This is a genomic window from Janthinobacterium sp. RA13, assembly GCF_000745325.1.
In the GTDB taxonomy this organism is placed as follows: domain Bacteria; phylum Pseudomonadota; class Gammaproteobacteria; order Burkholderiales; family Burkholderiaceae_D; genus Janthinobacterium; species Janthinobacterium rivuli.
Genome location: NZ_JQNP01000001.1, coordinates 5263310 through 5378652, shown reverse-complemented (window position 1 = coordinate 5378652; position 115343 = coordinate 5263310). Strand labels below are relative to the sequence as shown.

Annotated in this window: 91 protein-coding genes, 4 tRNA genes, 6 rRNA genes, 1 other RNA gene and 1 riboswitch (2 of these 103 running past the window's edge); of the genes, 37 read left to right on the top strand and 65 right to left on the bottom strand. The window is 60.8% G+C overall.

Annotated elements, in window-relative coordinates; genetic code table 11:
- From FG13_RS23855 to puuE, 8 genes are all read right to left on the bottom strand, one after another.
- Nucleotides 1–952, bottom strand: the 5' portion of a protein-coding gene (locus FG13_RS23855) for a bifunctional metallophosphatase/5'-nucleotidase (protein WP_035824962.1). The gene continues 734 nt to the left of window position 1, outside the view; only the first 952 of its 1686 coding nucleotides appear in the window; the start codon lies at nt 950–952; its stop codon lies beyond the left edge, outside the window.
- 158 nt (nt 953–1110) lie between these two features.
- Nucleotides 1111–3474: a TonB-dependent receptor gene (locus tag FG13_RS23850; RefSeq protein WP_035824959.1), complete on the bottom strand. Its 2364-nt coding sequence runs from the start codon at nt 3472–3474 to the stop codon at nt 1111–1113.
- 531 nt (nt 3475–4005) lie between these two features.
- Nucleotides 4006–5493, bottom strand: a complete 1488-nt coding sequence (locus FG13_RS23845) for an adenosine deaminase family protein (protein ID WP_035824957.1) — start codon at nt 5491–5493, stop codon at nt 4006–4008.
- Nucleotides 5494–5536: 43 nt separating this feature from the next.
- Nucleotides 5537–6853 carry a guanine deaminase gene (guaD, locus tag FG13_RS23840; RefSeq protein ID WP_035824955.1) on the bottom strand — a complete coding sequence of 439 codons (1317 nt, stop codon included), beginning with the start codon at nt 6851–6853 and terminating at the stop codon, nt 5537–5539.
- Between the two features lie 9 nt (nt 6854–6862).
- Nucleotides 6863–7930, bottom strand: coding sequence for a xanthine dehydrogenase accessory protein XdhC (gene xdhC / locus FG13_RS23835; protein WP_035824952.1), 1068 nt, complete (start codon nt 7928–7930; stop codon nt 6863–6865).
- A gap of 9 nt (nt 7931–7939) precedes the next feature.
- On the bottom strand, nt 7940–10285 hold the full coding sequence (xdhB, locus tag FG13_RS23830) for a xanthine dehydrogenase molybdopterin binding subunit (protein WP_035824949.1): 2346 nt from the start codon (nt 10283–10285) through the stop codon (nt 7940–7942).
- Nucleotides 10286–10295: 10 nt separating this feature from the next.
- Nucleotides 10296–11762, bottom strand: a complete 1467-nt coding sequence (gene xdhA / locus FG13_RS23825) for a xanthine dehydrogenase small subunit (protein WP_035824946.1) — start codon at nt 11760–11762, stop codon at nt 10296–10298.
- Nucleotides 11763–11861: 99 nt separating this feature from the next.
- Complete coding sequence (gene puuE, locus FG13_RS23820) at nt 11862–12815, bottom strand: allantoinase PuuE (RefSeq protein ID WP_035824944.1); 954 nt, start codon at nt 12813–12815, stop codon at nt 11862–11864.
- Nucleotides 12816–12936: 121 nt separating this feature from the next.
- Here puuE and uraH point away from each other — a divergent pair, with 121 nt between their 5' ends.
- Nucleotides 12937–13290 (top strand): hydroxyisourate hydrolase, encoded by a 354-nt coding sequence (uraH, locus tag FG13_RS23815; RefSeq protein ID WP_035824942.1) that lies wholly within the window; start codon nt 12937–12939, stop codon nt 13288–13290.
- 183 nt (nt 13291–13473) lie between these two features.
- On the opposite strand, the gene rrf (FG13_RS23810) is transcribed toward uraH, so the two are convergent.
- From rrf (FG13_RS23810) to FG13_RS23790, 5 genes are all read right to left on the bottom strand, one after another.
- Nucleotides 13474–13586, bottom strand: a 5S ribosomal RNA gene (rrf, locus tag FG13_RS23810).
- Between the two features lie 137 nt (nt 13587–13723).
- Nucleotides 13724–16613: ribosomal RNA gene (locus FG13_RS23805) — 23S ribosomal RNA — on the bottom strand.
- Between the two features lie 243 nt (nt 16614–16856).
- Nucleotides 16857–16932: transfer RNA gene (locus FG13_RS23800), tRNA-Ala, on the bottom strand.
- Between the two features lie 26 nt (nt 16933–16958).
- A tRNA-Ile gene (locus FG13_RS23795) sits at nt 16959–17035 on the bottom strand.
- 79 nt (nt 17036–17114) lie between these two features.
- Nucleotides 17115–18645 (bottom strand): 16S ribosomal RNA (locus FG13_RS23790).
- The 16S, 23S and 5S rRNA genes sit together here with 2 tRNA genes alongside, the layout of an rRNA operon.
- 603 nt (nt 18646–19248) lie before the next feature.
- On the opposite strand from FG13_RS23790, the gene FG13_RS23785 reads away from it, so the two are divergent.
- The gene (locus FG13_RS23785; protein WP_225243952.1) at nt 19249–21237 is read left to right on the top strand and encodes a sigma-54-dependent Fis family transcriptional regulator; all 1989 of its coding nucleotides are present in this window, start codon (nt 19249–19251) and stop codon (nt 21235–21237) included.
- 1 nt (nt 21238) lies between these two features.
- Here FG13_RS23785 and FG13_RS23780 read toward each other — a convergent pair whose 3' ends face one another.
- The 7 genes from FG13_RS23780 to FG13_RS23750 all read right to left on the bottom strand — a co-directional run bounded on the left by FG13_RS23780 (nt 21239) and on the right by FG13_RS23750 (nt 30837).
- The gene (locus FG13_RS23780; RefSeq protein ID WP_035824940.1) at nt 21239–22249 is read right to left on the bottom strand and encodes an FAD:protein FMN transferase; all 1011 of its coding nucleotides are present in this window, start codon (nt 22247–22249) and stop codon (nt 21239–21241) included.
- Nucleotides 22239–24281: a 4Fe-4S binding protein gene (locus FG13_RS23775; protein ID WP_235211795.1), complete on the bottom strand. Its 2043-nt coding sequence runs from the start codon at nt 24279–24281 to the stop codon at nt 22239–22241. Before FG13_RS23775 ends, FG13_RS23780 begins: the two co-directional genes overlap by 11 nt.
- Before the next feature lie 117 nt (nt 24282–24398).
- On the bottom strand, nt 24399–25559 hold the full coding sequence (locus FG13_RS23770; protein WP_051959389.1) for a porin: 1161 nt from the start codon (nt 25557–25559) through the stop codon (nt 24399–24401).
- A 308-nt stretch (nt 25560–25867) separates the two neighbouring features.
- Nucleotides 25868–27613 carry a PQQ-dependent methanol/ethanol family dehydrogenase gene (locus tag FG13_RS23765; RefSeq protein ID WP_268747031.1) on the bottom strand — a complete coding sequence of 582 codons (1746 nt, stop codon included), beginning with the start codon at nt 27611–27613 and terminating at the stop codon, nt 25868–25870.
- 51 nt (nt 27614–27664) lie between these two features.
- Nucleotides 27665–28054 (bottom strand): DUF779 domain-containing protein, encoded by a 390-nt coding sequence (locus FG13_RS23760; RefSeq protein ID WP_034756816.1) that lies wholly within the window; start codon nt 28052–28054, stop codon nt 27665–27667.
- 54 nt (nt 28055–28108) lie between these two features.
- On the bottom strand, nt 28109–29629 hold the full coding sequence (gene adh / locus FG13_RS23755; protein ID WP_035824933.1) for an aldehyde dehydrogenase: 1521 nt from the start codon (nt 29627–29629) through the stop codon (nt 28109–28111).
- Between the two features lie 251 nt (nt 29630–29880).
- Complete coding sequence (locus FG13_RS23750; RefSeq protein WP_081922691.1) at nt 29881–30837, bottom strand: beta-propeller fold lactonase family protein; 957 nt, start codon at nt 30835–30837, stop codon at nt 29881–29883.
- A 204-nt stretch (nt 30838–31041) separates the two neighbouring features.
- Here FG13_RS23750 and FG13_RS23745 point away from each other — a divergent pair, with 204 nt between their 5' ends.
- Entirely contained in the window at nt 31042–33180 is a 2139-nt protein-coding gene (locus FG13_RS23745; RefSeq protein WP_035824930.1) for a TonB-dependent receptor family protein, read from the top strand.
- 54 nt (nt 33181–33234) lie between these two features.
- Here FG13_RS23745 and FG13_RS23740 read toward each other — a convergent pair whose 3' ends face one another.
- From FG13_RS23740 to FG13_RS23710, 7 genes are all read right to left on the bottom strand, one after another.
- Nucleotides 33235–34068 carry a substrate-binding periplasmic protein gene (locus FG13_RS23740; protein WP_035824928.1) on the bottom strand — a complete coding sequence of 278 codons (834 nt, stop codon included), beginning with the start codon at nt 34066–34068 and terminating at the stop codon, nt 33235–33237.
- 15 nt (nt 34069–34083) lie between these two features.
- Nucleotides 34084–34569, bottom strand: a complete 486-nt coding sequence (gene pedF / locus FG13_RS23735; RefSeq protein WP_035824926.1) for a cytochrome c-550 PedF — start codon at nt 34567–34569, stop codon at nt 34084–34086.
- Between the two features lie 211 nt (nt 34570–34780).
- Nucleotides 34781–34893 (bottom strand): 5S ribosomal RNA (gene rrf, locus FG13_RS23730).
- A gap of 137 nt (nt 34894–35030) precedes the next feature.
- Nucleotides 35031–37906, bottom strand: a 23S ribosomal RNA gene (locus FG13_RS23725).
- Nucleotides 37907–38155: 249 nt separating this feature from the next.
- Nucleotides 38156–38231 (bottom strand) — tRNA-Ala (locus FG13_RS23720).
- A 19-nt stretch (nt 38232–38250) separates the two neighbouring features.
- Nucleotides 38251–38327, bottom strand: a tRNA-Ile gene (locus tag FG13_RS23715).
- A 98-nt stretch (nt 38328–38425) separates the two neighbouring features.
- Nucleotides 38426–39956: ribosomal RNA gene (locus tag FG13_RS23710) — 16S ribosomal RNA — on the bottom strand.
- A gap of 491 nt (nt 39957–40447) precedes the next feature.
- Here FG13_RS23710 and cobT point away from each other — a divergent pair.
- The 13 genes from cobT to FG13_RS23645 all read left to right on the top strand — a co-directional run bounded on the left by cobT (nt 40448) and on the right by FG13_RS23645 (nt 53307).
- Nucleotides 40448–41488, top strand: coding sequence for a nicotinate-nucleotide--dimethylbenzimidazole phosphoribosyltransferase (gene cobT / locus FG13_RS23705; RefSeq protein WP_035824924.1), 1041 nt, complete (start codon nt 40448–40450; stop codon nt 41486–41488).
- A 4-nt stretch (nt 41489–41492) separates the two neighbouring features.
- A complete protein-coding gene (locus FG13_RS23700; protein WP_035824917.1) occupies nt 41493–42299 on the top strand; it encodes an adenosylcobinamide-GDP ribazoletransferase in 807 nt (268 codons plus the stop codon).
- A 6-nt stretch (nt 42300–42305) separates the two neighbouring features.
- Nucleotides 42306–42860: a histidine phosphatase family protein gene (locus tag FG13_RS23695; RefSeq protein WP_035824915.1), complete on the top strand. Its 555-nt coding sequence runs from the start codon at nt 42306–42308 to the stop codon at nt 42858–42860.
- Between the two features lie 44 nt (nt 42861–42904).
- Nucleotides 42905–43146: riboswitch (cobalamin riboswitch) on the top strand.
- Between the two features lie 10 nt (nt 43147–43156).
- Entirely contained in the window at nt 43157–45139 is a 1983-nt protein-coding gene (locus FG13_RS23690) for a TonB-dependent receptor domain-containing protein (protein ID WP_327062509.1), read from the top strand.
- 88 nt (nt 45140–45227) lie between these two features.
- Nucleotides 45228–46253 (top strand): FecCD family ABC transporter permease, encoded by a 1026-nt coding sequence (locus tag FG13_RS23685; RefSeq protein ID WP_035824910.1) that lies wholly within the window; start codon nt 45228–45230, stop codon nt 46251–46253.
- 7 nt (nt 46254–46260) lie between these two features.
- Complete coding sequence (locus FG13_RS23680) at nt 46261–47034, top strand: ABC transporter ATP-binding protein (protein ID WP_035824908.1); 774 nt, start codon at nt 46261–46263, stop codon at nt 47032–47034.
- A complete protein-coding gene (gene cobO / locus FG13_RS23675) occupies nt 47031–47663 on the top strand; it encodes a cob(I)yrinic acid a,c-diamide adenosyltransferase (protein ID WP_035824906.1) in 633 nt (210 codons plus the stop codon). The genes FG13_RS23680 and cobO overlap by 4 nt, the downstream gene beginning before the upstream one ends.
- A gap of 7 nt (nt 47664–47670) precedes the next feature.
- Nucleotides 47671–48237 (top strand): bifunctional adenosylcobinamide kinase/adenosylcobinamide-phosphate guanylyltransferase, encoded by a 567-nt coding sequence (gene cobU / locus FG13_RS23670; RefSeq protein ID WP_035824904.1) that lies wholly within the window; start codon nt 47671–47673, stop codon nt 48235–48237.
- A complete protein-coding gene (gene cbiB, locus FG13_RS23665; protein WP_035824901.1) occupies nt 48231–49184 on the top strand; it encodes an adenosylcobinamide-phosphate synthase CbiB in 954 nt (317 codons plus the stop codon). Before cobU ends, cbiB begins: the two co-directional genes overlap by 7 nt.
- Nucleotides 49177–50163 (top strand): threonine-phosphate decarboxylase CobD, encoded by a 987-nt coding sequence (cobD, locus tag FG13_RS23660; RefSeq protein WP_035824898.1) that lies wholly within the window; start codon nt 49177–49179, stop codon nt 50161–50163. Before cbiB ends, cobD begins: the two co-directional genes overlap by 8 nt.
- The gene (locus FG13_RS23655; RefSeq protein ID WP_035824896.1) at nt 50160–51062 is read left to right on the top strand and encodes a cobalamin-binding protein; all 903 of its coding nucleotides are present in this window, start codon (nt 50160–50162) and stop codon (nt 51060–51062) included. The genes cobD and FG13_RS23655 overlap by 4 nt, the downstream gene beginning before the upstream one ends.
- On the top strand, nt 51059–51856 hold the full coding sequence (locus tag FG13_RS23650; protein ID WP_035824893.1) for an ABC transporter substrate-binding protein: 798 nt from the start codon (nt 51059–51061) through the stop codon (nt 51854–51856). The genes FG13_RS23655 and FG13_RS23650 overlap by 4 nt, the downstream gene beginning before the upstream one ends.
- Complete coding sequence (locus FG13_RS23645) at nt 51853–53307, top strand: cobyric acid synthase (protein WP_035824889.1); 1455 nt, start codon at nt 51853–51855, stop codon at nt 53305–53307. Before FG13_RS23650 ends, FG13_RS23645 begins: the two co-directional genes overlap by 4 nt.
- Nucleotides 53308–53373: 66 nt before the next feature.
- On the opposite strand, the gene FG13_RS29160 is transcribed toward FG13_RS23645, so the two are convergent.
- Both FG13_RS29160 and FG13_RS23635 read right to left on the bottom strand, forming a co-directional pair.
- A complete protein-coding gene (locus FG13_RS29160) occupies nt 53374–54528 on the bottom strand; it encodes a hypothetical protein (protein WP_051959387.1) in 1155 nt (384 codons plus the stop codon).
- A gap of 116 nt (nt 54529–54644) precedes the next feature.
- Nucleotides 54645–55616, bottom strand: a complete 972-nt coding sequence (locus FG13_RS23635) for a helix-turn-helix domain-containing protein (protein WP_161784208.1) — start codon at nt 55614–55616, stop codon at nt 54645–54647.
- Between the two features lie 168 nt (nt 55617–55784).
- On the opposite strand from FG13_RS23635, the gene FG13_RS23630 reads away from it, so the two are divergent.
- The 6 genes from FG13_RS23630 to yacG all read left to right on the top strand — a co-directional run bounded on the left by FG13_RS23630 (nt 55785) and on the right by yacG (nt 61200).
- Nucleotides 55785–57257, top strand: coding sequence for a DHA2 family efflux MFS transporter permease subunit (locus FG13_RS23630; RefSeq protein WP_225243832.1), 1473 nt, complete (start codon nt 55785–55787; stop codon nt 57255–57257).
- Between the two features lie 73 nt (nt 57258–57330).
- A complete protein-coding gene (locus tag FG13_RS23625; protein WP_035824883.1) occupies nt 57331–58527 on the top strand; it encodes a type II secretion system F family protein in 1197 nt (398 codons plus the stop codon).
- 106 nt (nt 58528–58633) lie between these two features.
- Entirely contained in the window at nt 58634–59503 is an 870-nt protein-coding gene (locus tag FG13_RS23620) for a prepilin peptidase (protein WP_035824882.1), read from the top strand.
- Nucleotides 59504–59525: 22 nt separating this feature from the next.
- Nucleotides 59526–60173 carry a dephospho-CoA kinase gene (coaE, locus tag FG13_RS23615; RefSeq protein ID WP_035824880.1) on the top strand — a complete coding sequence of 216 codons (648 nt, stop codon included), beginning with the start codon at nt 59526–59528 and terminating at the stop codon, nt 60171–60173.
- Between the two features lie 62 nt (nt 60174–60235).
- On the top strand, nt 60236–60991 hold the full coding sequence (zapD, locus tag FG13_RS23610; protein WP_035824877.1) for a cell division protein ZapD: 756 nt from the start codon (nt 60236–60238) through the stop codon (nt 60989–60991).
- A gap of 17 nt (nt 60992–61008) precedes the next feature.
- Nucleotides 61009–61200: a DNA gyrase inhibitor YacG gene (yacG, locus tag FG13_RS23605; protein WP_034748814.1), complete on the top strand. Its 192-nt coding sequence runs from the start codon at nt 61009–61011 to the stop codon at nt 61198–61200.
- 23 nt (nt 61201–61223) lie between these two features.
- Here yacG and FG13_RS23600 read toward each other — a convergent pair whose 3' ends face one another.
- The 6 genes from FG13_RS23600 to secA form a co-directional block, all read right to left on the bottom strand.
- Nucleotides 61224–61640, bottom strand: coding sequence for a hypothetical protein (locus FG13_RS23600; protein WP_035824875.1), 417 nt, complete (start codon nt 61638–61640; stop codon nt 61224–61226).
- Nucleotides 61641–61652: 12 nt separating this feature from the next.
- Nucleotides 61653–61862, bottom strand: coding sequence for a FitA-like ribbon-helix-helix domain-containing protein (locus FG13_RS23595; RefSeq protein ID WP_035824872.1), 210 nt, complete (start codon nt 61860–61862; stop codon nt 61653–61655).
- 122 nt (nt 61863–61984) lie between these two features.
- Nucleotides 61985–62407, bottom strand: a complete 423-nt coding sequence (locus FG13_RS23590; RefSeq protein WP_035824870.1) for an NUDIX domain-containing protein — start codon at nt 62405–62407, stop codon at nt 61985–61987.
- Complete coding sequence (locus FG13_RS23585) at nt 62404–63285, bottom strand: ATP-binding protein (protein ID WP_035824868.1); 882 nt, start codon at nt 63283–63285, stop codon at nt 62404–62406. Before FG13_RS23585 ends, FG13_RS23590 begins: the two co-directional genes overlap by 4 nt.
- Nucleotides 63282–64520 carry a bifunctional glutamate N-acetyltransferase/amino-acid acetyltransferase ArgJ gene (argJ, locus tag FG13_RS23580; RefSeq protein ID WP_034748831.1) on the bottom strand — a complete coding sequence of 413 codons (1239 nt, stop codon included), beginning with the start codon at nt 64518–64520 and terminating at the stop codon, nt 63282–63284. The genes FG13_RS23585 and argJ overlap by 4 nt, the downstream gene beginning before the upstream one ends.
- A gap of 155 nt (nt 64521–64675) precedes the next feature.
- Entirely contained in the window at nt 64676–67444 is a 2769-nt protein-coding gene (gene secA, locus FG13_RS23575) for a preprotein translocase subunit SecA (RefSeq protein ID WP_035824866.1), read from the bottom strand.
- 279 nt (nt 67445–67723) lie between these two features.
- On the opposite strand from secA, the gene FG13_RS23570 reads away from it, so the two are divergent.
- Nucleotides 67724–68233 carry a DciA family protein gene (locus FG13_RS23570; protein ID WP_034748833.1) on the top strand — a complete coding sequence of 170 codons (510 nt, stop codon included), beginning with the start codon at nt 67724–67726 and terminating at the stop codon, nt 68231–68233.
- 129 nt (nt 68234–68362) lie between these two features.
- Here FG13_RS23570 and lpxC read toward each other — a convergent pair whose 3' ends face one another.
- Nucleotides 68363–69298 carry a UDP-3-O-acyl-N-acetylglucosamine deacetylase gene (gene lpxC / locus FG13_RS23565; protein WP_035824864.1) on the bottom strand — a complete coding sequence of 312 codons (936 nt, stop codon included), beginning with the start codon at nt 69296–69298 and terminating at the stop codon, nt 68363–68365.
- Nucleotides 69299–69348: 50 nt separating this feature from the next.
- Nucleotides 69349–70191: a DMT family transporter gene (locus FG13_RS23560; protein ID WP_035824862.1), complete on the bottom strand. Its 843-nt coding sequence runs from the start codon at nt 70189–70191 to the stop codon at nt 69349–69351.
- Nucleotides 70192–70493: 302 nt separating this feature from the next.
- On the opposite strand from FG13_RS23560, the gene nosZ reads away from it, so the two are divergent.
- From nosZ to FG13_RS23520, 8 genes are all read left to right on the top strand, one after another.
- The gene (nosZ, locus tag FG13_RS23555) at nt 70494–72407 is read left to right on the top strand and encodes a TAT-dependent nitrous-oxide reductase (RefSeq protein WP_051959385.1); all 1914 of its coding nucleotides are present in this window, start codon (nt 70494–70496) and stop codon (nt 72405–72407) included.
- A gap of 53 nt (nt 72408–72460) precedes the next feature.
- Nucleotides 72461–74638: a NosR/NirI family protein gene (locus tag FG13_RS23550; RefSeq protein ID WP_035824860.1), complete on the top strand. Its 2178-nt coding sequence runs from the start codon at nt 72461–72463 to the stop codon at nt 74636–74638.
- A 29-nt stretch (nt 74639–74667) separates the two neighbouring features.
- A complete protein-coding gene (locus FG13_RS23545) occupies nt 74668–75936 on the top strand; it encodes a nitrous oxide reductase family maturation protein NosD (protein ID WP_035828649.1) in 1269 nt (422 codons plus the stop codon).
- Nucleotides 75905–76858 (top strand): ABC transporter ATP-binding protein, encoded by a 954-nt coding sequence (locus FG13_RS23540; protein WP_035824858.1) that lies wholly within the window; start codon nt 75905–75907, stop codon nt 76856–76858. Before FG13_RS23545 ends, FG13_RS23540 begins: the two co-directional genes overlap by 32 nt.
- Entirely contained in the window at nt 76842–77666 is an 825-nt protein-coding gene (locus tag FG13_RS23535) for an ABC transporter permease (protein WP_200880309.1), read from the top strand. The genes FG13_RS23540 and FG13_RS23535 overlap by 17 nt, the downstream gene beginning before the upstream one ends.
- Complete coding sequence (locus tag FG13_RS23530) at nt 77663–78184, top strand: nitrous oxide reductase accessory protein NosL (protein ID WP_035824855.1); 522 nt, start codon at nt 77663–77665, stop codon at nt 78182–78184. The genes FG13_RS23535 and FG13_RS23530 overlap by 4 nt, the downstream gene beginning before the upstream one ends.
- A 96-nt stretch (nt 78185–78280) precedes the next feature.
- Complete coding sequence (locus FG13_RS23525) at nt 78281–78598, top strand: c-type cytochrome (protein WP_035824853.1); 318 nt, start codon at nt 78281–78283, stop codon at nt 78596–78598.
- Between the two features lie 48 nt (nt 78599–78646).
- Nucleotides 78647–79687, top strand: a complete 1041-nt coding sequence (locus tag FG13_RS23520; protein WP_051959384.1) for an FAD:protein FMN transferase — start codon at nt 78647–78649, stop codon at nt 79685–79687.
- A 3-nt stretch (nt 79688–79690) separates the two neighbouring features.
- On the opposite strand, the gene FG13_RS23515 is transcribed toward FG13_RS23520, so the two are convergent.
- Nucleotides 79691–80464 carry a helix-turn-helix transcriptional regulator gene (locus tag FG13_RS23515; RefSeq protein WP_035824850.1) on the bottom strand — a complete coding sequence of 258 codons (774 nt, stop codon included), beginning with the start codon at nt 80462–80464 and terminating at the stop codon, nt 79691–79693.
- A gap of 104 nt (nt 80465–80568) precedes the next feature.
- On the opposite strand from FG13_RS23515, the gene FG13_RS23510 reads away from it, so the two are divergent.
- Nucleotides 80569–81336 (top strand): class I SAM-dependent methyltransferase, encoded by a 768-nt coding sequence (locus tag FG13_RS23510; RefSeq protein WP_035824848.1) that lies wholly within the window; start codon nt 80569–80571, stop codon nt 81334–81336.
- A gap of 187 nt (nt 81337–81523) precedes the next feature.
- Here FG13_RS23510 and FG13_RS23505 read toward each other — a convergent pair whose 3' ends face one another.
- The 17 genes from FG13_RS23505 to rnpB form a co-directional block, all read right to left on the bottom strand.
- A complete protein-coding gene (locus tag FG13_RS23505) occupies nt 81524–82030 on the bottom strand; it encodes a peroxiredoxin (RefSeq protein WP_035824845.1) in 507 nt (168 codons plus the stop codon).
- Nucleotides 82031–82212: 182 nt separating this feature from the next.
- Complete coding sequence (ftsZ, locus tag FG13_RS23500; RefSeq protein ID WP_034784974.1) at nt 82213–83421, bottom strand: cell division protein FtsZ; 1209 nt, start codon at nt 83419–83421, stop codon at nt 82213–82215.
- A gap of 154 nt (nt 83422–83575) precedes the next feature.
- On the bottom strand, nt 83576–84808 hold the full coding sequence (gene ftsA, locus FG13_RS23495) for a cell division protein FtsA (protein WP_010394955.1): 1233 nt from the start codon (nt 84806–84808) through the stop codon (nt 83576–83578).
- A gap of 42 nt (nt 84809–84850) precedes the next feature.
- On the bottom strand, nt 84851–85663 hold the full coding sequence (locus FG13_RS23490; protein WP_035824841.1) for a cell division protein FtsQ/DivIB: 813 nt from the start codon (nt 85661–85663) through the stop codon (nt 84851–84853).
- 1 nt (nt 85664) lies between these two features.
- Nucleotides 85665–86633, bottom strand: a complete 969-nt coding sequence (locus FG13_RS23485) for a D-alanine--D-alanine ligase (RefSeq protein WP_051959381.1) — start codon at nt 86631–86633, stop codon at nt 85665–85667.
- Between the two features lies 1 nt (nt 86634).
- A complete protein-coding gene (murC, locus tag FG13_RS23480) occupies nt 86635–88038 on the bottom strand; it encodes a UDP-N-acetylmuramate--L-alanine ligase (protein ID WP_035824839.1) in 1404 nt (467 codons plus the stop codon).
- 10 nt (nt 88039–88048) lie between these two features.
- A complete protein-coding gene (gene murG / locus FG13_RS23475; RefSeq protein WP_081922689.1) occupies nt 88049–89143 on the bottom strand; it encodes an undecaprenyldiphospho-muramoylpentapeptide beta-N-acetylglucosaminyltransferase in 1095 nt (364 codons plus the stop codon).
- Complete coding sequence (ftsW, locus tag FG13_RS23470; RefSeq protein WP_035824835.1) at nt 89140–90351, bottom strand: putative lipid II flippase FtsW; 1212 nt, start codon at nt 90349–90351, stop codon at nt 89140–89142. The genes murG and ftsW overlap by 4 nt, the downstream gene beginning before the upstream one ends.
- Entirely contained in the window at nt 90351–91907 is a 1557-nt protein-coding gene (gene murD, locus FG13_RS23465; protein WP_035824833.1) for a UDP-N-acetylmuramoyl-L-alanine--D-glutamate ligase, read from the bottom strand. The genes ftsW and murD overlap by 1 nt, the downstream gene beginning before the upstream one ends.
- Nucleotides 91907–93082 carry a phospho-N-acetylmuramoyl-pentapeptide-transferase gene (mraY, locus tag FG13_RS23460; RefSeq protein WP_035824830.1) on the bottom strand — a complete coding sequence of 392 codons (1176 nt, stop codon included), beginning with the start codon at nt 93080–93082 and terminating at the stop codon, nt 91907–91909. Before mraY ends, murD begins: the two co-directional genes overlap by 1 nt.
- A gap of 2 nt (nt 93083–93084) precedes the next feature.
- A complete protein-coding gene (locus tag FG13_RS23455) occupies nt 93085–94515 on the bottom strand; it encodes a UDP-N-acetylmuramoyl-tripeptide--D-alanyl-D-alanine ligase (protein WP_035824828.1) in 1431 nt (476 codons plus the stop codon).
- Nucleotides 94515–96023, bottom strand: coding sequence for a UDP-N-acetylmuramoyl-L-alanyl-D-glutamate--2,6-diaminopimelate ligase (locus FG13_RS23450; RefSeq protein ID WP_035824825.1), 1509 nt, complete (start codon nt 96021–96023; stop codon nt 94515–94517). Before FG13_RS23450 ends, FG13_RS23455 begins: the two co-directional genes overlap by 1 nt.
- A gap of 8 nt (nt 96024–96031) precedes the next feature.
- A complete protein-coding gene (locus FG13_RS23445) occupies nt 96032–97810 on the bottom strand; it encodes a peptidoglycan D,D-transpeptidase FtsI family protein (protein WP_034748891.1) in 1779 nt (592 codons plus the stop codon).
- Complete coding sequence (ftsL, locus tag FG13_RS23440; RefSeq protein ID WP_034748894.1) at nt 97810–98079, bottom strand: cell division protein FtsL; 270 nt, start codon at nt 98077–98079, stop codon at nt 97810–97812. Before ftsL ends, FG13_RS23445 begins: the two co-directional genes overlap by 1 nt.
- The gene (rsmH, locus tag FG13_RS23435) at nt 98076–99047 is read right to left on the bottom strand and encodes a 16S rRNA (cytosine(1402)-N(4))-methyltransferase RsmH (protein ID WP_035824823.1); all 972 of its coding nucleotides are present in this window, start codon (nt 99045–99047) and stop codon (nt 98076–98078) included. The genes ftsL and rsmH overlap by 4 nt, the downstream gene beginning before the upstream one ends.
- 9 nt (nt 99048–99056) lie before the next feature.
- Nucleotides 99057–99485 carry a division/cell wall cluster transcriptional repressor MraZ gene (mraZ, locus tag FG13_RS23430; RefSeq protein WP_035824821.1) on the bottom strand — a complete coding sequence of 143 codons (429 nt, stop codon included), beginning with the start codon at nt 99483–99485 and terminating at the stop codon, nt 99057–99059.
- Between the two features lie 662 nt (nt 99486–100147).
- Nucleotides 100148–100509, bottom strand: an RNA gene (gene rnpB / locus FG13_RS29230) — RNase P RNA component class A.
- Nucleotides 100510–100717: 208 nt separating this feature from the next.
- Between rnpB and FG13_RS23425 the strand changes: the two genes are divergently transcribed.
- Nucleotides 100718–102421 (top strand): thiamine pyrophosphate-binding protein, encoded by a 1704-nt coding sequence (locus FG13_RS23425; protein WP_035824819.1) that lies wholly within the window; start codon nt 100718–100720, stop codon nt 102419–102421.
- 73 nt (nt 102422–102494) lie between these two features.
- Here the strand turns inward: FG13_RS23425 and FG13_RS23420 are convergent, their stop codons facing one another.
- From FG13_RS23420 to FG13_RS23375, 10 genes are all read right to left on the bottom strand, one after another.
- Nucleotides 102495–103037, bottom strand: a complete 543-nt coding sequence (locus tag FG13_RS23420) for a hypothetical protein (protein WP_035824816.1) — start codon at nt 103035–103037, stop codon at nt 102495–102497.
- 151 nt (nt 103038–103188) lie between these two features.
- Nucleotides 103189–104268: a porin gene (locus tag FG13_RS23415; protein ID WP_035824813.1), complete on the bottom strand. Its 1080-nt coding sequence runs from the start codon at nt 104266–104268 to the stop codon at nt 103189–103191.
- A gap of 975 nt (nt 104269–105243) precedes the next feature.
- Nucleotides 105244–105681 carry a nuclear transport factor 2 family protein gene (locus tag FG13_RS23410; protein ID WP_035824811.1) on the bottom strand — a complete coding sequence of 146 codons (438 nt, stop codon included), beginning with the start codon at nt 105679–105681 and terminating at the stop codon, nt 105244–105246.
- Complete coding sequence (locus FG13_RS23405) at nt 105678–106445, bottom strand: SDR family NAD(P)-dependent oxidoreductase (protein WP_035824809.1); 768 nt, start codon at nt 106443–106445, stop codon at nt 105678–105680. The genes FG13_RS23410 and FG13_RS23405 overlap by 4 nt, the downstream gene beginning before the upstream one ends.
- Entirely contained in the window at nt 106442–106990 is a 549-nt protein-coding gene (locus FG13_RS23400) for a DUF3833 family protein (RefSeq protein ID WP_035828645.1), read from the bottom strand. The genes FG13_RS23405 and FG13_RS23400 overlap by 4 nt, the downstream gene beginning before the upstream one ends.
- Nucleotides 106987–108267 carry an MFS transporter gene (locus FG13_RS23395; protein ID WP_035824807.1) on the bottom strand — a complete coding sequence of 427 codons (1281 nt, stop codon included), beginning with the start codon at nt 108265–108267 and terminating at the stop codon, nt 106987–106989. Before FG13_RS23395 ends, FG13_RS23400 begins: the two co-directional genes overlap by 4 nt.
- Complete coding sequence (locus tag FG13_RS23390) at nt 108264–108812, bottom strand: chalcone isomerase family protein (protein WP_035824805.1); 549 nt, start codon at nt 108810–108812, stop codon at nt 108264–108266. Before FG13_RS23390 ends, FG13_RS23395 begins: the two co-directional genes overlap by 4 nt.
- Nucleotides 108813–108814: 2 nt before the next feature.
- Complete coding sequence (locus FG13_RS23385) at nt 108815–110062, bottom strand: SAM-dependent methyltransferase (RefSeq protein WP_035824803.1); 1248 nt, start codon at nt 110060–110062, stop codon at nt 108815–108817.
- On the bottom strand, nt 110059–110856 hold the full coding sequence (locus FG13_RS23380; protein ID WP_035828644.1) for a DUF1365 domain-containing protein: 798 nt from the start codon (nt 110854–110856) through the stop codon (nt 110059–110061). The genes FG13_RS23385 and FG13_RS23380 overlap by 4 nt, the downstream gene beginning before the upstream one ends.
- Nucleotides 110846–112159, bottom strand: coding sequence for an NAD(P)/FAD-dependent oxidoreductase (locus FG13_RS23375; RefSeq protein ID WP_035824801.1), 1314 nt, complete (start codon nt 112157–112159; stop codon nt 110846–110848). The genes FG13_RS23380 and FG13_RS23375 overlap by 11 nt, the downstream gene beginning before the upstream one ends.
- 165 nt (nt 112160–112324) lie before the next feature.
- Between FG13_RS23375 and FG13_RS23370 the strand changes: the two genes are divergently transcribed.
- The 4 genes from FG13_RS23370 to ftsX all read left to right on the top strand — a co-directional run.
- Nucleotides 112325–113305, top strand: a complete 981-nt coding sequence (locus tag FG13_RS23370) for a MerR family transcriptional regulator (RefSeq protein ID WP_235211794.1) — start codon at nt 112325–112327, stop codon at nt 113303–113305.
- A 164-nt stretch (nt 113306–113469) separates the two neighbouring features.
- Nucleotides 113470–114528, top strand: coding sequence for a signal recognition particle-docking protein FtsY (ftsY, locus tag FG13_RS23365; RefSeq protein WP_035824796.1), 1059 nt, complete (start codon nt 113470–113472; stop codon nt 114526–114528).
- 8 nt (nt 114529–114536) lie between these two features.
- A complete protein-coding gene (locus tag FG13_RS23360; RefSeq protein ID WP_035824790.1) occupies nt 114537–115274 on the top strand; it encodes a cell division ATP-binding protein FtsE in 738 nt (245 codons plus the stop codon).
- Nucleotides 115271–115343: the beginning of a permease-like cell division protein FtsX gene (gene ftsX, locus FG13_RS23355; RefSeq protein ID WP_035824786.1), read on the top strand. Its footprint extends 848 nt past the window's final position; the window shows 73 of its 921 coding nt (coding positions 1–73); its start codon is at nt 115271–115273; the stop codon falls past the right edge of the window. Before FG13_RS23360 ends, ftsX begins: the two co-directional genes overlap by 4 nt.

The following is a 115343-nucleotide window of genomic DNA, read 5'->3' as shown; positions in this document are numbered from 1 at the left end:
CGGCATTCTTGACGGGATCAACCTTGAGCTTGATGCGCGTCAACATATGTCCACCCATCTGCGCTTGCGTCACGAGGCGGCCATCGACACGGCACAGATAACCCTGGTGCGAATGGCCGCTGATGACCAGCTGGATGGCCGGGTCGAGGCGTTTCACCACGTCGACCACTTCGCCTTTCAACTGGTTGCAGTCGGGCTGGTCGACGGCTTCCTTCGTCTCGCCGCCCTGGTGCAGCAGCACGACAAACACGCCCACACCCTGCGCGCGCAGTTGCGGCAGGGTGGCGTTGATGGCGTCCGCCTCATCGCCGAACTGCAGGCCGGCAATACCGGCGGCCGTCACGACGGACGGCGTATCTTTCAGCACGGCGCCGATCAGGCCCACCTTGACGCCATGCGCCTCTTCGATGCGGTAGGCCGGCAGCAGGGGCTTGCCCGTTTGTGTATCGATGACATTGGCCGCCATATAGGTGTAGCTGGCGCCCTTGAAGTCCGGCGTAAACTTGCACGCCTTGTCGGCGCGCGACGATTCGCAGCCACCGTGCTGCTGGCGCAGCAATTCCGCCTTGCCCTGGTCGAATTCGTGGTTGCCGACAGAACTGGCCTTCATGCCCAGCATGTTCATGGCCACGATGCTCGGCTCGTCCGCCCACAGCGCCGACATGGCGGGACTGGCACCGACCAGGTCGCCATTGCCGACAAAAATCAGCTGCGCATCTTCGCGCCGCCATGCGGTGAGGGCGCCGGACAAGGTATCGATGCCGCCAGCCTGCACCGTCTTGCGCTCGGCATCGGCAACGCTCGTGTAGCTAAATTTGCTGCGGTCGAGATTGCCATGAAAATCGTTCAGGGCAACCAGGTTGATGTCGACGGGCGCCACGGGATGGGTGGCGCAACCGGACATGGCGGCGGCGATGGCCACCGCGATCAGGGATAAGGGCAGTGTTTTCATAGGCTTCGCAGCATAGCGCAAGGGCCGGGATACGGCATTGCGCAAACGGGTTAAACAAGGTCCGGCTGCACAACGCCGGCAGAAAAGAAAAACGGGCCCTGAGGCCCGTTGCAACACATCGCGCGCAGCCTGGCCTGCAGGCTGCGCGTCAACGCCGATTAGATATCGATCGACAGGGTGACCGATACGAAGCGTGGTGCGCCCAGGTAGTAACGCTGGGTATCTGGCGTTAATGTTATGCCTGGGATTGCCTTGGTAAACCTTGCCGAGCTTGAGGACGGATTGCGGTACTGCTTGTCCGTGATGTTGCTCAGGTTAAACGTCAGCTTCGGACGCTTCAAGTAACCGAAGTTGGCAAAGGTGTAGCCGCCGTCGATACCGAAGGTGGTGTAGCCTGGTGCCGTTTCATCATTGACCATCGATGCTTGCTGCTGGCCGGTGGCGCGCGCTTTCACGCGGGTCCAGAACGACCCATTCTGGTACTCGATCGACAGGCCGGCTTTCTTTCGTGGCGTATTGATCATTTCCTTGCCAGCGGTAGGCAGGAATTGGTTCACGCCAACCTGCATGTTGTCCTTGATCTCGCTATCATTGAAACCCAGCGAACCGTACATCGCCCAGCCATTGATCGGCGTATTGCCGATTTCAAATTCCAGGCCCTTGTTGCTGACGCGGCCCACGTTGCTGTAGCTATTCGTTTGTGTAATGGAATCAAAGCTGGTTGCCTGGCGATCCTTGAAGTCGACGAAGAACGCCGTCACCGAAGCGATGAACTTGTCATCTTGGTGGCGATAGCCGATATCGGTGTTCCACGACGATTCTTGTTTCACGTCACCAATAAAGCTGGCGACGCCATTGACCACTTTCACGTTGCTGCCGATGTTGCCGAACACGAAGTTAGGTGGTGCTTTGACGTTCTTAGCGACCGAAATGAACAGTTGATCGTCGTTGGTGATGCGGTAACGGGCACCCAGTTGCGGCAGCAGGGTGCTGTACTTCTTGACCATGTTGTATGGCTTGACGTTGTTGTTTTCGTCACCGTAGTTGGTGAAGTCACGCTTCACGTTGGGGCTGCGCACGCCGATATTGATCTTCAGCTTGTCATCATTCAGGCTGATCGTGTCTTGCAGGAAGAACTGATAGGCGGTCGAAACCGACATCCAATTACGGCTTTGCGCTGGCGTGCCATCCGGACGCAGTATCTGGCCGTTTTGCAGGTAAGGATCCTGCGAGATACCATCATTGCTCAATGCCAGCATCGGACCCGTTTGCTGATGGCGTGCACGCTCGTACCATAAGCCACCGAGCACCTCGTGGTTACCCGACGACCAGTTCAGCGACGCGGTCACACCTGGACGGAAGGTCTTGGTGACGCTGGCGTTGGCGACCACGACGGTGTCGATCGTATCGCCGTCGCCGTTCAGGTCCACGCCGCTATTGCGCAGGCCAGTGGTCGCGTCATAAAAACCTTTTTCCGACTGCGCACGCTGTTGCACGCCGCCGTTACCGTAGCCGTACCAGATGTATGGCAATACTTTCAGGTCCAGGTTCTCGTTCAGGCGGAACTTGGCCGTTGCCGAGGCGATGGCATTCTTGAATGGATTGATGCCCAGCTTGTAGAAGGCTGGGGACTGGTTTTTTTCAACTTGCGGCAAACCACCTTTTACCGGTGTCAGATGGCCTTGGAAAGTATCGGCATAGTCAAAGTTATAACCGTTCTTGTTGATTTCAGCCAAGGTCAGGTTATTGATGTTGTTGTTCATCGCCTCGTTGTACAGCAAGGTGGCGTGAATATAGTTGAAGCGATCCCAGTCGTAGTTGATGCCGGCATCGATATGGTCGCGCTTGGCGCCGCCCTTGCCTTTCCATTTGTCGGCTTCGGCATGCGAAGCGGACACGAACATCTTGGTGCGCTTGTCCGAGAACAGGCCAGTGTCGACGCGCACGAAGGTTTTCTTCATGTTCAATTGACCGAAGGTCTGCATCATGCGCAGGCGGTGCTTATCTTCAGGATTGCAGGTATTGATACCAAAGTTGCCGCCGGTAGCGCCCACTTGTGGCGAATCGGCATCGGTCGAACCCTGGGTCACGGTTTGCGAGCAGGTATTTTCCTGGTCGACATATTCTTGTGGGTAGATGGCAAAACTACCGGAGTCATTCACCGGCACGCCATTGATCGTGGCGCCGATCTGGTCGGAGTTAAACCCGCGCAGTGTCAGGCCGCCGCCGAACAGGCCGGTTGCATCGTAGTTGTAACTATTCACAGCTGGCAACATCTCCAGGGCTTCGTACGCATTGCCCGTTGGACGCTGCTTTTCCAGTTCTTCTGCCGTAATCGTGCTGCGTGCTTTTGGCGCATCTTCCGTCACCATCAGGCCCATACCGGTTTTTTTCGCGGTAATGACCACTTTTGTGGCTTCGTCAGCACTTTGCGCATGCGCAGTAGAGATGCCGAAGCAAGCCAGTTGGCATGCCACTGCGATCATACTTAGTCGCAATTTTGGTTGTTGAATGAACTGCATTTGAACCCCCTAGAGTGTGTTGTAACTTACAAGATTTTGACTTGCTTATATTGTGGTGAAACACGGAAACTATCCAACTAGACACGGCAGTATAAAGATCGAATATTTCAAATCCGTTACACGGATATGACCGCAATGTGACAGGAGCCGCTAGACATCCTGAATTGTCACAAAAGCGATAGCAAAAATGACTTATTCAACTCTTCGCCGTCCAACTATGCATTAAGGTCTGTAGGCTGACAAATACGTTTTTTTTTAATAATTTATATATAAAAAATATAAATCACCGCTGGAAGCCGCATTTTTTGTATCAACCGAGCAAGCTCACCTCATCGGGGCGAAATTATAGATGAGCGGCAACACTTGGAAATTGTTTCAGAAAATAATTGCAAGAAAGCACTACCAGCGCATCATTTTTTGTCGTAAAGACACAACAAAATGGATAAAAGGAGGGTTTTGTAACTATGAAGATCAGAAGCTTACGCGACCGCTAGTTGCGGTCGCGTGGCAGGCAGGAGGGGTGAAATACTTTTACGGTTTTACAACAATTGCTTTGCGATCACTATTTGCGATCAAGGCTTCAAAACGGGTGAAACGGGCATCGAGTGCTTTCAGCAAGCGTTGCTTGTCCGCTTCCGCCAAAAACGAATAACGCAGGCTGTTGTAGGACAGCTTTTTGATTTCCGCATAATCGGTCTTGTACTGGCTGGCAAACAGCACGTATTCATTCGACAAGGTATTGCGCGAAACGCCCGCGTCATCGGTGGAAATGACGAAGGGCACGCCATACTTGCGGTACAGGGTGATCGGATGTGCCTGCCCCTTGATACCAAGAATGTAATCGTTGCTGGTCAGGTTCACTTCCACGGGAATGTTACGCTCGCGCATTTTCTGCATGGTCGCCAGCGCATTGTTTTCGTACGCGATATCCATGCCGTGGCCGATACGGTCGGCACCGGCCACATCGACGGCTTCGGCGATATGGAACGTCATGCCTTCCGGCGGCACCATGCCCAGCGCCAGTTCGCCGGCGTGCAGGGCGATCTTGACGTTCGGATACTTAGCCTTGAGGAATTTGAACATTTCCATGTGCAGGCTGTAGTCGCGCATGGACACGTTCACGCTTTCCTGGCCCACGATGTTTACGCCCACCAGCAGCGGATTCAGGCTCGCTGCCTTGAACGCAGCCACCATGGACGAGAACACTTGCGAGGGCGACAGGAAACGCAGCACGTACGCCTGGTAACGCATGGTGAAGTTCGCATCGTCGATGCCGGCGCTGCTGGCGTTGACGTTGTCGTTGTAGGCGGTGATGCTTTTCTGGAAGCTGGCGTCTTGCTCCAGGTTTTGAGTCCAGTTGGCCAGCACGGCTTGTAACGCCGCTGGCTGCAAGCCCGGCGCCAGCACTTGCTGGTCGAACTGCGTGCTTTGCACGAATGGCGACAGTTCGAAAATCGTCTCGATGTAGCTGAGGTTTTCCGCGATGGCGCGCTGCTTCAGGGTTTTGAGGCCATCGGCCGTGTTGCTCGACGCGACGGGGCCGAAGTAGCCGAAGGTGTCAAAAAAAGTGCGGTCCGGCGGCGTCTGGATGGCGCCGTGGTTATAGAAATCCTTGGTCGACCAGCGCTGCAGTAATTCCGCATACAGGCCCGCATCGGCAAACACTTCCGTAGACGACAGGCAGCCGCGCTGCAAGGCCGGCTTGGCGCGCTCAGCCGCCACGACGTCCTTGTTGCTTTCGATGCGATAGGTCGTCTTGTTGACGCAATAGTTTTCCTTGTCGACCCAGTCAAGGAATTGCTCGGCGTAAATGGCGCCCGAGTAATGATGATGCAGATCACCGCCCTTGGGCATCATGGAAAAGAACAGGCTCAACTCGGCTGTCTTCGGCTGGGTGCCCGAGACCAGGGCGGCAAAATGGCGCGCGGTGGCCGCTTCGTTGGAAGACGGGGCGGCCTGCGCCGTTCCGGTCAATGCCAGCGCGGCGCCAAGCGCCAGGCCAGTGAGTTTCTTGTGCATTCGCGTTCTCGCTCAGGATAAATCGTATGGAACAACGGGTAGGTCAGCCCTGCCCCCGCACATGCACGCATTGCCCGCCTGAATAGGTGGCGGCCACGGCGCGGTCATCGCCCAGCAGCGCAAAGGCAAACAGCAATTCCTCCAGGCTTTGACAGCCAGCCGTGCGGCGCTCGAGCAGCGGCGTCGATTGCTTGTCGAGCACAATAAAATCCGCTTCCGTGCCTGCCGTGAAATTGCCCAGCGTGCCTTCCAGTTGCATGGCGCGCGCGGCGCCCAGCGTCGCCAGGTAAAACATGCGCAAAGCGGGCAGATAGCTGCCTTTCAAGCGTGCTACTTTATAGGCTTCGTTCATGGTTTGCAACATCGAGAACGAGGTGCCGCCCCCCACATCCGTCGCCAGCGACAGCAGCACTTTCGCCGCATCGGCCCGCTCGAAATCGAACAGGCCGCTGCCGAGAAACAGGTTTGACGTAGGACAAATAGCGGCCGCCGACGATGTTTCGGCCATGCGCGCGCGGTCGCGCTCGTCGAGCCAGATGCAGTGGCCAAACATGGCGCGCGGGCGCAGCATGCCGTACTGGTCATACACATCGAGGTAGCTGCGCGCCTGCGGATGCAGTTCGCGCACCCAGCGGCATTCATCCTCGTTTTCCGATACATGCGTCTGCAAATAGGTATCCGGGTAGGCGCGCGCCAGCTCGCCTGCCAGATGCATCTGTTCATTCGTCGACGTCGGCACGAAACGCGGCGTGATCGCATACAGCGAGCGGCCGTGCTTGTGCCAGCGCTGGATCAGCTCCTCGCTGTCGCGCGCGCCGGACTCGGCCGTGTCGCGCAGGAACTCGGGACAGTTGCGATCCATCATGACCTTGCCCGCCACCATGCGCAAGCCACGCGCCTCGCTGGCGCCAAAGAAGGCATCGACCGATTGCGGATGCACGCTGCCATACACCATGGCCGTCGTGGTGCCGCAGCGCAGCAGTTCATCGAGGAAAAACTCGGCGACGTTGCGCGCATGGGCAGGGTCTTCAAACGCGCGCTCGGTAGGGAAGGTATAGGTTTCCAGCCACGGCAGCAAACCGGGCGCGGGCGAGGCGATCATTTCCGTCTGCGGGAAGTGTAAATGGGTATCGATGAAACCTGGCACGATCAGCTTGCCCCGGTAATCGACGATCTGCGTGCCGGGCGGCAAAGTCGGCTGCAGCTGCGCATAATCGCCGGCGGCCACGACCTTGCCATCGGCCACGATCAGCAAGCCGTCCGCATGCCAGGCGTGCGCCTCCTCGCTAAAGGCGGGATCGGCGTGGAAGTGCAGCAAGCTGGCACGGTAAGCTTGCAATGTGGCAGGAACAATCGGCATGACTTCTTTCTATAACGGGTGAATGGCGGCGCGTAGTTGGCGCCGCGGTGGCGCGCCGGCAGAGGCCAGCCGCAGCGGTGCGGCCAGGGCGGCCGCAGCCGTTTCCTCCCACACCATCAGTAATTGACAGGCAACGGAGGCGGCGATTACGGCCGGCGCCTTGTTGCGGATGCCGGGCATGCCGATCGGGCACACCATGGCGGCGATGCGCTCATCCGGCACGCCGCGCGCCTGCAGGCGGTGCTCGAACTGCTTGCGTTTCGTGTGCGAACCGATCAAGCCGAACCAGCCCGCATCCTCGCGCTCCATGATGGCTTGCGTCAAGCGTTGATCGAGCGCATGGCTATGCGTCATGACAAGAAAACTGCCGCCCGGCGGCGCCATGGCGACAAACTCCTCGGGCGTATCGGTGGCGGCGATGCGCACATTATCGGGTAGTTGCGCGGGAAACATGTCTTCGCGTTCATCGACCCAGGTGATAGTGCAGGGCAAGTGGGCCAGCGCGCGCACGATGGCGGCGCCCACGTGGCCAGCGCCAAACAAGGTCAGGTGCGCGCGCGGCGCCAGGCACGGGTCGACCAGCCAGCGCCGCCCTTCACTGCCCTGCGCCACGTGGGTTGCGCGTTCGCGGGAAAACGTGTCGGGTGCCTGGCCTGGCATGCCGGCGATCAAGCTGCCGGCGGCATCGAACAGAACGGACGCGCTCTCGCCGTCGAGCGCCGTCAAACGCCAGCTGTCTTGCTGACGGCGTTCGCGCAAGGCGGCCAGCAATGCATGCAGGCTGGCATCGACATATTCAAAAGCCAGGTGAACGACGCCACCGCAGCATTGCCCCAGACTGGGGCCAAGCGCGAAACGTTCGAGCCGCGCATGGGTATCTGCCGTCGCCAGCATGGTCTTGGCGATTTCCACGGCGCGCAATTCCAGGTGGCCGCCACCGATAGTGTCCATTTGACCATCGAGCGTGACGCGCATCTTCGCACCCGCCTCGCGCGGTCCGGAACCTTCCACCAGGGCGACCGTCACCAGCACGGATGCCCGCGTGTCATTCTCCATCGCTGTCAGCCAGTCGCTCATCCGCGTCTCCTAGGCGCCGGCATGCGCCGCTTGCACGGCCATGACCGCCTTGAGGATTTCCTCGCTGGTGGCAGGCGCATTCAACGGTGGCTGCACGGCATGATGGCCCACGCTGGAAATGGCGTCGCGGATGGCAAAGAACACGGAAAACGGCAGCAACAGCGGTGGCTCGCCCACGGCTTTGGAACGGTGGATGCTGTCTTCCACATTGCGGTTCTGGAACAGGTTCACACGGAAGTCTTCCGGGCAATCGGAAATGCCGGGAATTTTATACGTCGATGGCGCGTGCGTCATCAGCTTGCCCGCCGCATTCCACCACAGCTGCTCCGTCGTCAGCCAGCCCATGCCTTGGATAAATGCGCCTTCTACTTGACCCAGATCAATCGCGGGATTGAGCGACTGGCCCGCATCGTACAAGGCGTCCGCGCGCAGCAACTTCCATTCACCGGTCAGGGTATCGACCACCACTTCGGCCACGGCCGCGCCATACGCATAATACGAAAACGGATGCCCCGTCATCGTCTTTGCATCCCACGACAAGCCCGGTGTGGCATAAAAACCGTCCGACCACAGTTGCACACGAGCCAGATAGGCCTTCTGCACCAACTCGGCAAATGGCACGGCATGGCCATTCACGTGGATATGGTTGTCGAAGAAACGCACGGACACCGCTTCACCGCCGTACAGTTTGACCGCGTAATCGGCCAGGCGTTCACGGATCTGGCGCGCCGCATCCTGCGCCGCCTTGCCGTTCAGGTCGGCGCCAGTGGACGCCGCCGTAGCCGACGTGTTCGCCACCTTGCTGGTGTCGGTGGCCGTGGCCCGTACTTTGTCCAGGTTCAGCCCCAGCTCGTGCGCCACGACTTGCATGACCTTGGTATTGATGCCCTGCCCCATTTCCGTGCCGCCATGGTTGACCAGCACGGAGCCATCCACGTACACGTGCACGAGCGCACCGGCCTGGTTCAGATGCGTGACGTTGAAGGCGATGCCGAATTTCAAGGGCGTGAATGCCAGGCCCTTCTTCAACACGGGACTGGCCTCGTTGTAGGCATCGATGGCGCGGCGGCGCGCCCGGTAATCGCTGCTCTCTTCCAATTCGGCAACGAGTTCATGGATCACGTTGTCGACGATTTTCTGGCCATACGGCGTGACGTTGCGCCCTTCTACATCGTTGCGGCCGTAGAAATTGAGCAGGCGGATATCGAGCGCATCGCGTTGCAAGTGGCGGGCGATTTCATCGATCACGTACTCGATGGCAATGGCGCCCTGCGGCCCGCCAAAGCCGCGGAAAGCCGTGTTCGACTGCGTGTTCGTCTTGCCGCAGGCGGCGCGGATATCCACGTCGGACAAATAATAGGTGTTGTCGAAGTGGCAGACGGCGCGCGTGGCAACGGGGCCGGACAGATCCGCCGAGTAGCCGGCGCGCGTGGTCATGTCGACCTTGGCGGCAAGGATACGGCCATCGTCGTCGTAGCCCACTTCGTACTCATAATAAAAACAGTGGCGCTTGCCCGTCACCAGCATGTCGTCGTCGCGGTCGGCGCGCAATTTCACGGGACGCTTCAGTTTCGCCGCCGCGATCGATGCGGCCGCCGCCCACAGGGCCGACTGCGATTCCTTGCCGCCAAAACCGCCGCCCATGCGTCGGCATTCCACGGTGATGTTATGCGAATGCACGCCCAGCGCATGCGCCACCACGTGCTGCATCTCGCTCGGATGCTGCGTCGAACACAGTACCAGCATGCCCTGCGCTTCCTTCGGAATCGCGTAGGAAATCTGTCCTTCCAGATAAAACTGTTCCTGTCCGCCCACATACAGCTGCCCCTTGACCACGTGCGGCGCGCCCTCGAACGCGGCCTGGTAGTTGCCGCGCGTCAGTTGCATCGGCGGCAGCACGTACGATTGCGCGGCCTTGGCCGCTTGCGGCGTCATGATCGCGGGCAATTCCTCGTACGATACCTGCGCCAGGCGGGCGGCGCGGCGCGCATGGTCATGTGTATCGGCCACCACGATGAAGATGGGCTGGCCCACGTATTGCACCAGTTCCGCAGCCAGGATGGGATCGTCATGGATGATGGGGCCGCAATCATTGGTGCCGGGAATGTCGTGTGCCGTGTAGACGGCAATGACACCCTGCGCGTTGCGCACGGCCGACAAATCCATGGCCGTGATGCGCGCATGCGGCTTTTGCGACAGGCCCAGCGCTGCGTGCAAGGTACCCTGTAATTCGGCGATATCGTCCGTGTACGTCGCTTGCCCCAGCACATGCAATTGCGCCGACTCATGCGGGCGGGGCTTGCCCACGGCGGCCCAGACGGCTGCTTGCAATTCGGGCGTGGCAGGATGGTTCATGCTGGTCCTTTCAGGCGCGGCAAGCGTAGGCGTTGACGGCGGTGCGTTGCAAAGGCGCACCGGGGCGTGTTTCCAGCCAGAAGCGGCGCAACAGGTTTTGCGCCGTCGTCATGCGGTAGGTATTCGACGCGCGCATGTCCGACAGGGGCGCGTAATCGTCGGCCAGCAAGCGCATGGCGATAAGCAAATTGTCTTCCGTCCACGCCTGTCCGCGCAAAAACGCTTCCGTTTGTGCGGCGCGCTGCGGCGTGCCCGCCATGCCGCCAAAGGCGATGCGCGCGTCAACAATGCGCTCGCCATCGAGCTCAAAGGCGAACGCGGCGCACACGGCCGAAATATCCTGGTCAAAGCGTTTCGCCAGTTTATACGTGCGGAAATGCACATCGGCACGCGGCAAGGGCACGCGCACGGCTTCGACGAATTCTCCGGGCTGCAAATCTTTCTTTTGGTAAGCCAGATAGAAGTTTTCCAGCGGCATGATCCGCTGGCCACCTGGACCGCGCAACACGATTTCGCTGCCCAGCGCTATCAGCCACGGCATCGAGTCACCGATGGGCGAGCCATTCGCCACATTGCCGCCCAGGGTACCCGCGTTGCGTATCGGCAAGGAAGCAAAGCGCTGCCACAGCTCAGACAGCTCATCAGGATAATGCTGGCACAGCGCCGCATAGGCATCGTTGAGGCTGGCGCCGGCGCCGATGTGCAGCTTGCCATCGTCCACGGCGATGGTTTTCAGCGCCGCGACGTTGCCCAGATAAATAATGTCGCCCAGGTCGCGCAGCTGCTTGGTCACCCACAAGCCGATATCGGTGGAGCCGGCCAGCAGACACGCTTGCGGCTTTTCCGCGCGCAGCGCCACCAGTTCATCGATGCTGCGCGGCGCGTGGAAGTGCTGGCCGCCATGTTCATACGTAGTCAGGCTGCTACGCTGCAGCGCCTGCAATTGCACACGCAACGCATCGCGGTCGAACATGACGTGCGGCAATTCGCCCATGCGTTTGGCCGCATCGATGATGGGCCGGTAACCGGTGCAACGGCACAGATTGCCCGACAGGGTGTCGTCAATTTCACAGCGCGTGGGCGTCTCGCCGTTTTTTGCCAGATACATGCCCCACAAGGACATGACAAAACCGGGCGTGCAAAAACCGCACTGGGAACCGTGGCATTCGACCATCGCCTGCTGCACCGGGTGCAAGGCGCCGTCGGGTTGCTGCAAGTCTTCCACGGAAAACAGGGCCTTGCCATCGAGGGTGGGCGTGAGCTGGATGCAGGCGTTGACGGCTTTCATCTCGACCTGGCCATCGACCAGGCTGCCAATGACCACCGTGCAGGCGCCGCAATCGCCCTCGGCGCAGCCTTCCTTGGTGCCCGTGCAATGCAAGTCCTCGCGCAGGTGCTGCAACACAGTCTGCGTAAGGGCGGCGTCGCGTACTTCCTGTACGGCACCACGGTAGTAAAAGCGGATCGGTTCTGACATGCTGGCCTCGGTATAGTCCCAGTATAGGAGATTAACACCGGCATATGAGACAACTATATGCAAAGACTGATTTTACTTATCATCTTATCTCAATAGAACTCAGTCCTGGAATGGATGCGTCGCATGCCAATGTTCGGCGATATCGATGCGGCGCGTGATCCACACCTGCTCATGGCCCTGCACATAGTCGAGGAAGCGCGCCAGCGCCGCGGCCCGTCCAGGCCGCCCAACCAGGCGGCAATGCAAGCCTACGGACAACATCTTCGGCTGATTCAAGCCGTTCGGATCGCCTTCCGCATACAGCACATCGAAGGCATCCTTCAGATAATCAAAAAACTGCGTGCCCGAATTAAAGCCCTGCATGGCGGCAAAGCGCATGTCGTTCGTATCCAGGGTGTAGGGCACGATCAACTGCGGCTGCACGGCCGGCATGCCGGCGGCATCCATGTACGCCACTTTCTCCCAGAATGGCAGGTCGTCTCCGTAATAATCAGCGTCGTAGCGGAAACCGCCATGCTCGACTACCAGTTTGCGCGTATTCGGCGAATCGCGCCCGGTATACCAGCCTTGCGGAGCGGAACCCGTCAATTCGCGAATGATCTGCACAGCTTCGCGCATGTGTTCGCGTTCCGTCGCCTCGTCCATGTTTTGGTAGGAAATCCAGCGCAAGCCGTGGCAGGCGATTTCATGCCCCAATTGCTGGAAGGCGGCTACCGCCTCCGGATTGCGTTTCAAGGCCATCGATACGCCGAAGACCGTCAATGGCAGGCGCCGCTCCTCGAACATGCGCAGCAAGCGCCACAGCCCGGCGCGCGAACCGTATTCATAAATCGACTCCATGCTCAGGTGGCGCGCGGGAAAGGCGGCCGCACCGATCATCTCCGATAAAAACGTTTCCGACGCGGGATCGCCATGCAGCACGCTGTTTTCCGCCCCCTCCTCGTAATTGAGGACGAATTGCAGCGCGATGCGCGCCTTGCCCGGCCATTGCGGATGGGGTGGCGTGCGGCCATAGCCGATCAAGTCGCGTGGATAATCTTCGTAATTGTTCATGCGGAGGCGCGCCTATAAGAGGACAATGTTGGCTATATGCCCAATCATATAGCCAGGCGCAGTCGCCGGTATATGATTTGCACGATAAGCACATTCACTCACCCTATATACAGGATAGCAAATGGGAAAACTCAGCACGCATGTACTCGATATCGCCCACGGCAGGCCGGGAGCCGGCGTCAAAGTGGCCTTGTTTTCAGTTGCGCCGGAAGGAAAAGTGCTATTGAAGATGGATATGACCAATAGCGACGGCCGCTGCAGCACGCCATTACTGGAAGGCGACAGTATGAAAGCGGGCCAGTATGAACTGGTGTTCAATGCAGGCGACTATTTCGCCGCCCAGGGCGTAGAACTGCCATCGCCCCGCTTCATTGACCTGGTCACCCTGGCCTTCGGTATTGCGCATACGGATGAGAATTACCACGTGCCGCTGGTGGTGTCGCCCTGGTCGTATTCTACTTACCGCGGTAGCTGATGCCACGAGGCCAACAATGTTGTCGGATTACGCTACGCTAATCCGACCTACCGGACTTTACATGACCGTAGGTCGGCTTAGCGCGCAGCGCGTAAGCCGACAAGCAACACCAGCGTCAAACAAAACCACCAGACGTAAAAAAACCCCAACCAGATCACCGGAAGGGGTTTTTTCGAATAACAAGCCTGACGATAACCTACTTTCACACTGGTTGCAGCACTATCATCGGCGCAAAGTTGTTTCACGGTCCTGTTCGGGATGGGAAGGGGTGGGACCAACTTGCTATGGTCATCAGGCATAACTTGTACTGGCATTTGTCCTCAGTGGAGCGACAAAGCCTGAATCTGGAAGAAGCAAAGATTGGGTAATGAATAGTAGTATCAACACACACGCAACGTTGTACCGTCTTATCCTCTGTACCTGCTAAGGTTATAGGGACAAGCCGTACGGGCAATTAGTACTGGTTAGCTTAATGCATTACTGCACTTCCACACCCAGCCTATCAACGTCCTGGTCTCGAACGACCCTTCAAAGAGCTCAAGGCTCTGGGAAATCTCATCTCAAGGCAAGTTTCCCGCTTAGATGCTTTCAGCGGTTATCTCTTCCGAACTTAGCTACCCGGCAATGCCACTGGCGTGACAACCGGTACACCAGAGGTTCGTCCACTCCGGTCCTCTCGTACTAGGAGCAGCCCCCTTCAAATTTCCAACGCCCACGGCAGATAGGGACCAAACTGTCTCACGACGTTTTAAACCCAGCTCACGTACCACTTTAAATGGCGAACAGCCATACCCTTGGGACCGGCTACAGCCCCAGGATGTGATGAGCCGACATCGAGGTGCCAAACTCCCCCGTCGATATGAACTCTTGGGAGGAATCAGCCTGTTATCCCCAGAGTACCTTTTATCCGTTGAGCGATGGCCCTTCCATACAGAACCACCGGATCACTATGTCCTACTTTCGTACCTGCTCGACTTGTCAGTCTCGCAGTTAAGCACGCTTATGCCATTGCACTATCAACACGATGTCCGACCGTATCTAGCGTACCTTCGAACTCCTCCGTTACACTTTAGGAGGAGACCGCCCCAGTCAAACTGCCTACCATGCACTGTCCCCGATCCGGATAACGGACCAAGGTTAGAACCTCAAACAAACCAGGGTGGTATTTCAAGGTTGGCTCCACGAGAACTAGCGTCCCCGCTTCAAAGCCTCCCACCTATCCTACACAGATTGGTTCAAAGTCCAATGCAAAGCTACAGTAAAGGTTCATGGGGTCTTTCCGTCTAGCCGCGGGTAGATTGCATCATCACAAACATTTCAACTTCGCTGAGTCTCGGGAGGAGACAGTGTGGCCATCGTTACGCCATTCGTGCAGGTCGGAACTTACCCGACAAGGAATTTCGCTACCTTAGGACCGTTATAGTTACGGCCGCCGTTTACTGGGACTTCAATCAAGAGCTTGCACCCCATCATTTAATCTTCCAGCACCGGGCAGGCGTCACACCCTATACGTCCACTTTCGTGTTTGCAGAGTGCTGTGTTTTTATTAAACAGTCGCAGCCACCAGTTTATTGCAACCCTTTCACCCTCATGGAGTAAACCAATCAAGCTACCGGGGCGTACCTTTTCCCGAAGTTACGGTACCAATTTGCCGAGTTCCTTCTCCCGAGTTCTCTCAAGCGCCTTAGAATACTCATCTCGCCCACCTGTGTCGGTTTGCGGTACGGTCTCGTATGACTGAAGCTTAGAGGCTTTTCTTGGAACCACTTCCGATTGCTTCGTGAACAAGTTCACTCGTCTCAACCCCTTGAATTCCGCACCCGGATTTGCCTAAGTGCCTTCTATGAGCCAAAAACCAACTATTCCAACAGTTGGACAACCTTCCGCGATCCGTCCCCCCATCGCATCATACGACGGTGCAGGAATATTAACCTGCTTCCCATCAGCTACGCATCTCTGCCTCGCCTTAGGGGCCGACTCACCCTGCTCCGATGAACGTTGAACAGGAAACCTTGGGCTTACGGCGTGGAGGCTTTTCACCCCCATTATCGCTACTCATGTCAGCATTCGCACTTCTGATACCTCCAGCATCCTTTACAAGACACCTTCGCAGGCTTACAGAACGCTCTCCTACCATATATATCTGTGATAAATCACAGAACAATATCCGCAGCTTCGGTGACTGGCTTAGCCCCGTTACATCTTCCGCGCAGGACGACTCGATCAGTGAGCTATTACGCTTTCTTTAAATGATGGCTGCTTCTAAGCCAACATCCTGACTGTTTTAGCCTTCCCACTTCGTTTTCCACTTAGCCAATCTTTGGGACCTTAGCTGGCGGTCTGGGTTGTTTCCCTCTTGACGCCGGACGTTAGCACCCGACGTCTGTCTCCCAAGCTCGCACTCATCGGTATTCGGAGTTTGCAATGGTTTGGTAAGTCGCAATGACCCCCTAGCCATAACAGTGCTCTACCCCCGATGGTGATACTTGAGGCACTACCTAAATAGTTTTCGGAGAGAACCAGCTATTTCCAAGTTTGTTTAGCCTTTCACCCCTACCCACAGCTCATCCCCTAATTTTTCAACATTAGTGGGTTCGGACCTCCAGGGCGTGTTACCGCACCTTCATCCTGGCCATGAGTAGATCACTTGGTTTCGGGTCTACACCCAGCGACTGATCGCCCTATTCGGACTCGATTTCTCTACGGCTTCCCTATATGGTTAACCTTGCCACTGAATGTAAGTCGCTGACCCATTATACAAAAGGTACGCAGTCACGGAACAAGTCCGCTCCTACTGTTTGTATGCACACGGTTTCAGGATCTATTTCACTCCCCTTCCGGGGTTCTTTTCGCCTTTCCCTCACGGTACTGGTTCACTATCGGTCGATTACGAGTATTTAGCCTTGGAGGATGGTCCCCCCATATTCAGACAGGATGTCACGTGTCCCGCCCTACTTGTCGTACGCTTAGTATCACCGGTCCAATTTCACATACGGGGCTATCACCCACTATGGCTCCTATTTCCAGAGGATTCTGTTATCGGTCCGACTATCACGTACAGGCTCTTCCCATTTCGCTCGCCGCTACTTTGGGAATCTCGGTTGATTTCTTTTCCTGCAGCTACTTAGATGTTTCAGTTCGCCGCGTTCGCCTTGCATACCTATGTATTCAGTATGCAATACCCTAAAAGGGTGGGTTGCCCCATTCGGAAATCTGCGGATCAAAGTGTGTTTGCTCACTCCCCGCAGCTTATCGCAAGCTACTACGTCCTTCATCGCCTGTAATCGCCAAGGCATCCACCATGTGCACTTATTCGCTTGTCCCTATAACGTTAGCCTCTGATTACCTAAATAATCAAAGATCGCTACAGGGATAAGAAAGTACAACGTTGTTGCTTGTTTGTTGATACATACAATCATTACCCATCGATTCGCTTTTTACGGCAAACCGATCAATAAATAATCTTTACTTCTTCCAGATTGTTAAAGAACATACAGCACTTGATCTCGAAAAGACCAAACCTAAATCCCGGTGTTGAACTCAACACTGATTTACGTTTGAACTTTTGGTGGAGGATGACGGGATCGAACCGACGACCCCCTGCTTGCAAAGCAGGTGCTCTCCCAGCTGAGCTAATCCCCCTATGGGTATTTCCAGACTACAGAAACTGGTAGGGCTGGTTGGACTCGAACCAACGACCCCCGCGTTATCAACACGGTGCTCTAACCAGCTGAGCTACAGCCCCAAATGCTGTTCTTTATATTAACAGCCGATAAGTGTGAACATTTGATGCGTGAATCATTGCTGATTCGTGCAAACTCTAGAAAGGAGGTGATCCAGCCGCACCTTCCGATACGGCTACCTTGTTACGACTTCACCCCAGTCACGAATCCTACCGTGGTAAGCGCCCTCCTTGCGGTTAAGCTACCTACTTCTGGTAAAACCCGCTCCCATGGTGTGACGGGCGGTGTGTACAAGACCCGGGAACGTATTCACCGCGACATGCTGATCCGCGATTACTAGCGATTCCAACTTCATGCAGTCGAGTTGCAGACTACAATCCGGACTACGATACACTTTCTGCGATTAGCTCCCCCTCGCGGGTTGGCGGCGCTCTGTATGTACCATTGTATGACGTGTGAAGCCCTACCCATAAGGGCCATGAGGACTTGACGTCATCCCCACCTTCCTCCGGTTTGTCACCGGCAGTCTCATTAGAGTGCCCTTTCGTAGCAACTAATGACAAGGGTTGCGCTCGTTGCGGGACTTAACCCAACATCTCACGACACGAGCTGACGACAGCCATGCAGCACCTGTGTACTGGTTCTCTTTCGAGCACTCCTCAATCTCTCGAGGATTCCAGCCATGTCAAGGGTAGGTAAGGTTTTTCGCGTTGCATCGAATTAATCCACATCATCCACCGCTTGTGCGGGTCCCCGTCAATTCCTTTGAGTTTTAATCTTGCGACCGTACTCCCCAGGCGGTCTACTTCACGCGTTAGCTGCGTTACCAAGTCAATTAAGACCCGACAACTAGTAGACATCGTTTAGGGCGTGGACTACCAGGGTATCTAATCCTGTTTGCTCCCCACGCTTTCGTGCATGAGCGTCAATCTTGACCCAGGGGGCTGCCTTCGCCATCGGTGTTCCTCCACATATCTACGCATTTCACTGCTACACGTGGAATTCTACCCCCCTCTGCCAGATTCTAGCCTTGCAGTCTCCAATGCAATTCCCAGGTTGAGCCCGGGGATTTCACATCAGACTTACAAAACCGCCTGCGCACGCTTTACGCCCAGTAATTCCGATTAACGCTTGCACCCTACGTATTACCGCGGCTGCTGGCACGTAGTTAGCCGGTGCTTATTCTTCAGGTACCGTCATTAGCAAAAGATATTAGCTTTCACCGTTTCTTCCCTGACAAAAGAGCTTTACAACCCGAAGGCCTTCTTCACTCACGCGGCATTGCTGGATCAGGCTTTCGCCCATTGTCCAAAATTCCCCACTGCTGCCTCCCGTAGGAGTCTGGACCGTGTCTCAGTTCCAGTGTGGCTGGTCGTCCTCTCAGACCAGCTACTGATCGATGCCTTGGTAGGCTTTTACCCTACCAACTAGCTAATCAGATATCGGCCGCTCCACGAGCATGAGGTCTTGCGATCCCCCACTTTCATCCTTAGATCGTATGCGGTATTAGCGTAACTTTCGCTACGTTATCCCCCACTCTAGGGTACGTTCCGATATATTACTCACCCGTTCGCCACTCGCCACCAGAGCAAGCTCCGTGCTGCCGTTCGACTTGCATGTGTAAGGCATGCCGCCAGCGTTCAATCTGAGCCAGGATCAAACTCTTCAGTTTAATCTCTGTTACTTTGCCGTTTTACCGGCACCATCATTGCTGATGGGTCGCTCACTCAAAAAACTGACAGGCCACTACTTTCGTAGCGCCTATTTCATTATTTCTTGTGAACATTTGATATTTTAAGTTTTACAGCGATCCGAAAATCGCTGCTGCACTTACATCAAATGCCCACACTTATCGACTGTTAATTGTTAAAGAACTGTATTCGGTACTGCTTTCGCGCTATCGACAAAGCGTTGTGTTTGTCAGCTGCGAAGAAGGAAGAGTATGAAGCGTTTGCAGCATTTCGTCAACCTTCTTTTTTCACCCTGCCTTACTCTGCATTTGCATGCGTCGTTCAGCGAGGGGGCGAATTATAGCCCTGCTCCGCGTGCCCCGCAAGGGCTATTTTTCCGTCCTGCGAAACGGCCCTGGCACCACACTTGCTTATACAGCCCTATGCACTGTCCACTGAAAGGAGCAACTCTGGGCCTGGCAGCAACACTGGGGATAGCCCGGTTCGCTTTGCTTTGCTCCCATCTGTGACAGGTGCTACATTATGGAACACTCTCGATATTCAAAAGAGCGCCCGGTACAGGGCCCAACGGAGGCAACGAGATCATGTATCAACCGTCAGCTACTTACCGTAGCGCACCGTTTTCGTCCATCGCGGACGCGAACATTTTGCCGGCAGGACAGGACAACGTCCCCGTCATCATTGAAACTTCCCATCAGCGCTCCGTCGCCTTTGGCCTGTCGCCCACGGCCACGCCCGACTTTACGCCGGCGGGCAAATCCGACCTGTCCTTGCTGATCGAGCAAAACCGCTTGCTGCACGCGCATGCGCTGCCCGCCATGGAAACTCTGTACCAGCAAATCGTCAATACGCACAATATGGTGATCTTGACGGATGCCAACGGCGTGATCGTGCATTCGCTGGGCGATGATGATTTTCTGGAGAAAGCCAACCGGGTGGCTTTGCAGCCGGGCGTGGCATGGTCGGAACAAAGCCGCGGCACGAATGCCATCGGCACGGCCATCACGGAAAAAGTACCGACCCTGGTCCATGCGGACCAGCATTACCTGGCTGCCAATCATTTCCTGACCTGCTCCGCCGCACCGATCACCGACCACCGGGGCAACGTCATCGGCGTGCTGGACGTATCGAGCGACCAGCGTAGTTTCCACAAGCATACGATGGCCCTCGTGCGCATGTCGGCGCTGATGATCGAGAACCAGCTGTTTTCCGCCACCTTCGAAGATGCCATCACCGTGCACTTCCACGCGCGCCCCGAATTCATCGGCACCTTGATGGAAGGCATCGCCTCGTTCACGCCGGGTGGACGGTTTTTATCGGCCAACAAGAATGGCCTGTTCCAACTGGGCCTGTCATTTGCCGCGCTGCAATCACACACATTCAGTTCCCTGTTCGGCTTGCCAGTTTCGGCCCTGTACGACCATTACCGCACGGCCTCGCCCGGTTTGCTGAACCTGTGCATGCACAGCGGTGTGCGCGTGTATGGGCGCGCGCAGTTGCGCCTGTCCAATAGCGTCTTCCAGCACGGCTTTGCTGCCAGCACCGATCAGAGCGATATCAACGCCGCATCGGCCCAGGTTCCCGCACCGGCCAGCCATGCGGCCAACGCGGCGCGCCGCCTGTCCGGCCTGCGCTATCTGCGCACGGGTGACCCGCAACTGGAACTGGTGATCGAAAAGGTCAACAAGGTATTGGGACGCGACATCCCCATCCTCGTCATGGGCGAAACGGGCACCGGCAAGGAATTGCTGGCGCAAGCCATCCACAACGATTCGCCACGGGCCATGGGACCGTTCATTGCCGTCAATTGCGCATCGATTCCGGAAACCCTGATCGAGTCCGAACTGTTTGGCTATGAGGACGGGGCGTTTACGGGTGCGCGCAAGAAGGGTGCCATCGGCAAGATCCTGCAAGCCAATGGCGGCACCCTGTTCCTCGATGAAATCGGCGACATGCCGTTTGGCTTGCAGGCGCGGCTGTTGCGCGTGTTGCAGGAACGCATGGTTACGCCGCTGGGCAGCAGCAAATCGATCACCGTCAATGTGGAACTCATTTGTGCCACGAATCACAACTTGCGCGAACGCATGGCCAAGGGCCTGTTCCGCGAAGATTTGTATTACCGCCTGAATGGCCTGGTAGTAAAACTGCCGCCGCTGCGCGAGCGCACGGACCTGGACACGGTGGTGAAAAAAATCCTCGCCACGGAAGCGCCCGACACGCGCTACACGGTGGCGCCGGATATTCTGCGCATGTTCCACCAGCATAAATGGCCGGGCAACTTCCGCCAGTTGACGAACCTGTTGCGCACGGCCATCGTCATGGCGGGCGACGAACATGAAATCTGTCTGCGCCACATGCCCGATGATTTCCTCGACGATATTGAAATGACGCAAGCGACTGCCGCCAGCGCCAGCACGGACCGTATGATCGCGGCCGGCGCCAATCTGGAAGAAATGGAACAAAGCGTCATTCTCAAATCGCTCGATGCCCACGGTGGCAATGTCTCGGCCACGGCGCGGGCCCTGGGCGTGTCCCGCAACACGATCTATCGCAAGGTGCCGCATCTGAAATAGCCTACATTAGAAGGGAAAAGCCGGGCGACATCTCACGCCGGCCCTGCTTGTCGATGGTCATCAGGTCAACGCCTTCCATTTGCGCGGCCATCGCATGCGCGCGCGCCGCGCCCGTCACCATGAAGGTCGTCGACAAGCCATCGGCCAGCAAGCCCGTGGGCGCCAGCACGGTCACGCTGGCCAGTTCGCGCGGAGAATCGCCCTTCGATGGATCGAAAATGTGGTGATGTACGAAGTCGGGCGTGAACGTACACTCGTAATCGCCCGACGTGGCCACGCTGCGCCCTTCCACTTTCAAGGTGGCCGCGAGTATTTCTGCGTCACGCGGATCCTGGATACCCAGGGTCCACGGGCGGCGTACGGAACGCTGTCCGCGCGCAACGAATTCGCCCGTGTCCAGCAAGGCGTGCCGTATGCCGCGCGCCTGCACGGCGGCCAGCGCCATGTCCGCCGCATAACCTTGCGCCAGGCCATTCAAGGTCAGCGCCATGCCAGGCCGAAGGAAACGCACTTCCCGCCTATCCCACGCCAGTTGCCGCCAGCCTACCCGCGCCTGCGCTGCGCGCCGCAATGTGTCCGTCGGCAAGCTTGCCTGGTCTGCCGCCGCGCGAAACAGCTGCCATAAAGGCTGCACGGTGATATCAAACGCCCCATCGCTCCATTGCGACAAGGCTTGCGCCTGCGACAGCACGGCCAGCAGATGCGCGTCCGGCCGGGCCAGGCGGCCATCGCGGTTCAGCTGAAAGACTTGGCTGGCCGGGCTGTAAATACTCATCAAGCGGTCGATATTCCTGGCCGCATGCAAGGCGTCTTCAACGGCCAGTTCCGCCTGGCGCTGATCGTGGTGCAACACGGTGATGGCGATCGTCGTGCCAAACGCCAACGCGGCGCCTTGATAAGGCCGCACGCCGGATGCCGTGGCCGTGCCGCGCGCCATGCTGCCAGGCAAAATAACGCCCGCCATGCCGGCCACGCTGCCGATCGCTGCGGAAATAAACGTTCTACGCTGCATCGCTGCTCTCCTCTGCCGTGGCCCGGACGATGGGAATGGTGCGGGCACGCTTGATTTCCAGCATCAAGGGTGCGCATTTTTCATCGCTGGCGTAAATCACCACGCAATCCATGCACTGGAAACACTCACCGTAATCGATTTTCCCACTGGGCGCGATGGCGTGATGTTCGCAACGGTGGCGGCAAGTCTGGCACGGTGTGCCGCATTCCTTGCGCCGCGGAATCCAGTTGAACAGGCGAAAGCGCCCCAGCAGCGCCAGCGCCGCGCCAAACGGGCACAGGTAACGGCAAAAGAATTTATAGGAAACACTGCTGAGCAGCAGCAAACCCACGGCATACGCAACGAAGGGCCAGGCGCGCACGAAATTCAGGGTAATGGCCGTCTTGAACGGCTCCAGCTCGACCAGCTTGTCGGTGAACTGGCTGGGAAATAGGCTGCTGCCAAGTATGGCCGCCAGCAAGCCATACTTGATCCATTTCAAGCGCCCATCGAGGCGCGGCTTGATCTTCCACTGCGGCAAGCGCAGCCACTGGCCCAGCTTGCCAGTGAATTCCTGCAGCGCGCCAAAGGGACACAGCCAGCCGCAAAACGTGCCGCGCCCCCAGACCAGCAGGCTGAGCAGCACGAACGCCCACAGGATCACCGTCATCGGATCGAACAGGAAAAAGCCCAGGCTGCGCCCCGCCAGCAGCGCCTGGATGACACCCGTGATATTGACAATCGATAACTGCCCCTGCGCGTAATAGCCGATGAAGCCGATGGTAAACAACAGGAACAGACGGCGGAACCAGGCAAATTGCCGCCCGTCGCGCACCAGGCGTTTCTGCCAGGCCAATGCGCCGGCCAGCAGCGCCAGCCCGGCGGCCAAGAACAGCAACTCAGCCTTGCGGTTTTTCCACGTGCCGCGCCACGTGGCATCGTCGCCTTGCGGCGCCGTATAAAAATCAGCCGGCAGGCGGTAATTGAAATCCACGTTGCGCGCGATGCGTTCCGGATACACGATGCCCTTGCTGCGCGTGATCGGTAGCGTGAACGCCAGCGGACTGGCCGCATCGAGCCCCGCCTGGCTGATGATGCGAAACACGGCGACATTTTCCGTCGGCAACGTAGCCGTATCGGACAAGCTCAATTCCAGGTCCAGGTCGCGCATGTCGATGGGCAAGCCATCTTGCTTCAGTAACAAGCGGTCCGGCACGGTGCCGCGCACGAAATCGTCGCCCAGCACGCTGTAGCGCCCGCGCGACATGATGAGGATGGCGTGGTCGCCCTCCTCCAAGCGGTTGCGCAATTTGTTCCAGCTGCGTTCCGTCAACAGATTGCGTCCCACGCTGGGCACGGATACATACGCCAGGTACAGGTCGATGAACACGCCGTCCGGTTCGCGCGTGGCTTCCACATCGAGTCCCGCGCCGGGGCTGCCGGCAAACAGGCTCTCCACATCCTTGTTGCTTAAGCGCACATGCTGGATCAAGCCCTGTGCGAGCATCTGCGTCACGCTGCGCTTCTCGAATACCTCCATGCGGATGCGGGCGATCTGGTCCGGGTCGCGGCCTTGCGCGAAACCCAGTTTTTTGCGCGACACTTTCAATGCCGACGCGAGCACACTTTGGTTGATGATGCGCACGGAGGCCGTGGCCTTCGACACGCCATCGATATCGGCATGGGTCGCATCTGGCGCGCGTTTGGTTCTTGCATCGATGGCGATATTCTGTTTCAGCGACAAGCCCTGGTACTGTTTGACGAATTGAAACAGCGGCGCTTCACCTAGGCCATCGAGAAACACGGGTTCGTGCTGCGACAGTACGGCGACGTCGAGAAAGCTGCCTTTCGGATCGATGGCGATCAGCAGATTGACGGGCACGCCGGAAAAGCCGGGAATCGACGCCAGGTCCACCGATTCGAAAACGTAGCCGGCCAGTTCCGTGGCCGTGGCATTTTGCCGGAACAAGGGCCAGACGGGCAAATCGGCCTCCTTGTCGCCCACGACGATGGGCGCAGGAAAGCGCCGCGCCAGTTCGGCTTTGGTCAGCACACCGGCCCAAGCCTGTCCCAGGATAAACAGGAATAGCCAGCAGGCTATGAACAAGCGCAGTATCCGCATTCACTAAACTCCGTGCGGCGCCCTGTCGCAAGGCGCCGCATTTATTGGTTAGAAGAAAATAATGCCGCCCAGGGACACGCCATTCATCTTCGCTTCGCCGCCCGCAAAGCCTTTCGAGCGCGTCTGGCCCAGCTCGCCCACCAGGGTGATCGCGCTGTTGAGCGAGTAGTACGCGCCCAGAGTCAGGTTGGCGTTCGACTTCAAGCCGCCCGTGCCCACCGTGTTGTCGTCGTTCTTGCTGATGCCGTAAGACAAGCCCAGCTTCAGCTTGTCCGTCGTTTTATACGTGCCTTGCAGCAGCCAGTTCTTCGACTTGGTATCGCCCTGGTCCGCATCGGACAAGATACCGAGCCCTTTGCCGCCCTGGAAGTTGAGCAGCACGCCAGCTGGGCCCATCTGGTACGAGCCGCCCACTTCCACGCCGCGCATGGTCAGGTCATCGACACCTGGCGTCTTCGACGTGAATTTTTGCGACTTCACGCCGAGCCAGGCTTTCAAGCCTTCTTGCGCATACGTCAGCTGCGCCTGCACTTGCGGACTCGACTTCGAAGAATAGGTTGAGCCTGCCACGATGGGCGTATCGGAGACGGGGCTGACCAGCGCCACGTCAACGCCAACGCCGCCCGACTTCGGCGAGCTGTACATGATCTGGCCATAGTTGCCCAGATACGTGTAGCCGGCGCCGATATGGCCCAGGGTCACCCGCCCCCGCTGCGTCGCCTGCACCGGTGCGCCCGAACCCAACAAGGTCATGTCGGACAAAATCGCATTTGCGCCGAAAATGCCATAGTCGCGGCCCAGCTTGAAGGTGCCCATGCGTTCATTGCCAAACGTAAAGAAGGCCTGGCGTACGTCGACCACGCTGTTCTGGCTGATGGCGCTGTCCGTGGCCGTCGAGTTGTAGATCCCGATCAAGGCTTTCACGTCGTACTCGCCCAGCCGCGATGAAGCCGAGGTGATCAAGCCGTTCGGCAGCAAGCCATTGCCGATGGTGGTGCGGTCCTTCTCGCCGCCGCAACCGAGCGCCTGGCCGCCCAGCGCCAGCCCGCCCACCGCATCGCCCGAACACGACACTTGCGTGTAATAGGCGTTGACGATGCCGCCTACCGATACGGTCCAGTCGCCGGCCTTGATATCGACGGCTTGCGCCTGTCCCACCGCTGCGATTGTCATGACACCCAGGCTCCCCAGCTTGATCCATGTGTTCATTGCGTCTCCTCTTTCTTCTCTGTTTTTAGTGTGCACACCAATGATTGATGTACCTCAAGCTTTGGCAATAAGCGTGCCCAGCACGGCTCAGAGGGAGAAAGAGAAAAAGCGTATTTAAGGTGTGCAGCAGCGGATCAATCGCCACTGATAGTGTTCATTTTTTGACCGCAAGTAGGCGTATCGGGCATACAAGTAGGCGTATCGAGCATACAGGTAAACAAAAAACTGACGGCCTGGACCGTCAGCAAAAAGAAAACACCCGGCGGACAGGGAGACACCCATCCGAGTGGCCCGGATGCTTCACCCCGTTACTTCGATGCCAGCTTGAAAACCCACACGGAACCGCCCTGCTCCAGGAAGTTGACTTTCTTCGCCACTTCGCCGCCCCACAACGGCACCGCGCCGCCCCAGCCGGAAACGACGGCTACATATTGCGTGTCGCCATCCTGCCAGGTGACGGGCGGCGCCACGACGCCGGAGCCCGTCTGGAATTTCCACAGTTCCTTGCCCGTCTTCGCGTCGACGGCTTTCAGGAAGCCTTCCGGCGTGCCGTAGAACACCAGGTTGCCGGCAGTGCTCATCACGCCGCCCCACAGCGGCGCGTTGTTCTTGATTTCCCACACGATCTTGCCCGTCTTCGGATCGACGGCGCGCATGGCGCCGATGTAGTCGTCAAACAAGGGCTTGATGGTGAAACCGGCACCGAGGAAAGCGCCGCCCTTCTTGTAGCTGATCGGCTCATTCCAGATATCCATGCCCCATTCGTTCGCCGGCACATAGAACAGCTTGGTTTGCGGCGAGTACGCCATCGGCATCTGGTTTTTGGCGCCGAGGAAAGCGGGCGCGGCAAACACGGTCGTGCCCTTCTTGCCCTCCTCTCCCTTGGTCGGGTCGCCAGGGCGGCCGGCGGCGATGTAGTTCGGCCGGCCCGTCTTCAGGTCGATGCTGCTGGCCCAGGTGATTTTCTTCACAAACGGAAAGGCGTTCTGCAGCTTGCCCGTGCTGGCGTCGATCACATAAAAGAAACCGTTGCGGTCGGCCTTGCCGCCGTAGCGCTTGCCATCCATGTCGAAGGTGACGAACTCGTTGGCGCCGTCGAAATCCCAGGCATCGTTCGGCGTGTTTTGATACGCCCATTTGATCTGTCCCGTTTTCACGTCCAGCGCCACGGTGGACGACGAGTACAGATTGTCGCCGGGACGCAAATGGCTGTTCCATGGCGCCGGGTTGCCGGTGCCAAAATACGCGAGCTTGGTTTGCGGATCGTAAGTGCCGCCCATCCACGTCGAGGCGCCGCCCGTTTTCCACAAGTCGCCCGGCCAGGTCTTGTTCACCGTTCCCGAAATGCCGTTATCGATGGCCTTGCCATCCTTGTCGTAGCGGTGGCCCATGTGTCCCTCTACCGTTGGCCGAGTCCACACGAGGTCGCCCGTCATCGGATTGCGCGCTTCGACCCGGCCGACGATGCCAAATTCCCCGCCCGACACGCCCGTCAGCAGCAAGCCTTCGGCGATCAGCGGCGCGGCCGTCATCGAGTAGCCGGCCGCATAATCGTCGACTTTTTCCTTCCAGACGATCTTGCCCGTGTTCTGGTCCAGCGCCACCAGGTAGGCGTCGAGCGTGCCGAAAATCACCAGGTTGCCGTACAGGGCCGCACCGCGGTTGACCACGTCGCAGCATGGCATGATGCCGTCCGGCAAGCGATGCTCATATTTCCACAGCTTGGCGCCCGTTTTCAAGTCGACGGCAAAGATGCGCGAATACGAGGCCGTGACGAACATCTTGCCGTTGTGAATCAGCGGCTGCGATTCCTGGCCACGCTGCTTTTCGCCGCCAAACGAGAACGACCAGGCCGGCACCAGCTTGGCCACGGTCTTGTCATTGATTTGCGTCAACGGCGAATAACGCTGGCCCTGCGTGCCCATGCCAAACGACAGGACACTGGCCGGATTCTTCGCCGTGCTGTCGAGCATGGCATTCGTGACATTGCCCACGTCGGCCGCCTGGGCCAATGAGGCCAAGGATGCCAATCCCAAACCGACGAGTATCCCCATGATTTTTTTCTGCACAATCATCTCCCTCTGTTTTATTAGTATGTGTGTGTGTCAAGTCTTGCGGTGCTCATGCGGCTGGGCATGCAACAGCGCGCACTCTTCATCGGTGAACAGGCGCGAGCGCGTCAAAAAGCGCTTGCCCGTGCCGTTGTCGAGTGAAAACATGCCGCCATTGCCATCGACCACATCGATAATCAACTGGGTATGCTCCCAGTACTCGAATTGCTCGAGTCCCATGTAAAACGGTGTGCCATTCAAATTGCCGAGATAGATGTCGGTGTCGCTGACATCGAACTCGCCCAGCGCGTAGCACATGGGCGCGCTGCCGTCGCAGCAACCGCCCGACTGGAAAAACATCAGCGGGCCGTGACGCTGGCGCAACTTGTCCATCATTTCCAGCGCCGCATCGGTGGCGACCACCCGGGCAATTGCTGCACTCATGGCATCCCTTTCTGCGCGCCGCGCCCGGACGACAAGCGCGGCGCGTGTACCGGTTTAGAAGAAGCCCAGCGCTTTCGGGCTATAGCTCACCAGCAAGTTCTTCGTTTGCTGGTAGTGATCGAGCATCATCTTGTGGTTTTCGCGGCCGATACCCGATTGCTTGTAGCCGCCGAACGCGGCGTGGGCCGGATACAGGTGGTAGCAATTGGTCCACACGCGGCCCGCCTGGATGGCGCGTCCCATGCGGAAGGCGCGCGAACCGTCACGCGTCCACAGGCCGGCGCCCAGGCCGTACAAGGTGTCGTTGGCGATCGCCAGCGCTTCGGCCTCATCCTTGAAGGTCGTGACGGACACGACGGGCCCGAAGATTTCTTCCTGGAAGATACGCATCTTGTTATTGCCCTTGAACACGGTCGGACGCACGTAGTAGCCGCCTTCCAGGTCGCCCGCCTGCGTGTTGCGCTCGCCGCCGGCCAGCACTTCGGCGCCTTCCTGGCGGCCGATGTCGAGGTAGGACAGGATTTTTTCCAGCTGCTCCTGCGACGCCTGCGCACCGATCATGGTGGACGAGTCAAGCGGGTTGCCCTGCTTGATGGCCGCCACGCGCTTCAGGGCGCGTTCGATGAATTTCTCGTAGATCGATTCCTGGATCAGCACGCGCGACGGGCAGGTGCATACTTCGCCCTGGTTCAGCGCGAACATGGTGAAGCCTTCCAGGCACTTGTCGAAATACTCGTCGTCCGCATCCATCACGTCTTCAAAGAAGATGTTCGGCGACTTGCCGCCCAGCTCCAGGGTGACGGGAATCAGGTTTTGCGCGGCGTAACCCATGATCAAACGACCCGTGCCCGTTTCGCCCGTAAAGGCGATCTTGGCGATGCGCTTGCTCGACGCCAGCGGCTTGCCCGCTTCCAGGCCGAAACCATTGATGATGTTCAACACGCCCGGCGGCAGCAGGTCGCCGATCAGCTCGATCAACACCATGATGGACGCTGGCGTCTGCTCGGCCGGCTTGAGTACCACGCAATTGCCAGCAGCCAGGGCTGGCGCCAGTTTCCACACGGCCATCAGGATCGGGAAATTCCATGGAATGATCTGACCCACGACACCGAGCGGCTCGTGGTAGTGGTAGGCATAGGTTTCCGCATCGATTTGCGCGACGGAACCTTCCTGCGCGCGGATGCAGCCGGCAAAATAACGGAAATGGTCGATGGCCAGCGGAATGTCGGCATTCATCGTTTCGCGGATCGGCTTGCCGTTGTCAATGGTTTCCGCCGTGGCGATCAGGCTCAAGTTCTGCTCGATGCGGTCGGCGATGCGGTTCAGGATATTGGCGCGCTCGGCAGGCGAGGTCTTGCCCCAGGCATCCTTGGCGGCATGCGCGGCGTCCAAGGCCAGCTCGACGTCCTCCGCCGTGGAGCGGGCGATTTCGCAAAACGGCAAGCCGGTGATCGGCGTGATGTTGGGAAAGTATTCACCTTTTACTGGGGCAACGAACTGACCGCCGATGTAATTGTCATAGCGTTGTTTGAAGGGATTGGCTACGCCCAGTTTGCTGATATCTGCGAGATTCATGTCGTCCTCTATCGGGTTAATTAGAATGGAATTACTTAATTAAAGTCAAACGTCCTGGTACAGATGGGGTGAGTACACGGAGTCTTCCGCAAATGCCGTGCCAGCTCGCCATCCCACTACAAACTTAGCCGGTTTTACCCTTGTTGCAAGGGCGCGGTGTCAATACCGGCCCGCTTTTCAGCGCATGCCCGGGCTTGAGCCGCTGCACAATGGAACAGGTGTACCAGACTGGAACACCTGCGCCTGTGCCACTAGCGAATCACCACGCCCCATGGCAATTCGCCCACGGCAATATCGGCCACCTTGCGCGCGCTGGCCGTGTCGATGACGGAAACGCTGTTCGAGCGGCCATTGGCCACGTACAGCTTGGCGCCATCGGGCGTGATGGCCATATTCCACGGGCGCTTGCCGACGGGAATGGTGGCCGTGACCTGATGACTGGCCGTGTCGATCACCATCACCGTGCCGTCGATACCGTTCGAGACATACACCTGCTTGCCGCCGGGATGGACGGCGATGCCATTCGCATTCTTGCCCGCAGGAATGGTGGCGATGGCCTTGCGCGCGGCCATGTCGATGACGTAGACGGCATTGACCAGTTCGCACGCCACGTAGGCACGGCCCGAGTCCGGACTGAAACCGATGCCGCGCGGGCGCAAGCCCACGGCAATGGACGCGACCTGGCGGCGTTGTGCCACATCAATGACGTCGACTTGCTCGGCCTCTTCCGCGCTGACCAGCAGCCAGCGCCCATCCGGGCTAAAGACTGCATGTTCCGGGTTACGTCCGTGCACCTTGATATCGGCAAGCAAGCTGCCGGTATGCCCGTCGAGCAAGGCCACGCTATTGTTTTCCTCGACGGCCACGGCCACATGACTACCATCTTGCGAGGCACTGACACCTTCCGGCGACTTGCCCAGCGCCACCGTGCGCACGGGCGCCTCGCCAGCGTTATCGATCAGCAGCAAGGCGCTGTTGGCCGCGTCCGTGACAAACAATTGCCGCCCGCTGGGGTCGGCGGCGATGCCGCGCGGACGCTTGCCCGCGGCGATCTGGCGCACGACCTGGTCGGTCGCCGTATCGATCACGCTCAAGGTGCCCGATTTTTCATTAGGAACATAGGCAAAGGGAGCGGCCTGGACGGCGGTGCTGGCGAGCGCAGGCAACAGCCAGAAAACTTGGCGCAAGCGCAGGAAGAAGTTGGGCATAATCACCTTTCGATGGCAAAACACAGGAAAAGCGCGCGGCATCGGCGCATCTGAACATTGCTGCATGCAAACGCCGTGCCACTGACACGCGTATAATTTCAGCCCACCAATGGAGACATGGCAGGCATATTGCTTGATACAACTATGCAGACCTGCGCCGCGCACGCGACCAAAGCAGGCTTTTATTCACATTGGAGAATCCGCATGCAGCATCGTTTCCGCCTGAACACCATCGCCAGCCTGTTTGTCGCCGGCAGCGCCACCCTCGCCCCCCACGTCTTTGCCGCCGAGGCAGCTGACCTGGCCAACGGGCAACTGATGGATACGGTGGTCGTCAGCGGCAGCCGCATCGCCCACCCCAGCCAGGAAGTGCCGGCCTCGATCGACGTCGTCGACAGCGCCCGCATCCAGGATGGCCAAATCCGCGTCAACGCGTCGGAAGCGCTGGCCGCCGTGCCAGGGCTGGTTGTGCAAAACCGCCAGAACTTCGCGCAAGACTTGCAGATCTCGTCGCGCGGCTTCGGCGCCCGCTCGGCCTTCGGCGTGCGCGGCGTCAAGCTGATCAGCGATGGCATTCCCGCCAGCATGCCCGATGGCCAGGGCCAGGCCGCCACGTTCAACCTCGATACGGCCGAGCGCATCGAAGTGCTGCGCGGACCGTTTTCTGCCATCTACGGCAACCATTCGGGCGGCGTGATCCAGCTGTTTTCCAAAGATGGACAAAATCCCCCGTCCGTCGAATTGAATGTGACGGGCGGCAGCTACGGCACCAACAAGGTGGACTTGACGGCACAAGGCCAGGCAGGCGGCATCGGCTACGTGCTCGACGGCTCGCGCTTCCGCACCGATGGTTTCCGCGACCACAGCGCCGCCACGCGCGAACAGGCGTTCGGCAAGATCACCGTCAAGCCGACGGCGGACAGCAAGCTGACCATCGTCGCCAACAGCCTGCATCAGGGCAACACACAAGATCCGCTGGGCGCCACCTGGGCCACGTTTGCCCGCGACCCGCGCGCCGGAGAAACCGATGCGAGCGACACGCAGAACCCGAAGCGCACCCTGGCCGAGCGCTACAACACGCGCAAGAGTATCGACCACCAGCAAATCGGCGCCACCTATGAACAGTCGTTCGGCGACGACCGCCTGCATGTGATGGTGTATGGCGGCAACCGCGACGTGATCCAGTACCAGGCTTTTACCAAAGGCTTCCAGGCACCGCCCAGCCATTCAGGCGGCGTGGTCGACTTCCAGCGTGAGTTCTACGGCATCGACACCAACTGGCTGCACGTGAACCAGTTGGCAGGCGGCAAGCTGAGCACGACCATCGGCATCGATTACGGCCGCTCCAGCGACGACCGCACGGGCTATGAAAATTACATCGGCAACACGTTTGGCGTAAAAGGCAAGCTGCGCCGCGACGAGCAAAATGTCGTCTCCAGCCTCGATCCCTATATCCAGGCGGAATGGCAAAGCGGCCCATGGCTGCTCAGCGCAGGTTTGCGCTACAGCAAGATGAAAGTGGCGGTCGACGACCATTTCCTCGGCAATGGCAACGACAGCGGCAGCCTGGAGTTCAGCCACACGACACCGGTGCTGGGTCTGCTGTATAAACTGACGCCGAACGTCAACGTCTACGCCAGCGCCGCGCGCGGCTTCGAAGCGCCCACCTTGAATGAACTGTTTTACTCGGGCACCGGTGGCGGCTTCAATTACCAGCTGAAACCGGCCACCAGCACCAACCTGGAAGCGGGCATCAAGGCCAGAATCGCCAACAACACCCACGTAAACGCGGCCGTGTTCCAGATCAAGACCAACGACGAGCTGGTGGTCGACAAGTCCAGCGGCGGGCGCACCAGCTATCGCAATGCAGGTAAAACCTTGCGTCAGGGTATGGAAGTGTCGCTGGACTCGAACTTGCCATATGGCTTCACGACAAAAGTAGCCCTCACCAGCCTGCACGCCGTGTATGACCAGGCGTTTGGCAGCGTGCGCGAAGGCAGCCGCTTGCCGGGCGTGCCCAGCGCCAATCTGTTCGCGGAACTGGCCTGGAAAGACACGCTCGACCGTTTTGGCGCGGCGCTGGAAAGCCTGGCCAGCAACCAGGTCTACGCGGAAGACAGCAACATCGAAAAACCGGCGCCCGGCTATACGGTGTTCAATGCGCGCTTCAACGCCAAACAAAATGTGGGGAATTGGCGCTTCAAGGAATTTGCCCGCCTGAACAATCTTTTCGACAAGACCTACGTGGGCTCCGTCATCGTCGGCGACAGTAACAAACGCTACTATGAAGCGGCGCCGGGACGCAACTGGTTGTTAGGTGTCAGCGCGCAGTACAGTTTCTAAAACAAAAAGCCCGTACATCTTCCGATGTGCGGGCTTCACATACAGCATGGACTGTTACGGCCGCGCTTCCTTCATCCCATATTTTTCAAAGATCGCCTTTAGTTCACCGCTGGCCGCCATCTCGTTCATGGCTGCCTGTAGCAACTTGGCCACGTCGAGTTGTTGCTTGCTGACGGCCAGGCCCACGGCCCAGCCCGCGCGCGGCAAGCGGGCGAACGCCACTTCGCTCAAGGGGAAAGCGGGATCGCTTTTCAGCACCGATTCGATTTCCGAACGGTTCGCCAGCACGGCGTCGAGCTTGCCCGCCTGCAATTGTTGCAAGGCTTCGGCCGCCGTATCGAAAATGCGCACGTCGTCGCGGTACTTGCCATTATCTTCGCCCAACATCAGCATGGCCGCGATCGATACCTTTTCCACGCCGATGCGCTTACCAGCCAGCGTAGCGACGCCGTCGAATTGCGGCACGGCTTGCGCACTGCGCGCCAGGCGCACGGTTTCCACGTAATACGGCGCAAAAATTTCGACCTTGTCGTTATCCGCCATCAGCTTCTTGTCGACGGGCACATGCAACATCACATCGGCGGGACCATAACCGAGGTAATGCCCCTTCCACACCATATTGCGCAAGTCATCGTTCAGGTTTTCGCCGGCGGGAAATGGCAGCAAGCTCAGTTTCAAGCCCAACTTTTTCGCCAGCGCTTCGGCGATGTCGATATCGATGCCAACACCCTTGTCGGAAAATGGCGCGAACTCGTTGTACACAGCCACTTTCAGGCTGCCCGACTGCCGCACTTTCTGCCAGTCGGCACGCGCCGGCGCGGCTGCGCACAGCGCCAGGCAAGCGAGCGAGATCATCGCGCGCGCGCTGCGGAATTGAAATGAACGCATGGGACTCCTTCGTGATCAGTTCGATTCTCTACGGGTTTCCAGATAGGTCTTGATGGCCCACATGGCTTCCTGATTGAACACGCCTTCGAACGGCGGCATGTACACGGCGCCATTGCGCACTTTACCGTGGCGGATGGTGGTCAGGTAGTAATTGTCCGTCTCCTTGTAGCAAGCCTGTTTCTTTGTCTCATTCTTGATACCAAAACAATCGCGGTCCAGCTGGCGCAAATCCGGCGCGATGCCGCCCGAGATGGCTTCGATGCCGTGGCAGCGCGCACAATTCTGGTTGTAGGCCGAGGTGCCGACCGTCAAGGCCAGCTTGTTGCCCCGATACGGATTTTGTTCGAGCCACTTGTCGCCCACCTTGGGCAAGCCGGTGGTGTCGACGCCTTGCGGCGTGACATTGCCGTGCGCATAGGCATGCGGCAAGGTCAGCAGGGAAGTGAGGGCAACGGCGCCGGCGGCGGCAACGCCGAGCAGGGTACGAATGGAATAGGTCATGCTGGTCTCCTTGGTTTTTTAGTCAATACCCAAGAAGAGCAAATGCCATGCCATGCACTTATGCCCCACATCCGGCCGCCCATGTATCAATTTGGAACAGCTGCAACACGTATTTGTGTCACCGCACGTGTAATCCGACAGCGCCAGACAAAACCACCAGACGTAAAAAAACCCCAACCGGATCACCGGAAGGGGTTTTTTCGAATAACAAGCCTGACGATAACCTACTTTCACACTGGTTGCAGCACTATCATCGGCGCAAAGTTGTTTCACGGTCCTGTTCGGGATGGGAAGGGGTGGGACCAACTTGCTATGGTCATCAGGCATAACTTGTACTGGCATTTGTCCTCAGTGGAGCGACAAAGCCTGAATCTGGAAGAAGCAAAGATTGGGTAATGAATAGTAGTATCAACACACACGCAACGTTGTACCGTCTTATCCTCTGTACCTGCTAAGGTTATAGGGACAAGCCGTACGGGCAATTAGTACTGGTTAGCTTAATGCATTACTGCACTTCCACACCCAGCCTATCAACGTCCTGGTCTCGAACGACCCTTCAAAGAGCTCAAGGCTCTGGGAAATCTCATCTCAAGGCAAGTTTCCCGCTTAGATGCTTTCAGCGGTTATCTCTTCCGAACTTAGCTACCCGGCAATGCCACTGGCGTGACAACCGGTACACCAGAGGTTCGTCCACTCCGGTCCTCTCGTACTAGGAGCAGCCCCCTTCAAATTTCCAACGCCCACGGCAGATAGGGACCAAACTGTCTCACGACGTTTTAAACCCAGCTCACGTACCACTTTAAATGGCGAACAGCCATACCCTTGGGACCGGCTACAGCCCCAGGATGTGATGAGCCGACATCGAGGTGCCAAACTCCCCCGTCGATATGAACTCTTGGGAGGAATCAGCCTGTTATCCCCAGAGTACCTTTTATCCGTTGAGCGATGGCCCTTCCATACAGAACCACCGGATCACTATGTCCTACTTTCGTACCTGCTCGACTTGTCAGTCTCGCAGTTAAGCACGCTTATGCCATTGCACTATCAACACGATGTCCGACCGTATCTAGCGTACCTTCGAACTCCTCCGTTACACTTTAGGAGGAGACCGCCCCAGTCAAACTGCCTACCATGCACTGTCCCCGATCCGGATAACGGACCAAGGTTAGAACCTCAAACAAACCAGGGTGGTATTTCAAGGTTGGCTCCACGAGAACTAGCGTCCCCGCTTCAAAGCCTCCCACCTATCCTACACAGATTGGTTCAAAGTCCAATGCAAAGCTACAGTAAAGGTTCATGGGGTCTTTCCGTCTAGCCGCGGGTAGATTGCATCATCACAAACATTTCAACTTCGCTGAGTCTCGGGAGGAGACAGTGTGGCCATCGTTACGCCATTCGTGCAGGTCGGAACTTACCCGACAAGGAATTTCGCTACCTTAGGACCGTTATAGTTACGGCCGCCGTTTACTGGGACTTCAATCAAGAGCTTGCACCCCATCATTTAATCTTCCAGCACCGGGCAGGCGTCACACCCTATACGTCCACTTTCGTGTTTGCAGAGTGCTGTGTTTTTATTAAACAGTCGCAGCCACCAGTTTATTGCAACCCTTTCACCCTCATGGAGTAAACCAATCAAGCTACCGGGGCGTACCTTTTCCCGAAGTTACGGTACCAATTTGCCGAGTTCCTTCTCCCGAGTTCTCTCAAGCGCCTTAGAATACTCATCTCGCCCACCTGTGTCGGTTTGCGGTACGGTCTCGTATGACTGAAGCTTAGAGGCTTTTCTTGGAACCACTTCCGATTGCTTCGTGAATAAATTCACTCGTCTCAACCCCTTGAATTCCGTACCCGGATTTGCCTAAGTACCTTCTATGAGCCAAAAACCAACTATTCCAACAGTTGGACAACCTTCCGCGATCCGTCCCCCCATCGCATCATACGACGGTGCAGGAATATTAACCTGCTTCCCATCAGCTACGCATCTCTGCCTCGCCTTAGGGGCCGACTCACCCTGCTCCGATGAACGTTGAACAGGAAACCTTGGGCTTACGGCGTGGAGGCTTTTCACCCCCATTATCGCTACTCATGTCAGCATTCGCACTTCTGATACCTCCAGCATCCTTTACAAGACACCTTCGCAGGCTTACAGAACGCTCTCCTACCATATCTATTGCTAGATATCCGCAGCTTCGGTGACTGGCTTAGCCCCGTTACATCTTCCGCGCAGGACGACTCGATCAGTGAGCTATTACGCTTTCTTTAAATGATGGCTGCTTCTAAGCCAACATCCTGACTGTTTTAGCCTTCCCACTTCGTTTTCCACTTAGCCAATCTTTGGGACCTTAGCTGGCGGTCTGGGTTGTTTCCCTCTTGACGCCGGACGTTAGCACCCGACGTCTGTCTCCCAAGCTTGCACTCATCGGTATTCGGAGTTTGCAATGGTTTGGTAAGTCGCAATGACCCCCTAGCCATAACAGTGCTCTACCCCCGATGGTGATACTTGAGGCACTACCTAAATAGTTTTCGGAGAGAACCAGCTATTTCCAAGTTTGTTTAGCCTTTCACCCCTACCCACAGCTCATCCCCTAATTTTTCAACATTAGTGGGTTCGGACCTCCAGGGCGTGTTACCGCACCTTCATCCTGGCCATGAGTAGATCACTTGGTTTCGGGTCTACACCCAGCGACTGATCGCCCTATTCGGACTCGATTTCTCTACGGCTTCCCTATGCGGTTAACCTTGCCACTGAATGTAAGTCGCTGACCCATTATACAAAAGGTACGCAGTCACGGAACAAGTCCGCTCCTACTGTTTGTATGCACACGGTTTCAGGATCTATTTCACTCCCCTTCCGGGGTTCTTTTCGCCTTTCCCTCACGGTACTGGTTCACTATCGGTCGATTACGAGTATTTAGCCTTGGAGGATGGTCCCCCCATATTCAGACAGGATGTCACGTGTCCCGCCCTACTTGTCGTACGCTTAGTATCACCGGTCCGATTTCACATACGGGGCTATCACCCACTATGGCTCCTATTTCCAGAGGATTCTGTTATCGGTCCGACTATCACGTACAGGCTCTTCCCATTTCGCTCGCCGCTACTTTGGGAATCTCGGTTGATTTCTTTTCCTGCAGCTACTTAGATGTTTCAGTTCGCCGCGTTCGCCTTGCATACCTATGTATTCAGTATGCAATACCCTAAAAGGGTGGGTTGCCCCATTCGGAAATCTGCGGATCAAAGTGTGTTTGCTCACTCCCCGCAGCTTATCGCAAGCTACTACGTCCTTCATCGCCTGTAATCGCCAAGGCATCCACCATGTGCACTTATTCGCTTGTCCCTATAACGTTAGCCTCTCATCATTTGCATAATGAAAGAGCGCTACAGGGATAAGAAAGTACAACGTTGTTGCTTGTTTGTTGATACATACAATCATTACCCATCGATTCGCTTTTTACGGCAAACCGATCAATAAATAATCTTTACTTCTTCCAGATTGTTAAAGAACGAAACAGCTTTGATCGCTAAAAGATCAAACCTAAACCCAAGTCTTATTGACCGGCTTACGTTTGCACTTTCGAGTAAAACGTGGTGGAGGATGACGGGATCGAACCGACGACCCCCTGCTTGCAAAGCAGGTGCTCTCCCAGCTGAGCTAATCCCCCTGAGATACTACTAATTAGCTGGTAGGGCTGGTTGGACTCGAACCAACGACCCCCGCGTTATCAACACGGTGCTCTAACCAGCTGAGCTACAGCCCCAACGCGGAACTACTACGACTACTGTTTCTTCTTCATTTAACAGCCGATAAGTGTGAACATTTGATGCGTGAATCATTACTGATTCGTGCAAACTCTAGAAAGGAGGTGATCCAGCCGCACCTTCCGATACGGCTACCTTGTTACGACTTCACCCCAGTCACGAATCCTACCGTGGTAAGCGCCCTCCTTACGGTTAAGCTACCTACTTCTGGTAAAACCCGCTCCCATGGTGTGACGGGCGGTGTGTACAAGACCCGGGAACGTATTCACCGCGACATGCTGATCCGCGATTACTAGCGATTCCAACTTCATGCAGTCGAGTTGCAGACTACAATCCGGACTACGATACACTTTCTGCGATTAGCTCCCCCTCGCGGGTTGGCGGCGCTCTGTATGTACCATTGTATGACGTGTGAAGCCCTACCCATAAGGGCCATGAGGACTTGACGTCATCCCCACCTTCCTCCGGTTTGTCACCGGCAGTCTCATTAGAGTGCCCTTTCGTAGCAACTAATGACAAGGGTTGCGCTCGTTGCGGGACTTAACCCAACATCTCACGACACGAGCTGACGACAGCCATGCAGCACCTGTGTACTGGTTCTCTTTCGAGCACTCCTCAATCTCTCGAGGATTCCAGCCATGTCAAGGGTAGGTAAGGTTTTTCGCGTTGCATCGAATTAATCCACATCATCCACCGCTTGTGCGGGTCCCCGTCAATTCCTTTGAGTTTTAATCTTGCGACCGTACTCCCCAGGCGGTCTACTTCACGCGTTAGCTGCGTTACCAAGTCAATTAAGACCCGACAACTAGTAGACATCGTTTAGGGCGTGGACTACCAGGGTATCTAATCCTGTTTGCTCCCCACGCTTTCGTGCATGAGCGTCAATCTTGACCCAGGGGGCTGCCTTCGCCATCGGTGTTCCTCCACATATCTACGCATTTCACTGCTACACGTGGAATTCTACCCCCCTCTGCCAGATTCTAGCCTTGCAGTCTCCAATGCAATTCCCAGGTTGAGCCCGGGGATTTCACATCAGACTTACAAAACCGCCTGCGCACGCTTTACGCCCAGTAATTCCGATTAACGCTTGCACCCTACGTATTACCGCGGCTGCTGGCACGTAGTTAGCCGGTGCTTATTCTTCAGGTACCGTCATTAACAAGAGATATTAGCTCTCACCGTTTCTTCCCTGACAAAAGAGCTTTACAACCCGAAGGCCTTCTTCACTCACGCGGCATTGCTGGATCAGGCTTTCGCCCATTGTCCAAAATTCCCCACTGCTGCCTCCCGTAGGAGTCTGGACCGTGTCTCAGTTCCAGTGTGGCTGGTCGTCCTCTCAGACCAGCTACTGATCGATGCCTTGGTAGGCTTTTACCCTACCAACTAGCTAATCAGATATCGGCCGCTCCACGAGCATGAGGTCTTGCGATCCCCCACTTTCATCCTTAGATCGTATGCGGTATTAGCGTAACTTTCGCTACGTTATCCCCCACTCTAGGGTACGTTCCGATATATTACTCACCCGTTCGCCACTCGCCACCAGAGCAAGCTCCGTGCTGCCGTTCGACTTGCATGTGTAAGGCATGCCGCCAGCGTTCAATCTGAGCCAGGATCAAACTCTTCAGTTTAATCTCTGTTTAATGTCATTTCTGACAGGTCGGACAGTATCACTACCATCCAAATCTTTTGCATTGCAAAAGATTTGCTCACTCAAAAAACTGACAGGCCACTACTTTCGTAGCGCCTATTTCATTATTTCTTGTGAACATTTGATATTTTAAGTTAGACACCAATCCGAAGATTGACGCTGCACTTACATCAAATGCCCACACTTATCGACTGTTAATTGTTAAAGAACTGTATTCGGTTACTGCTTTCGCGCTATCGACAAAGCGTTGTGTTTGTCAGCTGCGAAGAAGGAAGAGTATGAAGCATTTCGCTAAATCCGTCAACTCCTTCTTTTCTCTCGTTTCACTCGACATTTGCATGCGTCGTTCAGCGAGGGGGCGAATTATAGCCCTGGCCCGAACTCCCCGCAAGCGCTAATTTGCATCTGGGCAAATATTGCTGTGTGATATCGTAGTGCCGACCATACCCTGCCTCATCCATATAGATTCCCATGCCTATCCCACACATTACCTCTACCGCCAATCCCGCCCTGGCCAGCGCACTCGAACACGCCATCAATAGCAAGACCAAGCCGCTGGGCAGCCTCGGCATGCTGGAAACCCTGGCCCATCAGATCGGGCTGATCCAGCAAGACACGCAACTGGCATTGCACCAGCCTGCCATCATCGTTTTTGCGGCCGACCATGGCGTCGTCGCCGAAGGCATTTCCGCCTATCCGCAAAGCGTGACCTGGCAAATGGTGGAGAACTTCCTCGGCAACGGCGCCGCCATCAATGTCTTCGCCCGCCAGGCCGATTGCGCCCTCTATATAGTAGACGCTGGCGTGAACCATGATTTCGGCCCGCGCGACGGCTTGCTTGACCGCAAGCAAGCCCCCGGCACCCGCAACTTCGCCCAGGAACCTGCCATGAGCCAGGAACAATGCCTGGCCGCCATGCAGGCGGGCATGGACCTGGTCGCCACCCTGGATGGCAATGTGCTGGGCTTTGGCGAAATGGGTATCGGCAACACCACCGCTGCCGCGGCACTGATGCACAAGCTGACGGGCACGCCCGTCGCCGATTGCGTGGGCGCCGGCACCGGCCTGTCGAAAGATGGCGTGTTGCATAAACAACGAGTGATCGAAGCGGCCGCGGCCCATCACGCGGCACTCAATGAGCCGCTCGACGTGCTGGCCACCTTTGGCGGCTTCGAAATCGCCATGATGGCCGGCGCCATGCTCAAGGCAGCCGAACGGCGCATGATTCTGCTGATCGACGGCTTCATCGTCAGCAGCGCCCTGCTGGTGGCGGCCCGGCTGCAGCCGGCCATCCTCGATTACTGCGTGTTTTCGCACTGCTCCGATGAAAACGGCCATCGCCAGTTGCTGGCCAGCCTGGGCGCGCGTCCGCTGCTGCACCTCGATTTGCGCCTCGGTGAAGGCACGGGTTCGGCGCTGGCCTTGCCGCTGCTGCACGCGGCCGTCAACTTCATGCGCGAGATGGCGACGTTTGCCTCGGCCCAGGTCAGCGAAAAGTCCACGCCAGACTAAGACGATGACTAATCCCGTTTCCGCCGCAGTCCACCAGTGCCGATTGTTCTTCATCGCGCTGCAGTTCTTCACGCGCCTGCCGATACCGCGCTGGGTGGGTTTCGAGCCGGCCTGGCTGCAGCACGCCTCGCGCTACTTTCCACTGGTCGGCGTGGTGGTGGCGGCCATCAGTGGCGCCGTGTATCTGGTGGCCAGCTGGCTCCTGCCTTCGGCGGTGGCCGTGCTGCTGGCCGTCGCCGCCGGCATCTACCTGACGGGCGCCTTCCATGAAGACGGTTTTGCCGACATGTGCGACGGTTTCGGCGGTGGCATGACGCGCGAGCGGGTGCTGGAAATCATGAAGGATTCGCGCATCGGCGCGTATGGCGCCATCGGCATCCTCTGCCTGCTGGCGATCAAATGCGCGGCGCTCGCTTCACTGCCGCCTGCAAAGGTGGTGGCGACATTATTCATCGCCCACCCGCTCTCGCGCCTGGCCGCCGTGTCGCTGATCTGGCTCATGGACTACGCACGCGACGAAGGCAAGGCCAAGCCGATGGCACAGGAGATGACGACGGGAGAATTCATCATCGCCACCCTCTGCGGCCTGCTGCCCGCCATCGCCTGCGGCCTGCTGGGCATATTTGACTGGGCCACGCTGGTCTTTGCCGTCGTGGCGGCGGCAGCTGCCGCATTCTGGCTGGGCCGCAAATGCCAGCGCCGCCTGCAAGGCTACACGGGCGACTGCCTGGGCGCCGTGCAGCAGGTGGCGGAAGTGGCGATTTACCTGGCCATCCTGTCCAGCTTTCAACCTCCATTGCGCTTCTACTAAACAAGCATGCGCCTGATCCTCGTTCGCCACCCCACGCCGCAGGTAACCAGCGGCACCTGCTATGGCCGCAGCGACGTAGCGGTGGCGCCGCACGAAATGGCCACGGTGCGCGCCAGCCTGCAAGCGACTTTGCCGGCCGGCGTGCCGCTCTACGCCAGTCCGCTGCGCCGCTGCGCCAACCTGGCGACAGCCTTGGCGCAAGACCTGCCTTCCAGCGCCCTGCGCCTTGACGCGCGGCTGGCCGAGATGGATTTCGGTGCGTGGGAAATGCAGCCCTGGCACGCGATTGCGCGCGCGGACATCGATGCCTGGGCGGCCGACCTGGCCTGGTACCGCCCCGGTGGAGGCGAGAATGTGCTGGCGATGGCCACCCGTGTCGATGCGTTTTTAGGCGATCTGTTGCGCGAACAACACGAAACGGCCATCCTCATCTGCCATGCTGGCACCATCCGCCTGCTGTCGGCACTGCAAGCCCGGCTGCCATTGGAGGAAGCGGCTCTGCTGGCCGCCCGTTCCGCCCATAAAATCGCCTACGGTGCGACGGTCGTCGTCGATTTCTGATATCGAATCGTCCAGCCAGCCATTTCAGTCCACGCCTGCTGCACGTATAATGGCGGGGTTTTGGTGCCCGCGTTCATGTCCATGAGCGCAGTTAAACGGGAAACACGATGCCGCAACCGCGGCGAACGTGTGCTGCCCCCGCAACGGTAAGCAAGTGTCCCCCCTCGCAACAGGAAGCGGGCGACAAGCTATCTCTGACAACCACTGTGCTTGCAATCATCGAGCATGGGAAGGTGGGATAGCGGTACTTGCCAGCCCGGATACCGGCCAGGACAGGTGGAAGTGTGCGAACGGGGATGTTCGCGATCCGAATGGCCCATGGCCATCTTCGATCGTCATCTTCAGTTCCCACTTCTGTTCAATCTGGCCTACGGGGACGTCGGCTGGTTGCATATTACTTACTGAAAACTATCATGACCCATGCTGTTTCCCGCCACGCGGCGCTCACGTCGCTCGCGCTAGCCATTGCCGCGCCTGCCGCTTTCGCCCAGACCACGTCAAACACATTCGATCCGGTGATCGTCACCGCAACCCGCACCCCGCAAAAAACCAGCGAGCTGCTGGCCAATACGGCCATCATCACCAGCGAAGATATCGCCCGTTCGGGCGCAGGCTCGGTCACCGAGTTACTGCAAAAACAGCGTGGCATTGAAGTCGTCCGCAATGGCGGCGCAGGTACGGCGTCGTCGGTATACATCCGTGGCGCGAACGGCACCCAGAATATCGTTCTGGTGGACGGCATCCGCATCGGTTCCTCGACCCTGGGCACCGCCAACTGGAGCCCGGTTCCACTGGCCAATATCGACCGCATCGAGATAGTCTACGGTCCATTGAGTACCCTGTACGGCGCCGATGCCATCGGCGGCGTCATCCAGATTTTCACCAAAAAGGGTAGCGGCGCGCCCGTGGTTGGCGCGTCGGTCGGCTTTGGCAGCGATGCCACGCGTCAATATGACGCCAGCGTTTCGGGTGCAACCGGTGGCTACAATAGCCTGAGCTACTCGCTAAACGTCAGCAAGGAAAAAAGCGACGGCTTTTCGGCCATCAAACCAGGTAATTCCTCTTATAACGCAGACAAAGACGGCTACGACAAGAAAAGCGTCACGGGCCAGGTAGGCTTCCAGTTGGCCAAGGGGCACGACTTGGGCCTGGTGTTCATGAACAGCAAACTTGAAGCCCAGTACGATAGGGGCCCTGGCTACGATACGCGCAGCAATCAAAAACTGAAAAACATCGGCGTATTCATGAACAATGAATTCGTGCAAGGCTGGCACAGCAAGGTACAAGTTGCCGAAGCACGCGACAAGGCCAACGAGGACACCTCTGCGGGCGCGGCCGGCAAGAGTTCTCTGGAAACCAAGCAATCGACTTTCGACTGGCAAAATGACATCGCCATCGGCATCGACACGCTGCAATTGCTCGCCAGCTACCGTAAGGAAGAAGTCGTCTCCAGCAGCGAGCCGATCTTGAATCGCTCCCGCGACACCAAGTCGCTGGCTGGCTCCTACACCATGCAGCGCGACCAGCACATGCTCAGTGCCAGCCTGCGCCGCGACAAAATGTCGGAAACCGGTTCGACCAACACTGGCAGCCTTGGTTATGGCTACCAGATCAACAATGCCTTGCGCGCCACTGCCAGCTATGGCACCAGCTTCCGCCAGCCTACCTACAATGAACTGTATTACCCAGGCTACGGCATCGCCAGCAACCGTCCGGAAAAAGGCCGCAATGCGGAAGTTGGCCTGCGCTACGATGATGGCAAGACGCAGCTGAGCGCCGTGTACTATCACAATCGCGTGACTGACTTGCTGATTTATGCGAATACCTGCCCGGTTGAAGTGGCCACGCATCCGTTCGGCTGCGCTTACAACGTCAACAAGGCACTGCTGGAAGGCATCACCCTGACCGGCCGCCGTAAGTTTGGCGACTTTGGCCTCAGCGGCAATATCGACCTGCAAGATCCGCGTGATCAAACCCTGGAAAAATCGCTGGTGCGCCGCGCCAAGCGTCACGCCAACTTTGCAGCTGACTACAGCATCGGTCAACTGAACACGGGCGCCGAATGGCAATTGTCGGGCAAGCGTTTTGAAGATGCAGCCAACCAAACCACTCTCGGCGGTTATGGTCTCGTCAACCTGTTCGCGACCTATCAAGTGGCACGTGACTGGTCGGTGCTGGCACGCTGGAACAATATCACTGACAAGAAGTATGAACTGGCACGTAACTACAATACCGCTGGCTCCAACTTCTTCGTCGGACTGCGTTACGGCTCAAAATAATCATGTAGTAATGATGTAAGCTGCGGGCGATGGCATGCCGCCGTCGCCCGCAGATGCAGTTCTGCAGTCCCCGTTTTTAAGGCAGTACATGCACCCATTTTTCCGCAATATGCGCCACCGCGCCACCGTGATCCTCACGGTGCTGATCGTGTGCGCGATTGCCAGCTTGATTTTCTCCGGCATGATCGGTTCGATCGCGATCCCGCTCGCCGACCTGCCTTCCGCCCTGCTCCATGTCGTGCAGGGCAAGACCGACACTCTCGCCGCCACCCTGCTTGACCTGCGCCTGGGCCGCGCGCTGACCGCCTTTGTCACCGGCGCGGCGCTGTCGCTGGCCGGCGTCATGATGCAGGCGCTGCTGCGCAATCCCCTGGCCGACCCGTACGTGCTGGGCATTTCCGCCGGCGCCTCCGTCGGCGCACTGGCCGCATTGCTGTTCATGTGCGCGCTGTGGGTGGTCGATGCGGCCGCCTTTGCCGGCGCCGTCGGCGTATCGATGCTGCTGTACTTTTTTGCCCGGCGCGACCTGCGCGGCGGCATGGCGGCCGAAGGAGGCGCCTCGCTTTTGCTGCTGACGGGCGTGATCCTGGCCTCGGCCTGCATGGCCATCGTCACCCTGATGCTGTCCATCGCCCCGGAAAGCCGCTTGCGCAGCATGGTGTTCTGGATGATCGGCGATCTGTCCGGCGCACCTGCACGGCTGATGCCATGGCTGGTCCTGGCCGGCGCCCTGGTCTTCGCCTTGCGCTGCGCGCGCTCGCTGAACGTCATGGCGCTGCATGCGGAAGCGGCCAGCACCCTGGGCGTGCGCGTGGGGGCGCTGCGCAAGGGCCTGTTCTTCTGCTCCGGCCTGCTCACGGCCAGCGCCGTCACCAGCGCCGGCAGCGTGGGCTTCGTCGGCCTGATCGTGCCGCATGCGCTGCGCTTTGCCTGCGGACCCGATCATCGCCTGCTGATACCGGCCGCCGCGCTGGCCGGCGGCACCTTCCTCGTGCTGGCCGATACCCTGGCGCGCACCGTGCTGGCACCGTTGCAGTTGCCAGTCGGCGTGGTCACGGCCATGATAGGTGCGCCCGTCTTCCTGTACCAATTGCACCGCTTGCGCAGGGGATGAAAAAAGCATGATACGTACTTACCAACTCGGCCTGAAGGCGGGCACGCGCTGCCTCGTGGAAAACCTCATCTGGCACATCAGGGATGGCGAATGCTGGAGCGTGATCGGCCGCAATGGCGCCGGCAAAAGCACCTTGCTGCGCACCCTGGCCGGCTTGCGCGAACCGGATGCAGGCCACGTGACGATACAGGGCCGCGCCCTGATCGACTGGCCGCTGGACGCACTGGCGCGCGAACGGGCTTTCCTGGCGCAGGCGCGCCACGACGCGTTCTCGTACCGCGTCATCGAAACCGTGCTGTCGGCGCGCCACCCGTATCACGACAACCATTACTGGGAAGGCAGCGACGACCAGCGCATCGCCTTGGCGGCGCTGGCCTCGATGGAAGTGGAACACCTGGCCGAGCGCGACGTGCGCAGCCTGTCCGGCGGTGAACGCCAGCGCGTGGCGATCGCCGCCATGCTGGCGCAGGACACGCCCTTGCTGCTGCTCGATGAACCGGCCAATGCGCTCGACCTGGCGCACCAGGTCAGCGTCATGGGCCTGCTGGCTAAGCTGTGCCGCGAACAGAATAAAACCGTGGTGATGGTGGGCCATGACCTGAACCTGGCGCACAGCGTCTCGACCCATGCGCTGCTGCTGATGGGCGATGGCGGCTGGCTGGCCGGTCCCGTGGCCGACGTGATGCAGGCATCCATCCTGGGCGACTACCTGGGCCACCCGATCGAGATCATCGAGCACGGCAAACGCAAGATATTCATACCAAAAGAGGATCAACAATGAACGATAACAAACCCGTCGACGCGGACACCGCCGCCATCAACGAGCGCCACCGCGTGCGCATGGAGCGCAAGAAGGCCATCATCGACGCGGCCATCGCCAAGGCCGACAAGGAAATCGGCATCATCATCGTCAACACGGGCAATGGCAAGGGCAAGAGTTCGAGCGGCTTCGGCATGGCCATCCGCGCCATGGGCCACGGCATGAAAGTGGGCGTGGTGCAGTTCATCAAGGGCGCCATGTCGACCGGCGAAGAAAAATTCCTGCGCCGCTTCCCCGACGAAATCAGTTTTCATGCGATGGGCGAAGGCTATACCTGGGAAACGCAGAACCGCGAGCGCGACATCGAAAAAGCCGAACTGGCATGGGAGCAGGCGAAGACCTTCCTGGCCGACCCCAGCTACGGCCTGGTGCTGTTCGACGAACTCAATATCGCGCTCAAGTACAACTACCTCGACGTGCATAAAGTCATCGCCGACCTGCTGGAACGCCCGGCCATGCAGCACGTGGTCATCACGGGCCGCGGCGCGCCCGATGAATTGATCGCAATCGCCGACACGGTCACCGAAATGGCCGTCGTCAAGCATGCGTATGCGGCCGGCATCGGCGCACAAATCGGCACCGAGTGGTAACAGCGCCATGACGCGCACCCTGGTCTTCGGCGGCGCCCGTTCCGGCAAGAGCGCCCATGCGGAAAAGCTGGCCCGCGAGTCCGGCAAGGAGGTACTCTACCTCGCCACCGCGCAGGCGGGCGACGGCGAGATGGCCACGCGTATCACGCATCACCGTGCGCAGCGCCCGGCCGGGTGGGTGACTATCGAAGAACCGCTGCGCCTGGGCGACGCCATCCTGCGGGAAGCACGGCCCGGCCGCCTGCTGCTGGTCGACTGCCTGACCCTGTGGCTGACGAACCTGATGTTTTCCAGCGGCGAGACGTATCCGGACGTGGGCGACATCGCCCTGCCCGAACTGTTCCACAGCGAGCGCGCGCACCTGCTGTACGCGCTGGCGGAAATCGAAGACACAGCTTGCGACATTGTGCTCGTATCGAATGAAGTGGGCATGGGCATCGTGCCCTACGGCGCCATTTCGCGCTGCTTCACCGATGAAGCGGGCCGCTTGAACCAGGCCGTGGCGGCCGTCTGCGACAAGGCCGTTTTTGTCGCCGCCGGCTTGCCCCTGCACCTGAAAGGCGGCCCATGCTGAGCGGGCTGTCGCTGCCCATGCTGGCCGCCTTGATGACGGCCGGCGTGCTGCTCGACCTGCTGCTGGGAGAAACGCGCCGCTGGCATCCGCTGGTCGGCTTTGGCCGCTTCGCCAGCGCTCTGGAACGCCTGCTGAACCGGGGCCGTGGGCGTTTGCTGCGCGGCGCGCTGGCGTGGTCGCTGGCCGTGCTGCCCATCAGCTATGCCGCCTACTGGCTGTGCGGCCTGGCCGGTGCCGCCCTGCACGTCTTCTTGCTGTATCTATGCCTGGGCTTGCGCAGCCTGCGCGACCACAATCAGCCGATCGCCGACGCCCTGGCCATCGATGACCTGGACAACGCACGTCTGCTGACGGCGCGCATCGTCAGCCGCGACACGGCCAATGCCGATGCAGCCAGCCTGGCCAAGGCCAGCACGGAATCCCTGCTGGAAAACGGCAACGACGCCGTCTTTGGCACCCTGTTCTGGTTTGCCGTGGCGGGCGGCCCCGGCGCCGTGCTGTTCCGCCTGGCGAACACGCTCGACGCCATGTGGGGTTACCGCAACGCACGCTACGACTGGTTCGGCTGCTGCGCCGCGCGCATCGACGACGTCTTGAATTACCTGCCGGCGCGCCTGACGGCCATCTCCTATGTCATGCTGGGCAAGAATATGGCCGACAAAAAACGCGCCTGGCACTGCTGGCGCACGCAGGCGCCCAACTGGGGCAGCCCGAACGCCGGACCCGTGATGGCCAGCGGCGCCGGCGCCCTGGGCCTGGCTTTGGGCGGCGACGCCATCTACGACGGCGAGCTGGAACGCCGCCCGCCTTTGGGCAGCGGCCGTCCCGCCGAAGCGCGCGACATCGACCGCGCCTGGCGCCTGGTGGCCGAGACGGCCGTGTTGTGGCTGATCTGGATGGCGCTGCTGGCGGGCCTGTTCTACCTGAAGGGGAAATACCTTGCTTGAACATGGCGGCAACCTGCGCGACGCCGCGCGCGAATATGGACGGCCCATCGCCGACTGGATCGACCTGTCGACGGGCATCAACCCACACTGGTATGCAGCGCCAGCACCCGACGCCAACGCCTGGCACCGGCTGCCGGAAGCCGATCCCGCGCTGGCCGCTGCCGCCTGCGCGTACTACGACGCGCCGGCCATGCTGCCGGTCGCCGGCACGCAAGCCGCCATCCAGGCCCTGCCCCGGCTGCGCGCACCGTCGCGCGTGGTGGTGGCCGCGCCGTCGTATGCGGAACACGCGCACCACTGGGGCCAGCATGGTCACGAATTGCGACAAGTGCCGTATGCGCAGCTGGCCGATGCCGTCGACCACTGCGACGTGCTGGTCATCTGCAACCCGAACAACCCCACCGGTGAGCGCATCGCGCCCGCACTGCTGCTGGAATGGGCAGGCAAGCTGGCCGCGCGCGGCGGCTGGCTGGTGGTCGATGAAGCGTTTGGCGACACGGAAGCGCAAGCCAGCCTTGGGCCGCACACAGGCCAGCCGGGCCTGATCGTGCTGCGCTCGGTGGGCAAATTCTTTGGCCTGGCGGGACTGCGCCTGGGTTTTGTCGCCGCCCATCCCGCGCTGCTGGTGCAACTGGCCGACATGCTGGGGCCGTGGAGCGTCAGCGGCCCGGCGCAGCAGGTGGCGCTGGCTGCGCTCACCGACACGCACTGGCAGGAAGCGATGCGCGAACGCCTGCGCGGCGAAGGCGCCCGCTTGCATCAGCTGTTGGCCGCGCACGGCATCGCCAGCAGCGGTACGGCGCTGTTTCAGTGGTGGCCGGAAGCATGCGCCGAAACGTTCTGGCGCCACATGGCGGAAGCAGGCATCTGGGTGCGCCTGTTCCGCCACGCGGCCCACGGCATCCGCCTGGGCCTGCCCCCCGACGAACACGCCTGGCTGCGCCTGCAGCAGGCCCTCACCACATGGAAGCACACATGAAAATCCTGAAAATATCGCTGCTGCTGGCTGGCTTGGTCTCGCTGCAAACACACGCCGCCATCAGCGTGCGCGACGACGACGGCAATACCGTCACCGTGGAAAAGCCGGCACAGCGCATCCTGGCGCTGGCGCCGCACGTGACGGAGCTGCTGTTCGCGGCCGGCGGCGGCGAGAAGATCGCCGGCGTCGTCAGCTACAGCGACTATCCGGAAGCGGCAAAGAAGATCACGCAAGTGGGCGACAACCGCCAGTACGACATGGAGCGCATCATCGCCCTGAAGCCGGATCTGATCGTCGTGTGGATGCATGGCAGCGCCGAACGCCAGATCGCCATGCTGCGCCAGCTGAAGGTACCCATCTATCACAGCGAACCGCGCAAGCTGGCCGACATCCCCGACAGCATGGAACGCCTGGGCCAGTTGATGGGCACGGAGAAAACCGCCAAGCCAGCCGCCGCCCAGCTGCGCGCCAAACTGGCCAGCTTGACGGCGCAATACGCGCAGCGTCCGCCCGTGCGCGTGTTTTACCAGGTGTGGGACAAACCGCTATATACATTGAGCGGCGCGAGTATCATCAGCGACTCCATGCGCCTGTGCGGCGGCCAGAATGTGTTCGCCGCGATGAAGGTAGTGGCGCCCGTCGTCACCCCGGAAGGCGTGCTGCAGGAAGACCCGGAAGTCATCTTCGGCACCAGCGAAAAAAGCGATCCGCGCAGCGAAGGCGGCCTGGCCATGTGGCGCGCCTTCCCGTCGATGACGGCCGTGCGCAAAAATAACCTGTTCCGCCTGAATGGCGACCTGCTGAACCGCGCCGGCCCGCGCATGATCGACGGCACGGCCGCCATGTGCGAACAGCTGGAAGTGGCGCGCCAGCGCCGCACCAGCAAGGCGGCGCAATGAGCCACTACCAGCGCATCGCCTGTTTGTCGACGGAAGCCGTGGAGACGCTGTATGCGCTGGGCGCGGAAGACGTCATCGCCGGCATCTCCGGCTTTACCGTGCGCCCTCCCCGCGCGCGCGAGGAAAAGACCAAAATCAGCGGCTTTTCGTCCACGAACCTGGAACGTATCCTGGCAGTGAAGCCGGATCTCGTGATCGGTTTTTGCGACATGCAGGCCGATATCTGCCGCGACCTGGTCAAGGCCGGCATCGAAGTGCACCAGTTCAACCAGCGCACGGTGGAGGGCATCCTGCGCATGATCGCCGTGCTGGCCGCCCTGGTGCAGCGCGAAGAAGCGGGCAAAGTACTGATCGCCAGCCTGCGCGCCGACATCGCCGCCGCCCGCACCCGCGCCGCCCCCTGGACGCGCAAGCCCGTGATGTACTTTGAAGAGTGGAACGATCCCCTGATGAGCGGCATCGGCTGGGCGGCGGAATTGATCGAGATCGCCGGCGGCACGGACGCCTTTCCGGAATTGTCCGCGCATCCTGGCGCGAAGGAGCGCATCATCGCAGATCCTTTGGCCGTCGTGACGCGCGCGCCCGACATCATCCTCGCCAGCTGGTGCGGCAAGAAGTTCCAGCCGGCGCAGCTGGCGGCACGCCCGGGCTGGGATGCAATTCCCGCAGTGAGAAACCAGATGCTGTTCGAGATCAAGTCGCCCGACATCCTGTCGCCCGGTCCGGCGGCGATTACCGAAGGGCTGCGCCAGATCAGTGACATCATCGCAGCCTGGCAAGAGCAGCAAACATGAAGAGTCCCTTTCCCGCCCTGATGGTGCAAGGCACGACGTCCGACGCGGGCAAGAGCACCGTCGTCGCAGCCCTGTGCCGATTATTGAAACGCCGTGGCGTGACGGTAGCACCGTTCAAGCCGCAAAACATGGCCTTGAATAGCGCCGTGACGAGCGACGGCGGAGAAATCGGCCGCGCGCAAGCCTTGCAGGCGCTGGCCTGCGGCATCGCGCCGCACACGGACATGAACCCGGTACTCTTGAAACCGTCGTCGAACACGGGCGCGCAGGTGATCATCCATGGCAAGGTGCGCGCCGAGATGGATGCGCGCGACTACCAGCAATATAAAACCATCGCCATGGACGCCGTGCTCGAATCGTACGCGCGACTGCGCCAGCAATATGCCGCCGTCATCGTCGAAGGCGCGGGCAGCCCCGCCGAAGTCAACCTACGTGCGCGCGACATCGCCAACATGGGCTTTGCCGAAGCCGTCGACTGTCCCGTTATCCTGGTGGCCGATATCGACCGTGGCGGCGTCTTCGCCCACATCATCGGCACCCTGGCGTGCCTGTCCGACAGCGAGCGGGCGCGCATCGTCGGCTTCGTCATCAACCGCTTCCGCGGCGACATCTCGCTGCTTACGCCCGGCATCGAATGGCTCGAGCAGCAGACGGGCAAGCCCGTGCTGGCCGTGCTGCCCTATCTGCACGGCCTGTTTCTCGACGCGGAAGACGCCGTCGAAGCGATGCAGGCCGAACGGGGCGCCTTCAAGGTGGTGGTGCCGCAACTGCCGCGCATCAGCAACCACACGGACTTCGACGCGTTGCGCGCCCACCCCGAGGTCGACCTGCAATTCATCCAGCAAGGGCAGCCGATTCCAGCGGCCGACCTGGTGATCCTGCCTGGCAGTAAAAACACGCGCGGCGACCTGGCCTGGCTGCGGCAGCATGGCTGGCCCGCCTATCTGGCGAAACACCTGCGCTACGGCGGCAAGGTGCTGGGCATCTGCGGCGGCTTCCAGATGCTGGGGCAAAGCGTGCGCGATCCGCTGGGCGTGGAAGGCGCAGCGGGAGAGTCAACGGCGCTGGGATTGCTGGACATGGTGACGGAACTGACAAGCGAAAAACGCCTGGAACAGGTGAGCGGCCGCTGCGCGTTTGCCGGCGCGGCCGATGCGCGCGTCGCAGGCTATGAAATCCACATGGGCGTCTCGCATGGCGCGGCGCTGGCGCAGCCGGCCTTTGTCATCGATGGGCGGCCGGAGGGCGCCGTGTCGGGCGACGGGCAAATCCTCGGCAGCCATTTGCACGGCATGTTCGATACGCCCGCCGCGTGTTCGGCGCTGCTGCGCTGGGCGGGGCTGGACTCCGGCCACACGGTGGACACGGCCGCCCTGCGCGAGGCCAGCCTGGAGCGGATTGCCGACGCGGCGATGCCGTTGATGGATGCGCTGGAACGACTGCCACGTTGATGGTGGTGTCGGGTTACGCCGTACCGGCTAACCCGACCTACTCACACAGGCACGTGGCAGCACCCCTTAATTTTTCAGGCACGTGCCCATATACGAGCGGTCGGTCGAGAATTCGACCGCCATGCTCGACGACACCGGCATGAACATCGAATAATCCGCCGGCACGTCGGCGGGATCCTTGAACACGGCGACGCCATCGAAATCGACGGCCTGCGCGCCCAGGCCCAGCTTGTTGACGGTGATGGTTTCGGCGTGCGTCTTGCCAGCGGTGTTGTTGGTGATGGTGGCGGTGCTGCCGGCAACGACGATCTTCGCGCTGATGCCAGGCGCAGCGCAAGCGTAACTGCCGGCGATTTCGGTGCCGATCTTTTGCTGTTTGGCCGCCACGATGGTGCCCACGCGCAGCACGTTCTGCTGGTTGCGGCTGTAGCGGTCGATGAACAGCGCCAGCCCACGGTCGCCCGCGTGCACGTGCACGATGCCGAAGTCCTGGTCACCCTGGCGGGCGACGAGCAAGCCATTCTTCGCATCCTTGACCAGGGTCAGGCTGGCGTTTTCCGCTTCCAGCTGCGGCGATACCGCGGAACACACGCCTTGCGCATTGAACACGCCGCCATTGCACAGTTGCGCACTGCCATCGGCCGCCACCTTGAGACTTCCTTTCGGATTGAAACGGTCGCCGCCGTTCGAGGCATTGCGCATGGCGCCCAGGAAAATATAGCTGCCGGCCAGCTTGGCCACGTCCGTGACGGCATAGCCGCTGCCGCTGACATTGGAATTCATGTTGCCCAGTTTCACAGTCCCTGTCAGCAAGCGCGTGCGCGCGTCGACACTCAGGCTCAGGTCGGTGCCGGCATAGGTCGTGATACTGCCGGTGGTGGTGGCGCTGAACGTGCCGCTGCGGTCGACCAGGCCGAACTGCGTCGACAGCACCTTGACGTTGAAGGTTTTTTTGGCGCTGTCGAACGTGATGCGCCACGTGTCGCCGATATCGGCGGCCACGTCATACACGCTTTCATCGGCACTGGCGCCGGCGATGACGCTCAGGCCAGCCTGCTTGGCCACGGCTTCGGATGCCACCGTCACGCTGTCGGCGGGAACGACGGGAGGCGTGACCACGACGGGCGGCGTGACGGGTGCATCCGGCGTGCCGCCATCGCTGCCGCCACCGCATGCGGACAGGGCCGCGCCAAATAAAACGATCGAAATTGCATTCTTCATCAGTGACCTTCCAGGATTGCGGGACAAATTGCGAATGACACAGGACTCGCAACGACAACGCTCATGCTAGATCCGGCTGGAAGTTATTACTATAGGACAATTGTTCTATGGACTTTCTACGGCAACATCTCGGTCAGCACAGTCAGCGCCGCGGCCAGCGCCGTCTTGTTGCCGACATCGAGCTTGGCATATACGCTGTGCAACTGATTCCTGACGGTGGCCGGCGATACCCCTTGTTGCCGGGCAATATCCTTGTAACTGAGGCCGGTGGCCGCCAGGCGCGCCACAGCGCTTTCGACGCCGGTCAGCGACCGCCCCGCCGGGCGCTGCGCCAGCTGGATATACAGGTAGCCGCCCAGTTCCGTCACTTGCGCCACCAGGGTTTTGCCCGTGTAGCGGCCGAGGCCGGGGCGCCGCAATTGTGCAACAAAGTCCGCCGGCAACATGGGCGGGTCCCATTCGGGCCACTCCCGCTGCAGCATGTCGGCGGCAATCGGCTCCATATATTGCAGGCAGCCATTCAGGCTGGCCAGCAGGCGCACACTGCCAGGTGACGGCTGCGTATCCGTTGCCAGGAACAAACGGCTGTTGATCGCCTGCGCCTGGGTCAGGTGCGGCAACAGCAGGTTGCCCAGTTCAATTTCAGTAGCGGAATAGGCGCGTTCCGGCCCTGCCCGCCACAAGGCAATCAGGTCCAGGTTGGCATGGTGGGTGGCCGGTGAAATCAGCACCATGCTGTGGGCAATCGCATATTTCCTGCAGTAGGCATGCAAGTCCAGGTAGCGCCGATCGATCTCGGCCGACGCCATCGTCACGCAGCGGCCGCGCGAACGGCAGGCATCGGCCAGGATCGTGTCCGGGCTGACGAGCGCCTTGCGGTCCGCCAGTTTCTCTATCGGTTGCTGATACATGTGCAGGCTGTGCAGCGAAATCGCCATGTCAGGAGAAAAAGAGGCGGCGATGATGGCGGCGGAATCGAAGGAAAGCGCCTGCCTCAGCATGTCGAGCGCCTGTCCCTGGAACTCGCCCGTCGTGCATTCCTGCGCACTGCCATACAGATTCAGGATCAGGTGATTCAATTCTCTCATCGTACCGAGTCCGTTTTCATCCAGGAATGGCGGCATTGTGCTGCGCGGCAAGAGGCATGTCAACATAGCAATTATGGCCAAGCAGAGGGCACGGACGGCACGCCGGCGCCATTTATGTGACAATTCGTCGTACTGTCGGCTCCGTTTTTCCTCCTCAGGCTCGCATCCATGACCAGTTCCCCGATTAAAAGCTACCTTCCCTGGGTGGTCGCCACCGCCCTGTTCATGGAGCAACTCGACTCCACCATCGTCAACACCGCCATCCCCGCCATGGCTGCCAGCCTGAACGTGACGCCGCTGAGCCTGAAGGCCGTCGTCACCAGCTACATCCTGAGCCTGGCCGTGTGCATTCCCATCAGCGGCTGGATGGCCGACCGCTTCGGCACGCGGCGCGTGTTTTCCGCCGCCGTTGCCATCTTTACCCTCGCCTCCATCCTGTGCGGCCTGTCCGTGAATGCCCCCATGCTGGTGGCCGCGCGCCTGCTGCAAGGGGTGGGCGCGGCCATGATGATGCCGGTGGGCAGGCTCACGATCATCCGCACCTTTCCCAAGTCGCAATTGCTGGCGGCCATGAATTTCGTCATCATCCCCGCCCTGATCGGTCCCCTGCTGGGACCCACGGTGGGCGGGCTGATCGTGCACTGGCTGTCGTGGCGCGAGATTTTCTTCGTCAACGTGCCTGTCGGCCTGGTGGCGCTGTACCTGGCGCACCGCTACATGCCCGATTACTATGGCGACAAGCCCCGTCCGCTGGACCTGATCGGCCTGGTGCTGTTCGGCACGGGCATCGCGCTGCTGTCGTGGCTGCTGGAAATCTTTGGCGAGCACCGCATCGACGGCACCTCGTTTGCCGTGCTGCTGTTCATTTCCATCAGCCTGCTGGCCGCGTATGCCTGGCATTCGAGCGAAGTGCTGCACCCGCTGCTGCGCCTGACCCTGTTCAAGATCCGCACCTTCCGCGTCTCCGTCGTGGGCGGCTTCGTCACGCGCCTGGGCGTGGGCGGCCTGCCCTTCCTCTTGCCGCTGCTGTACCAGCTGGGCCTGGGCTTGCCCGCCTGGCAGTCCGGCTTGCTGATGATGCCGTCGGCCGCGGCCGCCATGGGCATGAAATTCATTTCCGCGCGCGTGCTGGCACGCTTCGGCTATCGCCAGGTACTGATCGTCAACACCGTGCTGATCGGCGTCACCATCGCCATGTTTTCACAGGTAAGCGTGGGCACGCCCCTGTACGTGATCGTCGCCATCAGCCTGTGCATGGGCTTTTTCAATTCGCTGCAGTTTTCCAGCATGAACACCATCGCGTATGCCGACGTCGACAAGAGCGATTCGAGCATGGCCAGCACCATCGCCAGTTCGATGCAGCAACTGTCGATGAGCTTTGGCCTCGCCTTCGGTTCGCTGATCACGGGCTGGTACCTGGGCGACATGCCGCAGTCGGACCGCGCCATGCTCAGCACGGCCCTGCACCATACCTTCCTGACCCTGGCCGCGCTGACGGTGCTGTCTTCGCTGACCTTCTGGACCTTGCGCCGCGACGATGGCGAAAGCATCAGCAAGGGCACGGACAGCGACGAGGACGATGCGGCCGACGTGAAGGCCCAGGCCGTTGTCCAGACGGAAGTGCAAACCACGAAAGGCTGAGCCACATCAAGCTTGCCGCCAGCGCCGCTGGCGCTTTGGCCTGCCACTGCTACCGTGACGGCAGGAGGTGCACATGGCGGCCGAGCGGCGCTTTGCGTGGAAGGGCACGGACCGCCATGGCCAGGCGGTCGATGGCGTCTTGCGCGCCGCCGACGCCAGCGCTGCCAAGGCCGCACTACGACGCCAGGGCATCCTCGCGAAGCGGGTGCAGGCTGCGCGCAGCGCGCCCGGCAAAGCCATCACGCGCAAGGATATCGCCCTGTTCACGCGACAGTTGTCGACCATGATGGCGGCCGGCGTGCCGCTGCTGCACGCCTTCGACATCGCCGGCAAGGGCCACGCCAAACCGGCCGTCACCGAGCTGATGCGCGACTTGCGCCACGACATCGAAGCGGGCAGCAGCCTGCAGCAGGCATTTCGCCAGTTTCCTCTGCTGTTTGACGAGCTGTACTGCAACCTGCTGGCGGCCGGCGAACAGGCGGGCATCGTGCAGGAATTGCTGGCGCGCCTGGCCACGCACCAGGAAAAAGCCATCACTCTGCGGCGGCAGGTACGCGGCGCGCTGATGTATCCGCTCGTCATCGTGCTCGTCGCCATCGTCGTCACGGCCATCATCATGAGCGTGGTCGTGCCCGCATTCCGCCAGGTCTTCGACAGCTTTGGCGCGCCCTTGCCGCTGCCCACCCTCGTCGTCATGGGCGTGTCCGCCTTTGTTGTCCGCTACTGGCTGGCCTTGCTGGCGGCGCTCGTGCTCGCTTGCCTGCTGCTGCACCTGGCCTGGCGCCGCTGGCCCGCCTTGCGGCGCGACACGCAACTGCGGGCGCTGCGCCTGCCCGTCTTCGGTCCGCTCTTGCGCAAGGAGGCAATCGCCCGCTGGACGCGCACCCTGGCGGCCATGTTCGCCGCCGGCGTGCCGCTGCTCGACTCGCTCGGCCTGGTAGGCGCCGCCTCCGGCCACCCGCTGTACCAGGAAGCGACGACGCGCATCGAACGCGAAATCCGCGCCGGCGGCAGCCTGGCCCTGGCCATGGAACACAGCGCCGTGTTTCCCCCGCTGCTGACGCAGCTGGCCCTGATCGGTGAGGAATCGGGCGCGCTCGACGCCATGCTGTCGCGCGCGGCCGACATCATCGAGGCCGACATCGACGCCACCGTGGCCACCCTTTCCACGCTGCTGGAGCCGGCGCTGATGGTCGTGCTGGGCGTGCTCGTCGGTTCCCTCGTGATCGCTCTGTATTTGCCGATTTTCAAGCTGGGGGCGGTGATTTGACCATACACCCTGCGCAAAACGTCCCCATGCATCGGCAGATGTTTTACACTGCGGCAGTGCCAGGCAATGTTTGCGCGGCAACATCATCACCTCAGACTAGTCCACCATGCTGCAAGATACCCTGCTGTTCGCCGCGCCCGGCAATCTGCCCGTCGCCCTCGCCGCCGCCCTGTTCGGCCTGATCGTCGGCAGTTTCCTGAACGTGGTGATCCACCGCGTGCCGAAAATGATGCAGCGCGAATCCGATAATTACGTGGCGGAAGAAAGCGGCTTGCCCTTGCCGCACACGGACCGCTACAACCTGATGCTGCCGCACTCGAACTGTACCGCTTGCGGCCACCGCATCACGGCCATGGAAAACATTCCCGTCCTCAGTTACCTGCTGCTGCGCGGCAAGTGCAGCGCGTGCAAGTCGCCCATCTCCGTGCGCTACCCGATGGTGGAAGTGCTGACGGGGGCCCTGTCGGCTCTGTTGATCTGGCACTTCGGCAGCGGCTGGACCGGTCTCGCCACGCTCGTGTTTGCCTGGCTGCTGATCGCCATGACCTTCATCGATGCCGATACGCAAATGCTGCCCGACGACCTCACCTTTCCTCTGCTGTGGGCGGGACTGCTGGTCAATATCAACGGCACTTTCGTGCCGCTGCAAGACGCCGTCATCGGCGCGGCCGCCGGCTACCTGGCCTTGTGGGGCGTGTACTGGGCCTTCAAGCTGGCGACAGGCAAGGAGGGAATGGGCTATGGTGACTTCAAATTGCTGGCGGCGCTAGGTGCGTGGCTGGGCTGGACCATGCTGCCGACGATCATATTATTGTCATCGCTGGTCGGCGCCGTGGTCGGCATCGGCCTGATCGTGTTTGCCAAGCGCGGGCGCGACAAGCCGATTCCGTTCGGCCCCTACCTGGCGGCTGCGGGCCTGATCGCCCTGCTGTACCGCACGCCCCTGTCACAACTGACGCTGGGCCTGGCCGGCTGATGGCCTTCCTTTGGAAACAGACATGCACATACAAAACGCCCCCTATTTCAGCGTCGGTCTCACGGGCGGCATCGGTTGCGGCAAGAGCACGGTGGCCGACATGTTCGCCGCGCGCGGCGCCTCCATCGTCGACACCGACCTGATCGCGCACAGTCTGACGGCGCCAAACGGTGCGGCCATGCCTGCCCTGGTGGCGGAGTTCGGCGCCGACTACGCGGACGCGCGCGGCGCCCTCGACCGTACCAAAATGCGCAACCTCGTGTTTGCCGACGCCGCCGCCAAGGCGAAACTGGAAGCCATCCTGCACCCGCGCATCCGCCAGGCCACCCTGGCGGCGGCCGAAGCAGCAACGGGCAGCTACGTGATCTTTGCCGTGCCCCTGCTCGTCGAGTCGGGCGGCTGGGTAGAGCGGGTCAACCGGGTACTGGTCATCGATTGCCTGGAAAGCCTGCAAGTGTCGCGCGTGATGGCGCGCAATGGCTTATCGGAAGAACAAGTCAAAGCCATCATGGCCACGCAGGCCACGCGCGCCATGCGCCTGGCGGCGGCGGACGACGTGATCGACAACAATGGCGATTTGGCGTCCCTGGAACCGCAGATTGCCCAGTTGCACGATTTATATCTGGCATTTTCAAAAAGAATGGCCGGAATGGCCCCGCAACGTTTGTAATTTGTCGACGCTTGGTTCAAAATCACGGGATTGTTTGCAGGTCCTTACTTAAGGGAATTATTTTGATTGTCTACGAATACCCTTTCAACGAACGCATACGTACCTTGTTGCGGCTGGAAGACCTGTACGACAAATTCAAGTTCTTCATCCAGCAAGAACATGCAATGCAGCACCATGTTGCCTTGGCAACTATTTTCGATATGCTCGAAGTGGCCGGCCGCGCCGACCTGAAGTCCGACCTGCTGCAAGAACTCGAACGCCAGCGCCAAAGCCTGCTCGGTTACCGCAGCAATCCGAATGTGGAGCCGGAAACCCTCGATGCCATCTTGGCCGAACTCGACAGTGTCAGCGGCGCCCTGGTGGCGGCGCAGGGCAAGACGGGCCAGAATATCCGCGACAATGAATGGCTGATGAGCATCCGCGGCCGCACCATCATCCCGGGCGGCGCCTGCGAATTCGACTTGCCATCGTACTTTGCCTGGCAAAAACGCAGCTCGGAACAGCGCCTGACCGATATCCACGCGTGGTTCGCCCCGCTGGCGCCGCTGTTCGATGCGCTGGCCCTCGTATTGCGCCTGCTGCGCGATTCCGGCGGACCCGTTAAACTGATCGCCAATGGCGGCAGCTACCAGCAAATGCTGCAAGGCAAGGTGTACCAGATGCTGCGCCTGAGCCTGGATGAAAACAGTGGCGCCATCCCGGAAATTTCCGCCAACAAATACATGCTGTGGGTACGCTTCACCACCCAGGGCGGCGACTTGAAACCCAAGCCGCTGGAAGAAGATGTCCCGTTCGAGCTCACGCTCTGTAATTTTTAACTGTTACTTATTGCCCCATCATGACCGTCGTTAACTGCCCTACCTGTGCTGCAAAAGTCGAATGGACTGAAGCCAACAAATTCCGCCCCTTCTGCTCGGAACGCTGCAAGCAGATCGACCTGGGTGCCTGGGCCGAAGAGAAATACACGATCCCCGCCGCCGACCCGTTTGAAGATCCCCTCGCGGACGAAGACAACAAGCCGCAATAAGCCCTAATAAGCCACCATAAGCCTCAAATAAACGGATTTTCCAGGCGCAGCCCCTGCGCCGCGAAACTGTCGAGCCTGCCGCTGGCCACCGTCAAGCCATAGGCGATGCCCATCGCCGCGATCTGCCTATCGACGCCGTGCGCGTGGCCACGGCCATGCAGGCGCGCGCACACGAGGGCGCAATCGAGGTCGAATTCCAGCAAACGGGGCGCATATTCCGCCAGCACGGCTTCCAGCCAGCCTTCCAGCGCCAGTGCTTCCAGCGCCGCCTCGCGCCGCCAGCTGCACTGTATCCCTGCGCGCAATTGCGCGATCACTTGCACCGGCACATAGCGCATCTCCGGCGCCACCCGCTCGAAAAAACCGGCCACGCCCGCCGGCACGGCGCTGCCCTTGCGCGCAGCAACGATCACATCGGCATCGAGCAGATAGCCGGGCATCAGCGTGGCAATTCAGGAGCGGCGCTCGAAATCCGCATCCAGCCCCACGTCGGGCATGCTGCGTAAAATATCGTCGAGCGGGCGCTTCGGCAGGGGACGCAAGGCGCTGCGCAGGATGTCGCGGTGCTCGTCTTCGATGCTGCGCCCATGCGCGCGGGCACGCTTGTGCAAGGCGGCGATCAGCAATTCATCGGTATCGGTAAAGGTCAGTGTCAGCGGCATGCGAGACTCCCCGGTGCGTGATGAAAGCACTGTAGCGCAAAGCGCGCGCGATACAAGGAAAGTAAGAGGAAAGCTTGCGCCAGCACGCAGCATGCTGCTGCCCGCTGGCACAAGTGTGGGGATCAGGCGGGCAAGAGGGATTCCCGGCGTACCTCATCCAACCATTCCAGCAGGGGAATGGTGGCCGGCAGCAGGGGTTCCACGCCGACCGTGCCCTGCCAGGCGAACGCCTGCCCTTCCAGGCTTTGCGGCTCGCCCCGCCATTCGCGGCTGATGTAGAAATGCAGGCGCACATGGGCGTGCGGATACACATATTCGACGCCGCACCAGGCTTCGGCACTGTCGATATGCAGCCCCAGCTCCTCGACGAACTCGCGTTTCAAGGCATCAAAAATGGCTTCGCCCGCTTCGACTTTACCGCCAGGAAATTCCCAATAGCCGTCATACGGCTTGCCGGCCGGGCGCTGGCCCAGCAGCACGTCGCCATTCGGCTTCATCAGGATGCCGACGGCGACGTCCACCGGTTTGATTTTCACGTCGCTCATTGCGGCAACTTTCCCGCAGGAAGTTTCCCCGCATAGTCGCGTGCAAATTGCCACGCGACACGGCCCGAACGCGAACCGCGCTGCAAGGCCCAGCGCAGGGCGTCGCCGCGTGCTCCCGCAATCTGTTCCGGCGTGCAGCCAAACGAGGCCAGCCAGTGCGCCGCGATATCGAGGTAATCGTCCTGCTTGAACGGGTAGAACGACAGCCACAGGCCGAAGCGCTCGGACAGCGAGATTTTCTCTTCCACCGTCTCACCCGGATGCAGATCGCCATCATCGTCCGTCTTGTAGCTGCTGTTGTCCGACATCCGTTCCGGCATCAGGTGACGGCGGTTCGAGGTGGCGTAGATCAGCACATTGTCCGATTGCGCGGCGATGCTGCCGTCGAGCGCCACTTTCAGCGCCTTGTAGCCGCTCTCGCCTTCTTCAAACGACAGGTCGTCGCAAAAGATGATGAAACGCTCGGAGCGCGCCGCCACCAGGTCGACGATGTCGGGCAAGTCGGCCAGGTCGGCCTTGTCGACTTCGATCAGGCGCAAGCCCTGGTCGGCGAACTGGTTCAGACAAGCCTTGATCAAGGAGGACTTGCCCGTGCCGCGCGCGCCCGTCAGCAGCACATTGTTGGCCGGACGGTTACTGACGAACTGGCGCGTGTTCTGCTCGATCTGCGCCTTTTGCGTGCCGATATTGTGCAAGTCATCCAACGCGATGTTCGACACGTGGGCCACGGCCTGCAAATAAGGCAGCGCGCCCTGGCGCCGGCGCCAGCGGAAGGCAAAGCTGTTCCAGTCGGTGGCCGGCAAGGCCGGCGGCAAGATCGACTCGAGGCGCGCCAGAACCCGCTCGGCACGGATCAGGAATTGATCGAGACTGGTCATGAGCGGTAGTCGGCGTTGATCGACACGTAGTCATGCGACAGGTCGCACGTCCACAGGGTGGCCGTGGCATCGCCGCGCGCCAGCTTGACGCGGATGGTGATTTCGCTTTGCTGCATCACGCGCTGGCCATCCTGCTCCTGGTAGTCGGGATTGCGGCCGCCATTCTTGGCCACCCACACGTCGTCCAGGTACAGGTTCAGCTGGCCCACGTCCAGGTCGTCCACGCCCGCGTAGCCGATGGCGGCCAGGATGCGGCCCAGGTTCGGATCGGAGGCGAAGAAAGCCGTCTTCACCAGCGGGGAGTGGGCGATGGAATAGGCGATCTTGCGGCATTCTTCCACGTTGCGGCCGTCTTCCACCGTGACCGTCATGAATTTGGTCGCGCCTTCGCCGTCGCGCACGATGGCTTGTGCGAGAAAAGTAGACAGTTCGGTGACGGCCGCCGCCAGTGCCGCATAGTGCGGCGAATCGATGGAATCGATCACCAGGCTGCCGGCGCCCGTGGCCACCAGCATGAACGAGTCATTGGTGGAGGTGTCGCCGTCGATGGTGATGCAGTTGAACGATTTGTCGGCTGCCTGCTTCACCAGCTGGTCCAGCACCGGTTGCGCCACGGTGGCATCGAACGCGAGGAAACCGAGCATGGTGGCCATGTTCGGCTTGATCATGCCGGCGCCCTTGCTGATGCCCGTCAGGGTCACCGCGTGGCCGCCGATGGTGACTGTGCGCGAACCGGCTTTCGGCTGCGTATCGGTGGTCATGATGGCTTCGGCGGCCGAGAACCAGTTGTCCGACGTCAGCGCGGCCACGGCTTGCGGCAAGCCGGCGACCAGGCGCTGGACCGGCAAGGGTTCCAGGATCACGCCTGTGGAAAACGGCAGGATTTGCTGCGGCGTGCAGCCCAGCAGCTCGGCCAGCGCGGCGCAGCTGGCCTGCGCGTCGGCCAGGCCCGATTCGCCCGTGCCCGCATTCGCGTTGCCCGTATTGACCAGCAGCGCGCGGATAGGCGCGGCGCCGGCCGTCACTGCCGCCAGGTTGGCTTTCGAAATTTGCACGGGCGCGGCGCAAAAGCGGTTCAAGGTGAACACGCCGGCCACGGTGGCCGTCGGCGCCAGTTTCAATACCAGCAAATCCTTGCGGTTGGGTTTCTTGATGCCGGCTTCGGCAACACCGATTTCAATGCCGGCGACGGCTTTCAAGTCGGCGGCGACGGGCTTGGGAGAATTGACGGCCATGGTGAGTTCTTCTGCGAGGGAAAATGGAAGCGCTATTGTAGCGCCTTCGCGGCGCCGGTGAACATGCGCGCCGACAGATGCGCGCGCGTCAATTGAAACGGCATAAAAAAACGGAGACCGCGGTCTCCGTTTTTGCTCAAGCTGTCAAACCGGCTTTACGCCAATTTTCCATGACAAGCTTTGTACTTCTTGCCGCTGCCGCAAGGGCATGGGTCGTTACGCCCCACTTTGACACCCATGCTCACGCTCATGTCGTCGACGTTGTCCATGTTGCCGCCGGCCACAGGCGCCAGCAGTTCTTCCGGCGCCGCGTTCGGGTCGAATTCAGCGTGCTGGTAATGCACGTTTTCCACGTGCGACTGCTGCATCGCCTGTTCGGCCGCATCGACTTCTTCGCGTGACTGGATGCGTACCGTCATCACGTGTTTCGTCACGTCGTTCTTGATCATGTCGAGCATCTGGCCAAACAGTTCAAACGCTTCACGCTTGTATTCCTGTTTCGGGTTCTTCTGCGCATAACCGCGCAGATGAATACCCTGGCGCAGGTGATCGAGCGCCGCCAGGTGTTCGCGCCAGTGGCTGTCCACGCTTTGCAGCATGACATTGCGTTCGAAGCCGCCAAACGATTCCTTGCCGACGATGTCGATCTTCGACTGGTACACGGCGTCGGCCGCGGCCAGCACTTTGTCCAGGATCTCTTCGTCCGTCAGGGTCGCATCGGCTTCCAGCATTTGCTGCAGCGGCAAGTCGAGCTGCCATTCGCCGGCCAGGGTGTTTTCCAGGCCCTTGATATCCCACTGCTCTTCCACCGATTCATGCGGCACGTACTCGTGCACCAGGTCGGTGAACACGCCATGGCGCAGGGAAGCGATCATGTCCGAGATATCGGTCGTTTCCAGCAGCTCGTTACGCTGCTGGTAGATGACCTTGCGCTGGTCGTTGGCGACGTCATCGTATTCCAGCAATTGCTTGCGGATGTCGAAGTTGCGCGCCTCGACCTTGCGCTGGGCCGATTCGATCGAACGCGAGACGATGCCTGCCTCGATCGGTTCGCCTTCCGGCATTTTCAAACGATCCATCACGGCGCGCACGCGGTCGCCGGCGAAGATGCGCAGCAGCGCGTCGTCGAGCGACAGGTAGAAGCGCGACGAACCCGGATCGCCCTGGCGGCCGGCACGGCCACGCAATTGATTGTCGACGCGGCGCGATTCGTGGCGTTCGGTGCCGATGATGTGCAAGCCGCCCGCATTGACCACGTGGTCGTGCAGCGATTGCCATTCATCGCGCAAGGTCTGCGACTGGGCTGCCTTGTCGGCGTCGCTCAGTTCAGCATTGGCTTCGATGAACTTGATCTGGTTCTCGACGTTACCGCCCAACACGATGTCCGTACCGCGACCGGCCATGTTGGTGGCGATGGTGATGGCTTTCGGACGGCCTGCCTGGGCGATGATTTCCGCTTCGCGCGCATGCTGCTTCGCATTCAGCACGTTGTGCGGCAAATTGGCCTTGGTCAGAATGCCCGACAGCAGTTCCGAGTTCTCGATCGAAGTCGTACCGACCAGCACGGGCTGGCCGCGCTCGTAGCAGTCGCGGATGTCGTTCAACATCGCGTTGTATTTCTCGGCCGACGATTTGTAGACCTGATCCTGGCGGTCCTTGCGCTGCAGCGGACGGTTTTGCGGGATCACGACCGTTTCCAGGCCGTAGATTTCCTGGAATTCGTATGCTTCGGTATCGGCCGTACCGGTCATGCCGGCCAGCTTGGCGTACATGCGGAAGTAGTTCTGGAAGGTGATCGAGGCCAGGGTCTGGTTCTCGTTCTGGATCTTGACGCCTTCTTTCGCTTCGACGGCCTGGTGCAGGCCATCGGACCAGCGGCGGCCCGTCATCAGACGGCCCGTGAATTCATCGACGATCACCACTTCATTGTTCTGCACCACATAGTGCTGATCCTTGAAGTACAGCGCATGCGCGCGCAGGGCCGCATACAGGTGATGCACGAGCGTGATGTTGGCCGAATCGTACAGCGACGCGCCTTCCGGCAGCAGGCCCATTTCCATCAGGATGCCTTCGGCCTTTTCATGGCCGGCTTCCGTCAGCAGCACCTGGTGCGCTTTTTCATCCTTGGTGTAGTCGCCCGGCACGTCAACCTTGCCCTTGCCGTCCGGCGTTTCTTCGCCGATCTGCAGGGTCAGGCGCGCAGGCACTTCATTGATCTTGTGATACAGGTCGGTATGGTTCTCGGCCTGGCCCGAAATGATCAATGGCGTACGCGCTTCATCGATCAGGATCGAGTCGACTTCATCGACGATGCCGAAGTTCAGGCTGCGCTGCACGCGTTCGCGCGCTTCGTAGACCATGTTGTCGCGCAAGAAGTCGAAACCGAATTCATTGTTGGTGCCATACGTGATGTCGGAGTTGTACGCCTGCTGCTTGGCGCTGTGCTCCATCTGCGACATGTTCACGCCAGTCGACAGGCCCAGCCATGCATACAGACGGCCCATGGTCTCGGCATCGCGCTGCGCCAGGTAATCATTGACGGTGACGATATGCACGCCCTTGCCCGACAGGGCATTCAGGTAGGCTGGCAAGGTGGCCATCAGGGTCTTGCCCTCGCCCGTGCCCATCTCCGCGATCTTACCGAAATGCAAGACCATGCCGCCGATCATCTGCACATCGAAATGGCGCATGCGCAGGACGCGCTTGCTGGCCTCGCGGCAGACGGCAAATGCTTCCGGCAACAAGGCATCGAGCGATTCGCCAGCGGCGATGCGTTCCTTGAAGGCAGGCGTCTTCGCTTGCAGCTCGGCATCCGACAGCTTTTCGATGGCCGGCTCGAGCGCATTGATCTCGCGTACCGTTTTTTGGTATTGCTTGAGCAGCCGCTGGTTGCGGCTACCGAAAATCTGGGTCAGTAATGACATGCTTGAATTCTTGAAAAAACGCCGTTAAAAAAAGCTCGGTAGGGAACAACGAGGGAGTAATCGCGTCACCGCACGGAGTTCGACTATGGCAAAAGACGATGATTTTATCATGCGTTCCCGACATGGTTGGGGTAATGCGCCATATAACAATAGCTTAATGACAAACAAATGGCAGAAATTGCGGACATTTTCCATACTGTAAGGCAATACGGCCCGCCCACCCACGCCGCACCCGCCGCCGCACTCGTCATGCGCGGGCGAGTGTGCTATGTTTCGGCCATGCGAACTCCCACTTATTCTCCGGCGCCGCGCCGCGGCTACGGCTTTGCCCGTTCAGGCCCGGCCGTCACGGGCGCAACCGATTTTCTGCGCGGCAACGCGACGATGGCCTCATTGATGCCCACCGTCACGCGCCTGGCCGCCCTGCAAAAGGATTGCGCCAAGGCCTTGCCGGCCATGTTCGAGCATTGCGACATCCTGCAATTCGAAGGCGGTCAACTGGTGCTGGCCACGCCGAACGCAGCGCTCGCGGCCAAGCTCAAGCAACAATTGCCGAAGTTGCAAGGGGAACTGGAAAGAAAGGGCTGGCAGATTTCAGGCATCAAGCTGAAAGTGCAAGTCATCAAGAGCATCGCACCCATCGTGCATACGCGGGCGCTGGTCTTGCCGGAAAAAGCCATGTCTGCCCTGGAAGAGCTGAGCACGGCCCTGCCCGCGTCAAAACAGAACGAGCAATTGATCGCGGCGCTGCGCAATATGGTCCGCCACCACCGCGAACCAAAGGACTGAGAATAACGGCGCTAAATTAACGCATATCGCGTAGGTCGGATTAGGGCCTTCGGGCCGTAATCCGACAACACCACGATCAGTGCCAACATGGTTGTCGGATTACGCGGGGCGTCGCCCCGCTCATCCGACCTACGTCAGCGACCACTCACGCTCCATCTGGCGCAAATACGATTGCGGCGCCGCCTCGTTCGTGGCGAACGAGACGATTTCATACGCTTCCGGCTGTTCCAGCAGCGCCAGCAGCAGTTGGTTGTTCAGCGCGTGGCCCGACTTGTGCGCCGTGTAGTACGCGAGCAAGGGGTGGCCCACCAGGTACAGGTCGCCGATGGCGTCGAGGATCTTGTGGCGCACGAACTCGTCTTCATAGCGCAAGCCGTCCGCATTCAGGATGCGGTATTCGTCCATGACGATGGCGTTTTCCAGCGAACCGCCACGGGCCAGGCCCATGCCGCGCAAGCTTTCCACGTCCTGCATGAAACCGAAGGTGCGTGCGCGGGCCACATCGTGCACGTACGACACGTCGCCGAAATCGACCGAGGCGCGCTGCATCGTGCCATCGACGGCCGGATGATTGAATTCGATGAAGAAATCGAGCTTGAAGCCGTCGTACGGCGACAAACGCGCCCATTTCTCCGCGTCGCCCTTGCCGTGACGCACTTCCACGGGCTTGACGACCTTGATGAATTTCTTCGCCGCCTGCTGCTCTTCCACGCCTGCCTGCTGCAGCAGGTAGACGAAGGACGAGGCGGAACCGTCCATGATGGGAATTTCTTCCGCATTCACGTCGATAACCATATTGTCCACGCCCAGGCCGGCCGCGGCCGACATCAGATGTTCCACGGTAGACACCCTGGCGCCATCCTTGATCAGCACGGAAGCCATGCGCGTGTCGCCCACGGCCATCGCGCTGGCGGGGAACTCGACGATGGGATCGAGGTCGATGCGGCGAAACACGATGCCCGTGTCGATCGCGGCAGGACGCAGGATCAGCTCGACCTTGGTGCCGGAGTGCAAACCGACACCGATGGTGCGGACCTGTTGTTTGATGGTGCGTTGTTTTAACATGGCACGATTATATCCAGTTGCGGCGTGGAATGCTGACCGGCAAAGAAATGCTAGGGATGCTCACTTTCCACATGCACGGCCTCGCGCCGCACCAGGTAGATGCCGCTGGAGATAATGATCGCCGCGCCAAGCAAGGTATAGCGATCCGGCAGCGCCTGCCACAGCAGCCAGTCTATCGCCACGCCCCAGGCCAGCGCCGTGTACTCGAACGGCGCCACGATTGACGCCTTGCCGGTGCTGAAGGCCTTGGTGATCGCCAACTGCCCGAAGAAGCCCGACAGCGCCAGCACCATCAAGATTGAGCCATGTTCGGCACGCACAGGCACCCAGATATTCCACGCCAGCGTTACTGCGCCAACCGACATCAGCGTCAGCAGCCAGAACATCATCGCCTCGGTGCTGTCGGTGCGCGCCAGCACGCGCGCGCTAATGGCCGACACGGCGTAGCAGGCAGCTGCCACCAGAATCGCCAGCCCGCCCAGCGACAGGAAGCCGGTGCCTTCGGGGCGCAGCACCACCAGCACGCCCAGCAGGCCGACGCCAATCGCCACCCACTGCCCGCGGCCCACGTGCTCCTTCAGCACCCACACCGACAGCGCCGTGATCAAAGCCGGCGCGATGAAGAAGATCGAATATGCCTCGGCCAGCGACAGCGACTTCAGCCCGAAGGCAAAGGTGGTCAGCATGGCGATGCCGAGTGCGGCGCGCAACAGGTGCATCGGCCAGCGTATGCGCAAGATGCCCTTGAACGCACCGCGGTACAGCATGTAGCCGCACAGCAGTGGCAACGAACTGAGCGAGCGCATCGCCGTGACCTGAGTGGCGGGATAATGGGCAGACAGCAGCTTCATGGCGGTATCCATGCACGAGAACATGGCGACCGCAATCAGCATCGCATAGATGCTGTGCAGATTTTCTTGACGAGAAGACAGGGAAAGCTCCTTACGACAGGCCCGGGGCGGACCACTGGGAACGTCATTATGGCGACGTCCGGAGCCAGCACAGCGGAGGCGCTGCCGGGATTGATTATAGCAAGCCGGCCAGCTCATCAGGGGCGACGACGAAAACAGTGCCTGGATCAAGTACTGCCGCAATCGCGGCGGCGGTGCCTGAAATGCTTGATCCACGTCATCGTTTTTTTAAAAGATGTATGTAAAATGCCTGTTTATAATTTTGCAACGATGGAGAACGAGAGATGGACAGCAAGAAGATGGATACCACCAACGACACGCCGTCGAGCCGCCGCGGCTTTCTCGGCAAGAGCGCCGCACTGGGCCTGGCAGGCGTCACGCTGGGCCTGGCCGGCTGCAAGGAGGAAGCTGCCGCCGGCGGCAAGAGCGCTGCCGCACCGGCCGCACACCACGGCACCGAGATCGCGCCAGGCCAGCTGGACGACTACTATGCTTTCATCAGTTCCGGCCATTCGGGCGAAGCGCGGGTGCTCGGCCTGCCTTCCGGGCGCACGCTCAAGCGCATCCCGGTGTTCAACGTCGATTGCATGGTCGGCTGGGGTATTACCAATGAATCGAAAGCCATCATCGGCACCAAGCCCGACGGTACGCTGAAATACATCACCGGCGACACCCACCACGTCCACGGCAGCTACAAGAACGGCACGTATGACGGCCGCTGGCTGTTCATCAACGACAAGCTGCATTCACGCGTGGCGCGCATCCGCATGGACACCATGGAATGCGACAAGATCACCGAACTGCCGAATGTGGCCGGCTTCCACGGCCTGTTCCCTGACAAGCGCGATCCGGTCGACCAGAAGATTGACTACACCACCCGCGTGTTCTGCGGCGCCGAATTCCATATCCCGTTGCCGAACGACGGCCGCGACCTGGACAATCCGGACAAGTGGGGTGCGTTGTTCAGCTGCGTCAGCGCAGAGACCATGGAAGTGATGTGGCAGGTGCGCGTTGACGGCAATATGGATCTGTGCGCCACCTCGTACGACGGCAAGCTGGCCGCCTGCAACCAGTACAACGTGGAAAACGCCGCCGACCTGAACGGCATGATGGCGGCCGAGCGCGATGCCTGCGTGTTCCTGCATATCGAACGCGTCGAGGCCCTGGTCAAGGCAGGCAAGTTCACCACCATCGGCAGTTCCAAGGTCCCCGTGGTCGATGGCCGCAAGGCTGCCAATGCCGATCCGAAAAGCGCGATCTCGCTGTACGTCCCGGTCAGCAAGAACCCGCATGGCGTCAACGCCAGCCCGGACGGAAAATACTTCGTCTGCTCCGGCAAGCTGTCGCCGACCGCCACCGTGATTGAATTGAGCAAGGTGCTGCAGTGGTTCGACGGTAACGTCAAGGATCCGCGCGACACCGTGGTGGCCGAACCGGAAATCGGCCTCGGCCCGCTGCACACCGCCTTCGACGGCAGGGGCAACGCCTATACCTCGCTGTTCCTCGACAGCCAAGCCGTCAAATGGAATGTGGATGCAGCCATTGCCCAGTTCAAGGGCGACAAAAACGCCAAGGTCATCATCGAGAAGCTGGACGTGCACTACCAGCCGGGCCATAACTACTCATCGATGGGTGAGACCAGGGAAGCTGACGGCAAATACCTCAACTCCGGCAACAAGTTCTCCAAGGACCGCTTCCTGCCAGTCGGCCCGCTGCATCCTGAAACCGAACAGTTGGTCGACATCAGCGGCGCCAGCATGAAGCTGATAGCCGATCACACTGCCTACCCGGAACCGCACGATGGCATTATCGTGCGCCGCGACGTGGTCAAGACGCGCCAGATCCACACCATGACCGACTTCCCGAATGCCGTCACGCCGGAAAACGCCGGCATCGAGCGCAAGGGCAACAAGGTGCATGTGCGTCTGATGTCGCAAGCGCCGGCGTTCAGCATGCCGGTCATCAAGGTCAAAAAAGGCGATGAAGTCACGCTCACCCTGACCAACTACGACAAGGTCGAAGATTTGACCCACGGTTGCGCCATCCCGACCTACAACATCAACTTTATCGTCAATCCGCAGGAAACCAAGTCGGTCACTTTCAAGGCCGATCACGCCGGTGCGTTCTGGTTGTATTGCACGCACTTCTGCCACGCCCTGCATCTGGAAATGCGTAGCCGTTTCCTGGTTGAAGCCTGAGTTGTCCCGCAAGTCCATGCCGGCTGATGCGTCAGCCGGCATGGCATATTCTCATGACGACTACTTTAAAAACCTTGTTCAATTCGCTGGCGTCGTGCTTGATGTTACTGGCTATGCTGGCGCCGCCCATCGCCGCCGCCAACATCTACGACGCTGAACTTTCCTCCGAACTGTTGCACGGCGCCGACCTGTGCGCGCATGCCGCCTGCCGCGACGTGATGCCGCAAGCACAGCGCTTCTCGCAGCGCATGGGTTCTCCACGCTATGTGCAAGCGCTGGACGCCGGCGGCAAGCTCGTTGGCTACGTTTTCCTGTCAACCGACGTGGTGGATATTCCCGCCTATTCCGGCAAGCCGGTCATTACACTGATCGGCATGGACACCGCAGGCATCATTACCGGCGTGCGCGTGATCAAGCATTCCGAACCGATCCTGCTGGCCGGCATACCGGAATCGGCGCTGCTCAAGTTCATCGGACAATATGTCGGCCTGCGCGGTGACGCCAGGCTGGAAATTGGCCGTGGCGGCGATGGCAGCGTGGGATTGGACGCGATCAGCGGCGCCACCGTGACGGCCATCGCCGAGAACCAGGTAATTTCCCGCAGCGCCTATGAGATCGGCCGCCAGGTCGGCATCTTCACTGCGGCGGCGCGGCCGCCAGCCCGCTTCACGCCGCTCGACGAGCGCCTCAACTGGGGCAAGCTGGCCGACGAGGGCTCGGTCGGCCGCCTGACGATCACCGCGCGCGAAGTCGGCGCCGACAGCGCACGCGGCGACTACATCGATCTCTACTTTGGCTACCTCAACACGCCGACGCTGGGCAACAGCCTGCTGGGCGAGGACAACTACCAGCGCCTGATGCGCGACCTCAAGCCGGACGAGCATGCAATCTTCGTCATCGCCAGCGGCCAGACATCGTTCAAGGGCTCGGGCTTTGTGCGCGGCGGCATCTACGACCGCATCCAGGTGCGGCAAGATCCTGAAACCTACACCTTCCGCGATACCGACTATCTCAATCTGTATCACCTGCAGCCCGGCGATGTGCCCCAATACCGCGAATCGGGCATCTTCATCGTCCGCTCGAAACACTTCAATCCGGCGTGGCCCTGGACGCTGACGCTGCTGGTCAATCAGGTGGACGCCAAGGGCGCCAAGACCTTCACCCACTACGACCAGACATACTGGCTGCCGGCCCGCTATCTGGAAGGCGGCCATCCGAAAGTGGTGACGGCGCGCCCGGCGTGGCAAAACATCTGGCTGGACCGGATTGCGCAAATCGGCTTCTTCGTCGCCACCCTGTTGTTTACCGCCATCTGGTACGCACGACGCGACCGGCTGGTGCGTGCATCGACGCGCAAGCACAAGCCTTTGATCAGCTGGCCGCGGCTGGTGCTGTGGATCATCAGCGCCGGCTTCATCGGTTTCTACCTGAAGGCGCAGCCCAGCATCACGCAGATCATGACCTGGCTCCATTCGCTGATCCATCAATGGCGCTGGGAGCTGTTCCTGTCCGATCCCTTCATCTTCCTGTTCTGGTGGTTCATCATCATCACGGTGCTGATCTGGGGACGCGGCCTGTTCTGCGGCTGGTTATGTCCATTCGGCTCGCTGCAGCACCTGATGCTGAAACTCGGTTCCGCCATCGGCCTGAAACGCTGGCAGAAACTGCTGCCAAAGCCACTGCACGACAAGCTGCGCTGGCTGAAGTACGTCATCTTCTTCGGCCTGATCGGCGTATCCCTGTTCTCAATGGAGACGGCCGAACATCTGGCCGAAATCGAACCCTTCAAGACCACTTTCCTGGTCGGCGTATGGAACCGCAGCTGGCCATTCTGGCTCTTTATCGGCGCCATTCTGGGCCTGTCGCTGTTCAGCGAGCGCCCCTACTGCAAATACCTGTGCCCGATGGGCGCGGGCCTGGCGCTGCCCGGCAAGTTCCGTCTGTTCGGTCTGAAGCGCAAGGCAGAATGCACCAGCTGCCACGCCTGCGCCGCCGGTTGCGGCTCGCACGCCATCGACAGCCAAGGCAAAATCGATCAGATGGAATGCATGCTGTGCCTGGACTGCATGGTGATGTACTACGACGATCACGCCTGTCCACCCCTGGTGAAAGAGCGCAAGCGGCGCGCTGCCAAGGGCGAAGCGCTGACGCGTATCGGCGCCGACGGCTATTTCCTTACGCTCGACAGCTTGCGCTCAACGCTGCCGTCGCAAGGCAAGGAAGACGCATGAGGCTGGCGCCTTCCGCCCTGCTGGCGCTGATGCGCACGCTGGTGCTGGCAGTCATACTGGCCGGCTATGGGCCGGGCCTGGCCGCCGCCGTGCTGGAAGTGGCGCCGGGCACGTCGATCAATGCGGCCATCGCCAGTGCGCAGAAAGGCGACACACTGCTGATCGCACCCGGCAGGTATAACGAACACGTGCTGGTCGACAAGGCGCTGACGCTGCAAGGGCGCAGCCATCCCACCATCAGCGGCCAAGGGCACGGCGACACCATCCGCATCACCGCCCCCGATGTCACCCTGATCGGCCTGATCGTGATCGACAGCGGCGCGGACCTCACTGCGCAGAACGCCGGCATTTATATCGTGCCTGGCGCGCATCGCGTACAGATCAACGACTGTCGACTGGTCGCCAACCTGTTCGGCATCTGGCTGCAAGGCGTTGACGATGCGCGCTTGCTGAACAACACCATCACCGGCCGGCGCGACCTGCAATCGGCGCAGCGCGGCAATGGCATCCAGGTGTACGACACGCGCGGAGCGCGCGTCACCGGCAACGAAATCAGCGGCACGCGCGACGGCATCTATGTCGACGTCTCGCGCGACGCGCAATTTCGCCACAACCGCATCCACCATGTCCGCTACGGCACGCACTACATGAACACCCACCACAGTACCTGGGAAGACAACGAGGTATATCTGAGCCGGGCCGGGCTGGCGCTGATGGAGGTGCGCAGCCTGACCGTGCGCCGCAATATCGCGTGGGGCAATACCGATCACGGCATCATGCTGCGCACCATCCAGGACTCGCTGATCGAAGACAACGTGGTGGCCGGCAACGACCGTGGTTTTTTCATCTATGACGCCGAGTACAACACGCTGCGCTACAACCTGATCATCAATAACCGCACCGGCGTGCACCTGTCGGCCGGCTCGTCGAACAACCAAGTCGATGGCAACGACTTCATCGGCAACCAGGAGCAGGTGCGCTTTGTTGCCGCGCGCGATGTCGAATGGGGCAAACAGGAAGGCAACTACTGGAGCAATTACAACGGCTGGGACCAGAACGGCGACGGCCAGGGTGACGTGGCGTATGAAGCGAACGACCTGGTTGACCGTCTGAACTGGCAATACCCGCTGCTCAAGCTGCTCGGCGCCAGCCCCGCGCTGCAGACGCTGCGCTTTGCCGCGCGTCAATTTCCGCTGCTGCGCGCGCCAAGCGTAGTCGACCGCCATCCGCGCATGCGCCCGCTCTCACAGAATTGGAAGAAATGGAATGACATCACTCCCCGCATCGAATACAACTGAAGCCGCCGTCAGCCTGCGCGGCATCCGGCATCGCTACGGCGCGCTCACGGTGCTGCAGGACGTCAGCTTTGACATCGCCCATGGCGCCATGTTCGGCCTGATCGGCCACAATGGCGCCGGCAAGAGTACGCTATTCAAGCTGATGCTCGGTCTGATCACGCCCTGCGCCGGCACGCTGCACGTACTGGGCCAGAACGCGGCCGAACCTGCCTTTCGCCAGACGCGCCGGCGCGTCGGCTATCTGCCGGAAAGTTTTCTCACCTACGATAACCTGAGTGGCCAGGAAGTACTGCACTTTTTTGCGGACTTGAAGCACATTGCGCGCGCTGCTTGCGCACCGTTGCTCGACCTGGTGGGCCTGACGCATGCCGCCGCGCGGCCGGTACAGGGGTACTCCAAGGGCATGCGCCAGCGGCTCGGCCTGGCGCAGGCTCTGCTGGGCGAGCCGGACCTGATCTTCCTCGATGAGCCGACCAACGGATTGGACCCGCAAGGCATCGCCGACTTTTACGCCATCTTGCGCACCGCGCAGGACCGCGGCGCCACCATCATCATCACCTCGCACATCCTGGCAGAGATCGAGCACAGGGTCGACCAGCTGCTCATCATGCAGAGCGGCACGGTGGCCGCGCAAGGCACGCTGAGGCAGCTGCGGACGGGTACCCATGCGCCCCGGATGCTGACCATTACCGCCACGATTGCGCCTGCGCTGCAGGCGGGCGTGCGCGCGGCGCTGGCCGCGTTGCCGCTGGAGCTGGCGCTGGAGGCGCATGGCGAACAGCTGCACGTGCGCTGCGCCAGGGCCGACAAGATGGCGGTGCTGCGCCAGCTGGCCGCTTGCGCCGACGACATCGCGATTCAGGAATCGACATTGGAACAAGTATTTCTCGGCTACGGAGGCACCCATGCGCGCACGCATTGAATGGCGCCAGGTCGGCGTGCTGGCCGCAAAAGAATGGCGTGACCGGCTGCGCAACCGCTGGGTGCTGGCCGTGGCGCTGGTGTTTGCCTTCTTCGCGCTGGCCATCGCCTACTTCGGCGCAGCCCAGCAGGGACAGGTTGGTTTCCACGGCATCGACGCCACCATCGCCAGCCTGTCCAGCCTGGTGATCTATCTGGTGCCGCTGATCGCCCTGATACTCGGCTATGACGCGATTGTCGGCGAGCGCGAGCGCGGTGCGCTGGAACTGCTGCTGTCGATGCCGGTGACGCCGCTGGAAGTGCTGCTCGGTAAATATCTCGGCCTGGCGGCGGCGCTCACCAGCGCCACCGCGATCGGCTTTGGCGCCGGCCTGCTGCCGCTGTTCTCGCAACTGACTGTGGCCGAGGGCTGGCGCTACGCCCAATTCGTCGCCAGCGCCGTGCTGATGGGACTGGCCTTCCTCAGCATTGCCATGCTGGTATCGGTCAGCACCCGCGACCGCGTCCGCGCCAGCGGCATTGCACTGGCGCTGTGGTTCCTGTTCGTGCTGGTGTTCGACCTGCTGCTGATGGGGGTGATGGTGCTCAGCCAGGGCCAGCTCGGTAGCGGCCTGTTCGCCGCCATGCTGATGCTGAACCCGGCCGACGTATTTCGCCTGCTGAACGTGTTCAGCTCGGACCAGGCGCAAGCCATGTATGGCCTGGCCACCGTGATGCCGCAAGGCTGGACCCACCCGGCGCTGCTGTCGGGCGTGATGCTAGCCTGGATTTTTTTACCGTTTTCTATCGCACTCAGGAGATTTTCATGACTATTTTCCACCTGCGCAGGAGCGCGCTGGCCGCACTGGCCACCCTTGCGCTGGCCGCCTGCACGTACAGCGCCACCAGCCTGCCAGCCATTGATCCGTCCGACGAAGCCGCGTGTGCGCTGGACGGCATGCTGCTGCGCGACTTCCCTGGGCCGAAAGCGCAGGTTCGCTTCGCCGACGGCAAGACCAGCTACTTCTGCGACGTAAAAGAACTGCTCGGTGAAATGCTGGCGCCGGAACAGCGTCGCGCCACCAGCGCCTTCTACGTACAGGACATGGGCAGCGCCAACTGGCAACAGCCGCAAGGCCACTGGATCGGAGCACACGACGCGCTCTATGTATTAGGCAGCAAGGCGCAGGGCTCGATGGGCCCGGCCATCGCCTCGTTCAGCCGGCAGGTGGACGCGGAAGCGTTTGTTCGCAAGGAAGGCGGCCGCGTGCTGCGCTTCAAGCAGATCACGCCGGCCCTGCTGAACGAAGCCAGCGGCGCCATGCCGACGCACGCCATGGCGCATTGAAGCACCACCGCCTGGGCCGGCATTGCCGTTCGGCGGAAAGCGCCGGTCCGTTTTTACCCCGGCATTTGCCGACTTACTTTTGAAAAGAGACAGACCATGAAGAAACTACTTGCACTGGCAGCAATGCTGGCAGCCATCACCTCTGCCACCAGCGCCGCCGCCGCGCCGGACGCCGCCAAGGTTGAGAAAACCTACTCCACCACCTGCCTGGCCTGCCACGGCAGCGGCATCATGGGCGCGCCCAAGGTTGGCGACAAGGCGGGATGGAAACCGCGTATCGCCAAAGGCAAGCCGGCGCTGTACCTGAGCGCCATCAACGGCGTGAAAATGATGCCGCCACGCGGCGGCAATCCAGGCCTGAAGGATGATGAAGTGAAAGCACTGGTCGACTACATGGTCGCCAAGAGCACTTAAAACTGCTGGCCGCCGCCTGCGCGCGGCGGCCACACCCGGAGACATTCCATGTTCACCCGCACGCTGCTGGCGCTACTGCTGTTCCTGACTGCTTGTTCCGGCGAGGAACGCCTCTACAAAACCCGGGGCCACGTGTTCGGCACCACGGTCGACATCACCATCTACGGTGGTTCGCAGCAGCGCGCCGACCTGCTTGGCGCCGAGGTATTGAGAGAATTCGATCGCCTGCACCGTAAATTCCACGCGTGGGAGCCAAGCATGCTCACCGCCCTCAACGACAGCATCGCCAAAGGCGAGCCAATGCGCGCCGACGCTGAAATGGTCGGCCTGCTAAAATCGGCCGAGAAGCTGTCAGTGCGTTCCGGCCTGCTGTTCAACCCCACCATTGGGCATCTGATCAGGCTGTGGGGCTTCCAGAAAAACGACATCGGCGCGCAGGGACCGCCGGCCGCCGAGATCAAACGCTGGGTCGACGCGCGGCCATCGCTGTCCGACCTGCGCTACAACGGCAACATCATCAGCAGCGTCAACCCTGCCGTCATGATCGACCTCGGCGGCTACGCCAAAGGTTACGCGCTCGACCGCGCCGCCGCGCTGCTGCGCGAAGCGCACGTCAAGGCGGCGCTGGTCAACATCGGTGGCAACGTCATCGCCATCGGCCAGCCCGGTGAACGACCGTGGCAGGTCGGCATCCGCGATCCGCGTGGCGCCGGGACAGTTGCGCAGATCGCTTTGCGCGACAACGAAGCGATCGGCACCAGCGGTGACTATGAACGCTACTTCATGAAGGACGGCAAGCGCCGCCCGCACATCATCGACCCGCGCAGCGGCTACCCGATCGATCTGGTCGCTTCGGTCACCATCATCGCCAGCGGCGGCCGCGACCCTGGCCTGCGCTCGGACGGCCACTCCAAACCGCTGTTCATCACCGGCCCCCGAGACTGGCAAGCGATGGCGGAAAAACTCGACCTGAAAGAAGTGCTGATGGTTGACGCCCAGCGCAATGTCCACATGACAGCAGCCATGCAAGTGCGCATTGCAGGGGCAGAGCGGCACAAGCACGCCGGGACCTGGCAAGCACGCGAGTGACGTCTACGACACAGGCAACAGCATCACCAGCTTCAGTTCATGCTGGCGCGCCAGGTGCAAGGTCACCTGATTGAAACTGAGCGCACCCTGCAGCGGATGCTGGAAGCTGCGCAAGCCGCCATCGCGCCCCAGTACTTGCTGCGCACTCCACCACAGCCGGAATTCCAGGCTGGCGCCGGTCAGTTCCGCGATCAGGCCGGCCAGTGGCGCCTGGTCTGCGTGGCGACCGATATCGGCGCGGAACTCCGCCACCAGGCGGCGCGCCCGCTCGGGCCAGCCGACGACGAGCTCGCGCGCAGCCGCATCGAGGAACATGAAGCGCAGCTGGTTCGGCGCGGCCGCGTCACTGCGCAGCCAGCCCGTAAACAAGGTGGACGCCGCCCCGTTCCACGCCACGGCATTCCACTCGCGGTCGAGAATGTAGGCGGGCGCGTCGATGGCAGCCACGATGGCGGCCAGCTCGGCGGCAGCTGGCCTCCCGCCCTCGCCCGTCCCATGACTGGGGTCATGCTTGTCGGCCACCTCGAACAGATAGGCGCGCTCGGCCGCGCTCAGTTGCAGCACCTGCGCCAGGCGGACCAGCATCTTGGCCGATGCCGATACGGGCCGCCCCTGCTCCAGCCACGTCAGCCATGTGGGACTGACGTCGCACAGCTGCGCCAGCTCTTCACGCCGCAAGCCCGGCGTGCGCCGCCGCCCGCCACCGGGCAAGCCAGCCATGGCGGGGGTGACGGCTTCGCGCCGGGCGCGGATGAATTCAGCGAGTTTGTTCGACATGGCAAGGCTGCATGGTAGTAGATATACCAGTATAAGTTATGGTCTTGTTACAGGATAATTTTATCCCTATTCTGCAGGAACTCACCCATCACCAGGAGAAAACCATGCAGCAGCACGATGTCGTTACCGAACAGTTTGGCAAAACAGCCAATGCCTACCTGAGCAGCGCCGTCCACGCGCAAGGCGCCGACCTGGTGCTGATGCAGGAATGCGCGCGCCGCCATGGCAAACCGGTGGTGCTCGACCTGGGCTGCGGCGCTGGCCACGCCAGCTTTGCCGTCGCTCCCGTGGCGCAATCGGTGGTCGCCTACGACCTGGCACAGCCCATGCTCGACGTCGTCGACCACGCGAAGGCGCAGCGCGGCTTGCACAACATCAGCACGCAGCAGGGCGACGTGGCGCGCCTGCCGTTTGCCGACGCCAGCTTCGACATGGTCGTCACGCGCTTTTCCGCGCACCACTGGAACGACGTGGCGGGAGCCTTGGCCGAAGCGTGGCGCGTGCTGCGCCCGAACGGCACCTTGCTCGTGGTCGACATCGTCGCGCCCAAGACGGCCCTGTACGACAGCACCTTGCAGGCGGTGGAAATGCTGCGCGACGCGTCCCACGTGCGCGACTACCGCACCTGCGAATGGGGCGCCAAATTCAATAACGCGGGTTTTAGCCACAGCTTGCGCAGCGTGTGGAAACTGACGATGCAGTTCGATGAATGGGTGGCGCGCATGCGCACGCCAAACGAGCGCGTGGCGGCCATCCGCAACCTGTTCGATGGCGCGCCCGAGGAAGCGAGAACATATTTCGCGCTGCAGGACGATTATTCGTTCAGCATCGATGCGGCCATGTTCGAGGCGACCAAGCCGTCGGTACAGTAAACGTTAAAACGGCGCCGATGGCGCCGTTTTTTTTGCGTAGCTTGGGTAGGTTGGGTAGGTTGGATTAGCGCAGCGCGCGTAATCCAACAATGCTGAAGCAAACGCGGTGCGAACGTAGCACGTCGGCTTACGCTGCGCTAAGCCGACCTACGCCGGCCTACACAGGCCTACCCAGCCTACGCTCTGCTTAAGCCAACTGGCCCAGCAGCGTCTCGGCATTCGACACTTCAAACTTGCCGCCTTGCTCGATGTTCAATTGCGTCACGACGCCATTGTCGACCAGCAGCGAGTAGCGCTGCGAGCGCGTGCCCATGCCGTGCTTGGAAAAATCGGCGTCCAGGCCCAGTGCCTTGCTGTAGGCGGCATTACCGTCAGCCATCATGCGCACGACGCCGGTGGCTTTCTGATCGCGGCCCCAGGCGCCCATCACGAACGCGTCGTTGACGGAGATGCACCAGATTTCATCGACGCCTTTGGCTTTCAGGTCGGCAGCGTGCTGCACGTAGCCTGGCACGTGCTGTGCGGAGCAGGTCGGGGTGTACGCGCCTGGCAGGCCGAAGATGGCGATCTTCTTGCCCTTGACCAGGTCTTGCACGTTGAACGTGTTCGGGCCCAGTGCGCAACCTTCGGTTTCGCTTTCGATGAATTCGGCCAGGGTGCCTTCTGGCAGGGTGTCGCCGATCTTGATGGTCATGTTGACTCCTTGTGTACTGTCGGTTGAGGATGCTGCCGGCATGATGCCGACACTGCGCGATAGTATGCCTGACTTGCCGTATTTGTGCAGAAAATGGCCGGAAAGGCAAAGTCAAAAGTCAAAAACCGGCAAAAAAACGGCGGCCCTCAGGCCGCCGTCATCGTTGCATACATCAAACCACCTTAGTCAGCCTGTTTGCGCAGGAAGGCTGGAATGTCGTAGGTCTCCATGCCATTCTTTTCCATCGCGCGCACTTGCTCGGAAGCCGATTCGCGGCGCCATACCGCCGGCGCCTTCATGCCGTCGAAACCGGCTGCCGGCGTGGCCACGCCAACCGTCGTCGTCGCCGCCTGCGCGCTACCCATGGCAGCCGATGGGGTCAACGGGCTGTTGTGGGTACCGGTGCGGAGCACTTGCTGCGGTACCAGCTGGATGTTTTTCTTCGCGCGGCCCAGGCCCGTCGCCACCACGGTCACGCGGATGTCGTCGCCCATGGCGTCGTCGTAGGCGATACCCTGCGCGATCGACGCGTCCGGCGCGGCAAACGCGCGCACGGCAGCCATGACTTCCTTGATCTCTTTACCTTTCAAGCCACGGCTGGCCGTGACGTTGACCAGCACGCCGCGCGCGCCGGACAGGTCGATACCGTCCAGCAGCGGCGAAGCGACAGCCTGTTCGGCGGCGATGCGCGCGCGGTCGACGCCGGACGCCGTCGCCGTGCCCATCATGGCCTTGCCCTGCTCGCCCATGATGGTTTTCACGTCGTTGAAGTCGACGTTGATATGACCAGGCACGTTGATGATCTCGGCAATGCCGGCCACCGCGTTGTTGAGCACATCATCGGCGTGCTGCATCCATTCCAACATACTTTCGTCTTCGTAGATCTCTTCCAGCTTTTCGTTGAGGATGATGATCAGCGAATCGACGTGCAGGGACAGCTGCTCCAGGCCTTCGTCGGCGATGTCCATGCACTTCTGGCCTTCGTACGAGAACGGCTTGGAAACCACCGCCACCGTCAGCGCGCCCAGTTCCTTGGCCACTTCGGCCACGATGGGAGCGGCGCCCGTGCCCGTACCGCCGCCCATGCCGGCGGCGATGAAGACCATGTGCGCGCCGCGCAACGAATCGGCGATGCGCGCGCGCGATTCTTCGGCCAGCTGGCGGCCGACGGCAGGCTTCATGCCGGCGCCCAGACCGGTATCGCCGATCTGGATGATGTTGTGGGCCTTCGATGTCGACAGGGCCTGTGCGTCGGTGTTGGCGGCAATGAACTCCACACCCGACATGCCTTTGTTGATCATGTGTTGGACTGCATTGCCACCCGCACCGCCGACGCCGACGACCTTGATGACGGTACCTAAAGCTGTGTTATCGACCATATCGAACTCCATGATGTGCTCCTATCAGATGCGGTTTCCAAGCGCCAGGCCTCATATTGGTAGGAGAACTGGAGATTGAAAACTGCGGTTAAATATAAAATAAAGTTATGTGTGTGTACCTGCGATGCTGCCAAAAAACCTGTACTGCCGGGCGCAAATCATGCCCTTAAAAATTCCCTAAAAACCATTCCTTCATGCGCTGCCAGACTGCCTTCACCGAGCCGTCCTGACGCGTCACGATGTGGCCGCGCAGGTATTGCTTCTTCGCTTCCAGCAGCAAGCCAAGCACCGTGGCATAGCGCGGACTGCGCACCACGTCGGCCAGCTGGCCCCGATACTCGGGCGTGCCAAGGCGCGCCGGTTTCAGGAAAATATCTTCCGCCATTTCCACCATGCCGGGCATGATGGAGGTGCCGCCCGTAAGCACGATGCCCGACGACAGCACGCCCTCGTAGCCGGATTCGCGCACCACCTGGTGCACCATGGCGAACAGTTCTTCGACGCGCGGTTCGATCACTGCCGCCAGCGCCTGACGCGACAGGTTGCGCGGGCCGCGGTCGCCCAGTCCAGGCACTTCCAGCGATTCGCCAGGGTCGGCCAGGACCTGCTTGGCCACGCCATAGCGGATCTTGATTTCTTCCGCTTCCGCGGTTGGGGTGCGCAAGGCCATGGCGATGTCGTTGGTGATCTGGTCGCCGGCGATGGGAATGACTGCCGTATGGCGGATCGCGCCATCAGAGAATACCGCCACATCGGTCGTGCCGCCGCCGATGTCGATCAGCACCACGCCCAGTTCCTTCTCGTCGGGCGTAAGCACCGCATCGGCGGACGCCATCGGCTGCAGGATCAGGTCCGACACTTCCAGGCCGCAGCGGCGCACGCACTTGACGATGTTCTGCACCGCCGATACGGCGCCGGTGACGATATGCACCTTCACCTCCAGGCGGATGCCGCTCATGCCGATAGGCTCGCGCACGTCTTCCTGGCTGTCGACGATGAACTCTTGCGGCACCGTGTGCAGCAATTGCTGATCGGTCGGAATGTTAACCGCTTTTGCCGTCTCGATGACGCGCGCCACGTCGGTCGCCGTCACTTCCTTGTCCTTGATGGCCACCATGCCGCTGGAATTGAAACTGCGGATATGGCTGCCCGCAATGCCCGCGTACACATTGCGGATCTTGCAGTCGGCCATCAGCTCGGCCTCTTCCAGCGCGCGCTGGATGGACTCCACCGTGGCCTCGATATTGACCACCACGCCTTTTTTCAGGCCCTTCGATTCGTGCTGGCCCAGCCCGATCACTTCGTGGCGCCCGTCGGACATCACTTCGGCTACCACCGCCACCACTTTCGAGGTGCCGATGTCGAGGCCGACGATCAGGTTTTTCGCGTCTTTTGTCATTTCTGTCGCCTACTGTATGGGCTATAAATTAAAATTATTCGGTTAAGTCGGTTTTTTAACCGGACTACTGTTTTTCTTCTTCATGACTGGCTTGCCATCCTTGCCTTCGGCCGGTATCACCAGGCCGGCGGAACTGAGCGCCAGGCCATTCTGGTAGCGCATATCGATCGTGTCGATATTTTCCAGCCGGCTCGCCAGTTGCGGATAGATGCCCACCAGCCGGTCGACCCGCGCCTTCAGGGTCGTATGATTCTGTTCGCGCCCCAGCGCCACGCTCATGCCGTTATCCAGTTTCACGGTCCACGCATAGCGGCTCGACAGCGACAGGGTTTCCGGCACCATCTTCAGCGGCGCAAACCACTTGGCCAGCTGCACGTAGGTGGCCAGTACTTCCTTTTCGCTGCCATCGGGGCCGGCAAACGCTGGCAATTCATGGTCGTCTTCCGCTTCGGCCACATTGGCCGTAAACACGTCGCCCTTGACCGACAGCAAACGCCCGTCCTCGCCCCAGGTGCCCAGCGCTTCGTGTTCTTCCAGCGCCACGATCAGCTGGTTCGGCCACTCGCGCCGCACGCTGGCACGGCGTACCCAGGGCACCGATTCAAACACGCCGCGCACGCTTTCCAGGTTGGTCGTGAAGAAATTGCCCTTGATGCGGCCCAAGGTGCCGCTACGCAGGGTCAGGTAATTCACGTGGCGCAGGCCCTTGTCGTCCGCGCTTTCCACCTTGATCGTGCGCAGGTCGAACATGGGACGCTGCGACACCCACCAGACGCCGGCGGCCACGCACACGACCAGAACCGCGGCCAGCAAGCCGTTGGCAGTCGTATTGAGGCTTTTAGCGTCATGCCACATATCAGCGCTGTCCCTTGTGCATTTTCAAGCTTGCGCCGGCGACGATTTCCAGGCACAGGTCTTCATAGCTGGTGCCTTCCGCGCGCGCCGCCATCGGCACGAGCGAGTGACCCGTCATGCCGGGCGAGGTATTCACCTCCAGCAGGAACAGCGCGCTGTCGGCCGTGCGCATCAGCACATCGACCCGTCCCCAGCCTTCGCAGCCGAGGGCGCGGTAGGCGGCCAGCGCGATGCGTTCCATCTCGGCGATGATCGCCGGGTCCAGCTGCGGCGGGCAGAAATACTGCGTATCGTCCGTGAAGTACTTGTTCTGGTAATCGTAATTGCCTTGCGGGGCGACGATTTCGATCGGCGGCAACGCGCGCGCCGTGGCACCCTTGCCCAGGATAGCGACGGTGAATTCGCGGCCCTTGATGAATTCCTCGGCCAGCACCGAATCATCGAGACCGGCGGCGATGTCGTAGGCCGCCTGGAAGGCCGACGCTTCGTTGACGGTGGTGATGCCGATGCTCGAGCCTTCATGCGGCGGCTTGACGATCAGCGGCAAGCCCAGTTCCGCGGCCACCTTGATCAGGTCGGAGCTATCGTCCAGCACCGCGTACTTTGGCGTCGGCAACTGGTGCATCAGCCAGATCATCTTGGTGTAAACCTTGTCCATGCCCACCGAGCAAGCCATCACGCCGCTGCCCGTATACGGGATGCCCAGCTGCTCCAGCGCGCCTTGCAGGCTGCCGTCTTCGCCGAAACGGCCGTGCAGCGCGATGAAGACGCGGTCAAATTGTTCAGCGGCCAGTTCGGCCAGGCTGCGTTCGCCCGTATCGAAGCCATGCGCATCCACGCCATGGCTTTTCAGAGCGGCCAGCACGCCCGCGCCGGACATCAGCGACACTTCGCGCTCGGCCGAACGGCCGCCGAACAGGACGCCGACTTTGCCCAATTGTTTAACGTCGATAGCTGAAGCTTGGTTCACGTCAGGCCTTTACAGTGTGAGATTGATACGTAGTCAGTTGTTGCGGGATGCCGCTGATGGAGCCCGCGCCCATGGTCAACACGACGTCGCCGTCGCGCGCCACGCTCATGATGGTGTCGGCCATGTCCGTCATGGACTCGACGAAAATCGGTTCGATCTTGCCGCGCGCGCGCAGCGCATGCGCCAGAGCGCGGCCGTCCGCGGCGACGATGGGCGCTTCGCCCGCCGCATACACTTCGGACAGCAGCAACACGTCGGGCGCACCGAGCACTTTCACAAAATCTTCGAACAGGTCGCGCGTGCGGCTGTAGCGGTGCGGCTGGAACGCCAGCACCAGGCGGCGGCCCGGATAGGCGGCGCGCGCGGCGGCCAGGGTCACTTCCGTTTCCACAGGGTGATGGCCGAAATCGTCGACCAGCGCGAAGCTGCCGCCGTTCGGGAGCGCCACGTCGCCGTAGCGCGTGAAGCGGCGGCCCACGCCGGAGAACTCCGCCAGGCCTTGCTGCGTGGCGCTGTCGGCGATGCCGATTTCGCGCGCGATGGCGATCGCCGAGCAGGCATTCTGCACATTGTGCATGCCGGGCTGGTTCAGCACCACGTCGAGATCCGGATAGCCTTCCTGCAGCACCGTGAAATGCATTTCCAGGCCCACGGCACGCGCGTTGATGGCGCGCACTTGCGCGTCTTCCGCGAAACCGTAGGTGGTGACGGGCTTGGTGACGGACGGGATGATGGCGCGTACGTGCGGATCGTCGATGCACAGCATGGCGCGGCCATAGAAAGGCAAGCGGTGCGTGAACTGCACGAAAGCCTGCTTGAGCTTTTCAAAATCGTGCTCGTACGTATCCATGTGATCGGCGTCGATATTCGTGATCACTTCGATCATCGGCGTCAGGTTCAGGAACGAGGCGTCCGATTCATCGGCTTCGGCCACCAGATAGTCGCCCGAGCCCAGCTTGGCGTTCGCGCCGGCGCTGGTCAAACGGCCGCCGATGACGAAAGTCGGATCGAGACCGCCTTGCGCCAGCACGGAAGCGACCAGGCTGGTGGTCGTCGTCTTGCCGTGCGTGCCGGCAATCGCAATGCCGCGTTTCAAACGCATCAACTCGCCGAGCATCACGGCGCGCGGCACCAGCGGAATCTTGCGCGCGCGCGCGGCCGCCACTTCCGGGTTGTCTTGCGGGACGGCGCCCGACGTCACCACCGCATCGGCGTCGCCGATGTTCTCGGCCGCGTGGCCCAGCATGACGGTCGCGCCCAGGCTCGCCAGGCGCTGCGTCGCCGCATTGCTGCCCAGGTCCGAACCCGACACCTTGTAGCCGAGGTTGACCAGCACTTCGGCAATGCCGCTCATGCCGCTGCCGCCAATGCCGACAAAGTGGATATTGTTTACTTTATGCTTCACAGAGCTAACCTCATGCCAGTTTTTCCAATACGTGTGCGATCGCCTCATTGGCGTCGCGCTTGCCTGCTGCCAGCGCCGCTTGCGCCATGTGCTGGCAGGTATCCCGCGTCAAGGACGCCAGCAAGGTGCTCAGCGACGCGGCACTCATTTCCGTCTGCGGCAGATGAATCGCCGCGCCTTGTTTTGCCATCCATTGCGCGTTGTCGCGCTGGTGGCTGGTGGTCGACGCCACCAGCGGCACGAGCACGCTGGCCACGCCGGCCGCCGTCAATTCCGACAGGGTGATCGCGCCTGCGCGGCAAATCACCAGGTCGGCCTCGGTATACGCCTTGGCCATGTCGTCGATGAAGTCGACCACATTGGCTTGCACGCCCGCCTGCGCATATGCGGCATGCAGGGCGTCGATATTCTTCTTGCCCGACTGGTGCGTCACCAGCGGACGCTCGGCTTCCGGCATCAGCGCCAGCGCGGCAGGCAGATTGTCATTCAGCGCTTTCGCGCCCAGGCTGCCGCCGACCACGAGGATGCGCAACGGTCCGCTGCGGCCCGTGAAACGCATGGCAGGCGGCGCCATGGCGAGGATCTCGGCGCGCACGGGATTGCCCGTGACGACGGCCTTGCCGGCGGCGCTGCCGAAATCGGCAGGGAAACCAAAGCACACCTGCTGCGCCAGCGGCACCAGGGTCTTGTTCGACAACAGCAGCGCCGCGTCGGCATTGACCAGCACCAGCGGCACGCCTTTGAGGCGCGCCATCAGGCCGCCCGGCACGGTGACGTAGCCGCCCATGCCCATCACCACGTCAGGCTTGCGGCTGGCGATGAAACGGCGGATGGCAAAAAAACTGGCCAGCATTTTGAAGCCGCCCTTGAGCGTATGCGCCAGGCCCTTGCCGCGCATGCCGGAAAATGCAATGGCGTCCATGGGAATGCCGCTCTTCGGCACCAGGTCCTGCTCCATGCCATGGGTCGTGCCCAGCCAGCTCACTTCCCAGCCGCGCGCGCGCATCGTCTGCGCAATCGCCAGGCCCGGGAAAATATGGCCGCCGGTGCCGGCCGCCATGATCATCAGTCTTTTTGTCGTTTTCAAGTTCGTCACGTTGTTCATAGCCGGCCCCCGCGCATCAGGATCCGGTTTTCGTAGTCGATGCGCAGCAAAATCGCCAGGCCGATACAGTTAATCAGTACGCCCGTGCCGCCATAGCTCATCAAGGGCAAGGTCAGGCCCTTGGTCGGCAGCAGGCCCAGGTTCACGCCCATGTTGATGAAGGTCTGCACGCCGATCCAGATGGCGATGCCCTTCGCCGTCAGGCCCGCAAAGGTCTGGTCGATGGCGATCGCCTGGCGGCCGATGTCGAACGCCCGCTTGATAATCCAGTAAAACATGCCGATCACGACCAGCACGCCGACCAGGCCCAGTTCCTCGCCGATCACGGCCAGCAAAAAGTCCGTATGCGCTTCGGGCAGGTAGTGCAGCTTTTCCACGCTGCCGCCCAGTCCCACGCCAAACAGCTCGCCGCGCCCGAAGGCGATCAAGGAGTGCGTCAGCTGATACGCCTTGTTCAGCGCATTGTCTTCCTGCCACGGATCAAGATACGCAAAAAACCGCTCGCGGCGGAATTTCGACAAGGCGATGATGGTGACGAAGATCGCCGTCAGCATGGCGCCGATGCCGCCGAACCAGATGGCGTTGACGCCGCCCAAAAACAGAATGCCCATGGCGATGCAGACGATCACGCCGAAAGCGCCCAGGTCGGGCTCCATCAGCAGCAGCAGGCCGACGAAGCTGACGGCCAGCGCCATCGGCATGAAACCCTTGGTCAGCTTGTGCATGTATTCCTGCTTGCGCACCGTGTAGTCGGCCGCGTACAGCACCATCACCACTTTCATCAGCTCGGAAGGCTGCGGCCGCAGGCCCGGCAGGTTCAGCCAGCGGCGACCGCCATTGACCGACACGCCCAGGCCCGGTATCAGCACCATCACCAGCAGCACCAGGGTGCCGATGAACAGCCACGGCGCCATCTTTTGCCAGGTGGCGACGGGGATGCGGAACACCAGCGCGCCGACAATGATCGAAATACCGATGAACAGCGCCTGACGCACGACGAAATAATTGTTCGTGTAGGCGGCGAACTTGCGCGCGTCCGACAGCGAAATCGACGCCGAATACACCATCACCATGCCCAGCAACATGAGCAGCAGGACGACCCATACCAGCGGCTTGTCATAGTCCATCATCTTCGACTGCCGCGCGCGGCTATCCAGCGGCTTGGCAGCCGAGCCGGAACCAAAGCTGAAGGGCAGTTGGAAGGCCATCAGATATCCTGTCCGTTTTCCAGGGCGATGTCGCGCACGGCGTCGACAAACACCTGCGCGCGGTGCGCATAGTTCTTGAACATGTCCAGGCTGGCGCACGCGGGAGACAGCAGCACGCAATCGCCGGCCAGCGCCAGGCTGCTGGCGCGCTTGACGGCTTCCGGCAAGGTGGCGCAGTCGACGATGTCCACGCCGGACGGTTCAAGCGCCGCGCGCAAGGCTGGCGCATCGCGCCCGATCAGCACCACGGCGCGCACGTAGCGCGACACAGGTTCGGCCAGCGGCGAGAAATCCTGCCCCTTGCCGTCGCCGCCGGCGATCAGCACCAGGCGCTGTTCCGCGCCGCCAAACGCCTTGCCCAGGCCAAACAGGGCGGCTACCGTCGCGCCCACGTTCGTGCCCTTGCTGTCGTCGTAATACTCGACTTCATTGACGGCCGTGATCAGCTCCACGCGGTGCGGCTCGCCCTGGTATTCGCGCAAGCCATGCAGCAGCGGCGCGAATGGCAGGCCGATGGCGCGGCACAGGGCCAGCGCCGCCAGCGCATTCGCGGCATTGTGCTGGCCGCGGATTTTCAGCGCGTCGGCCGGCATCAGTTTTTTCGCCATCGTCGGCACCGGTTCCGGCGCCGGATCGTTCTTCCTGCGTTTTTTCTCGATCACTTCTTCGCTGGGCACGGCCTGCGCCAGCCAGAAGATGCCCCGTTCATTCACCAGGCCAAAGCTGTCGACTTCCGCCGGCTCGCCCGTGCCGAAGGTGATCGTCTCGGACAGCGGATCGGCCATGTGCATCACAAGCGCATCGTCGCGGTTCAGGATGCGTACGGTCTGGTCGCCGAAGATGCGCGCCTTGTCGGCAGCGTAGGCCGCCATGTCGCCATGCCAGTCCAGGTGGTCCTGCGACAGATTCAAGACCGTGGCCGCATCGGCCTGCAGGCTGAACGTCGTGTGCAGCTGGAAGCTCGATAGCTCCAGGATCCACGCCTGCGGCAAGGTGCTGGCGACGGCTTCGGCGGCTTCTTCTCCTTCAGCGACAGGCTGCGGCGCCGGTTCGGCGTCGAGCACTTCGCGCAGCACGTCGAGCGCGGCCGGGCTGATATTGCCGGCCACGCGCGTGGCCAGGCCCGCACGTTCGCACAGCAGACCTGCCAGGCTGGTGACGGTCGTCTTGCCATTCGTGCCAGTGATGGCGATGACTTTCGGCGCATAGCCGCGTTCCGTTTTCAGCGCGGCCAGCGCCTGCGCGAACAGTTCGATCTCGCCCCATACGGGGATATTTTTTTCAAATGCGGCCGGAGCGATGTGCGCCAGTTCGCGGCCAGGTGCCAGGCCGGGGCTGACGGCGACGAAGTCGACGCCATCGAGCAGGTCGGCCGTGAAGGCGCCGGCGATGAACTGCGCCTGCGGCACGGCGGCCTGCAAGGCTGCCAGGCGCTCGGGCGCCTCGCGCGTGTCGGCTACCCGCACGGTCGCACCGCTGCTGGCCAGCCACAGGGCCATGGCCAGGCCTGACTCCCCAAGGCCCAGTACCAGTGCGGTTTTAGCGTCGTACATCATCAGCGCAGCTTCAAGGTGGTCAGGCCGAGCAGCACCAGCATCATGGTGATGATCCAGAAACGCACGACAACCTGCGTCTCTTTCCAGCCTTTTTGTTCAAAATGGTGATGCAATGGCGCCATCAGGAAGACGCGGCGGCCAACGCCAAAGCGCTTCTTGGTGTACTTGAACCAGACGACCTGGATGATCACGGACAGCGTTTCGACGACGAAGATGCCGCCCATGATGAACAGGACGATTTCCTGGCGCACGATGACGGCGACGGTACCCAATGCGCCGCCCAGTGCCAGCGCGCCCACGTCGCCCATGAACACTTTCGCGGGGTGCGTGTTATACCAGAGGAAGGCCAGGCCGGAACCGGCCAGCGCGCCGCAGAAGATCACCAGCTCACCGGCGCCAGGAATGTGCGGGATGAACAGGTAGCGCGCATACGTGGCGTTACCCGTCAGATAGGCGAACAGGCCCAGGGCCGTGCCTACCATCACGGTCGGCATGATGGCCAGGCCATCGAGGCCGTCGGTGAAATTGACGGCATTGCTGGTGCCGACGATGACGCAATAGGTCAGCGCGATGAAGCCCCACACGCCCAGCGGATAGCTGATGGTCTTGAAGAACGGGACGATCAGATCGGCCTTCGGCGGCAAGTCCATGGCGAAGCCCGATTGCACCCAGGCGTAGATCAGATTCCACACCTGGCCGGCATTGGGCTCGGAGATCGAGACGGAAAACGCCAGGTAAAAGGCGGCGGCGAGGCCGATCAGCGACTGCCAGAAGTATTTCTCGCGCGAGCGCATGCCTTCCGGATCCTGGTGCACCACCTTGCGGTAGTCGTCTGCCCAGCCGACGGCGCCAAAGCCCAGGGTGACGATCAATACGGGCCAGATGAAGCGGTTCGACAGGTCGGCCCACAGCAAGGTCGAAATGCCGATGGCGATGAGGATCAGCACACCGCCCATGGTGGGGGTGCCGTGTTTTTTCAGATGCGTTTGCGGGCCGTCCGTACGCACGGCCTGGCCGACCTTCATGCGCGTGAGCATGCGGATCACGGCGGGACCGGCGCACAGGCCGATCAGGATCGCCGTCAAGGTGGCGAAGACGGCGCGGAACGTGATGAAGTTAAAGACCCGCAGTGGGCCAATGTCGTCCTGGAAATAATGAGCGAGCCAGAGCAGCATGATTAGTGAGCTTCCTTGTTATTGTTGTTTGAACCAATCAAATGCTGCACGGCCCGTTCCATCTTCATGAAACGGGAGCCCTTGATTAATACTGTTGCATCCGAACGGCCGGACAAATGCGCATCGAGCGCCGCCAGCAAACCGTCGAACTGTTCGAAATACTCCACGACCGTGCCTGATTCCTGGCTCGCGGCTTCCTGCGCCGGATTGACCAGATGGCGCGCCAGGCCGCCCGTCGCCAGCACGTGTTCGATGCCTTTGGCGGCGGCGTAAGCGCCGATCTCTTCGTGGAACTGCTGCCCCTGCGTGCCGACTTCGCCCATCTCGCCCAGCACCAGGATGCGCGGTGCCGCGGCCTGCGCCAGCACATCGATGGCCGCGCGCGCCGAATCGGGATTGGCGTTATACGTGTCATCGATGATGGTGGCGCCGTTGGCGGCACGTTTTTTCTGCAGGCGGCCATTCACGGGAGAAAACGCCTCCAGGCCCTGCTTGATCTGTTCTGGCGCGATGCCGGCGCCGATCGCGCATGCCACGGCCGCCAGCGCATTGCGCACATTGTGTTCGCCCGCCGCCTGCAAGCCGACAAAGAACTGGCGCAAACTGCCATCCGGTGCGCGTACGCTGACGAACAGGTCGCTGCCAAAATCCTCGGCAGCGCGGTGCGTGCAACTCACGTCCGCCTCTTTCGACAGGCCGAAGGTGATGACGGCGCGCGCGCCGGCCAGTTCGCGCCACACGGGCGTATATTCATCGCCATGCGGGAAGACGGCCACGCCGTCATGCGCCAGGGCTGCCAGCGCGGCGCCGTTCTCGCGCGCCACGGCTTCCACCGTATGCATGAATTCCTGATGCTCGCGCTGCGCGTTGTTGACCATCGCCAGCGTCGGCGCGGCAATCGCGGCCAGGCGGGCGATCTCGCCCGGATGGTTCATGCCCATCTCGATGACGGCCGCCTTGTGCTGCTCGCTCAGGCGGAACAGGGTCAATGGCACGCCGATTTCATTATTCAGGTTGCCGCGCGTGGCCAGCCTACCCTCTTCGCCAAAGGCCGCCGCCAGGATGGACGAAATCATCTCCTTGACGGTGGTCTTGCCATTGCTGCCGGTGACGCCGATGACGGGTACATTGAAACGGCCGCGCCAGTGGCTGGCGATGCGGCCCAGCGCCACCAGGGTATCGGCCACCACGATGGCCGGCACCTTGCCGCTGTCCCAGCCTTCAGGCAAGCGCTCGACCACCACGGCGGCGACGCCGCGCGCGGCCACCTGGTCCAGGAAATCGTGGGCGTCGAAACTCTCGCCGCGCAGGGCGACGAACAGCGAACCGGCTGGGGCGCTGCGGCTGTCGGTGGAGACGCCGTCAAAAACGGCGTCGCCCGTCAGCTGCGCGCCTTGCAGCGATGGCATCAGTTCCGTCAGGGTCGTGCGCATCAGTTCGTCCTCATCATCGTCAGGCGCGCGGACAGGGCCAGCTGCGCATGGTCGGCATCGGAGAACGGCAGTTTCTTGCCCTTGATTTCCTGGTACGGCTCATGGCCCTTGCCCGCCAACAGGATCACGTCCGGCTTGGCGGCGTGCTTGATGGCCGACAAAATGGCGCCGGCGCGGTCTTCGATGGCTTGCGGCTGCGGACCGTCGGCACGCATGCCGGCGACGATCTGCGCGATGATGGCGTGCGGGTCTTCGCTGCGCGGATTGTCGCTGGTGACCAGCACATGATCGGCCAGCTGCGCGATGGCGCCCATCTGCGGACGCTTGCCCGGATCGCGGTCGCCGCCGCAGCCGAACACGCACCACAGCTGGCCGCCACGCTCCTGCGCCACCTGGCGCAAGGCAGCCAGGGTTTTTTCCAGCGCGTCCGGCGTATGCGCGTAATCGATGACGACCATAGGCGCTTCCTGACCGCCCACCTGCTGCATGCGGCCCGGGGCCGGCTGCAGCGATTCGATGCCGTCGATGGCGGCGCGCAGGCCGGTGCCGTGCGCCAGCAAGGCGCCCAGCACGGCCAGCGCGTTGCTGATATTGAAGTGGCCCACCAGCTGCGTCTTGATCAATGCCACGCCCAGCGCGCATTCCAGGTGGAAGTCGGTGCCGGCATGGCGGCTGCGGAACTGGCTGGCGCGCAGCATCAGCACGCCCGGCAAATCGGGCAAGCTGGCCGCATCCTGCAAGGTGTAGCCGATGACGGGATATTCACCGGCCAGCTTGCCGTCCACGTGGCGCGCCAGGCGCAGACCCATGGCGTCGTCCAGGTTGATGACGGCCGTTTTCAGGCCGGGCCAGTCGAACAGTTTGACTTTGGCCGCCTCGTAGGCCGCCATGTCGCCATGGTAGTCGAGGTGGTCGCGCGTCAGATTGGTAAACATGGCGACGTCGAAATGCATGCCGGCCGCGCGGTCCTGATCCAGGCCGATCGATGACACTTCGATGGCAACGGCCTTGGCGCCGGCGGCGCGCATGGCGGCCAGTTTGCGCGCCAGCAGCACGGCATCCGGCGTGGTGTAGCCGGTGACGTCGAATTCGATGGCGCCGCGCGGCTTGCACAGGCCCACGCCCAGGGTACCGATGACGGACGATGTTTCACCGAGGCGCGCCAGGGCTTGCGCCAGCCACAGCGCGCACGAAGTCTTGCCATTCGTGCCCGTCACCCCGGCGCTGAACATGGCGCTGTCGGGCATGTCGTAAAAGGCATGCGCCACGGGGCCGGCCAAGCGTTTCAGGTCGCTGACCAGCAGGTGCGGCACGCTCCAGGCGGAGTTCCACTCCACGGCGTCATGCACGATGGCGGCGGCGCCCTGCTCGATGGCGGCTTCGATGAAATGGGTGGCGCCCGCATAGGCGAAAAACACGTCGCCGCGCTGCACGCGGCGCGAATCGGACGTCAGCTGCCCGGACGGGGCAGCCGTTTTGATCCACAAACTGATGTCTTGTATGGTCATGAGTGACTTCACATGGCCTCCGGGCCGGCATTGGCCGGGACCACGATTTCGGTAACGGAGGAATCGGGCGGAACGTTCATCGCGCGCAGCGCGTTGGTCGCAATCGCCGCGAAAGCGGGAGCGGCAACCTGGCCACCATAGTGGGCGGGGCCGGTTGGTTCATCGATCATCACGGCAATGATGAAGCGCGGCGCCGACATCGGCACCATGCCCACGAAAGAGCCGATATATTTGCGCGGCATCGCATAGCGACCGTTTTCCACTTTATAGGCGGTACCCGTCTTGCCGCCCACGCGGTAGCCGGCGACCTGGGCGCGCTTGGCCGAGCCGTGCGCGCCGGAGACGACGAGTTCGAGCATGGCGCGCATTTCGGCGGCCGTCTTCGGCTTGATCACTTGCTGGCCCACGGGTAGTTCATTGACCTTCTGGAACGACAGGGGAATCGTGTCGCCATCGCGCGCGAACATCATGTAAGAGCGCGCCAGCTGGATCAGCGAGACGGAAATGCCGTTACCGTAGCTCATGGTCGCCTGCTCCACCGGGCGCCACGATTTATACGGACGCACACGGCCGGCCACGGCGCCGGGGAAGCCCCATTTCGGCTGCTGGCCGAAACCCACCTTGGTAAACATTTCCCACATTTCCTGCGACGGCATGCCCAGCGCGATTTTCGAGGTGCCGATGTTCGACGACATCTCGATGATTTCGGAGACATTGATCACGCCGTGCGGCTTGGTGTCGGTGATCGTGCGGTCGGCGATGGTGTAGCGGCCCGGGCCCGTGTCGATCAGGGTGCCCGGCTTGACTCTGCCCGTGTCGAGCGCCAGCGAGACGGTGATCGGTTTCAGGGTCGAACCAGGCTCGAAGGTATCGGTCATGACGCGGTTGCGCAGCTGCTGGCCCGTGAGCTTGCGGCGGTCGTTCGGGTCGTAGCTGGGGTAGTTGGCCAGGGCCAGCACTTCGCCCGTGTGCACGTCGAGCACCACGGCGCCGCCGGCCTTGGCATTGAATTTTTCCACCGCTTCCTTCAACTGCGTGAAGGCGATGTACTGGATCTTGCTGTCGACGGACAGGGTCAGGTCCTTGCCGTCATGCGGTTCGTGGATGAAGCCGATGTCTTCGACGATGTGGCCCAGGCGGTCCTTGATCACGCGGCGGCTGCCGGTAGTGCCGACGAGGGTTTTCTGCTGCGCCAGTTCCATGCTTTCCTGGCCCACGTCTTCCACGTTGGTAAAGCCCACCACGTGGGTCATCACTTCGCCCTGCGGATAGAAGCGCTTGTATTCCTTGCGCTCGTCGATGCCGTCGATGCCGAGCTTGGAAATCTTGTCGGCCACGTCCATCTCGACCTGGCGTTTCAGGTAGACGAAGCTGCGGTCCGAATCTAGCTTCTTGCGCAATTCGTTGACGTTCATTTCCAGCAGGCCGGCCAGCGCATTGATTTTTTCGGGCGACGCCTGCAGCACGTCGTCAGGGATGGCCCAGATGGCTTTCACGGGCACGGACGAAGCGAGCACCTGGCCGTTGCGGTCGGTGATCTTGCCGCGCGTGGCAGGCAATTCCAAGGTGCGTTCATAGCGCGCCTTGCCCTGCTTTTGCAGGAACTGCGTCGACACGCCCTGCAGCCACAGGGCGCGCGCGCCCAGGCCGGCGAAAGCGAAGAACAGCAGGAACAGCACGACGCGCGAACGCCAGACGGGCAGACGCACCGCCAGTACGGGGTTCTTCGAGAATGGCACGCCTTTCGATGCCGCCACCCGGCCGTTGCTATTACCGCCCAACTTCATTATTCGCCCTCCGTCAGGTATTGCGTACGCGCCGCCGTCAGCGGCGTCATGCTCAGGTCGCGCCGCGCGATCGATTCGATGCGTTCATGCTTGCCCAAAGTGGACTGGTCCAGCTGCAGTTGCGCCCAGTCGATGTCGAGCTGGCGCGACAGCGCTTGCGCGCGCTCCAGGTCGATCAGCAGGTGGCGCGACTGGTACTGCGCGTTCACCAACGACAGGCCACAGCACACCAGCAGGGCCGACAGCACGACACACAGCTTGCCAGTCATCGGGCGCCGCCACTAACTGGAATGGGCAAACGCTGCGCCACGCGCATCACGGCCGAACGCGAGCGCGGGTTGCCCTCGATCTCGGCGTCGGACGGTTTCATCTTCGAAATCAGCTTCATTTCCGGCTGCGGCAAGTCGACCGCGCGGATCGGCAGGCGGCGGTCAGGCTGCTCCACGTTCGCCTTTGAGGCGAAGAAGCGCTTGACCATGCGGTCTTCCAGCGAGTGAAAGCTGATCACGGCCATGCGCGCGCCGGGCGCCAGGCAGGCATACGCCTGATTCAGGCCGATCTCGAGATCCTCGAGCTCTTTGTTAATGAAAATGCGTATGGCCTGAAAGGTGCGGGTAGCGGGGTCCTTACCCTTCTCGCGGGTCTTGACGGCGCCTGCCACGATGCCGGCAAGCTGTCGTGTGCTTGAAATTGGCTGGACTGCCCGGCCAGCAACAATCGCCTTTGCAATCTGAAAAGCAAACCGTTCTTCCCCATAATCGCGTATCACTTTCTCTAAATTCTGCTCGGTTTCCACCGCCAGCCATTCGGCTGCGGAGATGCCGCGCGTGGTATCCATGCGCATGTCCAGCGGTCCGTCATTGCGGAAGCTGAAACCGCGCGCCGCGTCGTCGACCTGCGGCGACGAGATGCCCAGGTCGAGCAAAATGCCGTCCACCTGCCGCACGCCGCGCTCGGCCAGGCTGGCCGTCATGGTGGCAAAGCTGTCGTGGACGATCTGGAAACGGGGGTCGGCGATCTGTTCGGCCGTGGCAATCGCTTGCAAATCCTTGTCAAAGCCGATCAGGCGCGCGTCGGGCGCCAGGCGCGACAAAATCAATCGGCTATGGCCGCCGCGGCCAAACGTGCCATCGACGTAAACGCCGTGCGCGCGGTCGCCCGACAGGTCGAGCGCATCGACCGCTTCATCGAGCAGCACCGTGCGATGCTGAAATTCCGGCACCGTGAGTTGTGTCATTACGGAGCCTTAGAAAGAAAAATTGGAAAGTACATCGGGGGTGCCGGCATCGATCGCCTGCTGTTCTTTTTCAGCCAACTTGGCGGCATCCCATATTTCAAAGTGGCTGCCCATGCCGATCATCATGACTTCGCGCGCCAGCCCGACGGCGTTGCGCAATTCAGGCGAGATCAGCACGCGGCCGGCCGAGTCGAGCTCGACGTCGACGGCGTTGCCGAGGAAGATGCGCTGCCAGGCGCGCGCCGACATGGGCCAGGCGGCGATTTGCTGGCGGTGGCTTTCCCACACGGGACGGGGGAAAAACAGCAGGCAGCCATCGGGGTGTTTGGTCAGGGTCAAACGGCCTTCGCATTGAATCGCCAGCGCGTCACGGTGCTTGGCAGGGATAGACATCCTGCCTTTGGCATCGAGATTGATTGCGGACGCGCCTTGAAACACGGAAGACCTTTTTTGAGCTTGGGTTGCGACGCTTGCGCATCACGATGAAAAGGGAAAATTTCCCACAAAAACACACTTTTTCACACAGTTGCCCACTTTAGAGGAAGCAAAGATAGTGGTCAAGCGGTTTCCGATTGGCAAAACAGGAATTTTATTAATGAAATTAAGGACTTAGCGCATATCGTTGAAGGAGTCTCAAATAAAAATATATCGATAAATTAGATACTTATGAAAGATAGTGAATGTGGTACCTCATCTGCACACATGTGTTTTCCTACCGTAAACATCGAAAAAAACGAAATCGAAAAATTGAATTTTTTACAGTTAGTTGACACATGACAATACTTTCGTCATCCGGGCACAACAGCAATCAGCCGCTGCGAAAGACTTGGTTTAAAGCAAAAAATAATCATCCATGGCGCGTACCGGCCCTGTTTTCGAGGGCTGACCTGACGCAGGAAAACTATTTTTGCAATGCAGCAATTAATTGTAGGCGGGAAACTTTAACCAATTGTTCACTTTTAGTTGTATATACAACTTTATCTTAAGTACTATAATTTTAGAAACAAAAAAAGCCCCGTTGCGGGGGCTTTTGGGGTGGCGCGCGGCAGGCAAAGCGCCGCGGCCGGGATGCCCCCTGGCAAGCCAGGGAACAGGAATTCAAGTGAAGCAGGCCGGTAGGCCGGATTTTGTTACGGCGCCTTCCCTTGCAGGTCGGCGCTATGACAGTCATTCCTCTAGGCGCCAGATTACTCGGGCGCTCAAGCTTTCTACCCGCACGCTCCGCGAGCAGCATCATCGCGTGCCTATTTGAAATTGCACCAGGTGGAGGTTACCGCGTTTCACCGTAACTTAATACGCTCGTCTCTGTGGCCCTATTCCTCGCCTTATACTCCCCCAACATACAAGTACGCCGGGTCGGCTTTCAGCGGACGGCCGTTAACCGTCACCCCGCTCTATGGAGTCCGGACCTTCCTCCCGCCAACGCATTGCTGCGCCGGCCAGCGACTGTCTGGCCTGCTTCACCCGCCATTGTACCGCGCCGCAGCATGTTTCTGCAAAAGCGCGGCACGCCAGTCGGGGGATTGTGTAATTCGGTGTCGCCATTTCAAAAGCCGGGCCAAATCGGCTCACATAGAATGAGGCAAGCTGCTTGCATGCAGGCGCATGCAGGCGCATGCAAGCAGCTTGCCCCATTTCTTTGCCACCCACTAGAATATAAAGAGCCGAACATGACGCAACAACCCCGTACCGGCGGCCAGATCCTGGTCGATGCCCTGCAGATCCACGGTGTCGACACCGCCTTTGGCGTGCCTGGCGAAAGCTACCTCGACGTGCTCGACGCCCTGCACGATTCGGGCATCCGCTTCATCATCAACCGCCAGGAAGGCGGCGCCGCCTTCATGGCCGAAGCCTACGGAAAACTGACGGGCAAGCCGGGCATCTGCTTCGTCACGCGCGGACCGGGCGCCACCAACGCCTCGATCGGCGTGCACACGGCCTACCAGGATTCCACGCCGATGATCCTGTTCATCGGCCAGGTGGGCAATGATTTCGTCGACCGCGAAGCGTTCCAGGAAATCGACTACCGCCGCATGTACGGCCAGATGGCCAAGTGGGTGGCGCAGATCGACCGCGCCGAACGCATCCCCGAATACCTGGCGCGCGCCTTCCAGGTGGCCACCAGCGGGCGCCCCGGCCCCGTCGTGCTGGCCCTGCCGGAAGACATGCTGATCTCCCTGGCCACAGTGGCCGACACGCGCGCCTACCAGCCGGTGCAGGCGGCGCCGTCCAGCGCCCAGCTGCAGCAGTTGCGCAGCATGCTGGCGACCGCCAAGCAGCCGCTGGTCTTGCTGGGTGGCACCACCTGGACGCCGCAAGCGTGCGCCGACCTGCAACAGTTCGCGGAAAGCAATCAGCTGCCCGTCGCCTGCGCCTTCCGTTTCCAGGACTTGCTCGACAATGCCCACCCGAACTACATCGGCGACGTCGGCATCGGCATCAACCCGAAACTGGCCGCGCGCGTGAAAAATGCCGACCTCGTCATCGCCATCGGCCCGCGCCTCGGTGAAATGACGACGGGCGGCTACACCCTGTTCGACTCGCCCGTGCCGCGCCAGCGCCTGGTGCACATCCATACGGATGCCGAGGAACTGGGCAGCGTCTACCAGGCCGAACTGATGATCAACAGCGGCATGCCGCAAGTGTGCGCCATGCTGGCCGCCATGGCGCCCGTCGATGCGTCCGCCTGGCAGCATACGCCAGCCGAAGCGAAGGCCGAGCTGGCCGCCTACCAGAAGCAGCCGCCCATCTTCCAGGATGGCCAGGCGCCGCTGAACCTGTGGCAAGTCACGCAAGAAATCATGGCGCAAGTGCCGGCCGACACCATCCTGACGAACGGCGCCGGCAATTACGCCTCGTGGGCACACCGTTTTTATCGCTACGGCGGCCTGCGCACGCAACTGGCGCCGACCAACGGCGCCATGGGCTACGGCGTGCCGTCCGGCGTGGCGGCGAAGATCGTGCATCCCGAGCGCACCGTGATCACGTTCGCCGGCGATGGCGAATACATGATGAACGGCCAGGAACTGGCCACCGCCGTGCAATACCAGGCGGGCGTGGTCATCATCGTCTTCAATAACCAGATGTTCGGCACCATCCGCATGCACCAGGAACGCGATTACCCGGGCCGCGTGTCGGGCACGACCCTGCACAACCCGGATTTCGCGGCGCTGGCGCAAGCGTATGGCGCGCATGGCGAAGTGGTGAATACGACAGAAGCGTTCGCCCCTGCCCTGCAACGGGCGCTGGCGCACGCCAGGGCGCACAATCTGCCGGCCTTGATCGAGCTGCGCTACGACGGCAATCTGATCACGCCAAACGCAACGCTCGCCACCATCCGCGCCACGGCGGAAAAGGCGCAGGCGGCAAAGTAAGCCCCTTGCAACGCTGAAAATAACAAAGGCCCGGTCGATACCGGGCCTTTTTCTTGTTGACAGCGGCAATCGCTCAGGCAGCGGGCGCTGGCGCGCTTTCCTCGGCAGGCACTGTCTCGGCCGGCGCTGGCGGCATCGGCGGGCATGGCGTGCAGTTTTTCAGGGGACGGCCGAAATCGCGCACGCGGCTCAGCTTCATGGGCATGCGCACATTGCCGCCACAATAATCGCCTTCCAGGGTCAGGGTCTGCCCATCCTTCGAAAACTTGCCGACGATGGTGCGTTCTTCGCTGTCGGCGCCAGCGATGGTGAAGTCGAAAGCGCCCGTGGCGGCGTCCAGATTGACGTCGTTGGCCACGATGGGCCAGCTCAGGGCGCCTGCCGTGAATTCATAGATGACGGAATCGGCCTCGGCAAAGCGGTGCAGGGTGACGCGCTGGCCGCCGATTTCGCCGCTATCCTTTTGCAGGCACAGGTCGGAATAGACGGCCACGCCGTAGCGTTCCAGTCCGGCCGGTTTCTTGCCCTTGACGGCGGCGACAGCGGCGCCCGTGGCGCCCGCGAGCAGCAGCGCGGCCAGCAAGGCGGCCAGGCGTGGCGAGGTGTATGAATACATGGCATTCCTTTACTTGAGTAACGGCGCCATTATAACTGGCGCCGCCAATGCAAAAACGCGCCGCCAGGACTAGCCTGGAGACGCGTTTCCTTGCTTATCAGCATCCCCGAAGGGATGCTGGCAGCGGTACTAAGCTTCGCTTGCGCGAATATTAGAACGAGTGACGAACACCAACGTTGAACGCTTGGTCGCCCGAACCAACATTGCTGTTGTTACCAACGGTGTAACCAGCGTTGTTTTTGTTCGAGATTTTAGCGTACGAAGCGTAGGTGCTGGTGCGCTTCGACAGAGCGTACGAGTAGCCCAGTGCGAACTGGTTCGCATCGGCGTTGATGCCCGATTTGTCGTTGACGTGGATAACCGAAGCCATCACGGTGCCAGCTGGACCAACTGGTACGGTTGCGCCGATCAGAGCGGTGGTGCTGTCGTCGCTAAAGCCGCCACGCGATGCGGTGTTGTAGAAATCAACATTGCCGTTGTTACGCAGCGAGCTGTTTGCACCTTTGTTGACGCCGTATGCAGCATACGCTTTCACAACGGTGAAATCGTAGTTAGCGGCTACCAGCCAGTTACGTGCGCTGCCAGCATCGCTGATTGCGGTTTCGTTGCTGGTGGTGTTGTAAGCAACACGTGCGTTCAAAGGACCGTTGGTGTAGCCAACCGATGCGCCCATTTGGCGACCGATTTTGCTGGATACCAGGCTCTCTTGGTCTTTGTTACCGGCGCTGTAAGCAACGTCAGCGTCAAAGCCGCTGAAGTTTGGCGAGGTGTACAGCACGGTGTTGCTGGTACGGGTCGTGGCTGCTGGGAACAAGTTCTTGGCCGAACCGGAGTAACCAACTGCGAATGGATCAGCAACTTTCGACAGGGTGTTGTACCAAGGGGTGTATTGACGACCCAGGGTTACGGTACCAGCCGTTTTGCTGCTCAGGCCAACATAGGCTTGACGGCCAAACAGAGCGTCGCCTTCTTGCGAACCGGAATCAACTTTGAAACCCGATTCCAGAACGAACAGTGCCGACAGGCCGCTGCCCAGATCTTCGGTGCCTTTGAAGCCGATACGCGAAGCCGAAGCAATGCCGCTATCGATTTTGTTGACGGTGCCGGCTTTGCCGCCGCGCTCGCTGACGAAACCAGCGTCAACGGTACCGTAGATAACAACGCTCGATTGAGCTTGGGCTACGCCAGTGGCTGCTGCCAGAACTGCCAGGGTGATCAGAGTTTTTTTCATTGCGATTTCCTTTAATTTTGAAGCAAAAAGTAATACAGCCTATGCATCTCGAGCTGCGCTCTAACAGAGCGCTTTTTATGAGTGAGGGCAAGGTCTCCACCTGCCACATTGCTGTTCCGGTCAGGGGAACAATTCATATCGGTATCGGCACGCTATTGCACCGATAAGCTTGAAGGCTGCAGAGCGACCGTATTTTCATGCGCCGGTTCGGTGCTCAAAGGGCACCGGAAGCGGCACTATAACGACCGTTTCACATTCCATCAAGTTCCAACATGTTACTTCCGGTACCAGGCCGAGTGCTTTTTCAGGCATCCCGGTCATCGCCAACCGTACTACGCGATAGAGCCAGTGCCCCTTGCCAACCAATGCATTGGCCTGATTGACCATTCCATCATAGCGCATGCCTTGTCGACACCCGTTGTATTAGTGCAACAGTATCAGGCGCATGATTAAAACATCAACATGCTTTACCCATCATTTGGCCTGCATGATTTACGCGACAAAGCGCACAATTTGTCAGGCGATAATGGATAAACGGTACGAAGCATACACGGCATCGCCATTGTTTGCTGCCGGACGCCCGAAAACGGGAAATAATGCGCCCTGTTTTGGTGCGTTGCCGCATGATTCAGGGGCGTAGACGCGATTTCCGACGTCGGCATGCGCATCGAAAAAATGGGCAGAGTAGCAACACAATTACTGACTTTCCGGTAATTTAAATTGCTCACATAGAAATGTTTTTCAAGTTTTCCGGCACGCGCGCCGGGTACCGGGCGGGAACGGATGAGGACGACTCTTGCTTGCAAATTGCGCATCAGTTGAAACAATTTCTTACAATGTTGCCTTCTCAATATTTTGATATATTTGTGTCAAAAAAACGACACATTGAGCGAAATCAAGTTTTCTCCGACTCAATTCCACACAATTTACTTTTTCTTTTTAGCATTTTTTGCTTAAAAGCATCAACAAACACGCTTAGCGCTGGCTTGCGCGCCGGAGCATGCGCATGAAACCACCGAGCACAGGCAGTTTTTCATACAATTCTTCCGCCGCATCCCAATAATCGCGGTGCAATACCACCCTCCCCTGCGCATCGAAACGCAGATGTGTTGCTCCACGGATACATTGTTCGCCAGCCACCAGGCGTTTCATGCGAAAACGAAACTCCCACGTGAGGAAGGCTTGCTGCCCCTGCCCCAGGCTTTCCAGCACGACAAAGCGGGGCGCATCGACTTGCACGAACATGTGCTCGAAGATGGCCAGGATGGCGGCATGCCCCACCACCTCGTTGAACGGGTCCTTGAACTGGGCGTCTGGCGCGTACACGGCGCCCAGCTGAGCCAGGCTCTCGATGCTCAGGTGCTCGTAAAACGCCACCAGACGCGCCAGCGCACCTTCCATGGTGGTGTTCATAAGCCCGTCACCTTGCGGATCAGCCAGAAATAGGCGCGGTACGGCAACAGCCGCGCCAGGCGCAGGGTATTCGTAAAGCGCTTGGGAAAGTGGATGTGGAACTGGCCCCGCTCGATGCCGTCGAGCATGGCGGCGGCCGCGTCCCGCGCCGTCATCAGGGCTGGCATGGTGAAATCGTTGTTCGCCGTCAGGGGCGTGGCGACAAAACCAGGGTTGATCTGATACACGCCGATGCCGCGCGGATGCAAGTCCAGGTACAGCGACTCCGTCAGGTTGATCAGTGCCGCCTTGCTGGCACCGTACGCGAGCGCCTTGGGCAAGCCGCCATAACCGGCCACCGAGCCGACGATGCCGATGCCGCCGCTGCCCTGGCGCAACAGCCACGGCAAGGCCTGGTCCAGGCAATTGAAGACGCCGCCCACGTTCAGGGCCAGCAAGCCCTGGGCCGCCTCAAGGTCGAAACTATCGGCGCGCATGACCTGATAGCCGCCGGCGACCACCAATATCAGGTCGATATGCGTCCACTGCTGCTGCAATTGCGCGCTGACGGCCCGCAGCTGCGCATGCTGGGTGATATCGAGCGGCAAGGCCTGCGCCAGCGGCTGTCCCTCGCATAACCGTTCGAGACTGGCGCGGTGGCGGGCAGACAAGGCTACGCAGGCGCCCTGCTCCAGCAGCAAGGTGGCGCAGGCGGCGCCGATGCCGCTGGACGCGCCGATGATCCACACGCGCTTGCCGGCCCAGCTGGTGATCTTGCGATTCATGGGGCCGCCTGCGGACGCTTGCTGAACGACAAGGTGACGGCGCCCAGGCTGAAGCCGAACTTGCTCATGGCGGCGCGGTTGAGCATGACCTTGTCATCCATCAGGAACATCCAGTCCTCGAAGTCGACGTGGTAGACCGTGCCATCGACGGGCAAGGCCAGTACGTATTGCCAGCGCAGCGCATTGCCGGCCACTTCGCCGACGGCCTCGCCGATCACGTCGGGCGCGGTGCCGATGAAGCGCCCGGGCGCCGTCTTGCGCAAGGTCCACACGCGGCGTTGTTTGCTGCCGTCGGAATACGTGAAATCCTCGTCCAGGGTGCCCGTCTCGCCCGCCCAGCTGGCCCGCATCACGACCGTGAAGCGCTTGACCACCTTGCCGGAGCGGTCCTGGAAAATGCCGTGGGCATCGAGCGTGCCATTGAAATACTGTTGCAGATCCAGTTTCGGCAATTCCTGCGCGTAGGTGGCTGGCGTGGGCGGCGTGGAGCAGGCGGCCAGCGCCAGCAGCAAGGCCGCCAGGGCGCCGCGTTTGCAAAATGTCATGAGGCGCATGTGCGAGTCTCCGAAGGTTGTGTATATATATGTTGCAGGGGCGCGCGCCACAGCAGCAGCGCGGCCAGCAGTTTCAGGACGCAGGGCAGCAAGGCGTAGGCGGCGGACAGGGCAGGCAAGCCGCCGCTGCCGCCCGGCACATAGCCGAGCCAGGCCAGCAGGGGCAAGGCGATGCCGGCCGCCAGCGCCAGGCTCATCTGCACGCCCCAGTTCCACCAGCCGAAATACGCAGCCTCATGCCGCCCGGCATGGCCGGCCGCGCCGATCAACCCTGCCAGCAGGGCCGGCGGCAAGGCCAGGTCGGCGCCCAGCGCCAGACCCGACAGCAGGCAGATGCTGGCAAAACCCCAGGCCGCGCCCGCGCCCAGGCCATACGTCCAGACAAACACGGTCGCGGCCAGCAGCATGGCGCCGCCCCAGGCGCGCGCCTCGCCAAAACGGCGCGCCAGGGCCACCCATACGGGCATCGAGGCGGCCGCGGCGCAAAAGTAAACGATCAAAAATGGCCCCGCATAATGGCCCAGGCGCAAATAGTCGGTGGCAAAGAACAGGAACAGGGTGGCGGGAATGGCGGCCGCCACGCCATTGACGAGCAGGACGGCAAACAGCCAGCGGAACGCGCGCTGGCGAAACGGCAGGCGCCAGGCGCCAGCGAGCAACGCCTGCGTACCTTGGCGCAAAACCGGACGCGGCGCGCGCGCCAGCAACAGCGCGCCCGCCGCCAGCAGGCAGACGGCAAAGGCCAGCGACAAGCCGTCATAGCCGAACACGGAAGTGAGCCCAGCCGCCAGGATGACGCCCAGCAAACCGCAGCCTTCGCGCACGGCCGCTACCCGCGTCCGCTGCGCGCGCAGCTGGCTCAAGGCCGCGCCCCAGCTCTGGTGGGCGATGCCGGCCAGGCCATAGGCGGCGTAGACAAGCAGCAAGGCGGCCAGGAACCAGGCCAGGGTGGCCGCTTCCTGCATCGCGGGCGGATGGAACAGGGCGCCAAAGCCCAGCAGCAGCAAGGGCAGTGAGGCGCCGATCACCACGGCATAGCTGCGCCCGCCGCGCGCCATCCAGGCACCGAGGGCCGGATCGATGAAAGCGGCGGCGATGCGGGCCGCCAGCAGCACGGCGCCGATCTGCGCCAGGTCCAGGCTGCTGCGCTGCGCATAAAACGGCGCGACATATATATAGATGGGCAGCGCCAGCATGGCCAGTGGCAAGCCGAACAGGCCATAACTGAACAAGGCAGGCAAGCTCAAGGCGCCGCCCACGGCATTCATGGCAGCGGCGCCGCGCTCTGCAGCAAGGCCGCGCGCAGCTTCGGCGCCGTGGTCGACGGCGACAGCCAGATGGCGAAGAAGGCGCGCGCGAAGTCGCCGTCGCTCACGTCGGCCAGTACCTTGCCATCGAGATAAAAGCGCACGCCGGGCGCGATGCCGGCCCGGTAGACGCCCGCGATGCGCTGGTCTTCCTTAACGTCAGGAAAGATACGCTGCATGGTGGCCAGCCAGGCCAGGCGCTGCTCGGGCGTGCCGGCGCCGATTTTCTGCATCTGTTCATAACTGGCTTCGGCGATCTTCTTACCGTCGAGCGCGCGCGCGTAGCGCAGTTCCAGCACAAACGGCGCCGTTGCGGACGCCGCGCCCTGGTAGCCCTGCGGGCCCACCCAAAGTTGCGCGCGATAAATACGCATGCCGAACCACGTGTATTCGCCTTCGCCCGCCAGGCGGGCTTCGGGCACGTCGGCGGCGATAAAGGCAGGCGGCGCGGCCGCGGCGCCCAGCATGGTCAAGGACAGGACGACAGTGGCAAGCAGGCGGCGCATGGTCAGTCCTTGATCAGGGTAAATTGCATCACATCCGTGTTATGCGCCTGGAAGGCGGCCTCGCAATACGCGAGGTAAAACTCCCAGGTCAGCAGGAAACGGCCATCGAAACCTTGTTTTTCCAGCGCCGTGCGCTGAGCCAGGAAGCTGGCGCGCCACTGGCGCAAGGTTTCCGCGTAATCGAGGCCAAAGCTGAAAGCGTCTTCCACGCGCAAGCCCTGCGCCTCGGCGGCGCGGCGAAACTCGGCCGGCGACGGCAGCATGCCACCCGGAAAAATATACTGTTGAATAAAATCCGTGCTCTTGCTGTAGCGTTCGAACAATTCATCGGCGATGACGATGGTCTGGATGCAAGCGCGTCCGCCCCGCTTCAGGTTGCGCGCCACGCATTCGAAATAGCCGGGCCAGTAGCTTTGCCCCACGGCTTCGAACATCTCGATCGAGGCGATGGCGTCGTACTGGCCGGCGCTGTCGCGGTAATCGCACAGCTGCAGGTCGGCCTGCCCTGCCAGCCCCGCGTCGTGCAGGCGCTGGCGCGCATAGGCAAGTTGCTCCGTGGATAGAGTCAAACCCGTCACGTGCGCGCCGTGGTCGCGCGCCGCCGTTTCCGCAAAGCCGCCCCAGCCGCAGCCGATTTCCAGCACCCTGGCGCCTGGCTGCAGCTGCAGCTGATCGGCGATGCGCCGGTATTTCGCACCTTGCGCCTGCTCCAGGCTGGCGCCTTCGGTGAACAGCGCGCTCGAATACGTCATCGATGGATCCAGCCACAGCTGATAAAAGGCGTTGCCGATGTCGTAATGGGCGTGGATATTCTTCTTGCTGCCGGCCCGCGAATTGCGATTGAGCAAATGCCGGACCTTGTAGACCAGGTTGCCCCACCAGTTACCGTAGATCAGCGATTCGATGTGCGCGCGGTTGCGTATCATCAGCTCGATCAAGCCCGGCAAATTGTCCGTGCGCCAGTCGCCGGCGATAAACGTTTCCGCAAAGCCAATGTCGCCCGAACGCAGGACTGCCGCACACAGGCGCCAGTTGTGCAAGTCCAGGGTGACGGGGTGGCTGCCATCGCCGTACAGCAAGATGCTGCCGTCCGGCGTGCGCAGGCGCAGGGCGCCATGCTGCAATTTTTCCAGCAAGCGCAAGATCACCCGTCCGGAAGCAGGCACGTCCAGGTGCGTGTGATCGGCCGTGTGGTCGGGACGGACGCAGGCGCGCGCCTGCAGGCCGGTCGGCAGGGAATCGGAGCTCATCGGGACACCTTTTCTTGTGGGGGAAGGGGTTTGCTGAAAAACGGCACGCGGCGCAGCCACAGGCGCAAGGCTTGCCAGTGAATGCGCGCCATCACGCCTAACGTCATCAGGGGGTAGCGCAGCAAGGCCCAGGCGATGGCGCCATCGCGCAGCGGCTGCGCCGTGCCGGACAAGCTCGTCTGCAGCAGCGGGCCGTCGAGGTCGTCGTAGTCGACTCTGGCCAGGTGGCGTTCGCCGTCCTGTTCGCTATTGCGCAGGAAACGGAAGCGATACCTCCCCTCCACCTTGCAAAACGGCGACACGTGGAAAATTTTCTTGGCGACCAGTTCGTTGCCATACGCGATGGCGCCGCCCTGTTCGAGCAGGTACAGATGGCGTTCGCCGAAGGTATTGCGCACATCGCAGACCACGGCGCGCAGCGCGCCATCCGGGCGGTGGCAAAACCAGAAACTGACGGGATTGAAGACATAGCCGAACATGCGCGGCATGGTTTGCAGCCAGATTTCGCCGCCCGCGTCCGACACGCCATGCTGGCGCAGCAAACCGTCGATCCAGTCCAGCAGCGGCGTCGCACCATCGCCGTGGTCGCTGTCGCGGAAGGACAGCACATTGGCGCCGTTGCGCGAAATCAACCTTGCAGGAAAATCGTGAGCACCCAGGCTGCGCAGGGGCAGGCGCAGATAAAACATGCCATAACTAAAAGCATGCGCACGCGGACGCAAGCGCGCATGGCGCACCAGTCCCAGGCACAGCTGCGGCTGCGGCTGCGACGGCTGCGTGGGATCACGCGGCATGGCCAAGCTCCGCCGCCGCCATGCCATTGAGTACTTGCGCCACGGCCAGGCCAGACTTCAAGCCGTCTTCATGGAAACCATAGCCCGTCCACGCGCCCGCGAACCACGTGTGCTGCGCGCCCTGGAAGCCGGCCAGGCGCGCCTGGGCGGCAATGGCCGCGCCATCGAACACGGGGTGGGCATACGAAAATTCGTCGATGATGCTGGCCGGAGCGGGCTCGTCGAGGGGATTGAGCGACACGATGACGGGCGTGGTAAAGGGCAAGGGTTGCAGCTGGTTCAGCAAATAATGCACGCACACTTGCGGCGCCTCGCCTTCCGCTACCGCCGGCCGTCCCTGGTAGTTCCAGGCCGACCAAGCCTTGCGGCGCTGCGGCAGGCAGGACGCATCCGTATGCAGCACAGCGCGATTCGGCTGGTAGCGCACGGCTTCGAGCACGGCGCGCTCGTCGTCGCGGATATCTCCCAGCAGGGCCAGCGACTGGTCGCTGTGGCAGGCGAGCACGACGTGATCGACATGCTCGACGCCGGCGGCCGTGTGCAGCTCGACCATGCGCGCGCCACCGTGCGGCTGGCGGCGCACGGCCAGCACGGGGCAAGCCAGGCGCTGCTGCGGGATACCTGCCAACAATTTTTTCACATACTCGCGCGAGCCGCCACGCACCGTGCGCCATTGCGGCCGGTCGCTCACTTGCAGCAAGCCATGGTTGTGGCAGAAACGGATGAACGTGGCCAAGGGAAAGGCCAGCATCTGGCGCGCCGGGCACGACCAGATGCAGGCGGCCATCGGCAGCAGATACCAGTGGCGAAATTCCTCGCCATAGCCGTGCAGGTCGAGAAATTCACCCAGCGGCATGGCCGGCGCCGGCACGCTGGCCGTCGCCAGGGCGCTGGCCTGGCGGTTGAAGCGCAGAATATCGCGCAGCATGCGCAGGAAGGCGGGGCGCAGCAGGTTGCTGCGCTGGGCAAACACGGTATCCAGGTTGGCGCCGGCCCATTCCAGCACGCGGGCATCGGACGCGGTGCCCAGTGGCATTTTGACGGAAAACGACATGTCGCTGTCGGCCGCCTCGACGCCGAGCTCGTCAAACAGTTGCACCAGGTTCGGATACGTGGCGTGATTGAATACGAGAAAACCCGTGTCCACGCCATGCGTGACGCCATCGAGCGTGACATCGACCGTATGGCTGTGGCCGCCAAAATAATCGCCCGCCTCGTACAAGGTGACGTCCTGGCCAGCTTGCGCCAGGCGATAGGCACACGACAATCCTGCGATTCCTGCTCCGACGACGGCAATTTTCATGAGTGCACCTGTATTAAGTTTGTCCTGGACAAATAAGACTCATGGATAATCGATGAAATATTGATTTATGTCAATGAGCGTCCTGAGCCGTTCAGAAACTTATACGTAGGCAATTCCTAATCGGATTCAGCTATTTGGTACGGGGCGGCGGAAGGCGTAAAATGCATGCCACGTTCTTCCGCAAGCGAGCAAAGCCACCCTGGTATGGATACTGACCTGCAACCTACTTCCGCCTTCAGCATCAGCGATGTCGAACGCGATACCGGACTGGCCAAGGAAACCTTGCGTGTGTGGGAGCGCCGCTACGCCTTTCCCCAGCCCCAGCGCGACGCCTTTGGCGAGCGCAGCTACCCGGCCGAGCAAGTGCAAAAATTGCGCATGGTCAAGCGCCTGCTGGACCTCGGATTTCGTCCGGGCAAAATCATGCAGCACAGCACCGTGCAACTGCAGCAGCTGGCCAGCGCCGGCAGCACGGCACCGTCGACGCCGGCGCCCCAGCTCGAACACTATCTGGCCCTGTGCCGCAGCCACCAGATGGAGGAACTGGGCGGCGCCCTGCGCCAGGCACTGGCCGTGCTGGGCCTGAAAGCGTTCACCATCGACGTCATCGCGCCGCTTACCGGCATGGTGGGCGAAGCGTGGGCTTGCGGCGAGCTGGCCGTGTATGAAGAGCATCTGTATAGCGAAACCTTGCAGACGGTGATGCGCCACGCCATTTTTTCCCTGCCGCAAGCGAGCAGCCCGTCCACGCGCACGCCGCGCATCGTCCTCAGTACCTTGCCGCAGGAGCGCCATGGCCTGGGCCTGCTGATGGCCGAGGCGCTGTGCGCGGCGGCCGGCGCCCATTGCATGTCGCTGGGGGTGGAAACGCCGCTGACGGACATCGTCGCGGCCGCCCGCGCGCAGCGGGCCGACATCGTCGCGCTATCGTTTTCCAGCGCCAGCAAGCAACGGCAGACGCGCGACAGCCTGCAGCAACTGCATGCAAGCTTGCCGCCAAGCATGGAATTGTGGGCCGGTGGACGCAGTCCCGTGTTGTACCGCCAGCCGCCGCCCTTTTTGCATGTGCTGGACTTGCGGCAAGTCGACGAAAGCATCGCCGACTGGCGCCGCCGCCATCAGGCGCTGGCCCTGCAAACCCATTGATCCCACTGGAAAGCGCGGCAACTGCGGCGATCTCCGTGGATAGCCGCGCAATGTTGCCAATCGAACAGTAAAGCATGAAGGGCCGGGCGCGCTCTGGTAGAATAGCCCGTAACACAGTGTCCGGCGCCGCCGGGCCTTAGGTCAGCACCCGCCACCACACATCCATGTTTAGTTTCTTCAAGAAAAAACCCATCGCTCCCGAGGCTGCGCCAGCCGAGCCCCTCGTCCTTCCCGCCGCCACGCCGCCTGCACCGCAGCCTGCCGCTGCGCCCCTGAGCGGCGCGCCGGCCGAGCTCGTGCCCGTGATCGTGGCCGCCGAACCCGAGAAAAAATCGTGGATGACGCGCCTGAAGGCGGGCCTGTCGAAAACCTCGAACACCTTGTCCGTGCTGTTTGTCGGCGCGAAGATCGACGACGCCCTGTACGAAGAGCTGGAAGCGGCCTTGCTGATGTCCGACGCCGGCATCGACGCCACGGAATTCCTGCTCACGGAATTGAAGAAAAAGGTCAAGGAAGACAAGCTGCTCGACGCGGCCGCCGTCAAGGCCGCCCTGAAAGTACTGCTGATCGACCTGCTCTCGCCGCTGGAAAAGCGCTTCGAGCTGGGCCGCCACAAACCGCTGGTGATGATGATTTCCGGCGTGAATGGCGCCGGCAAGACCACCACCATCGGCAAGCTGGCCAAGCACATGCAGTCGAACAACCAGTCCGTGCTGCTGGCTGCGGGCGACACCTTCCGCGCCGCCGCGCGCGAGCAGCTGATGGTCTGGGGCGAGCGCAACAACGTTACCGTGATTTCGCAGGAATCGGGCGACCCGGCCGCCGTGGCCTACGATTCCGTGCAATCGGCGAAAGCGCGCGGCATCGACGTGGTGATGGTCGACACGGCAGGACGCTTGCCGACGCAGTTGCACCTGATGGAAGAATTGAAGAAAATCAAGCGCGTGATCGGCAAAGGCATGGAAGGCGCGCCGCATGAAACCCTGCTCGTCATCGACGGCAACACGGGCCAGAACGCCCTCACGCAAGTGAAAGCGTTTGACGATGCGCTGCAGTTGAGCGGCCTGGTGATCACCAAGCTGGACGGTACGGCCAAGGGCGGCGTGCTGGCGGCGATTGCCCGCGTGCGTCCCGTGCCCGTGTATTTCATCGGCATCGGTGAGAAAATTGAAGACTTGCAGCCTTTCGTGGCTGCCGAATTTGTCGAAGCGCTGCTCGGATAAGCCCATACATGATTGAATTTCAGCACGTCTCCAAGCAATACTCCCCCGATGCCGTGGCGCTCAGCGACATTTCGCTCAGTATTGCCAAGGGCGAGCTGGTGTTCCTGGCCGGCCCGTCCGGCGCCGGCAAATCCACCTTGCTGAAAATGATCGCCGCCATGGAACGCCCCACGTCGGGCAAGCTGATCGTCAACGGCCAGGACATGGCGAAGATCAAGCCGGCCGGCGTGCCGTTTTTGCGCCGTAACATGGGCCTGATCTTCCAGCAGCAAAAATTATTGAACGACCGCTCCATCCTGGCCAACGTCATGCTGCCGCTGCTCGTCGTCGGCGCGCATAAAGTTGCCGCGGAACAGCGCGCGCGCGCCGCGCTCGACAAGGTGGGATTGCTGGACCGCGCCATGGCGCGTCCGCTGTCGCTGTCTGGCGGGGAGCAGCAGCGCGTGTCGATCGCGCGCGCCATCGTCAACCGGCCACAGATCATCCTGGCCGACGAACCGACGGCCAACCTGGACCGCGCCAGCGCCAACAAGGTGCTCGACGCCCTGAAAGCCTTCCACTCCGTGGGCGTGACTTGCCTCATTTCCAGCCATGACGAACAGATGCTCGACGCGGCCGCCCGCGTGATCCACCTGAAAAACGGCCAGCTGGTCGCCATCGACAAGGCCACGCAGGCGCCCGTCTTCGCGCCGCCCGATCCCGATTTCGCCCCTGGCCTGGACGACGGCGAAGGAGAACAGGCATGAGAGGCTGGTTCCGTCAACACCGCTTCGCGCTCGGTTCGGCGCTGATTCATTTGCGCAAATCGCCGGGCG

Bases quoted from the DNA above. Each gene is read 5' to 3' on its own strand.
- FG13_RS23765 (WP_268747031.1), bottom strand. From the start codon at position 27,613: ATGGGGATACTCGTCGGTTTGGGATTGGCATCCTTGGCCTCATTGGCC.
- FG13_RS23635 (WP_161784208.1), bottom strand. From the start codon at position 55,616: ATGAGAGAATTGAATCACCTGATCCTGAATCTGTATGGCAGTGCGCAG.
- FG13_RS23685 (WP_035824910.1), top strand. From the start codon at position 45,228: ATGCACCCATTTTTCCGCAATATGCGCCACCGCGCCACCGTGATCCTC.
- FG13_RS23760 (WP_034756816.1), bottom strand. From the start codon at position 28,054: ATGAGTGCAGCAATTGCCCGGGTGGTCGCCACCGATGCGGCGCTGGAA.
- FG13_RS23620 (WP_035824882.1), top strand. From the start codon at position 58,634: ATGCTGCAAGATACCCTGCTGTTCGCCGCGCCCGGCAATCTGCCCGTC.
- FG13_RS23425 (WP_035824819.1), top strand. From the start codon at position 100,718: ATGACGCAACAACCCCGTACCGGCGGCCAGATCCTGGTCGATGCCCTG.
- rsmH (WP_035824823.1), bottom strand. From the start codon at position 99,047: ATGACACAACTCACGGTGCCGGAATTTCAGCATCGCACGGTGCTGCTC.
- ftsY (WP_035824796.1), top strand. From the start codon at position 113,470: ATGTTTAGTTTCTTCAAGAAAAAACCCATCGCTCCCGAGGCTGCGCCA.
- FG13_RS23505 (WP_035824845.1), bottom strand. From the start codon at position 82,030: ATGACCATCAAGATCGGCGACACCCTGCCAGAAGGCACCCTGGCCGAA.
- FG13_RS23630 (WP_225243832.1), top strand. From the start codon at position 55,785: ATGACCAGTTCCCCGATTAAAAGCTACCTTCCCTGGGTGGTCGCCACC.
- FG13_RS23700 (WP_035824917.1), top strand. From the start codon at position 41,493: ATGACTAATCCCGTTTCCGCCGCAGTCCACCAGTGCCGATTGTTCTTC.
- FG13_RS23645 (WP_035824889.1), top strand. From the start codon at position 51,853: ATGAAGAGTCCCTTTCCCGCCCTGATGGTGCAAGGCACGACGTCCGAC.
- FG13_RS23380 (WP_035828644.1), bottom strand. From the start codon at position 110,856: ATGCCGCGTGATCCCACGCAGCCGTCGCAGCCGCAGCCGCAGCTGTGC.
- FG13_RS23370 (WP_235211794.1), top strand. From the start codon at position 112,325: ATGCCACGTTCTTCCGCAAGCGAGCAAAGCCACCCTGGTATGGATACT.
- FG13_RS23405 (WP_035824809.1), bottom strand. From the start codon at position 106,445: ATGAATCGCAAGATCACCAGCTGGGCCGGCAAGCGCGTGTGGATCATC.
- FG13_RS23770 (WP_051959389.1), bottom strand. From the start codon at position 25,559: ATGAACACATGGATCAAGCTGGGGAGCCTGGGTGTCATGACAATCGCA.
- cobU (WP_035824904.1), top strand. From the start codon at position 47,671: ATGACGCGCACCCTGGTCTTCGGCGGCGCCCGTTCCGGCAAGAGCGCC.
- FG13_RS23600 (WP_035824875.1), bottom strand. From the start codon at position 61,640: ATGCCCGGCTATCTGCTCGATGCCGATGTGATCGTTGCTGCGCGCAAG.
- FG13_RS23445 (WP_034748891.1), bottom strand. From the start codon at position 97,810: ATGAAGTTGGGCGGTAATAGCAACGGCCGGGTGGCGGCATCGAAAGGC.
- FG13_RS23625 (WP_035824883.1), top strand. From the start codon at position 57,331: ATGGCGGCCGAGCGGCGCTTTGCGTGGAAGGGCACGGACCGCCATGGC.
- FG13_RS23520 (WP_051959384.1), top strand. From the start codon at position 78,647: ATGTTCACCCGCACGCTGCTGGCGCTACTGCTGTTCCTGACTGCTTGT.
- ftsL (WP_034748894.1), bottom strand. From the start codon at position 98,079: ATGACTGGCAAGCTGTGTGTCGTGCTGTCGGCCCTGCTGGTGTGCTGT.
- FG13_RS23415 (WP_035824813.1), bottom strand. From the start codon at position 104,268: ATGAAAAAAACTCTGATCACCCTGGCAGTTCTGGCAGCAGCCACTGGC.
- FG13_RS23395 (WP_035824807.1), bottom strand. From the start codon at position 108,267: ATGAATGCCGTGGGCGGCGCCTTGAGCTTGCCTGCCTTGTTCAGTTAT.
- FG13_RS23680 (WP_035824908.1), top strand. From the start codon at position 46,261: ATGATACGTACTTACCAACTCGGCCTGAAGGCGGGCACGCGCTGCCTC.
- FG13_RS23550 (WP_035824860.1), top strand. From the start codon at position 72,461: ATGACGACTACTTTAAAAACCTTGTTCAATTCGCTGGCGTCGTGCTTG.
- cobT (WP_035824924.1), top strand. From the start codon at position 40,448: ATGCCTATCCCACACATTACCTCTACCGCCAATCCCGCCCTGGCCAGC.
- FG13_RS23655 (WP_035824896.1), top strand. From the start codon at position 50,160: ATGAAAATCCTGAAAATATCGCTGCTGCTGGCTGGCTTGGTCTCGCTG.
- nosZ (WP_051959385.1), top strand. From the start codon at position 70,494: ATGGACAGCAAGAAGATGGATACCACCAACGACACGCCGTCGAGCCGC.
- FG13_RS23535 (WP_200880309.1), top strand. From the start codon at position 76,842: ATGCGCGCACGCATTGAATGGCGCCAGGTCGGCGTGCTGGCCGCAAAA.
- murG (WP_081922689.1), bottom strand. From the start codon at position 89,143: ATGAACAACGTGACGAACTTGAAAACGACAAAAAGACTGATGATCATG.
- FG13_RS23375 (WP_035824801.1), bottom strand. From the start codon at position 112,159: ATGAAAATTGCCGTCGTCGGAGCAGGAATCGCAGGATTGTCGTGTGCC.
- FG13_RS23845 (WP_035824957.1), bottom strand. From the start codon at position 5,493: ATGCACAAGAAACTCACTGGCCTGGCGCTTGGCGCCGCGCTGGCATTG.
- guaD (WP_035824955.1), bottom strand. From the start codon at position 6,853: ATGCCGATTGTTCCTGCCACATTGCAAGCTTACCGTGCCAGCTTGCTG.
- FG13_RS23650 (WP_035824893.1), top strand. From the start codon at position 51,059: ATGAGCCACTACCAGCGCATCGCCTGTTTGTCGACGGAAGCCGTGGAG.
- FG13_RS23850 (WP_035824959.1), bottom strand. From the start codon at position 3,474: ATGCAGTTCATTCAACAACCAAAATTGCGACTAAGTATGATCGCAGTG.
- FG13_RS23410 (WP_035824811.1), bottom strand. From the start codon at position 105,681: ATGAACACCACCATGGAAGGTGCGCTGGCGCGTCTGGTGGCGTTTTAC.
- FG13_RS23385 (WP_035824803.1), bottom strand. From the start codon at position 110,062: ATGAGCTCCGATTCCCTGCCGACCGGCCTGCAGGCGCGCGCCTGCGTC.
- FG13_RS23750 (WP_081922691.1), bottom strand. From the start codon at position 30,837: ATGCCCAACTTCTTCCTGCGCTTGCGCCAAGTTTTCTGGCTGTTGCCT.
- cobO (WP_035824906.1), top strand. From the start codon at position 47,031: ATGAACGATAACAAACCCGTCGACGCGGACACCGCCGCCATCAACGAG.
- FG13_RS23530 (WP_035824855.1), top strand. From the start codon at position 77,663: ATGACTATTTTCCACCTGCGCAGGAGCGCGCTGGCCGCACTGGCCACC.
- FG13_RS23490 (WP_035824841.1), bottom strand. From the start codon at position 85,663: ATGTGGCATGACGCTAAAAGCCTCAATACGACTGCCAACGGCTTGCTG.
- FG13_RS23540 (WP_035824858.1), top strand. From the start codon at position 75,905: ATGACATCACTCCCCGCATCGAATACAACTGAAGCCGCCGTCAGCCTG.
- FG13_RS23585 (WP_035824868.1), bottom strand. From the start codon at position 63,285: ATGACCAGTCTCGATCAATTCCTGATCCGTGCCGAGCGGGTTCTGGCG.
- FG13_RS23420 (WP_035824816.1), bottom strand. From the start codon at position 103,037: ATGTATTCATACACCTCGCCACGCCTGGCCGCCTTGCTGGCCGCGCTG.
- FG13_RS23780 (WP_035824940.1), bottom strand. From the start codon at position 22,249: ATGCAGCGTAGAACGTTTATTTCCGCAGCGATCGGCAGCGTGGCCGGC.
- cbiB (WP_035824901.1), top strand. From the start codon at position 48,231: ATGCTGAGCGGGCTGTCGCTGCCCATGCTGGCCGCCTTGATGACGGCC.
- FG13_RS23450 (WP_035824825.1), bottom strand. From the start codon at position 96,023: ATGACCATACAAGACATCAGTTTGTGGATCAAAACGGCTGCCCCGTCC.
- FG13_RS23740 (WP_035824928.1), bottom strand. From the start codon at position 34,068: ATGCGTTCATTTCAATTCCGCAGCGCGCGCGCGATGATCTCGCTCGCT.
- xdhB (WP_035824949.1), bottom strand. From the start codon at position 10,285: ATGAACCATCCTGCCACGCCCGAATTGCAAGCAGCCGTCTGGGCCGCC.
- murD (WP_035824833.1), bottom strand. From the start codon at position 91,907: ATGATGTACGACGCTAAAACCGCACTGGTACTGGGCCTTGGGGAGTCA.
- FG13_RS23695 (WP_035824915.1), top strand. From the start codon at position 42,306: ATGCGCCTGATCCTCGTTCGCCACCCCACGCCGCAGGTAACCAGCGGC.
- FG13_RS23515 (WP_035824850.1), bottom strand. From the start codon at position 80,464: ATGTCGAACAAACTCGCTGAATTCATCCGCGCCCGGCGCGAAGCCGTC.
- ftsA (WP_010394955.1), bottom strand. From the start codon at position 84,808: ATGACAAAAGACGCGAAAAACCTGATCGTCGGCCTCGACATCGGCACC.
- coaE (WP_035824880.1), top strand. From the start codon at position 59,526: ATGCACATACAAAACGCCCCCTATTTCAGCGTCGGTCTCACGGGCGGC.
- lpxC (WP_035824864.1), bottom strand. From the start codon at position 69,298: ATGTTAAAACAACGCACCATCAAACAACAGGTCCGCACCATCGGTGTC.
- argJ (WP_034748831.1), bottom strand. From the start codon at position 64,520: ATGGCCGTCAATTCTCCCAAGCCCGTCGCCGCCGACTTGAAAGCCGTC.
- ftsW (WP_035824835.1), bottom strand. From the start codon at position 90,351: ATGGCCTTCCAACTGCCCTTCAGCTTTGGTTCCGGCTCGGCTGCCAAG.
- FG13_RS23510 (WP_035824848.1), top strand. From the start codon at position 80,569: ATGCAGCAGCACGATGTCGTTACCGAACAGTTTGGCAAAACAGCCAAT.
- pedF (WP_035824926.1), bottom strand. From the start codon at position 34,569: ATGACCTATTCCATTCGTACCCTGCTCGGCGTTGCCGCCGCCGGCGCC.
- FG13_RS29160 (WP_051959387.1), bottom strand. From the start codon at position 54,528: ATGAAGAATGCAATTTCGATCGTTTTATTTGGCGCGGCCCTGTCCGCA.
- FG13_RS23400 (WP_035828645.1), bottom strand. From the start codon at position 106,990: ATGACATTTTGCAAACGCGGCGCCCTGGCGGCCTTGCTGCTGGCGCTG.
- FG13_RS23595 (WP_035824872.1), bottom strand. From the start codon at position 61,862: ATGCCGCTGACACTGACCTTTACCGATACCGATGAATTGCTGATCGCC.
- FG13_RS23560 (WP_035824862.1), bottom strand. From the start codon at position 70,191: ATGCTGATTGCGGTCGCCATGTTCTCGTGCATGGATACCGCCATGAAG.
- ftsZ (WP_034784974.1), bottom strand. From the start codon at position 83,421: ATGGAGTTCGATATGGTCGATAACACAGCTTTAGGTACCGTCATCAAG.
- FG13_RS23785 (WP_225243952.1), top strand. From the start codon at position 19,249: ATGTATCAACCGTCAGCTACTTACCGTAGCGCACCGTTTTCGTCCATC.
- mraY (WP_035824830.1), bottom strand. From the start codon at position 93,082: ATGCTGCTCTGGCTCGCTCATTATTTCCAGGACGACATTGGCCCACTG.
- FG13_RS23390 (WP_035824805.1), bottom strand. From the start codon at position 108,812: ATGCGCCGCCTGCTTGCCACTGTCGTCCTGTCCTTGACCATGCTGGGC.
- xdhC (WP_035824952.1), bottom strand. From the start codon at position 7,930: ATGAGCGACTGGCTGACAGCGATGGAGAATGACACGCGGGCATCCGTG.
- adh (WP_035824933.1), bottom strand. From the start codon at position 29,629: ATGAATCTCGCAGATATCAGCAAACTGGGCGTAGCCAATCCCTTCAAA.
- FG13_RS23690 (WP_327062509.1), top strand. From the start codon at position 43,157: ATGTTCGCGATCCGAATGGCCCATGGCCATCTTCGATCGTCATCTTCA.
- uraH (WP_035824942.1), top strand. From the start codon at position 12,937: ATGGGAAAACTCAGCACGCATGTACTCGATATCGCCCACGGCAGGCCG.
- secA (WP_035824866.1), bottom strand. From the start codon at position 67,444: ATGTCATTACTGACCCAGATTTTCGGTAGCCGCAACCAGCGGCTGCTC.
- FG13_RS23545 (WP_035828649.1), top strand. From the start codon at position 74,668: ATGCGCACGCTGGTGCTGGCAGTCATACTGGCCGGCTATGGGCCGGGC.
- FG13_RS23745 (WP_035824930.1), top strand. From the start codon at position 31,042: ATGCAGCATCGTTTCCGCCTGAACACCATCGCCAGCCTGTTTGTCGCC.
- FG13_RS23525 (WP_035824853.1), top strand. From the start codon at position 78,281: ATGAAGAAACTACTTGCACTGGCAGCAATGCTGGCAGCCATCACCTCT.
- FG13_RS23360 (WP_035824790.1), top strand. From the start codon at position 114,537: ATGATTGAATTTCAGCACGTCTCCAAGCAATACTCCCCCGATGCCGTG.
- xdhA (WP_035824946.1), bottom strand. From the start codon at position 11,762: ATGTCAGAACCGATCCGCTTTTACTACCGTGGTGCCGTACAGGAAGTA.
- FG13_RS23590 (WP_035824870.1), bottom strand. From the start codon at position 62,407: ATGAGCGACGTGAAAATCAAACCGGTGGACGTCGCCGTCGGCATCCTG.
- puuE (WP_035824944.1), bottom strand. From the start codon at position 12,815: ATGAACAATTACGAAGATTATCCACGCGACTTGATCGGCTATGGCCGC.
- FG13_RS23455 (WP_035824828.1), bottom strand. From the start codon at position 94,515: ATGCGCACGACCCTGACGGAACTGATGCCATCGCTGCAAGGCGCGCAG.
- FG13_RS23570 (WP_034748833.1), top strand. From the start codon at position 67,724: ATGCGAACTCCCACTTATTCTCCGGCGCCGCGCCGCGGCTACGGCTTT.